The 105,265-nt window shown below is 62.5% G+C and carries 100 protein-coding genes (1 of these 100 only partly in view); 46 read left to right on the plus strand and 54 right to left on the minus strand.

Features of this window, described 5'->3' with window-relative positions:
- The 3 genes from LZ012_RS15105 to tsaE all read right to left on the minus strand — a co-directional run.
- Window positions 1–393 carry the start of a bifunctional riboflavin kinase/FAD synthetase gene (locus tag LZ012_RS15105; RefSeq protein WP_275711656.1) on the minus strand. Its footprint begins 528 nt before the window's first position, so only the first 393 of its 921 coding nucleotides appear in the window; the start codon lies at window positions 391–393; its stop codon lies off the left edge, out of view.
- 271 nt (window positions 394–664) lie between these two features.
- The gene (locus LZ012_RS15110; RefSeq protein ID WP_275711657.1) at window positions 665–2,011 is read right to left on the minus strand and encodes an N-acetylmuramoyl-L-alanine amidase; all 1,347 of its coding nucleotides are present in this window, start codon (window positions 2,009–2,011) and stop codon (window positions 665–667) included.
- The gene (gene tsaE / locus LZ012_RS15115; protein ID WP_275711659.1) at window positions 1,945–2,460 is read right to left on the minus strand and encodes a tRNA (adenosine(37)-N6)-threonylcarbamoyltransferase complex ATPase subunit type 1 TsaE; all 516 of its coding nucleotides are present in this window, start codon (window positions 2,458–2,460) and stop codon (window positions 1,945–1,947) included. The genes LZ012_RS15110 and tsaE overlap by 67 nt, the downstream gene beginning before the upstream one ends.
- On the opposite strand from tsaE, the gene queG reads away from it, so the two are divergent.
- Complete coding sequence (gene queG, locus LZ012_RS15120; protein WP_275711660.1) at window positions 2,455–3,519, plus strand: tRNA epoxyqueuosine(34) reductase QueG; 1,065 nt, start codon at window positions 2,455–2,457, stop codon at window positions 3,517–3,519. The genes tsaE and queG overlap by 6 nt on opposite strands.
- Window positions 3,520–3,738: 219 nt before the next feature.
- On the opposite strand, the gene LZ012_RS15125 is transcribed toward queG, so the two are convergent.
- From LZ012_RS15125 to LZ012_RS15140, 4 genes are all read right to left on the minus strand, one after another.
- On the minus strand, window positions 3,739–4,578 hold the full coding sequence (locus tag LZ012_RS15125; RefSeq protein WP_275711661.1) for a sulfurtransferase: 840 nt from the start codon (window positions 4,576–4,578) through the stop codon (window positions 3,739–3,741).
- A 3-nt stretch (window positions 4,579–4,581) separates the two neighbouring features.
- Entirely contained in the window at window positions 4,582–4,926 is a 345-nt protein-coding gene (locus LZ012_RS15130; RefSeq protein WP_275711662.1) for a SpoIIAA family protein, read from the minus strand.
- 114 nt (window positions 4,927–5,040) lie between these two features.
- The gene (locus LZ012_RS15135; RefSeq protein WP_275711663.1) at window positions 5,041–5,892 is read right to left on the minus strand and encodes a DMT family transporter; all 852 of its coding nucleotides are present in this window, start codon (window positions 5,890–5,892) and stop codon (window positions 5,041–5,043) included.
- 103 nt (window positions 5,893–5,995) lie between these two features.
- Window positions 5,996–7,129 (minus strand): aromatic ring-hydroxylating oxygenase subunit alpha, encoded by a 1,134-nt coding sequence (locus LZ012_RS15140; protein WP_275711664.1) that lies wholly within the window; start codon window positions 7,127–7,129, stop codon window positions 5,996–5,998.
- A gap of 104 nt (window positions 7,130–7,233) precedes the next feature.
- Between LZ012_RS15140 and LZ012_RS15145 the strand changes: the two genes are divergently transcribed.
- Genes LZ012_RS15145 through folE2 form a run of 4 tightly spaced genes read left to right on the plus strand, consistent with a single transcriptional unit; the run spans window position 7,234 to window position 11,079 of the window.
- Window positions 7,234–7,473, plus strand: coding sequence for an exodeoxyribonuclease VII small subunit (locus LZ012_RS15145; RefSeq protein WP_275711665.1), 240 nt, complete (start codon window positions 7,234–7,236; stop codon window positions 7,471–7,473).
- Complete coding sequence (locus LZ012_RS15150) at window positions 7,470–8,363, plus strand: polyprenyl synthetase family protein (RefSeq protein WP_275711666.1); 894 nt, start codon at window positions 7,470–7,472, stop codon at window positions 8,361–8,363. Before LZ012_RS15145 ends, LZ012_RS15150 begins: the two co-directional genes overlap by 4 nt.
- Window positions 8,364–8,372: 9 nt before the next feature.
- Window positions 8,373–10,247: a 1-deoxy-D-xylulose-5-phosphate synthase gene (gene dxs / locus LZ012_RS15155; RefSeq protein WP_275711667.1), complete on the plus strand. Its 1,875-nt coding sequence runs from the start codon at window positions 8,373–8,375 to the stop codon at window positions 10,245–10,247.
- Window positions 10,248–10,266: 19 nt separating this feature from the next.
- Window positions 10,267–11,079 (plus strand): GTP cyclohydrolase FolE2, encoded by an 813-nt coding sequence (gene folE2, locus LZ012_RS15160; RefSeq protein ID WP_275711668.1) that lies wholly within the window; start codon window positions 10,267–10,269, stop codon window positions 11,077–11,079.
- A 71-nt stretch (window positions 11,080–11,150) separates the two neighbouring features.
- Here folE2 and rplS read toward each other — a convergent pair whose 3' ends face one another.
- Genes rplS through rpsP form a run of 4 tightly spaced genes read right to left on the minus strand, consistent with a single transcriptional unit; the run spans window position 11,151 to window position 13,086 of the window.
- Window positions 11,151–11,522 carry a 50S ribosomal protein L19 gene (gene rplS, locus LZ012_RS15165; protein WP_150429528.1) on the minus strand — a complete coding sequence of 124 codons (372 nt, stop codon included), beginning with the start codon at window positions 11,520–11,522 and terminating at the stop codon, window positions 11,151–11,153.
- A 26-nt stretch (window positions 11,523–11,548) separates the two neighbouring features.
- Window positions 11,549–12,313, minus strand: coding sequence for a tRNA (guanosine(37)-N1)-methyltransferase TrmD (gene trmD, locus LZ012_RS15170; protein WP_275711669.1), 765 nt, complete (start codon window positions 12,311–12,313; stop codon window positions 11,549–11,551).
- Entirely contained in the window at window positions 12,310–12,822 is a 513-nt protein-coding gene (rimM, locus tag LZ012_RS15175; RefSeq protein ID WP_275711670.1) for a ribosome maturation factor RimM, read from the minus strand. Before rimM ends, trmD begins: the two co-directional genes overlap by 4 nt.
- Before the next feature lie 12 nt (window positions 12,823–12,834).
- Window positions 12,835–13,086, minus strand: coding sequence for a 30S ribosomal protein S16 (gene rpsP / locus LZ012_RS15180; protein ID WP_150429526.1), 252 nt, complete (start codon window positions 13,084–13,086; stop codon window positions 12,835–12,837).
- Window positions 13,087–13,250: 164 nt separating this feature from the next.
- Here rpsP and LZ012_RS15185 point away from each other — a divergent pair, with 164 nt between their 5' ends.
- Window positions 13,251–14,765: a hypothetical protein gene (locus LZ012_RS15185; protein ID WP_275711671.1), complete on the plus strand. Its 1,515-nt coding sequence runs from the start codon at window positions 13,251–13,253 to the stop codon at window positions 14,763–14,765.
- On the opposite strand, the gene LZ012_RS15190 is transcribed toward LZ012_RS15185, so the two are convergent.
- Entirely contained in the window at window positions 14,737–15,570 is an 834-nt protein-coding gene (locus LZ012_RS15190) for a YhjD/YihY/BrkB family envelope integrity protein (protein ID WP_338033168.1), read from the minus strand. The genes LZ012_RS15185 and LZ012_RS15190 overlap by 29 nt on opposite strands.
- Before the next feature lie 103 nt (window positions 15,571–15,673).
- On the opposite strand from LZ012_RS15190, the gene LZ012_RS15195 reads away from it, so the two are divergent.
- On the plus strand, window positions 15,674–16,045 hold the full coding sequence (locus tag LZ012_RS15195; protein WP_275711672.1) for a DUF2069 domain-containing protein: 372 nt from the start codon (window positions 15,674–15,676) through the stop codon (window positions 16,043–16,045).
- A 30-nt stretch (window positions 16,046–16,075) separates the two neighbouring features.
- On the opposite strand, the gene LZ012_RS15200 is transcribed toward LZ012_RS15195, so the two are convergent.
- The 5 genes from LZ012_RS15200 to ilvB all read right to left on the minus strand — a co-directional run bounded on the left by LZ012_RS15200 (window position 16,076) and on the right by ilvB (window position 21,824).
- Window positions 16,076–17,617 (minus strand): 2-isopropylmalate synthase, encoded by a 1,542-nt coding sequence (locus LZ012_RS15200; protein ID WP_275711673.1) that lies wholly within the window; start codon window positions 17,615–17,617, stop codon window positions 16,076–16,078.
- Between the two features lie 14 nt (window positions 17,618–17,631).
- Entirely contained in the window at window positions 17,632–18,384 is a 753-nt protein-coding gene (gene pssA, locus LZ012_RS15205; RefSeq protein WP_275711674.1) for a CDP-diacylglycerol--serine O-phosphatidyltransferase, read from the minus strand.
- A gap of 186 nt (window positions 18,385–18,570) precedes the next feature.
- Window positions 18,571–19,587: a ketol-acid reductoisomerase gene (ilvC, locus tag LZ012_RS15210; protein WP_275711675.1), complete on the minus strand. Its 1,017-nt coding sequence runs from the start codon at window positions 19,585–19,587 to the stop codon at window positions 18,571–18,573.
- A gap of 24 nt (window positions 19,588–19,611) precedes the next feature.
- Entirely contained in the window at window positions 19,612–20,103 is a 492-nt protein-coding gene (ilvN, locus tag LZ012_RS15215) for an acetolactate synthase small subunit (protein ID WP_066880766.1), read from the minus strand.
- Between the two features lie 20 nt (window positions 20,104–20,123).
- Window positions 20,124–21,824: a biosynthetic-type acetolactate synthase large subunit gene (gene ilvB / locus LZ012_RS15220; protein WP_275711676.1), complete on the minus strand. Its 1,701-nt coding sequence runs from the start codon at window positions 21,822–21,824 to the stop codon at window positions 20,124–20,126.
- 102 nt (window positions 21,825–21,926) lie between these two features.
- Here ilvB and LZ012_RS15225 point away from each other — a divergent pair, with 102 nt between their 5' ends.
- From LZ012_RS15225 to LZ012_RS15240, 4 genes are read left to right on the plus strand one after another with little or no spacing between them, the layout of a single operon-like run.
- Window positions 21,927–22,505 carry an RNA polymerase sigma factor gene (locus LZ012_RS15225; protein WP_275711677.1) on the plus strand — a complete coding sequence of 193 codons (579 nt, stop codon included), beginning with the start codon at window positions 21,927–21,929 and terminating at the stop codon, window positions 22,503–22,505.
- Window positions 22,502–22,885, plus strand: coding sequence for a DUF3619 family protein (locus LZ012_RS15230; RefSeq protein ID WP_275711678.1), 384 nt, complete (start codon window positions 22,502–22,504; stop codon window positions 22,883–22,885). Before LZ012_RS15225 ends, LZ012_RS15230 begins: the two co-directional genes overlap by 4 nt.
- The gene (locus tag LZ012_RS15235) at window positions 22,855–23,376 is read left to right on the plus strand and encodes a DUF3106 domain-containing protein (protein WP_275711679.1); all 522 of its coding nucleotides are present in this window, start codon (window positions 22,855–22,857) and stop codon (window positions 23,374–23,376) included. Before LZ012_RS15230 ends, LZ012_RS15235 begins: the two co-directional genes overlap by 31 nt.
- Window positions 23,373–23,786: an RDD family protein gene (locus tag LZ012_RS15240; protein WP_275711680.1), complete on the plus strand. Its 414-nt coding sequence runs from the start codon at window positions 23,373–23,375 to the stop codon at window positions 23,784–23,786. The genes LZ012_RS15235 and LZ012_RS15240 overlap by 4 nt, the downstream gene beginning before the upstream one ends.
- Here LZ012_RS15240 and lptG read toward each other — a convergent pair whose 3' ends face one another.
- Together lptG and lptF are read right to left on the minus strand one after the other, a co-directional pair.
- Entirely contained in the window at window positions 23,787–24,872 is a 1,086-nt protein-coding gene (gene lptG / locus LZ012_RS15245; protein WP_275711785.1) for an LPS export ABC transporter permease LptG, read from the minus strand.
- Window positions 24,872–25,954 carry an LPS export ABC transporter permease LptF gene (gene lptF, locus LZ012_RS15250; RefSeq protein ID WP_275711681.1) on the minus strand — a complete coding sequence of 361 codons (1,083 nt, stop codon included), beginning with the start codon at window positions 25,952–25,954 and terminating at the stop codon, window positions 24,872–24,874. Before lptF ends, lptG begins: the two co-directional genes overlap by 1 nt.
- Window positions 25,955–26,025: 71 nt before the next feature.
- Between lptF and LZ012_RS15255 the strand changes: the two genes are divergently transcribed.
- The 5 genes from LZ012_RS15255 to LZ012_RS15275 all read left to right on the plus strand — a co-directional run bounded on the left by LZ012_RS15255 (window position 26,026) and on the right by LZ012_RS15275 (window position 31,797).
- Window positions 26,026–27,522: a leucyl aminopeptidase gene (locus LZ012_RS15255; protein ID WP_275711682.1), complete on the plus strand. Its 1,497-nt coding sequence runs from the start codon at window positions 26,026–26,028 to the stop codon at window positions 27,520–27,522.
- A complete protein-coding gene (locus tag LZ012_RS15260; RefSeq protein WP_275711683.1) occupies window positions 27,519–27,941 on the plus strand; it encodes a DNA polymerase III subunit chi in 423 nt (140 codons plus the stop codon). The genes LZ012_RS15255 and LZ012_RS15260 overlap by 4 nt, the downstream gene beginning before the upstream one ends.
- A gap of 9 nt (window positions 27,942–27,950) precedes the next feature.
- Window positions 27,951–28,409, plus strand: a complete 459-nt coding sequence (locus LZ012_RS15265) for a hypothetical protein (RefSeq protein WP_275711684.1) — start codon at window positions 27,951–27,953, stop codon at window positions 28,407–28,409.
- A 65-nt stretch (window positions 28,410–28,474) separates the two neighbouring features.
- A complete protein-coding gene (locus LZ012_RS15270) occupies window positions 28,475–31,300 on the plus strand; it encodes a valine--tRNA ligase (protein ID WP_275711685.1) in 2,826 nt (941 codons plus the stop codon).
- A gap of 14 nt (window positions 31,301–31,314) precedes the next feature.
- On the plus strand, window positions 31,315–31,797 hold the full coding sequence (locus LZ012_RS15275; protein ID WP_275711686.1) for a hypothetical protein: 483 nt from the start codon (window positions 31,315–31,317) through the stop codon (window positions 31,795–31,797).
- A gap of 31 nt (window positions 31,798–31,828) precedes the next feature.
- Here LZ012_RS15275 and pabB read toward each other — a convergent pair whose 3' ends face one another.
- From pabB to LZ012_RS15290, 3 genes are all read right to left on the minus strand, one after another.
- Window positions 31,829–33,448, minus strand: a complete 1,620-nt coding sequence (pabB, locus tag LZ012_RS15280; RefSeq protein WP_275711687.1) for an aminodeoxychorismate synthase component I — start codon at window positions 33,446–33,448, stop codon at window positions 31,829–31,831.
- Window positions 33,449–33,570: 122 nt separating this feature from the next.
- Window positions 33,571–33,798: a sulfurtransferase TusA family protein gene (locus tag LZ012_RS15285; protein ID WP_275711688.1), complete on the minus strand. Its 228-nt coding sequence runs from the start codon at window positions 33,796–33,798 to the stop codon at window positions 33,571–33,573.
- Between the two features lie 37 nt (window positions 33,799–33,835).
- Window positions 33,836–35,284 carry a beta-barrel assembly-enhancing protease gene (locus LZ012_RS15290; protein WP_275711690.1) on the minus strand — a complete coding sequence of 483 codons (1,449 nt, stop codon included), beginning with the start codon at window positions 35,282–35,284 and terminating at the stop codon, window positions 33,836–33,838.
- A gap of 64 nt (window positions 35,285–35,348) precedes the next feature.
- On the opposite strand from LZ012_RS15290, the gene moaC reads away from it, so the two are divergent.
- Genes moaC through soxZ form a run of 3 tightly spaced genes read left to right on the plus strand, consistent with a single transcriptional unit; the run spans window position 35,349 to window position 36,632 of the window.
- Entirely contained in the window at window positions 35,349–35,831 is a 483-nt protein-coding gene (moaC, locus tag LZ012_RS15295; RefSeq protein WP_275711691.1) for a cyclic pyranopterin monophosphate synthase MoaC, read from the plus strand.
- Between the two features lie 13 nt (window positions 35,832–35,844).
- The gene (gene soxY, locus LZ012_RS15300) at window positions 35,845–36,318 is read left to right on the plus strand and encodes a thiosulfate oxidation carrier protein SoxY (RefSeq protein WP_275711692.1); all 474 of its coding nucleotides are present in this window, start codon (window positions 35,845–35,847) and stop codon (window positions 36,316–36,318) included.
- 2 nt (window positions 36,319–36,320) lie between these two features.
- Window positions 36,321–36,632, plus strand: a complete 312-nt coding sequence (gene soxZ / locus LZ012_RS15305) for a thiosulfate oxidation carrier complex protein SoxZ (RefSeq protein WP_275711693.1) — start codon at window positions 36,321–36,323, stop codon at window positions 36,630–36,632.
- A 77-nt stretch (window positions 36,633–36,709) separates the two neighbouring features.
- Here the strand turns inward: soxZ and LZ012_RS15310 are convergent, their stop codons facing one another.
- Window positions 36,710–36,913, minus strand: a complete 204-nt coding sequence (locus LZ012_RS15310; protein ID WP_275711694.1) for a cold-shock protein — start codon at window positions 36,911–36,913, stop codon at window positions 36,710–36,712.
- A 271-nt stretch (window positions 36,914–37,184) separates the two neighbouring features.
- Between LZ012_RS15310 and clpS the strand changes: the two genes are divergently transcribed.
- From clpS to rraA, 3 genes are all read left to right on the plus strand, one after another.
- Window positions 37,185–37,496 (plus strand): ATP-dependent Clp protease adapter ClpS, encoded by a 312-nt coding sequence (clpS, locus tag LZ012_RS15315; protein ID WP_275711695.1) that lies wholly within the window; start codon window positions 37,185–37,187, stop codon window positions 37,494–37,496.
- A complete protein-coding gene (gene clpA / locus LZ012_RS15320; RefSeq protein ID WP_275711696.1) occupies window positions 37,493–39,751 on the plus strand; it encodes an ATP-dependent Clp protease ATP-binding subunit ClpA in 2,259 nt (752 codons plus the stop codon). The genes clpS and clpA overlap by 4 nt, the downstream gene beginning before the upstream one ends.
- 65 nt (window positions 39,752–39,816) lie before the next feature.
- Window positions 39,817–40,311, plus strand: a complete 495-nt coding sequence (gene rraA / locus LZ012_RS15325; protein WP_275711697.1) for a ribonuclease E activity regulator RraA — start codon at window positions 39,817–39,819, stop codon at window positions 40,309–40,311.
- 43 nt (window positions 40,312–40,354) lie between these two features.
- Here the strand turns inward: rraA and LZ012_RS15330 are convergent, their stop codons facing one another.
- Window positions 40,355–42,151 (minus strand): methyl-accepting chemotaxis protein, encoded by a 1,797-nt coding sequence (locus tag LZ012_RS15330; RefSeq protein WP_275711698.1) that lies wholly within the window; start codon window positions 42,149–42,151, stop codon window positions 40,355–40,357.
- 335 nt (window positions 42,152–42,486) lie between these two features.
- Here LZ012_RS15330 and aceA point away from each other — a divergent pair, with 335 nt between their 5' ends.
- The 3 genes from aceA to LZ012_RS15345 all read left to right on the plus strand — a co-directional run bounded on the left by aceA (window position 42,487) and on the right by LZ012_RS15345 (window position 46,697).
- Window positions 42,487–43,785, plus strand: coding sequence for an isocitrate lyase (gene aceA, locus LZ012_RS15335; protein WP_275711699.1), 1,299 nt, complete (start codon window positions 42,487–42,489; stop codon window positions 43,783–43,785).
- Between the two features lie 190 nt (window positions 43,786–43,975).
- Window positions 43,976–45,601 (plus strand): methyl-accepting chemotaxis protein, encoded by a 1,626-nt coding sequence (locus tag LZ012_RS15340; protein WP_275711700.1) that lies wholly within the window; start codon window positions 43,976–43,978, stop codon window positions 45,599–45,601.
- A gap of 175 nt (window positions 45,602–45,776) precedes the next feature.
- Window positions 45,777–46,697, plus strand: a complete 921-nt coding sequence (locus tag LZ012_RS15345) for a LysR substrate-binding domain-containing protein (protein WP_275711701.1) — start codon at window positions 45,777–45,779, stop codon at window positions 46,695–46,697.
- On the opposite strand, the gene LZ012_RS15350 is transcribed toward LZ012_RS15345, so the two are convergent.
- The 6 genes from LZ012_RS15350 to pedF form a co-directional block, all read right to left on the minus strand.
- A complete protein-coding gene (locus LZ012_RS15350) occupies window positions 46,672–47,628 on the minus strand; it encodes an alpha/beta hydrolase family protein (protein WP_275711702.1) in 957 nt (318 codons plus the stop codon). The genes LZ012_RS15345 and LZ012_RS15350 overlap by 26 nt on opposite strands.
- Window positions 47,629–47,778: 150 nt before the next feature.
- Complete coding sequence (locus LZ012_RS15355; RefSeq protein ID WP_275711703.1) at window positions 47,779–48,210, minus strand: GFA family protein; 432 nt, start codon at window positions 48,208–48,210, stop codon at window positions 47,779–47,781.
- Between the two features lie 224 nt (window positions 48,211–48,434).
- Window positions 48,435–48,968, minus strand: a complete 534-nt coding sequence (locus LZ012_RS15360) for a cytochrome b (RefSeq protein ID WP_275711704.1) — start codon at window positions 48,966–48,968, stop codon at window positions 48,435–48,437.
- Entirely contained in the window at window positions 48,965–49,903 is a 939-nt protein-coding gene (locus tag LZ012_RS15365; protein WP_275711705.1) for a beta-propeller fold lactonase family protein, read from the minus strand. The genes LZ012_RS15360 and LZ012_RS15365 overlap by 4 nt, the downstream gene beginning before the upstream one ends.
- 8 nt (window positions 49,904–49,911) lie before the next feature.
- On the minus strand, window positions 49,912–50,763 hold the full coding sequence (locus LZ012_RS15370; RefSeq protein ID WP_275711706.1) for a substrate-binding periplasmic protein: 852 nt from the start codon (window positions 50,761–50,763) through the stop codon (window positions 49,912–49,914).
- Complete coding sequence (gene pedF, locus LZ012_RS15375) at window positions 50,753–51,151, minus strand: cytochrome c-550 PedF (RefSeq protein ID WP_275711786.1); 399 nt, start codon at window positions 51,149–51,151, stop codon at window positions 50,753–50,755. The genes LZ012_RS15370 and pedF overlap by 11 nt, the downstream gene beginning before the upstream one ends.
- A gap of 288 nt (window positions 51,152–51,439) precedes the next feature.
- Here pedF and LZ012_RS15380 point away from each other — a divergent pair, with 288 nt between their 5' ends.
- On the plus strand, window positions 51,440–53,425 hold the full coding sequence (locus LZ012_RS15380) for a sigma-54-dependent Fis family transcriptional regulator (RefSeq protein ID WP_275711707.1): 1,986 nt from the start codon (window positions 51,440–51,442) through the stop codon (window positions 53,423–53,425).
- Between the two features lie 34 nt (window positions 53,426–53,459).
- Here the strand turns inward: LZ012_RS15380 and LZ012_RS15385 are convergent, their stop codons facing one another.
- The 8 genes from LZ012_RS15385 to LZ012_RS15420 form a co-directional block, all read right to left on the minus strand.
- A complete protein-coding gene (locus LZ012_RS15385) occupies window positions 53,460–53,840 on the minus strand; it encodes a SirB2 family protein (RefSeq protein ID WP_275711708.1) in 381 nt (126 codons plus the stop codon).
- Window positions 53,837–55,150 carry a hypothetical protein gene (locus tag LZ012_RS15390; RefSeq protein WP_275711709.1) on the minus strand — a complete coding sequence of 438 codons (1,314 nt, stop codon included), beginning with the start codon at window positions 55,148–55,150 and terminating at the stop codon, window positions 53,837–53,839. The genes LZ012_RS15385 and LZ012_RS15390 overlap by 4 nt, the downstream gene beginning before the upstream one ends.
- 35 nt (window positions 55,151–55,185) lie before the next feature.
- Window positions 55,186–55,413, minus strand: coding sequence for a DUF2249 domain-containing protein (locus LZ012_RS15395; RefSeq protein WP_275711710.1), 228 nt, complete (start codon window positions 55,411–55,413; stop codon window positions 55,186–55,188).
- The gene (locus LZ012_RS15400) at window positions 55,410–55,856 is read right to left on the minus strand and encodes a hemerythrin domain-containing protein (protein WP_275711711.1); all 447 of its coding nucleotides are present in this window, start codon (window positions 55,854–55,856) and stop codon (window positions 55,410–55,412) included. Before LZ012_RS15400 ends, LZ012_RS15395 begins: the two co-directional genes overlap by 4 nt.
- Window positions 55,857–55,945: 89 nt before the next feature.
- A complete protein-coding gene (locus tag LZ012_RS15405; RefSeq protein WP_275711712.1) occupies window positions 55,946–56,686 on the minus strand; it encodes an oxygen-binding di-iron domain-containing protein in 741 nt (246 codons plus the stop codon).
- A gap of 52 nt (window positions 56,687–56,738) precedes the next feature.
- Window positions 56,739–57,362 carry a methyl-accepting chemotaxis protein gene (locus tag LZ012_RS15410; protein WP_275711713.1) on the minus strand — a complete coding sequence of 208 codons (624 nt, stop codon included), beginning with the start codon at window positions 57,360–57,362 and terminating at the stop codon, window positions 56,739–56,741.
- A gap of 74 nt (window positions 57,363–57,436) precedes the next feature.
- Complete coding sequence (locus LZ012_RS15415) at window positions 57,437–59,185, minus strand: PHA/PHB synthase family protein (RefSeq protein WP_275711714.1); 1,749 nt, start codon at window positions 59,183–59,185, stop codon at window positions 57,437–57,439.
- 35 nt (window positions 59,186–59,220) lie between these two features.
- Entirely contained in the window at window positions 59,221–60,633 is a 1,413-nt protein-coding gene (locus LZ012_RS15420) for an MBL fold metallo-hydrolase RNA specificity domain-containing protein (protein WP_275711715.1), read from the minus strand.
- An 85-nt stretch (window positions 60,634–60,718) separates the two neighbouring features.
- Here LZ012_RS15420 and LZ012_RS15425 point away from each other — a divergent pair, with 85 nt between their 5' ends.
- Window positions 60,719–61,162, plus strand: a complete 444-nt coding sequence (locus LZ012_RS15425; protein WP_275711716.1) for a universal stress protein — start codon at window positions 60,719–60,721, stop codon at window positions 61,160–61,162.
- A 54-nt stretch (window positions 61,163–61,216) separates the two neighbouring features.
- Here the strand turns inward: LZ012_RS15425 and LZ012_RS15430 are convergent, their stop codons facing one another.
- The 7 genes from LZ012_RS15430 to LZ012_RS15460 all read right to left on the minus strand — a co-directional run bounded on the left by LZ012_RS15430 (window position 61,217) and on the right by LZ012_RS15460 (window position 67,755).
- Window positions 61,217–61,927: a hypothetical protein gene (locus LZ012_RS15430; protein ID WP_275711717.1), complete on the minus strand. Its 711-nt coding sequence runs from the start codon at window positions 61,925–61,927 to the stop codon at window positions 61,217–61,219.
- A 124-nt stretch (window positions 61,928–62,051) separates the two neighbouring features.
- On the minus strand, window positions 62,052–62,540 hold the full coding sequence (msrB, locus tag LZ012_RS15435) for a peptide-methionine (R)-S-oxide reductase MsrB (protein ID WP_275711718.1): 489 nt from the start codon (window positions 62,538–62,540) through the stop codon (window positions 62,052–62,054).
- Window positions 62,541–62,655: 115 nt separating this feature from the next.
- A complete protein-coding gene (locus LZ012_RS15440; protein ID WP_275711719.1) occupies window positions 62,656–63,150 on the minus strand; it encodes a hydrogenase maturation protease in 495 nt (164 codons plus the stop codon).
- Complete coding sequence (locus LZ012_RS15445) at window positions 63,147–64,610, minus strand: Ni/Fe hydrogenase subunit alpha (protein WP_275711720.1); 1,464 nt, start codon at window positions 64,608–64,610, stop codon at window positions 63,147–63,149. The genes LZ012_RS15440 and LZ012_RS15445 overlap by 4 nt, the downstream gene beginning before the upstream one ends.
- Before the next feature lie 13 nt (window positions 64,611–64,623).
- A complete protein-coding gene (locus LZ012_RS15450; protein ID WP_275711721.1) occupies window positions 64,624–65,172 on the minus strand; it encodes an NADH-quinone oxidoreductase subunit B family protein in 549 nt (182 codons plus the stop codon).
- 1 nt (window position 65,173) lies between these two features.
- Complete coding sequence (locus tag LZ012_RS15455) at window positions 65,174–65,875, minus strand: 2Fe-2S iron-sulfur cluster-binding protein (RefSeq protein WP_275711722.1); 702 nt, start codon at window positions 65,873–65,875, stop codon at window positions 65,174–65,176.
- Window positions 65,872–67,755 carry an NAD(P)H-dependent oxidoreductase subunit E gene (locus LZ012_RS15460; RefSeq protein WP_275711787.1) on the minus strand — a complete coding sequence of 628 codons (1,884 nt, stop codon included), beginning with the start codon at window positions 67,753–67,755 and terminating at the stop codon, window positions 65,872–65,874. The genes LZ012_RS15455 and LZ012_RS15460 overlap by 4 nt, the downstream gene beginning before the upstream one ends.
- A gap of 242 nt (window positions 67,756–67,997) precedes the next feature.
- Here LZ012_RS15460 and fabI point away from each other — a divergent pair, with 242 nt between their 5' ends.
- From fabI to LZ012_RS15500, 8 genes are all read left to right on the plus strand, one after another.
- Complete coding sequence (gene fabI, locus LZ012_RS15465; RefSeq protein WP_275711723.1) at window positions 67,998–68,807, plus strand: enoyl-ACP reductase FabI; 810 nt, start codon at window positions 67,998–68,000, stop codon at window positions 68,805–68,807.
- A gap of 97 nt (window positions 68,808–68,904) precedes the next feature.
- Window positions 68,905–69,480 (plus strand): hypothetical protein, encoded by a 576-nt coding sequence (locus LZ012_RS15470; RefSeq protein ID WP_275711724.1) that lies wholly within the window; start codon window positions 68,905–68,907, stop codon window positions 69,478–69,480.
- Window positions 69,481–69,482: 2 nt separating this feature from the next.
- Window positions 69,483–69,965 (plus strand): protein-tyrosine phosphatase family protein, encoded by a 483-nt coding sequence (locus LZ012_RS15475; protein WP_275711725.1) that lies wholly within the window; start codon window positions 69,483–69,485, stop codon window positions 69,963–69,965.
- Window positions 69,966–70,036: 71 nt separating this feature from the next.
- Window positions 70,037–71,455 carry a bifunctional enoyl-CoA hydratase/phosphate acetyltransferase gene (locus tag LZ012_RS15480; protein WP_275711726.1) on the plus strand — a complete coding sequence of 473 codons (1,419 nt, stop codon included), beginning with the start codon at window positions 70,037–70,039 and terminating at the stop codon, window positions 71,453–71,455.
- Between the two features lies 1 nt (window position 71,456).
- Entirely contained in the window at window positions 71,457–72,638 is a 1,182-nt protein-coding gene (locus tag LZ012_RS15485; protein ID WP_275711727.1) for an acetate/propionate family kinase, read from the plus strand.
- Window positions 72,639–72,837: 199 nt separating this feature from the next.
- A complete protein-coding gene (locus LZ012_RS15490; RefSeq protein WP_275711728.1) occupies window positions 72,838–75,738 on the plus strand; it encodes an adenosylcobalamin-dependent ribonucleoside-diphosphate reductase in 2,901 nt (966 codons plus the stop codon).
- Between the two features lie 492 nt (window positions 75,739–76,230).
- Window positions 76,231–78,375 (plus strand): HDOD domain-containing protein, encoded by a 2,145-nt coding sequence (locus LZ012_RS15495; protein ID WP_275711729.1) that lies wholly within the window; start codon window positions 76,231–76,233, stop codon window positions 78,373–78,375.
- A complete protein-coding gene (locus tag LZ012_RS15500) occupies window positions 78,372–80,639 on the plus strand; it encodes a putative bifunctional diguanylate cyclase/phosphodiesterase (protein ID WP_275711730.1) in 2,268 nt (755 codons plus the stop codon). Before LZ012_RS15495 ends, LZ012_RS15500 begins: the two co-directional genes overlap by 4 nt.
- Here LZ012_RS15500 and LZ012_RS15505 read toward each other — a convergent pair.
- Window positions 80,576–80,929, minus strand: a complete 354-nt coding sequence (locus LZ012_RS15505) for a YbaN family protein (RefSeq protein WP_275711731.1) — start codon at window positions 80,927–80,929, stop codon at window positions 80,576–80,578. The two genes, LZ012_RS15500 and LZ012_RS15505, sit on opposite strands and share 64 nt — an antisense overlap.
- Window positions 80,929–81,831 (minus strand): LysR family transcriptional regulator, encoded by a 903-nt coding sequence (locus LZ012_RS15510; RefSeq protein WP_275711732.1) that lies wholly within the window; start codon window positions 81,829–81,831, stop codon window positions 80,929–80,931. Before LZ012_RS15510 ends, LZ012_RS15505 begins: the two co-directional genes overlap by 1 nt.
- Window positions 81,832–81,945: 114 nt before the next feature.
- Here LZ012_RS15510 and aceB point away from each other — a divergent pair, with 114 nt between their 5' ends.
- The 7 genes from aceB (at window position 81,946) to LZ012_RS15545 (ending at window position 90,981) form a co-directional block, all read left to right on the plus strand.
- Window positions 81,946–83,544 (plus strand): malate synthase A, encoded by a 1,599-nt coding sequence (gene aceB, locus LZ012_RS15515; protein ID WP_275711733.1) that lies wholly within the window; start codon window positions 81,946–81,948, stop codon window positions 83,542–83,544.
- A gap of 149 nt (window positions 83,545–83,693) precedes the next feature.
- A complete protein-coding gene (locus LZ012_RS15520; RefSeq protein ID WP_275711734.1) occupies window positions 83,694–85,556 on the plus strand; it encodes a diguanylate cyclase in 1,863 nt (620 codons plus the stop codon).
- A 157-nt stretch (window positions 85,557–85,713) separates the two neighbouring features.
- Window positions 85,714–86,652: a nucleoside recognition domain-containing protein gene (locus LZ012_RS15525; protein WP_275711735.1), complete on the plus strand. Its 939-nt coding sequence runs from the start codon at window positions 85,714–85,716 to the stop codon at window positions 86,650–86,652.
- A 156-nt stretch (window positions 86,653–86,808) separates the two neighbouring features.
- Window positions 86,809–87,168 (plus strand): CidA/LrgA family protein, encoded by a 360-nt coding sequence (locus LZ012_RS15530; RefSeq protein WP_275711736.1) that lies wholly within the window; start codon window positions 86,809–86,811, stop codon window positions 87,166–87,168.
- Window positions 87,165–87,884, plus strand: coding sequence for an LrgB family protein (locus tag LZ012_RS15535; protein ID WP_275711737.1), 720 nt, complete (start codon window positions 87,165–87,167; stop codon window positions 87,882–87,884). Before LZ012_RS15530 ends, LZ012_RS15535 begins: the two co-directional genes overlap by 4 nt.
- A gap of 131 nt (window positions 87,885–88,015) precedes the next feature.
- Entirely contained in the window at window positions 88,016–90,376 is a 2,361-nt protein-coding gene (locus LZ012_RS15540; RefSeq protein WP_275711738.1) for a PAS domain S-box protein, read from the plus strand.
- Window positions 90,373–90,981 (plus strand): response regulator transcription factor, encoded by a 609-nt coding sequence (locus LZ012_RS15545; protein WP_275711739.1) that lies wholly within the window; start codon window positions 90,373–90,375, stop codon window positions 90,979–90,981. The genes LZ012_RS15540 and LZ012_RS15545 overlap by 4 nt, the downstream gene beginning before the upstream one ends.
- 42 nt (window positions 90,982–91,023) lie before the next feature.
- Here LZ012_RS15545 and LZ012_RS15550 read toward each other — a convergent pair whose 3' ends face one another.
- Both LZ012_RS15550 and LZ012_RS15555 read right to left on the minus strand, forming a co-directional pair.
- Window positions 91,024–91,356: a hypothetical protein gene (locus tag LZ012_RS15550; RefSeq protein WP_275711740.1), complete on the minus strand. Its 333-nt coding sequence runs from the start codon at window positions 91,354–91,356 to the stop codon at window positions 91,024–91,026.
- Window positions 91,357–91,444: 88 nt separating this feature from the next.
- Window positions 91,445–92,476 carry an ankyrin repeat domain-containing protein gene (locus tag LZ012_RS15555; protein WP_275711741.1) on the minus strand — a complete coding sequence of 344 codons (1,032 nt, stop codon included), beginning with the start codon at window positions 92,474–92,476 and terminating at the stop codon, window positions 91,445–91,447.
- A 37-nt stretch (window positions 92,477–92,513) separates the two neighbouring features.
- On the opposite strand from LZ012_RS15555, the gene LZ012_RS15560 reads away from it, so the two are divergent.
- Together LZ012_RS15560 and LZ012_RS15565 are read left to right on the plus strand one after the other, a co-directional pair.
- Entirely contained in the window at window positions 92,514–93,041 is a 528-nt protein-coding gene (locus LZ012_RS15560) for an energy transducer TonB (protein ID WP_275711742.1), read from the plus strand.
- A gap of 126 nt (window positions 93,042–93,167) precedes the next feature.
- Window positions 93,168–94,760, plus strand: a complete 1,593-nt coding sequence (locus LZ012_RS15565; RefSeq protein ID WP_275711743.1) for a methyl-accepting chemotaxis protein — start codon at window positions 93,168–93,170, stop codon at window positions 94,758–94,760.
- Between the two features lie 27 nt (window positions 94,761–94,787).
- Here the strand turns inward: LZ012_RS15565 and LZ012_RS15570 are convergent, their stop codons facing one another.
- The 5 genes from LZ012_RS15570 to LZ012_RS15590 form a co-directional block, all read right to left on the minus strand.
- Window positions 94,788–95,987: a CaiB/BaiF CoA transferase family protein gene (locus LZ012_RS15570; protein WP_275711744.1), complete on the minus strand. Its 1,200-nt coding sequence runs from the start codon at window positions 95,985–95,987 to the stop codon at window positions 94,788–94,790.
- 1 nt (window position 95,988) lies between these two features.
- Window positions 95,989–96,774 (minus strand): glutamate racemase, encoded by a 786-nt coding sequence (gene murI, locus LZ012_RS15575; RefSeq protein ID WP_275711745.1) that lies wholly within the window; start codon window positions 96,772–96,774, stop codon window positions 95,989–95,991.
- Between the two features lie 27 nt (window positions 96,775–96,801).
- Complete coding sequence (locus LZ012_RS15580; RefSeq protein ID WP_275711746.1) at window positions 96,802–98,640, minus strand: ATP-binding protein; 1,839 nt, start codon at window positions 98,638–98,640, stop codon at window positions 96,802–96,804.
- A 173-nt stretch (window positions 98,641–98,813) separates the two neighbouring features.
- Window positions 98,814–100,055: an NADP-dependent isocitrate dehydrogenase gene (gene icd, locus LZ012_RS15585; RefSeq protein ID WP_275711747.1), complete on the minus strand. Its 1,242-nt coding sequence runs from the start codon at window positions 100,053–100,055 to the stop codon at window positions 98,814–98,816.
- 223 nt (window positions 100,056–100,278) lie between these two features.
- A complete protein-coding gene (locus LZ012_RS15590) occupies window positions 100,279–102,516 on the minus strand; it encodes an NADP-dependent isocitrate dehydrogenase (protein ID WP_275711748.1) in 2,238 nt (745 codons plus the stop codon).
- A 215-nt stretch (window positions 102,517–102,731) separates the two neighbouring features.
- Here LZ012_RS15590 and aceK point away from each other — a divergent pair, with 215 nt between their 5' ends.
- Window positions 102,732–104,510, plus strand: coding sequence for a bifunctional isocitrate dehydrogenase kinase/phosphatase (gene aceK, locus LZ012_RS15595; RefSeq protein ID WP_275711749.1), 1,779 nt, complete (start codon window positions 102,732–102,734; stop codon window positions 104,508–104,510).
- Window positions 104,511–104,683: 173 nt separating this feature from the next.
- Window positions 104,684–105,265: Rossmann-fold NAD(P)-binding domain-containing protein (locus tag LZ012_RS15600; RefSeq protein ID WP_476728687.1), on the plus strand; the 582-nt coding region annotated here is incomplete at its 3' end.

The following is a 105,265-nucleotide window of genomic DNA, read 5'->3' on the forward strand; positions in this document are numbered from 1 at the left end:
AGTCCGCCCCTTACCGAAGCGGAAATCGTCGCCGATGATCAGGTGCTTGACCTGACAGCCCTTGACCAGGACCTGATCGACGAATTCTTCGGCCGACAGGGCCGCGAACCTGGCGTTGAAGGGGCAGACCATGGCCTGGCTGGCACCGCAATCGGCCAATAGCTCAAGCTTCTCGCGCACCGTCGTCAGGCGGGCGGGAGCCGAACCCGGAGCAAAAAACTCGCGTGGATGCGGCTCGAAGGTGAGCACCATCGGCACTAACTGACGCTCACGCGCCAACTCTGCCAAGCGACGCACCAAGGCCGTATGCCCCAGATGAACGCCATCGAAATTGCCGATGGCGAGCACGACGGGGGATGGAACGGGACGCGAGTGACCGCGAAAGACGCGCATGGATCAGTGGGGAGGAAAAACGTTGAATTATAACGGTTTGCGGCGCCCACAGGGTACGGCGAGATCAGCCCGGCGCCTGCCGCGCAGCGGATGCGTGGCGAACACCGCGCCGCCCTTCGCCGCAATCGATCGGTTTACGCTAGCCATCCGCCACCTCACGGCCCGCATCGGCTTCAGTGGCCTGCGACAACGGAACAATTGCCGCCAGGAAGATTACTGGCAGCGACATCGCCAAGGGCGAAGTCGAGCTGTTCAGGAAACCCGGTACGGGTTAGCCGAACAGCGCCAGTTTGGCTTTCGGCCCCGGGGGATGCTTGATGAAATACTGCCGGATGCCGCGCACAATCGCGCCGGCCAGCTTTTCCTGATAGGCGTCGTCGTTGAGACGCGCTTCTTCTTCCGGATTCGAAATGAAGGCCGTCTCGATCAGGGCCGATGGAATGTCCGGCGCCTTGAGCACGGCGAAGCCGGCCTGTTCGACGCTAGCCTTGTGCAGGGTATTGATCGAACCCAGTTCGCCGAGCAGGTACTTGCCGAGTTTCAGGCTGTCGTTGATCGTCGCCGTCTGCGACAAATCGAGCAGGGTACGGGCCAGGAACAGATCCTTGCTGCCCAGATTGACGCCGCCGATCAGGTCGGCCTGGTTTTCCTTCTGCGCCAGCAGGCGGGCCTGCGTGCTCGACGCGCCCTTCTCCGACAGCACGAAGACCGATGAACCGCGGGCATCCGGCTTGATCCAGGCATCGGCGTGGATGGACAGGAACAGATCGGACTGCACGCGACGGGCCTTCTGGACCCGCATCTGTAGCGGCACGAAGAAATCGGAATCGCGCGTCAGCACGGCGCGCATGTTCGGCTCGGCATCGATCCGCGCCTTCAGGCGACGCGCCACTTCGAGCGTCACGTTTTTCTCGTAGGTGCCGGCTTTACCCACGGCGCCGGGATCTTCACCGCCATGCCCGGGATCGAGGGTGATGGTCACCAGGCGATCGACAATCGGCTTGCCCGACTTCTTGCTGGTTTGCACCTCGGGGGCTTCGATCGGGGCTTTCTCGGACTTTTTCGCCGGATCGTCCGACCGCTTGTCGGCGATCTGGAAATCCGGGTCGTTCTTCAACGGCTCGACGGCCTCCTTGCGCCCTTCGAGCAGGGCCATCATCGGGTCGGGCGGATTGACCGGATAAACGTCGAGCACCAGACGCCGGCCGTATTCTCCGGCCGGCTCCAGCGTGAACACCTGCGGCACTACCTTGGTCTTCAGTTCCATAACCAGGCGGACCACCCCCGGCTTGAAGCGGCCGGCGCGCAGCAGCTTGATGTAGGGATCATCGGTCGCCACCTTGCGCGCAAGGCTGTCGAGCACGCTGTTGAATTCGACACCCTCGATATCCACCACCAGGCGATCAGGATTCTCCACCGTGAAATGCGTGAAGTTGAGCGGTGCGTCGTGTTCGAGGGTAACGCGGGTGTAATCGGCAGCCGGCCAGATGCGCACCGCAAGCACGGAAGGCATCTTCGCCGCGGCACCGGCCAGCGGCGAAACGGACAGGATCAGCGAGGCGCCGGCGTAACGGAGGAGCTGGCGGCGCCCATGGCTCGGTTGAGCACGCTTAGGCATTCCTGCCCTTTCGGTGTATTCGCCACGGCTTCGAGGACACGCCCGACACCTGCATGATAAAGGCGCAGCCGCAGGTCTGCCGGCGGAAGGCTGCCTTGAGCACGTTCCGGCCATTCGACCAGGCAGACCGAAGCGTCATTAAAGTATTCATCAAAACCCGCATCGAGAAACTCCTCGGGTGACTCGAAACGATAAAAATCAAAGTGATATAAGTATAAGCTCGAAATTACGTAAACTTCAACCAAGGAATAGGTCGGACTCTTGACCGGACCGGCGTGGCCCAGCGCCCGAATCAGGGCTCGCGATAGGGTGGTCTTGCCGGCCCCGAGGTCGCCTTCGAGGAAAATCACCATGCCCGGCTGCAGCCCGGGCGCCAGGCTTTCACCCAGACGCTGGGTAGCCGCCTCGTCGGGCAATTCGAAAACAGCGGTAACATCGGGGCTATGCACGATCAGGACTCCACAGTGGATTACGCGGCGCTCAAGGAAAAAATCCGCGAGGCCGGACAGCAATTGGGCTTTGCAGCCATCGGCGTGGCCCGCGCCGAACCCGGTGACGCGGTAGCCGGCTTGCGCGCCTGGCTGGCCGAAGGCTGCCATGGCGCCATGGATTATATGGCCCGCCATGCCGAATTGCGCGCCCGGCCCGACCTGCTGCAGCCGGGCACGGTCACCGTGATCAGTGCCGCCGTCGATTACCTGCCCCATGACAAGATCGCCGATCAGCCAGAACAGGCGGCGATTTCCCGCTACGCCCAGGGCCGCGACTATCACAAGGTGGTCCGCAGCCGTCTGCAGAAACTTGCCGACACCGTCGCCGAAGTGGCCGGACCTTTCGGCTACCGGGCTTTCTCCGATTCGGCGCCGGTCATGGAAGTCGAATTCGCCCGCCAGGCCGGCCTGGGCTGGCGCGGCAAGCATACCTTGCTACTCTCACGGCAAGGCTCCTGGCGCTTTCTCGGCGAAATCTATACCGATCTGCCGTTGCCGCCCGATGCGCCGATCGAAGACCATTGCGGCAGTTGCACCGCCTGCCTGCAAGCCTGCCCGACCCAAGCCATCGTCGCTCCCTACAAGGTCGATGCCCGGCGCTGCATTTCCTACCTGACCATCGAACTGGATGGCGCCATCCCCGAGGAATTCCGGCCGCTGATCGGCAACCGCATCTACGGCTGCGACGACTGTCAGCTGTGCTGCCCATGGAACCGTTTCGCGCAGCTTGGCGACCGCGAATTCGCTCCGCGCCACCGGCTCGACGAAGCCAGCCTGCTCGAATTGTTCGCCTGGACCGAGCAGCAGTTCAACGACCGGCTGGCCGGCAATCCGATCCGCCGCATCGGGCATGAACGCTGGCTGCGCAATATTGCCGTCGCCCTCGGCAACGCCCCGGCCTCGCCGGAAATCCGCCAGGCCCTGCAGGCTCGCGCCGCCCAGGCAAGCGAGATGGTGCGCGAACACATCGCCTGGGCACTGCGTCGGCAAGATCAAGAATCAGTTGGCGCGAACTGACGCACCGGGCGGCGCGCTGGTTATCTGAGAACGATCGTGATCCGGGGTCGCGTCGGGCGCAGGCAAGGTCGGACCCGGCACCGCCGGTGCCAACACCGGTCGGCGCATTTGCCAACCGAGACTAGCGCCCGCCACGGTGGTTAGCGTGACAGCAACCAGTATCGCGATGCCTGTCCTCGGACTCTCAGTCATATGGTGTCCGTGCTCAAAGCAACGGCCTCAACGAGCGACCGGCCGTCCCGGATCGGCACACCACTCGCTCCACGAGCCGGCATACAGACGAGAACCGGACAGCCCGGCGATTTCCATCGCCACCATGTTCAGACAGGCGGAGACACCCGAGCCGCACTGATGGATCACCAGATCCGGCGGCGACCCGGCGAGGATGGCCAGCCATTCCGCGCGCAATTCGGCGGCCGGCTTGAAACGGCCATCGGGCAACAGGTTGTCCTTGAAGAAGCGATTGACCGCCCCCGGGATATGCCCGCCGACCGGGTCGATGGTCTCGTTCTCGCCGTGGAAACGATCCGCGCCGCGGGCATCGACCAGGTGCATGTGCGGCGTCTCGATCCGCTCCTGCACATAACCGGCATCGACCTTCAAATCTTGGGCACGAGGAACAAAGAGCCGCTTTTCAAGGGTCGGCAGCACGGCCGTCAGCGGCTCACCCGCCGCCTGCCAAGCCTGCACGCCGCCATCAAGCAAGGCCACGGCATCGTGCCCCAACCAGCGCAGCAGCCACCATAGGCGCCCGGCGATCATGCCCTGCGCATCATCGTAGACGACGACCTGGGTAGCACTACCGATACCAATGCCGCCCAGACGTTCGGCCAGCCGCTCCGGATCGGGCAAGGGGTGGCGACCGTTGCTACCGGTCAGCGGACCAGACAAGTCGCGGTCGCAATGCAGGAAGACGGCCCCGGGAATGTGTGCCTCGGCATAGGCGCGCTCGCCGTAGCCGGTATCGGACAACTGGTGGCGGACATCGACCACCAGCCAGTTCGGATCATCGAGATGCGCCTGCAGCGTGGCCACATCGACCAGCGTCGTGTAGCTCACCGCTTATTGCTCCAGCCAGCCCTTGGCCTCGTCGGCATTGTCGAAGACCTCGACATCGGCCTTGACGAAAGTCTGCGAAATCCAGGCGCTCCACGTCACCCACTGACTGTCGGTGACCACGGCGACGCGCTTGAAATCGTCGGCATGGGCACGCGAGAACTTGACCTCTTCCCAGGCCACATCGAGCGTCAGCCCGACCATCTGGCTCAGGTCGAAATACAGATCGACCGGCCCTTCGAACTTGACCTTGTAATTGACGACCTCTTCGAATTCCTTGTAGTCGGCCAGCGTGAATTCGCCAAACACGGACACATTGACGCGGCTCGCTTGGTGGTCGATGACGATCATGGTTTGCTCCTGGTAGTCGCTCGTTGTTAGTTATCAGTTGCCAGTCGCCGGCCGAAAGCGCCAAATGCCCGCCCTGAGCGGCTCGCAGCAAACGACCGATAACTTACAGCTAGTCTAATCCTGCTCGACCGGGCTGGCACGCGAAAAGTGCGTGGCGGCGATGCCGGACAGGATGATCAGCCCGATCGCCGCCCAGGCCGAGGCATCCAGCACCTCACCCCAGAGCAGCATGCCGAACAGGCTGGAGAAGATCACCGTGCTGTAGGCCAGCGATGCCGACATCAGCGTCTTGCCGCGCGAATAGGCGCGCGTCATGGCCAGCTGGGCACAGGTGGCGAAGCTGGCCACGCCGAGCAGCAGCAGGCCGCTGTGCATATCGACCGCATGAATCTCGCTGAACAACAGCCATAGACCGGCGCCGACCGACGACACCAGCGAGAAGTAGAACACCGTCCGCGTTTCCGGTTCGCCGCGCGCACCCAGTTCGCGGACGCTGAAGTAGGCCATGCCGGCCAGCACGCCGGAACCGAGGCCGACCAGGCCGCCGAACAACTGGTCGGCATGGAAGGTCGGTTTGAGCAGCAGGACCACGCCAAGCAAGCCGACCGCCAGTGCGCCGAGCATGCCGTGCCGCGTCTGCCAACCGGCCAACGCCAGGTAGATGGCGAGGAAGATCGCCGAGGTGTAGTTGAGCGTCACCGCCGTCGCCAGCGGCAACAGCGTGATGGCGTAGAAATAGGAGAGCAGCGCCAGAAAACCGACGATACCCCGGGTGATTTGCCAGCGCAGATGCGGCGTCGGCAAAGGCACGCCGCGCAGGCGGACCAAGCCGTACATCAGGATCAGCGAAATGAAGCTGCGATAGAAGGTGATCTCGACCGCCGAATGCGTCGCGGCGGCCAGCTTGACGCAGACGCCCATGCAGGCGAACAGCAAGCTGGCGGCGATCATCCACAAGGATTGCATTGGTTAGCGGCGAGTTGTCAGTGATGAGTTGTTAGCGGGCAGCAAAAAGGCGCCGGGGTATTCCGGCGCCTTTTGCGGCAGCCCACGGGGAAAACGGCCAAAATCACCGCGCCTCGATATCCTTCTGCATGATCCGGCGATAGAACTCGTGGAAGTGCTGCATGCCGTCCTCCATCGGGCTCTGGTACGGCCCGACTTCGTTGCGCCCTTCGGCCAGCAGCGCCTTCCGGCCACGGTCCATGCGCTCGCCGATGTCGTCGTCCTCGATGGCGGTCTCCATGTAGGCGGCACGCTCGGCCTCGATGAACTCACGCTCGAAATCGACGATTTCCTCGGGGTAGTAGAACTCGACGACGTTCATCGTCTTGTCCGGTCCCATCGGGATCAGGGTCGACACGACCAGCACGTGCGGATACCACTCGACCATGATATTCGGGTAGTAGGTCAGCCAGATGGCCCCCTGCGGCGGCGTCTCGCCCCGGTCGCCATAGTATTCGCGAACCACCTTCTGCCACTTGTCGTACACCGCCGAACCGGACTTCATCAGCGAAGTGATGCCCACCTTCTGCACCGAGTACCAGTCGCCGAACTGCCAGGAAAGGTCGTCGCAGGTGACGAAATTGCCCAGCCCCGGGTGGTAGGGCACGACGTGGTAGTCCTCGAGATAGACCTCGATGAAGGTCTTCCAGTTGTAGTTGCACTCGTGCATCTCGACATGGTCGAGTTTGTAGCCGGTGAAATCGAGGTCGCGGGCGACGTTCATACCGCCCAGGTCGGCATTGGCCGAGCGCGGCCCCTTGAAGAGCAGGCCGTTCCAGTTCTCCAGCTTGGCCTTGTTCAGGTTCAGGCAGGGATTCTGCGGAAAGTGCGGGGCGCCGATCAGCTCGCCGCCCTGTTCGTAGGTCCAGCGATGGATCGGGCAGACCACCGGCCCGTTCAGCGTGCCGCTACCCTGCAGCATGATGGCCTGGCGATGGCGGCAGACGTTGGACATCTGCCAGATACCGGCATTCTTGCCCTCGGCACCGCCGTTGATCAGCATCTGGCCGTGATCCTTCCACTCCAGCGAACGGTAGCTACCCGCTTCCGGCACCATCAACTGGTGGCCGACATAACCGGGACCGGCATCGAAAATGAGCTTTTTCTCCAGCTCATGAATCGATTGATCGAAGTACCAGTCCACAGGCAGTTGCGAAACTGCGGGGGCCAAACGGGACAGATTCGCCACGTCAGACATTCCACGCTCCAGCGGGTTGAAAAAACAGGATTTTACCCCGCCGCGCATTTGACCTGAAGCCCCTGGATGGAGTATTTTCGCGTGTTTCCCCGAACGCCTCTGACATGGATCAAACGCCCATCGCCGACATGAAATTCGAGACGGCCCTTGCCGAACTCGAAGCCATCGTCTCCAGCATGGAAGGCGGCAAGCTCGAACTCGAAGCCTCCATCGCCGCCTACAAGCGCGGCATGGAGCTGATGAAGCATTGCCAGGCCCAGCTGGCCGATGCCGAGGAGCAGGTCCGCGTACTGGAAAACGGGGAATTCAAGCCAGTCGACCGTAATACGCTGGAGGCCCAGTGAACACCCAGCCCTTCGCCGAATGGATGGCCGTCACCCAGGATCGCGCCGAATCCGCCCTCGGCCGCTTCCTGCCGGCCGGCGACAGCATACCGGCCCGCCTGCACGATGCCATGCGCTACGCCACCCTCGGCGGCGGCAAGCGCGTCCGTCCGCTGCTCGCCCACGCCGCCGGCGAACTGACCGGCGCCACGCCGGAAGCGCTCGATGTCGTCGGTTGCGCCGTCGAGATGATCCATGCCTATTCGCTGGTGCACGACGACCTGCCATGCATGGACGACGACGTGCTGCGCCGCGGCCGCCCGACCTGCCACGTCGAATTCGACGAACCGACCGCCCTGCTGGTCGGCGACAGCCTGCAGACCATGGCTTTCGAGCTGCTGGCCAGCCAGGCCATCGGCGAGCCGAAGCAGCAACTCGAAATGATCGCCCTGCTCGCCCACGCCAGCGGCTCGCGCGGCATGGCCGGTGGCCAGGCCATCGACCTCGCCTCGGTCGGCAAACCGCTAACCCAGCCCGAGCTGGAACTGATGCACGCGCTGAAAACCGGTGCCCTGATCCGCGCCGCCGTGCTGCTCGGCGCCCTCGCCGGCCAGCCGCTGTCGGCCGACGAACGCAACAACCTCGACCGCTTCGCCAAGCGCGCCGGCCTGCTCTTCCAGGTCGTCGACGACATCCTCGACTGCACGGCAAGCACCGCCACGCTGGGCAAAACCGCCGGCAAGGACGAGGCCGCCGACAAGCCGACCTACGTCGCCCTGCTCGGCCTGGAAAACGCCCGCGCCTATGCCGACGAACTGCGTGCCGATGCCCGCGATGCCCTGGCCATCTTCGGCGACCGCGCCACCCGCCTGAACCAGTTGGCCGATTTCATCTGCCACCGGCAATTCTGAACGGAACACATGAGCTATCCGCTGCTCGACACCATCCAATCCCCGGCCGACCTGCGTCGCCTGGAGCGCAAGCAGCTGCCGCAACTGGCCGGCGAACTGCGTGAATTCCTGATCGAATCGGTCTCCCAGACCGGCGGCCACCTGTCGTCCAACCTCGGCACCGTCGAGCTGACCATCGCCCTGCACGCCGTCTTCAACACCCCAGACGACCGCCTGGTGTGGGACGTCGGCCACCAGTGCTACCCGCACAAGGTACTCACCGGTCGCCGCGAAGGCATGGGCAAGCTGCGCATGCGCCATGGCGTCGCCGGTTTCCCGAAACGCTGCGAAAGCCCGTACGACACCTTCGGCGTCGGCCATTCGTCCACCTCGATCTCGGCCGCGCTGGGCATGGCCCTGGCCGCCAAGCACAAGGGCGAGGACCGCAAGGCCATCGCCATCATCGGCGACGGGGCGATGTCCGCCGGCATGGCCTTCGAGGCGCTGAACAACGCCGGCGTCGCCGACGCCGACATGCTGGTCATCCTCAACGACAACGAGATGTCGATTTCGCCGCCGGTCGGCGCGCTGAACAACATCCTGACCCGCCTGACCTCGAGCAAGACCTACAACGTCGCCCGCGAAGCCGGCCGCCACATGCTCGGCTTCGCCCCGCCGCTGCTCGAGCTGGCCCGCCGCGCCGAGGAGCACGTCAAGGGCATGATCGCCCCCGGCACGCTGTTCGAGGAATTCGGCTTTCACTACTACGGCCCAATCGACGGCCACGACCTCGACGCCCTGATTCCGACGCTGGAAAACCTGAAGAAGCTGAAGGGGCCGAAGTTCCTGCACGTCATCACGCGCAAGGGCCAGGGTTACAAGCTGGCCGAAAACGACCCCATCCTCTATCACGGCGTTGGCAAGTTCTCGGCCGAGCAAGGCATCGCCACCGGGAGTGGCGGCAAAAGCGGCGGCAAGCTGACCTACACCCAGGTCTTCGGCGACTGGCTGTGCGACATGGCCAAGGCCGATTCCCGGCTGGTCGGCATCACCCCGGCCATGCGCGAAGGATCCGGCATGGTCCGCTTCGCCTGCGAGCACGCCGACCGCTACTACGATGTCGGCATCGCCGAGCAGCACGCCGTGACCTTCGCCGCCGGACTGGCCTGCGAAGGACTGAAGCCGGTCGTCGCCATCTATTCGACCTTCCTGCAGCGCGCCTACGATCAATTGATCCACGATGTCGCCTTGCAGAACCTGCCGGTCGTCTTCGCCGTCGACCGTGGCGGCCTGGTCGGGGCCGATGGCCCGACCCACCACGGCACCTTCGACCTGTCCTACGTCACCTGCATTCCGAACATGGTGGTCATGACGCCGAGCGACGAAGCCGAATGCCGGCGCATGCTGTCCACCGCCTACGCCCTCGACTGCCCGTCCATGGTGCGCTATCCGCGCGGCAGCGGCACCGGCGCCATTCCATCGCCGGAACTCGACACCGTGCCGCTAGGCAAGGGCGAAATTCACCGCCATGGCCAAACAGTCGCCCTGCTCGCTTTCGGCACTTTGCTGGGCGCCGCCCTGGCTGCCGGCGACGAACTGGACGCCACCGTGGCCAACATGCGCTTCGTCAAACCCATCGATGCGGAACTGATTGTCGAACTGGCCGGGAACCATTCCCTGCTTGTGACTATCGAAGAGAGCGCCGTGATTGGTGGCGCCGGTTCCGAAGTCGAACGGGTGCTGGCGGAACATGGATTGACCGTGCCGGTGCTGCGCCTCGGCCTGCCCGACCGTTTCGTCGATCACGGCGAACAAGGCCAGTTGCTATCCGAGCTTGGCCTCGACAAGGAAGGCATCGTACGGACGATCCAGCAGAAACTCGGCGCCCATGCCGACAAACAATAAATCAGCGAGAGAACAGCAAATGAGTGCCCCCACCCTCAACATCCCCGACGTCCAGAACTCTGTCGATACGCGCCACATCGCGATCAACAAGGTCGGCATCAAGTCCATCCGCCACCCGATCAAGGTGCAGGACAAATCGACCGGCGTGCAGCACACCATCGCCATGTTCAACATGTATGTGGGACTGCCGCACAATTTCAAGGGCACGCACATGTCCCGCTTCGTGGAAATCCTGAACGGCCACGAACGCGAAATCTCGGTCGAGAATTTCCCGACCATGCTGCGCGACATGGTGGTCAAGCTCGAAGCCGAAACCGGCCACATCGAGATGAATTTCCCGTACTTCATCAACAAGACCGCCCCGGTTTCCGGCGTGCAGAGCCTGATGGACTACGACGTCACCTTCATCGGCGACATCTGCCACGGCGAGATCACCACCTCGGTCAAGGTCGTCGTGCCGGTCACCAGTCTGTGCCCGTGCTCCAAGAAAATCTCCGAGCGCGGCGCCCACAACCAGCGCTCGCACGTCACCGTCACCGCCCGCACCAATGATTTCGTGTGGATCGAGGAACTGGTCCAGCTGGTTGAGTCCGAAGCCTCCTGCGAACTGTTCGGCCTGCTCAAGCGCCCGGACGAAAAGTACGTCACCGAGCGCGCCTATGACAATCCCAAGTTCGTCGAAGACATGGTCCGCGACGTGGCGGCCCGCCTCAATGCCGAAAAGCGCATCGACGCCTACGTGGTCGAATCCGAAAACTTCGAGTCCATCCACAACCACTCGGCCTACGCGCTGATCGAGAACGACAAGCTGAATCCCGGCACGCACCCGTAAAGCGAGCCAAACAGACCAAACAAAACGGGGCGCCGCAGCGCCCCGTTTCTTTTGAACCTTCGGAAAGCCGATCAGGCCTTCTTGAAATCCAGCTTTTCCTTGATACGGGCGGACTTGCCGGAACGCTCGCGCAGGTAGTACAGCTTGGCACGACGGACATCGCCGCGGCGCTTCAGCTCGATCGAAGCAACCAGCGGGGAATAGGTCTGGAACGTACGCTCAACGCCTTCGCCGGAAGAGATCTTGCGGACGATGAAGTTGGAGTTCAGGCCACGGTTACGCTTGGCGATAACCACGCCTTCGTAAGCCTGCAGACGCTCGCGGGTACCTTCCTTGACCTTCACCTGAACGACGACGGTGTCGCCCGGGGCGAATTCGGGAATGGTCTTGCCGGCGCTGACGCGGGCAATTTCTTCTTGCTCGAGTTGTTGAATCAGGTTCATGTGAGATCCTTAAATTTTATAAACACTTACTCACCGCATTGCTCCTCTCCGGAAATTTCCGTGAGGAGTTGCGTTTCCTCCGCGCTTAACACGCGGTGCACCAGCAAATCCGGCCGGCGCTTCCGGGTTCGTGCCAGCGACTGCTTGAGCCGCCAGCGACGAATTCTTTTGTGGTCGCCGGACAGCAAAACTTCCGGCACCGCCTCGCCCTCGTAAATTTCCGGGCGGGTGTAGTGCGGACAATCCAGCAAACCACCGACAAACGAATCTTCCACCGCCGAAGCGGCATCTCCGAGCACGCCCGGCAACTGGCGGACGACGGCATCGATCAACACCATCGCCGGCAACTCGCCGCCGGACAGCACAAAATCCCCGATCGAAATTTCCTCATCGACGCAGCGCTCGATCAGACGCTCGTCAATTCCTTCATAGCGACCGCACAGAAGGATCAGACCTTCCTCACCAGTCGCCAGCTGCATGACCCGCTCATGGGTCAGCGGCGCGCCTTGCGGCGAGAGGTAGATGACCCGGCTCTTCGCCAGCCCCGCCTCGCGCTGCTGCACCTTGGCTGCGGCAATCGCCTTCTCCAGCGGCCCCGGCTGCATCAGCATGCCCGGTCCGCCACCGAAGGGGCGATCATCGACCCGCCGCCAGGCATTGTCGGCGAAATCGCGCGGATTCCAGCCTTGCCAGACCCAGCGCTGCTCTTCCAGCGCCCGACGGGTGATGCCACTGTGCGTTACCGCCGCAAACATCTCCGGGAAGATGGTCACGCAGTCGAACCGGATCACCAGTCGCTGCCCCACTCCACGCGGATCAGTCCCGCTGCCTTGTCCACCGCCAGCACCACCGCCGAGACAAACGGCAACAGGCGTTCGGCACCTTCTTCACCAACAACACGCAACACATCATTGGCGCCCGTTTCGATCAACCCGGCAACCTTGCCGAGTTTCTCGTCTGCGGCATTGACGACTTCCAGGCCGATCAGATCGCCCCAATAGAATTCGTCTTCGTCGGTCGCCGGCAATGCATCGCGCGGCGCCCCGACCAATACACCCTTCATGGCTTCGGCGGCCGTGCGGTCGGCGATGCCGTCAAGCAGCACCACCACTCCGTCACCGTGAACCTTCAAGCCTTGCAGCTTGCATTCACGCCACGGCTCGCCTTCCCTGGCAATCCACCAGACCGGCATATCTGCCCAATCCAGCGGATCATCCCCGAAGGGGTACAACCTGAGCCAGCCCCGAATCCCGTACGGGTCGGCCAAGCGACCCAGAACGACGATATCGTTGCCAGTCAAAGCCAAAACGACTTAGGCAGCCTTGGCGGCGTTTTGCTTGACCAGACGGGCAACGGTCGGCGACAGTTGGGCGCCGTTCTTCAGCCAGTGCTCCAGACGGTCGGTAGCGATACGCAGGCCCTCGGCATTGCCGGAAGCAACCGGGTTGTAGAAGCCGATACGCTCGACGAAACGGCCGTCACGACGGTTACGGGAATCGGTAACAACCATGTTGTAGAACGGACGCTTCTTGGCGCCACCACGGGCAAGACGGATAACAACCATGAGAATACTTTCGTTAGCTGGAAAAAAGACCGGAGATTATATCGCTTTATCAAGGAAAAACAAGCCACTTAGACAGGTGAAGAACAGGCTTTTTTCGCCCTGCCCGCCTGTAGCCGACAGGCGGCAATGGCAAAAATGTAAATTTTTGTTATTCTGAGAAACTTATGAAGCAAGCTTCGGAAAACACTTCAGCCGCCAACCCGGAATCCAGCATCAAGGGCATTCTTGCCTGGCTGGCCCTCGCCCATGGCCGCACCGGCGCCGAAGATGCGGACCAGCTGTATCGGCAACTGCTCCTGCTGCGCGACACGCCGGTTCCCTGCCCGCAGCGGCTCAAGCTCCTCGACCTGCTTTACGGCCAGGCGCAGCGCATCACCAAGGCCGAACTGCCGCGCCTCAATGAAATCAGCCTGCCCATCTCGCGCAAGCTGCGCCACCGGGTCCGCACCCTGCTGGATATCCTGGAAACGCTGACCCAGGATTACTTCAACACCCTGGCCGAACTGTTCGATCCCCGGGGCGAAAGCTCTTCCCGCCTGCCGCACACTTCGCTGCGTCGCGCCATGCATGCCATTGCCTGGCAGGTACGAATCGCCCACATGATCGCCTCGCCAACACCGATCGGACTGTGGCAACAATTGCACGCCGCTTATCGCACCGCCCGACGACTGGGCCTTGAAGAGCTCCCGGGACCTAATAACGGGCCGACCATCCGGCGTATCTACACCTCCATCCTGCTTGCCGCCATCGCGCAGCCGGTGTCGTTTTCGGCCGAGGAACTCGAGTTCATCAGTGACTACATCGACAAATGCACGCCGGATGTCGCGCTGCTCGATACGCCACCACGCGAAACTCGGGGAATCTTCTGGATCGATCCCGACAAGGACTTCCCCGCCCACGCCCTGATCCGGCGCATTCCAAGCCCCGACGCCGAGGTTCTGTACTTCTCCTGCGACGCCCTGGCTGAGCAGGCATTGCAACATCGCATGGAATTGCTCAAGGGGATACCGGCCGATTTCATCGGACTGCCCAAATTTGCTGGAACGCACACCGGCCCCGGCGTCCTACTGCGCCTCAACCAACTCTGGGGACACCCGGCCAAACGGCGCTTCCCGCGGCGACGCCAGTCCTACCGCGCCAACCTGAGTTCCGGCCTGGACAATCTCTGGCAGCTGATGAAAACACCGGGCAGCAAGGTCGATCAGAGCGAATGGATGGTCACCAACGAGAGCCCCGAGGGTTATGCCCTGATGCACATGTCGGGGCATACCGACGATATCCGGGTCGGCGACATCGTCGCCCTGCAGACGACCGACGAACGCGCCGATGCCAGCCAGATCTGGCACATCTGCATCATCCGCTGGGCCATTTCTGAAAATCCCGAGCATATCGAATTGGGCCTGCAACTGCTGGCGCCGAAAGCCACTTCGGTCGAACTAGCCAGCCCTCTCGAACTCGACGCCGGCAAGGTGCACGCCCTGATCCTGCCGGCCACACCGCCGCTGCGCACCAGCCAGTCGCTGATCGTGCCACCCGGCCTGATCCGCGAAAACACCAAACGGATTGTCGTGCTGGTGGACGACGAAAACCTCAGCGTGCGCGAACTGCAGGCCACACGCCTGTACGAGCAGACTGGCTCGATCGAGATTTTCAGCGTTTCGCCGGACGGCTCAAAGTAGCCACGATCAAGCCGCCAAAGAGCACCACCGCCCAGGACAGGTGCAGCCAGACGAGAAACACCGGAAAGGCGGCAAAGGCGCCATAGATGCTTTTCAGGGTCGCCGAACCGACCAGGAACAGCTCAAAGCCTTTTTGCATCAGCGAAAAGGCCAGGGCCGCGAAGATGCCGCCGGTCGCCGCCGCCCGCTTGGTGACCTCGGCATTGGGCACAGCGTAGTACAGAAACGAAAAAAACAGCCCAAGCAGCAGCATGGCGACGATTTTCAGCGCGATGCGGCGAAACCACAGCGGCTCATCGAACAGCCCGAGCGATGTCGTGACGGCAAACGACATCACGCCGGCCACTGCCCCCAGCACGAACGGCCAGACCATCATCGCGAAGGCGTAGAGACGGACACGCGCCAGGAGAGGACGTGGCTTGACCTGCCACAGATGATTGAACGCCCGCTCGATGGTATTCATCAGCATAAATGCCGTTACGGCGAGCAAGCCGATACCGGCCAGCGTCAGCTCTTGAGCCTTGTGGGAAAACTTGCCGATATTTCCGGCAATCGCCCCCGCCGCACCACTCGGCAACAAAGCCTCGCGGATCAGCAGATCGAGCCGATTGACCAGCAGGTCGAAAAACGGGATTGCCCCGGCAACCGCCAGCACGACGGCAACCAGCGGCACCAGGGCCATCAACGTCGTGAAAGCCAGCGCCGAGCTGGTCTGCATCATGTGTTCGCTGCGGAATCGGCGAAAGACGCCAAACAGGCCAGCAGACCGGGACACGGCCGGTCGGGATCGGGGTCGCTTGTGCATGGGGCCGTATAATAGCCGACCGCGCAAGATATCCCTGCCACCGCACAGCCCGTGTGGCCCTGGGCAAACGCCTTGCCCAACCGACAGAGAAACCGAATCCCCCGTGAATGCCCAACGCTACCAAATCACTGCCAGCACCAGCCTGATCCTGCTGATCGCCCTTTGCCTCGCCTGGGAAGGCTGGCTCGCCCCGCTCAAGCCGGGTGGCTCCTGGATGATCCTCAAGGGCGCATTCCTGCTCTTCCCGCTATTCGGCATCCTGCGCGGCAAGCGTTACACCTATAAGTGGCTGTCGCTGTTCATCCAGCTCTACCTGATGGAAGGGCTGACGCGCGCCACCAGCGACAGCGGCCTGTCGCAAGGGCTGGCGACCGGCGAAACGCTGCTGTCGGTGGTGCTGTTCGCGTCGGTCGTTCTCTACATCCGGGCCACGCGCGCCGCACCGGACAAAGAAAAAGCCGCCCAGTCGAACTGAAGCGGCTTTCGGTCGGGGCTCCGTCGAGACCTAGACGTCGCCCTGGGCCTTGACCTTGTCCAGGCTGGAATGCAGTTTGTTCAGCGCATTCAGGTAGGAACGGGCCGAAGCGATCACGATGTCGGTGTCCGCACCGTTGCCATTGACGATACGGTCGTCCTTGGACAGCCGCGTCGTCACCTCGCCCTGCGCATCGGTTCCAGTGGTAATGGCATTGACCGAGTAGAGCAGCAGCTCGGCACCGCTGCCGACGATGCTCTCGATCGCCTTGAAGGTCGCATCGACCGGACCGCCGCCGCTGGCTTCGCCCTTCTTCTCGGCACCGCCGACATTCAGGATCACCTTGGCGAATGGCATCTCGCCTGTTTCCGAACAGACGTGCGAGTAGACCAGCTTGTAGTGCTCCTGATCCGGCGTCACCACCTCTTCGGAAACCAGGGCGTGCAGGTCTTCGTCGAAAATTTCGTGCTTGCGGTCGGCGAGTTCCTTGAAGCGGGCGAAGGCGGCATTCAGCACCTCGTCGCTTTCCAGCTCGATGCCCAGTTCCTGCAAGCGAGTTTTGAAGGCGTTGCGCCCGGAATGCTTGCCCAGCACCAGCTTGTTCTGCGTCCAGCCCACATCCTGGGCGCGCATGATCTCGTAGGTTTCGCGATGCTTGAGCACGCCATCCTGGTGGATGCCGGATTCGTGCGCGAAGGCATTGGCGCCAACCACCGCCTTGTTCGGCTGCACCGGATAACCGGTGATCTGCGAAATCAGCTTGGAGGCCGGCACGATCTGCGTCGTATCGACACGCGTCTCGACCGGGAAGATATCCGGCCGCGTCCGCACGGCCATGACGATCTCTTCGAGCGCGGCATTGCCAGCCCGCTCGCCCAGACCGTTGATCGTACATTCCACCTGGCGCGCTCCGAAGAGCACGGCGGCCAGCGAGTTGGAGACGGCCAGCCCGAGGTCATTGTGGCAATGCACCGACCAGACGACCTTGTCGGAATTGGGCACACGCTCGATCAACTGGCGCATGGTTTCCGCATACTGGAACGGGATGGCGTAACCAACCGTATCCGGCACATTGATGGTCGTGGCGCCGGCCTTGATCACCGCCTCGAAAATGCGGCACAGGAAATCGATTTCGGAACGCCCGGCATCCTCGGCCGAGAATTCGATGTCGTCCGTGTACTGGCGCGCCCAACCGATCGATTTGACCGCCTGTTCGACCACCTGGTCCGGCGTCATGCGCAGCTTCTTCTCCATGTGGATCGGCGAAGTCGCGATGAAAGTGTGGATACGAGCGGATTTGGCCGGCTTGATCGCTTCGCCGGCGCGGTTGATGTCGTTCTCGTTGGCTCGCGCCAGCGAGCAGACGGTCGAATCCTTGATCGCCTGGGCGATGGCGTGGATGGAGTCGAAGTCGCCGGGCGAAGCGGCAGCGAAACCCGCCTCGATCACATCGACCCGCATTTTCTCGAGCTGGCGGGCGACGCGGATCTTCTCTTCCTTGGTCATCGACGCGCCCGGACTCTGTTCGCCGTCGCGCAGGGTCGTATCGAAAATTACCAGATGCTGTTTCATGGGAACTCCGGGAATTACTGGGGCTTGCGTTTGAGCAGGCCGATGGCGGCCTGGACATAACCGGACAGGCCATACAGGACGAAGAAACCGAACAGGGCGATTTCCGGGCTGTAGGCGACCAGCGCAAAACCGAGGGCGATCGCCGCGATCACGAAGAAGGGCACACTCTTCTTCAGGTTGATGTCCTTGAAGCTGTAGAAACGGATATTGGACACCATGGTCACGCCGGCGAAGATGGTCATCACGCACGCCAGCCAGCGCACATCGCTGCCGGCCACGCCGCTCTCAATGCACACCCAGACCAGACCGGCCACCAAGGCCGCGGCAGCCGGCGACGGCAGGCCCTGGAAGTAACGCTTGTCCATCACTTCCAGCGTGGTATTGAAGCGGGCCAGACGCAATGCCGCGCCGGCGCAGTAGATGAAAGCGGCGATCCAGCCCAGCCGCCCGAGATCGCGCAAAGCCCACTCGTACATCACCAGGGCCGGCGCCGCGCCGAAGCTGACCATATCGGACAGCGAGTCGTATTCGGCACCGAAAGCCGACTGGGTATTGGTCAGTCGCGCCACCCGGCCATCCAGGCCGTCCAGAACCATGGCGATAAAGATGGCCATGGCCGCTCGGGCGAAATCACCCTGCATCGCCTGCACGATGGCGAAGAAGCCGGCAAACAGGGCTGCCGTAGTGAACAGGTTGGGCAGCACGTAAATGCCACGCCGTTTGACTTCGGGATTGAATAGCGACTTACGGGGTTTGAGTTCGGTCATGGGGCTTGTCTGAACGGGCAACCCGAAGAGGATACACCCGGAAAGCATAGAAATCCGCAAACAACTCGGGCGGTGCAGTTTCCCACACCGCCCGAAGCGAGGACAAGGCTGAACGCTAGCGCGCCGGCTGTACGGAAGTACGGCCGGCGCGGGCAATCAAGCCTCGCCGAGCCGACGACTGGCCAATTAGTTCTTGGACTGGTCGACCAGCTTGTTCTTCTTGATCCACGGCATCATGTCGCGCAGCTGGCCACCGACCGTTTCGATCGGGTGCACTGCGTTCAGACGACGGCGGGCAGTCATCGAAGGATAGTTGGTCTTGCCTTCCTGGATGAACATCTTGGCGTATTCGCCGGTCTGGATGCGCTTCAGGGCGTTGCGCATGGCGACGCGCGACTCTTCGTTGATGACTTCCGGACCGGTCACGTACTCGCCGTATTCGGCGTTGTTCGAGATCGAGTAGTTCATGTTGGCGATGCCGCCTTCGTACATCAGGTCGACGATCAGCTTCAGTTCATGCAGACACTCGAAGTAGGCCATTTCCGGAGCGTAGCCGGCTTCGGTCAGGGTTTCGAAGCCCATCTTGACCAGCTCGACGGCACCGCCGCACAGCACGGCCTGTTCACCGAAGAGGTCGGTTTCGGTTTCTTCGCGGAAGTTGGTCTCGATGACGCCACCCTTGGTGCCGCCGTTGGCAGCAGCGTAGGACAGGGCGATGTCCTTGGCCTTGCCGGACTTGTCCTGGTAGATGGCGATCAGGGACGGCACGCCGCCACCCTTCAGGTACTCGGAGCGCACGGTGTGGCCCGGGCCCTTCGGGGCAACCATGATGACGTCCACGTCAGCGCGCGGCACGACCTGGTTGTAATGCACATTGAAGCCGTGGGCGAAAGCCAGGGCAGCGCCCTTCTTCAGGTTCGGGGCGACTTCTTCGTTGTACACCTGCGGGATATTCTCGTCCGGCAACAGGATCATGACGACGTCGGCGCCCTTGACGGCCTTGGCGATCTCTTCGACCTTCAGACCGGCCGCTTCGGCCTTCTTCCAGGAAGCGCCATCCTTGCGCAGGCCAACGGTGACCTTGACGCCGGAATCCTTCAGGTTCTGGGCGTGGGCATGGCCCTGCGAGCCGTAACCAACGATGGTGACCTTTTTGCCCTTGATCAGCGAGAGGTCGGCGTCCTTGTCGTAATAAACTTTCATGAAATCCTCTTTGGTGACAGATAGTTAGACTTTGAGAATACGATCGCCGCGACCGATGCCACAGACACCGGTACGGACGGTTTCGAGAATTAGGCCGGCGTCGAGCGCGGCGATGAAGGAGTCGAGCTTGGAGCTTGCGCCGGTCAGTTCGATCACATAGGTCGATTCCGTGACATCGATGATGCGGCCACGGAAAATATCGGCCATCCGCTTCATCTCTTCGCGGTCCTTGCCGGTGGCGCGAACCTTGATCAGCATCAGTTCGCGCTCGACGTGCGCAGCTTCGGAGAGATCGACCACCTTGACGACATCAACCAGCTTGTTGAGCTGCTTGGTGATCTGCTCGAGCACCTCGTCGGAACCCCAGGTCAGGATGGTCATCCGCGACAGCGACGGATCTTCGGTCGGCGCCACGGTCAGCGATTCGATATTGTAGCCGCGGGCGGAGAACAGGCCGGCCACGCGGGAAAGTGCACCCGATTCGTTTTCGATCAGGATGGAAATGATATGACGCATTTTTTCTTTTCCTCCCCCGCTCAGATATCTTCAGCGAGGATCATTTCAGTCAGGCCCTTGCCGGCTGCCACCATCGGGAACACGTTGGCGCCCGGATCGATGATGAAGTCCATGAATACCAGGCGATCCTTGTATTCCGTAAAGGCCTTGCGCAGCGCCGGCTCGACGTCTTCCGGCTTCTCGATGCGCATGCCGACGTGGCCGTAGGACTCGGCCAGTTTGACGAAATCCGGCAGCGAGGTGACATACGACTGGGAATAGCGCTTGGAATAGAACATTTCCTGCCACTGACGGACCATGCCCAGCATGCCGTTGTTCAGGTTGATGATCTTGACCGGCAGTTCGTACTGCTTGCAGGTCGACAGTTCCTGGATACACATCTGGATCGAGCCTTCGCCGGTCACGCAGGCGACTTGCGCACCCGGGTTGGCGAGCAGGACGCCCATACCGTACGGCAGGCCGACGCCCATGGTGCCCAGACCGCCAGAGTTGATCCAGCGGCGCGGCTTGTCGAACTTGTAATATTGCGCGGCGAACATCTGGTGCTGGCCGACGTCGGAAGTGACGAAAGCATCGCCGCCGGTTACTTCGTAGAGCTTCTCGATGACGTACTGCGGCATGATGTAGTCGGCCTGCTTGTAACGCAGGGATTCGCGACCGCGCCATTCGTCAATCTGCTTCCACCAATCGGCAACCTCGGCATCGGCCGTAAAGCCGCCGTCGATCAGCTTGAGGATTTCGTCCAGGACATCGTTGACGTTGCCGACAATGGGCACATCGACCTTGACGCGCTTGGAAATCGACGACGGATCGATATCAATATGGATAACGCGGCGCTTCTCTTCACCGAAGTGGTCCGGATTGCCGATCACGCGGTCATCAAAACGGGCGCCGATGGCCAGGATCACATCGGCGAAATGCATCGCGTTGTTAGCTTCGAAAGTGCCGTGCATGCCCAGCATGCCGATGAACTGCTTGTCGGTCGCCGGATAACCACCGAGACCCATCAGGGTGTTGGTCACCGGGAAATTCAGGGCGCGGGCCAGCTGGGTCAGCTTCTCGGCTGCGTCGGACAGGATCACGCCGCCGCCGGTGTAGATGATCGGACGCTTGGCTTCCTGCAGGATCTGCACAGCCTTCTTGATCTGCCCCAGATGCCCCTTGACCACCGGGTTGTACGAGCGCATCTGTACCGACTTGGGATAGTCGAATTCGCAAACTTGGGCGGTGATGTCCTTGGGAATGTCGACGACGACCGGGCCCGGACGCCCGGTGGAGGCAATGTGGAAAGCCTTCTTGATGGTCGCCGCCAGATCCTTGACGTCCTTGACCAGGAAATTGTGCTTGACGCAGGGGCGGGTGATACCGACGGTATCGCACTCCTGGAAGGCGTCTTGACCGATGTACTGGGTCGGCACCTGGCCGCACAGCACGACCATCGGGATCGAATCCATGTAGGCGGTGGCAATGCCGGTAACGGTGTTGGTCACGCCCGGACCGGACGTCACCAAGGCGACGCCGACCTTCTGCGAAGAACGCGAATAGGCGTCTGCCGCATGAACAGCGGCCTGCTCATGGCGAACCAGAATGTGCTTGACCTCCTCCTGTTTGAAAAGGGCGTCGTAAATATGCAGAACGGAACCACCTGGGTAACCGAACACATAGTCGACCTTTTCTTCTTGCAGGCACCTGATTACAATTTCTGCACCGCTGATCATCATTCTTGAGCCCAAAAAAGCTGTTGCCTAAAAGGGCGTAACCTTAATCGACCGACCCTTTTCGGTCAAGGTTTCCTGGCATATCCACATACCGCTCTAGACCTTTTGGAAGAGACAACCCTGGCATCACCCCAACAACTTTCCTGCTTTCTCGAATCGATTGAGCGCCGGGCCTTCAAGCAGGCGATGTTCGCCGTCCATGACGAAGAAGCGGCACTCGACATCGTGCAGGACGCCATGCTGAAACTGGCTGAAAAATACGGGGATCGGCCGGACGAAGAGTTCCCGATGCTTTTCCAGCGTATCCTGCAGAACACGATTCGCGACTATTACCGGCGCAGCAAGGTTCGCTCGATGTGGACCACCCTGCTCTCCGCCTTTTCGCCGGACGACGACGAGGATCACGACCCGCTCGAAACGCTGGCCGCCGACGAGGACGACACCGGCCCCAAGACGCCTGAGAGCAAGCTTCTTCAAGCCCAAACGCTGAACCTGATCGAAGATGAAATAAAAAAATTGCCGGCGCGTCAACGCGAAGCCTTCCTCATGCGTTATTGGGAAGACATGGACGTCGCCGAGACCGCAGCGGCGATGGGCTGCTCAGAAGGCAGTGTCAAGACCCATTGTTCGCGTGCCACCCACACGCTGGCAACCGCCCTGTCGGCAAAAGGCATAAAGCTATGAACGAAGAACGTTACGCATATCGCGTTCGGCAAGCGCTGAACCACGGATTGAAGGACATTCCGCCGGCCACATCCCGGCGGCTGGAAGCCGCACGCCATCTCGCCCTGAGCAAGCAGAAACAGCTCGCGCCGCAGATGGCGCTCGCCGGGCTGGGTGGCTCGCATTTCCGTATCGGCTCGCACATCCCGTACTTGAAGCAGATTCTCGCCGTGCTGGCCTTGCTGCTCGGCATGTGGATTTCCTTCTACTGGCACAGCGTCCAGTATGTTACCGCTCTGGAAGAAGTGGATAGCGCCCTGCTTACAGACGATTTGCCCCCTGACGCTTTCCTGGACAACGATTTCTTCGAATGGCTATTAGACGACTCGTCGGAGGAGTAATCCTCGCCGCCACACTGAATGCCACCATCGCCGCCGAACCACCGACGACGGTGGTCATCGGCACGCCCCCGCAGCCAGGCTGGAGCCAACTGAATAATCAGCAACGGAACATTCTGGCCCCCCTGGCCAAGGACTGGGACAGCCTAGAAAACATCCGGAAGAAGAAATGGCTGGGCATCGCCGAACGCTACCCCGCCATGAAGCCGGACGAACAGCAACGCATGCAGGACCGCATGCGGGAATGGGCCACGCTATCGCCGGCCGAGCGCAACAAGGTACGCGATACCTACAAGGACTTCACGCAACTGCCAGCTGAGCAAAAGCAGGTGGTCAAGCAAAAGTGGGAGGCCTATTCCAACCTCCCTCCCGAGGAGCGGCAACGCCTCCGCGAAACCGGCAAGTCTTCGAAGTTGCTGGCGCCACCACCTGTGCAAGCCACCTCGGAAAACGCTGGGCAATCAGCCACCCCGGCTAGCGCACAAAACCAATGACTGCCGCACTCCCGGGTTTGCGGCGGCGTCTGGCCAGCATGCTGTATGAAGGGCTGGTCGTTTTCTCGATTCTGCTAATCGGCTTTCTGCTGCCCCAGATCGTGCTGTCCGGCTTTGGCTGGATCGTCGGCGCCAAGGCACTGTGGCTGCACGTCTTCCTGCTGCTGATGGCCTATTTCGTCTGGTGCTGGCTCAATGGCGGGCAGACCTTGCCGATGAAAACCTGGAAACTGCGTCTGGTAGCCGAGAATGGCCGGCCACTGCGCCCGCTGCAGGCCGTTCTACGCTATCTCGCCGCCTGGCCGAGCATCCTGTTCTTTGGCATCGGGATTCTTTGGGCACTGGTCGACAAGGACCAACAGTTCCTGCACGACCGGATTGCCGGCACCAAGGTCACCGCCGCCGGCTGATCAGCGGCGCTCGACCCACCACAGCATTCCCGCTGCAACGAGTAGGAAAAGCGCCGATGGCGCCGTGGCGCTGAACAGCGGCGACCACGAATTGATCGCCCCCAGGTTGGAAGCAAGCCCGTTCAGCGCATAGAAGAGAATGCCCAGCATGACGCCGGAAAAGATCTTCAGGCTGACGCCGCCCACCCGATTGTGCGAATAGCCGAACGGCAAGGCCAGTGCCACCATCACCAGCGCTGCCAGCGGATAGAACACCTTCTTCCATAGGGCGATCTGGTAACGTTCAGTCTTTTGCTTGTTGTCGCTCAAATGCTTGGTGTAGTTGAGCAGACCGAACAGCGACATGCGCTCCGGCGACACCATCAGCGCCGCCAGCAGATTCGGCGTCACGTTCGACCGCCACTCGCCGCCAGGACTGGTTTCGACGTGCGCCGAATCGCCGTCGAGCACGGTTCTGACCACATCCTGCAAACGCCAGCGATCTGGCAATTCGAATTCAGCCTGCCGGGCATCGGTGACCGATTCAAGCTGATTTGAGTTGTCGAACTTGTAGATCCGCACGCCTTGCAAGGGTGCATCCGGCGTCGCACTGCGGATGTTGATGAAGCTGCGCCCATCCTTGACCCATAAGCCGCTGTCAAAGCCGCTCTGGGCGATCACCGTGCTCAGCGCCTTGGCGCGGATTTCACGCCCCAACCTTTCGCTGAAAGGAACCAGCGCCTCGCCGACAACGAAAGTCAGGATGGCGAGCAGCAATGCTGCCCGGAACAGTGTTTTCAGCAAATCGCCGGTGGCTAGGCCGGAAGCACGCAGAACGGTGATTTCAGAATGGCGCGCCAGCGTCGACAAGGCATACAGTGCTCCGATCAGCGTCGCAATCGGGATCAGTTCATAGATCAGACCGGGCATGCCCAGCGCCACGAACAGTGCCGCATGAAAGACGGTGTACCCGACCTTGCCGACACTGCGCAGTTCGTCGATGAAGTTGAAAAAGGCGAACAGCGCTAAAAAGGCGGCGAGCACAAGGAACACCGCAGCGAATGTCTCGCGTATCAGGTAGCGCTGATAAAGATTCAGGCGAAACATCAATTTCCCCAGCGCTGCCATGGCATGCGCACGACAATCCGTTTGTAGAACAAGGCCAGCAAGGGCAGCAGCATCACGGCGTGAGCGGCCCACACCCCGACCCAGAACGACATCTTGCCCTGCACCACCCAGGCCTGGCTGACCGACAGCAGGTTGTTGTAGATGGCGTAGATCAGGATGGCGATCAACATGTTCGCCGAGCGCCCGGCCCGCGGATTCACATAGGAAAGCGGAATGGCCAGCAGACAGAGAATCAGCGCCGACACAGGCAGGCCGATGCGCCACAGCAGTTCGCCGCGCGCCACATTGCTGTCTTCGAGAACCAGTTGGGTGATCGGCATGCCTTTCGGCGACGGTGCCGACGATGCCGGTTCGCCGTCCTCGACCCGCGCCCGATAGCGCTCGAATTCCATGACCTTGAAGGCCGGACTACCGGGCTCGACCTCGTAGCGCCGCCCATGCTCGAGCACGACGAAACGGTCGCCATTGCCGGCGGTTTCCTGGAAGCCGGAATCCGACATGATCACGCCCAACTTGCCTTCCTGGTAGGACGCAACAAAAACGTTGCCGACATTGGTGCCATCGTCGCCCACACCTTCGACGAAGAACACCCGCTGCCCCTTCTTCACTTCGCGGAAGGCGCCGGGTGAAACCTGGGATATTTCGCTGCGCGCTGACAGGCGTTCGCGATATTCAGCCGAACTGGAATTGGCCCACGGCGCGAGAAACCCCGACACGGCGGCGATGGCGACGATGATCGGTAGCGCGAAACGCAATACCGGCGGAATCCAGCCGGTCAGGGGCAAGCCGGATGAAAACCAGACGACCATTTCGGAATCCCGATAAACGCGGGACAAACTGAGCAAAATGGACACGAAAAGCGTCAGCGACAGCAGAATGGGCATGAAATTCAAAGCCGCGAACCCCAACAGCGACGCCACTGCTTCTGGCGCAATGCGTCCGCCCGCTGCCTCCTTGAGCAAACGGATCAAATGGGTAGAGGTCAGAATGGCCAGCAGTGCAACGCTGATGCCGACAGCTGCCTGGGCAAATTCGCGCCGGGCGGCGCGCTCGAATATCATGCTTTGACGAAACCGAAAAAATGCGAGGATAATCCCTCGAATACTGATATTTCCTTGATCAGGAGCAGCTTGTGGAATTTAGCATAAAAAGCGGAAGCCCGGAAAAACAGCGTAGTGCCTGCGTGGTCGTCGGTGTTTTCGAATCGAGGAAACTGACCCTCCCTGCCGAACTGCTCGACAACGCCTCTGGAGGCTACATTTCGGACATCGTCCGCCGTGGCGACATGGAAGGCAAGGCGGGCAGCACCCTGCTGCTGCACAACGTCCCGTCCACCCTGTGCGACCGCGTCCTGCTCATCGGCTTGGGCAAGGAAAAGGAATTCCGCGAAAAGGAATTCGCCGGCGCCGTCCGCACCGCGGTCAAGGTGCTCAACGAAACCGGCGCCTTCGACGCCACGCTGTTCCTGACTGAACTTCAGGTAAGGAAACACAGCATCACCTGGCGCGTTCGTCAGACGGTTGTCGCCGCCCTGGATGCGACTTACAAGTTCGATCAGTTCAAGAGCAAGAAGGAAGAAATCCGCCGGCCGCTGCGCAAGCTGACCATCAGCGTCGAACGCCGCAACGAACTGGCGCCGGCCGAAGAAGGCCTGCAGCAGGGTCTGGCCATCGCCGAAGGTGTAGCCCTGACCAAGACGCTCGGCAACCTGCCGCCCAACGTCTGCCACCCGACCTACCTCGCCGAACAGGCCCAGAGCATGGCTAAAGCCCTCCAGGTCGACTGCGAGATTCTCGAACGCGCCGATATGGAAAAGCTCGGCATGCACTCGCTGCTCGCCGTCGCCCGCGGATCGCATCAGCCGCCGAAGCTGATCGTGCTCAGCTACAAGGGCGCCAAGACCAACGAAAAACCGATCGTCCTGGTCGGCAAGGGCGTTACCTTCGACACCGGCGGCATTTCGCTGAAACCGGGTGCCGACATGGATGAAATGAAGTACGACATGTGCGGCGCCGCCAGCGTACTCGGCACCATGCAGGCCGTCGCCCGCATGGCCCTGCCGATCAACCTGACAGTCGTCGTTCCGGCCACCGAAAACATGCCGGGAGGCAATGCGACCCGGCCGGGGGACATCGTCACGTCGATGTCCGGCCAAACCATTGAAATCCTCAACACCGATGCCGAAGGCCGCCTGATCCTGTGCGACGCCTTGACCTACGCCGAGCGTTTCGAGCCCGACACTGTGATCGACGTCGCTACGCTGACCGGGGCCTGCGTCGTGGCCCTCGGCCAGGTCGCCACCGGCCTGTTCGCCAACAAGGATGCCTTGGCCCGTGATCTGCAGGACGCCGGTAACGAAGCCAACGACCGCGCCTGGCACATGCCGCTGTGGGACGACTACCAGGATCTGCTGAAGAGTCCCTTCGCCGACATGGCCAACATCGGCGGGCGTTACGGCGGCGCCATTTCGGCCGCCTGCTTCCTGTCGCGCTTCACCAAGAAATTCGACTGGGCCCACCTCGACATTGCTGGCACCGCATGGAAATCCGGCGCCGACAAGGGCGCCACCGGACGCCCCGTGCCCCTGCTCACACACTATCTGTTGCAACGCGCAGGCAAGCTCAATTGACCCAGGTTTTCTTCTACCACGGCGCCAGCGACCGGATCGCTGCCGCCTGTGCCTTGCTCAGCGGTGCCTACGCAAAGAAAAAACAGATGCTGGTCTATGCCCTCGACCCTGAGGTCGCAAGCAGCCTCGACCGCATGCTGTGGACCCATTCGGCACTCAGCTTCGTGCCGCACTGCCGCGCCGACTCGCCGCTGGCCGCCGAAACCCCGATCCTGATTACCGACAAGCTCGAGACCATCGCGCAGGATGAGCGTCTGATGAACCTGAGCCGTGAAATCCCACCCGGTTTTTCGCGCTTCGAAAGCCTGATCGAAGTGGTCGGCCAGGACGAAGACGACCGCAACGCCGCTCGCGACCGCGTCAAGTTCTACAAGGATCGCGGCTACGAGGTCCGTTACTTCGACCTCAGCGACCGTTAAGGAATCGTCGTGCCCAGCCCTATCCTCGCCCGCGCCGATGCCCTGATGCACCGCAAACGCCCGAACGAAGCGGGCTTTGACGACGTTCCGATATTGACCGACGCCATCGGCGACGATGACGACATTCCGGTGCTGCTCGAGGTAGCACCGGCCGCGCAGGATGCCGTGGCTCCTCCCCTGGAGCCGCACGAGGAGCAGCCCGAGGACCCGATCGAAACCCCGCATCCGGAAGCCGACATGGCGCCGGAAATAGCGGTAGCGGCCAGCGACGACAAGGCCGTTCCGGTCGCCCCCCTGCCCGGGGCAACCATTGCCTCCGATGCCGCCCTGCGCGAGCAACTGGCCAGCGAACTGGCCCGTCGCGTCGAACAGCGCCTTGCCGCCGAACTGCCCCGCATCATCGAATCAACCTTGCGCGAGTTCCTGGCCGAACAGGAAATGATCGCCGCGTCATCGCCGCGCGACTGAATTCGGGCGAAGCCGGGGCTGCGCTCCGGTATAATTTCCGGTTTTCCCCCTTTTCCGACAAGTCCATGGAACTCGCCAAAGCATTTGAGCCGGCTGATATCGAACGTCGCTGGTACCCCGAGTGGGAAGGTCAAAATTACTTCGCGGCCGGCGTCGACCGCAGCAAGACCGACAATTTCTGCATCCTGCTGCCGCCGCCGAACGTCACCGGCACGCTGCACATGGGTCACGGCTTCAACCAGACGATCATGGACGCCCTCACCCGCTACTATCGGATGCGCGGTCACAATACGCTGTGGCAACCGGGCACCGACCACGCCGGCATCGCCACGCAGATCGTTGTCGAGCGCCAGCTGGACGCCCAGGGCATTTCGCGCCACGACCTCGGCCGCGACAAGTTCCTGGAAAAGGTCTGGGAGTGGAAGGAATACTCCGGCAACACCATCACCAAACAGATGCGCCGCATGGGCACCAGCCCTGACTGGAAGCGCGAACGCTTCACGATGGACGCCGGCCTCAACAAGGTGGTCACCGAAACCTTTGTCCGCCTCTACAAGGAAGGCCTGATCTACCGCGGCAAGCGCCTGGTTAACTGGGACCCGAAGCTGCACACCGCCGTCTCCGACCTCGAAGTCGTGCAGGAGGAAGAAGACGGCTTCATGTGGCATATCCGCTACCCGCTGGCCGATGGCTCGGGCAGCCTGGTGGTCGCCACCACCCGTCCGGAAACCATGCTCGGCGACACCGCCGTGATGGTGCACCCGGAAGACGAGCGCTACAAGGCGATGATCGGCAAGATGGTCAAACTGCCGCTGACCGAGCGCGAAATCCCGATCATTGCGGATTCCTACGTCGATCTCGAATTCGGCACCGGCTGCGTCAAGGTCACGCCAGCCCACGACTTCAACGACTACGCCGTAGGCCAGCGCCACGGCCTGCCGATGATTTCCATCCTGACCCTGGATGCGAAGATCAACGATGCCGCCCCGGAAAAATACCGCGGCCTGGATCGCTTCGACGCCCGCAAGGCCGTCGTTGCCGACCTCGAAGCCCTCGGCATCCTGGAAAAGACCGACAAGCACAAACTCAAAGTGCCGCGCGGCGACCGTACCGGCGTCGTCATCGAACCGATGCTCACCGACCAGTGGTTCGTCGCCATGTCCAAGCCGGGCGCCGACGGCAAGTCGATCACCGAGAAGGCCCTCGAAGTCGTCCATTCCGGCGAAATCAAGTTCTACCCGGAAAACTGGGTCAATACCTATAACCAGTGGCTGAACAACATCCAGGACTGGTGCATCTCCCGCCAACTGTGGTGGGGCCACCAGATTCCGGCCTGGTATGGCGTCAATGGCGAGGTCTTCGTCGCCCAGAATGAGGAAGAAGCCCGCAAGCAGGCCGACCATGCCGGTTATGCCGGTCAGCTGACCCGTGACGAGGACGTCCTCGACACCTGGTACTCGTCCGCCCTGTGGCCGTTCTCGACCCTGGACTGGAGCGGCGACGAAGCGACCGACGCGACCAATCAGGTGCTGCAGCAATACCTGCCCTCCTCCGTGCTGGTCACCGGCTTCGACATCATCTTCTTCTGGGTCGCCCGCATGGTCATGATGACCAAGCACGTCACCGGCAAGATTCCGTTCAAGCACGTCTATGTGCATGGCCTAATCCGCGACGGCGAAGGCCAGAAGATGTCCAAGTCCAAGGGCAACGTGCTCGATCCGATCGACCTGATCGACGGTATCGACCTGGAAAAGCTGATCGAAAAGCGCACGACTGGACTGATGAACCCGAAGCAGGCCGAAAGCATCGCCAAGAAGACCAAGAAGGAATTCCCGGAGGGCATCCAGTCCTTCGGCACCGACGCCCTGCGCTTCACCTTCGCCTCGCTGGCCAGCCCGGGCCGCGACATCAAGTTCGACCTGAACCGCTGCGACGGCTACCGCAATTTCTGCAACAAGCTGTGGAACGCCACCCGCTTCGTGCTGATGAATGTCGAAGGCCATGACCTGGCCCTCGAACACCAGCAGGGCGGCCCGGCCTGCGGCGGCTCTGCGCCGCTCGAATTCAGCTTCGCCGACCGCTGGATCGTCAGCCAGCTGCAGCGCGTCGAGCAGGAAGTCGAACAGCATTTCACCGACTACCGTTTCGACCTGATCGCCCAGGCCGTCTACAAGTTCATTTGGGACGAGTTCTGCGACTGGTATCTGGAAATCGCCAAGGTCGAAGTCCAGACCGGCAATGATGCCCAGCAGCGCGGCGCCCGTCGCACCCTGGTGCGCACACTGGAGGCCGTACTGCGCCTGGCCCACCCGTTGATCCCCTTCATCACCGAAGAACTGTGGCAAACCGTGGCGCCGATTGCCGGCCGCAAGACGCACGACTCGATCATGCTCGCCGCCTATCCGCGCGCCGAGGAATACAAGATCGACACCGCCAGCGAAGCCAAGGTTGAGCGCCTCAAGGCCCTGGCCTACGCTTGCCGCAACCTGCGTGGCGAGATGGGCATTTCCCCGGCCCAGCGTACACCGCTGATCGTAGCCGGCGGCGGCGATGAAATCCGCGAGTTCGCCCCCATCCTGCAAGCTCTGGGTAAGCTGTCCGAGGTACAAATCGTGGACGACATGCCGGCCGACGCCGTGGCACCGGTCGCCGTGGTCGGCGAGACGCGCCTGATGCTGAAGGTCGAGATCGACGTTGCCGCCGAACGCGAGCGCCTGAAGAAGGAAATCGAAAAGCTGGAGAAGCTGATTTCCATCGCCCAGGGCAAACTCTCGAACGAAGGCTTCGTTGCTCGCGCCCCGGCCGCCGTTGTCGAACAGGAAAAACAGCGGGTTGCCGAATTCACGGCGACGCTGGAACAACTCAAACCGCAACTGGCCAAACTGGGCTGAGTAAAGAGAGAAAAATGGAAGACAAACGCGGCTTCTTCGCCACGATATTCACTGCCCTGATGATTTTCTCCGGTCTGGTCGGTGTGTGCACCGTCGCCTTCATCAGCTCGTGGCCCTGGGAAAAGAAGGACCCGGTCTGGAAGCCCGCGTTCCGCATCGTAGCCGTCTGCGCCGCCACCAAGGAACCTTGCGGCATTGCCTACGGCGATTTTGCCGAGGCCAAGGCCAAGGGCCTGTACGCCTCGCTGGAGCCGGCCCAGCCGGCCGGCGACGTCGAGGAGGAGAAGAACTGGCTGAAGTGGAAGAAGGAAGACGGCATCTACGAGGTCAAGGCGTCTTCCTGGTATTTCCAGAACACCATCCGCTACAAGCTCGAGAACGAAACGCCGGTGCTGGTTGCCTACCAGGATGTCGATGTTTCCAGGGCCTTCACCTATGGCATTGGCGCCGCGCTGTTCATGATGGCCGGCCTCTACCTGCGCAAGCTGCGCAAATAAACCGCCAGACCAGGCCTGAAGACTGCGGTTTTCAGGCCTGGCGCAGCGCGACCCGGACCAGTCCGCGCAGCGCGTTGCCCAGCCAGAAACCATCCTCGAGGTCGGCCGGCCACAGGATCTGCTCCCTGGCCCGCCCCTCCGCCAGTAGTTCCGCCCGCAGCACGCCGGGCAAGGCACCACTACTCAACGGTGGTGTCAGCAGGATGCCCTCCCGCTCGACAAAGACGTTACTGCGCGCCCCTTCCGCGACTTCGCCCCGTTCGTTCAGGAACACCTGATCGAATACGACCGGCTCGCCGACAATCGCCATGAGCGCCTCGTCGTAAAGCGCCCGGTCCGTCGTCTTGTGCCGCCGCAAGGGATAAGCCGAGTCGATCGGCGTTGCGGCCAGCACGGCATGGCGAATGCCCGGCGGCTCCCCGGCCAGCGGAAAGGAAGCCACTTGGCAGTCGCCGTCCTTGGCCAGCGTCAGGCGGACGCGCCATGTTCCATTCTGTGGCTGCGCCGCCAAGGCCGCCAGAACCTGCGATTCATCCAAGCCAAAGCCCAGCCAACCAGCCGAAGCGTGCAGACGGTCGAGGTGCCGTTGCAGTCGTGGATAAACCCCTTCCTCGCGGCGCAGGGTTTCGATCAGTTGCAGGCCCGGATCGTCATCGCGCAGGAAGCGGGCTTTCAGATGGCACTCCGCCCATTCGGCACCGATTTCGGAATCGGCGACTATGCCGCTGCCGACGCCCAGCCTGCCCTTTCCTCCGGCCTGCAAGACCAGGGTGCGAATGGCGACGTTGAGCCGGAAATCGCCGTTCGGAGCGAGCCAGCCCAGGGCGCCGGTATAGAGTCCGCGCGGTGTCGACTCGAGATCGGCGGCGATCTGCATGGCCCGGATTTTCGGCGCCCCGGTAATCGAGCCGCAGGGAAACAGCGCGCGCAGGATGTCACCGAATGAGACCTGCGGACCAACAGTGGCCGACACTTCCGACACCATCTGCCACACCGTCGGGTAGTCCTCGATATCGAACAACCGGTCCACCACCACGCTGCCGTGCTGTGCCACGCGCCCCAGGTCGTTGCGCAGCAGATCGACGATCATCAGGTTTTCGGCGCGATCCTTGGTCGATTGCCGCAACTGCTCGGCGGGCGCGCTACGCGGCGCCGTCCCTTTCATCGGCCGGGTCATCAGGCGATTGCCGACGCGTTCGAGAAACAACTCCGGCGACAGCGAAACCAGCGCTTCCTTGCCGTCACCGACAAAACCGCCGTAGCGCACCGGCTGGCGCTGGCGCAAGCGGGCATACAGGGCGGCCGTCGAGCCGAACCAGTCGAACGACAACGGAAAGGTGAAATTGACCTGATAGCAATCGCCGGCCGCAATCAGTTCCTTGATGCGTTCGACCGCCACGGTATAGCCAGCTTGTTCGATGGCTGCGTGCAACCCGCCGATCCCGCTGACCGCTCCCGCCGCACGTTCATGCAGCCAGTCGTCGGCTTCCTCGGCGACCATCGAAACCCGTTGTGCAAAGCGCCAGAAACGGGCCAATACCTGCGTACCCGGCATCCAGCCCGCCGGCGCCGACTTCGGTTCGAGCAAATAACCCAGTTCGTATTCGAGAGCCACAACGACCCAGCCCGGCGCTGCCTGCAGCGACTCCAAGGTGCGTGCCAGTGATGCATGGTCACGGACTTCGAAGCAATCGATCAGCCCGTCGAAACGCCAAGCGGCAGGTTCGCCTGCCGGCGCCTGCCTGTCTTCAAAAAAAGCGGTGAACGGGGTGTTTATTTGCGCTTCAGGAAGAACTCGAAAACCCGGTTTTCTTCCTTGTGCTCGAGCAGTTCGTTACCGGTCTGCTTGGCGAAGGCGGGAAAGTCCTTCAATGAGCCTGGATCGGTCGCCACAACGCGCAGAATCTGGCCCGAATCCATTTCAGCCAGAGTCTTCTTGGTGCGCAGGATGGGAAGCGGGCAATTCAAGCCCTTTACGTCGAGATCGCGATCGAATTCCATGGTCGTTCAGCTGAAGAGTCAAGTTTCGATTTTAACCCTAATTGCGTTTTTCCTTGAGTTCGTCGATCTGGCGGCGCTTCATCTCGCGCAGACGGGCATCGATCGACGACATTTCGTAGAAATTGGCATCTCCGGCCTTCTGCGCCAGCATCAATTGCTCGACGGCGCCTGCCGTCTGCCCCTGCAGGATGAAGACCTCGGCCAGGGCGCGGTGCTGCATGGCACGCCGCCCCAGGCCGGCATAACTCTCGGCGCGCAGCTTGTGCAACTGGACATCTTCGGGATAGTTAGTGAGCTGGGCTTCGGCAAAACGCAGCGAATCGTCGAAGCGGCGTGCCCCGGTCAGCGCTGCACCATAGCCATAAACCAAGGCCAGATTGAGCGGATAGCGCACCATCGCATCGCGGTAGATGGCCAGCCCGCCGGTCGTGTCGCCCTGTGCTAGACGCAAGTCGGCCCGCAGGTGCTCCAGCATCGCCGCCATCACCTTCAGGCGCCGCGCGGCCTCGAGTTCCTTCTCGGCCCCGCTCCAGTCGCGAACCCGGTAGCGCGCATAGGCGAGACCGAAATGGATCGCTCCCTCGGAAGCGAATTTCTTCTCCTGCAGCAGCACTTCCATGTCCTTGACGGCATCGCGCGGCGTCCCCTGCATGGCGCGCACCTTGGCGCGGACCAGATGGAAATCGACGCTGTCGGTCACCTGCCGATAGGGCACGGCCTGCTCGCGGTTCTGCATGTCGGTTAGGCGTTCGCCGGACAACGGGTGGGTGCGCAGATAAGCCGTCGCATTGTTCTCGTAGAGGCGCACCGCCTGCTGCAGGCGGGCAAAAAATGCCCCCATGCCGCGCACGTCGAAACCCGCCTTGCGCAAAACGTCGAAACCCTGGCGATCGGCCTCGCGCTCGAAATCCCGCGAAAACGCGAGTTGCGACGAAATCGCCCCGGCCTGCGTAGTGGCGATCGCAGCGCCGGCCACCTGGCCGCTCGAGCGTGCGGCCAGTAGGGCCAGCGCCATGGCCACCATGGAGGCCATGCTGACCTGCTTGGATTGATAAATCTGCCGCGCGATATGGCGTTGCGTGACGTGAGATATTTCGTGGCCGAGCACCCCGGCCAGTTCGGACTCGGTCTGCGCCGACAGGATCAGGCCTGTATGCACGCCGATATAGCCACCGGGCATGGCGAAGGCGTTGATGTTCGGGTCGTTGATCGCGAAGAAGAAAAAGCCGAATCCCGGATCGTTGCTGACCGCCGCCAGGCGCCCGCCCAGCTGGTTCAGATAGACTTCGACGTCGGCGTCGTCAAGATAAGCCGGTTCCCGCCAGCGAATGTCGTGCATGATCTGCAGGCCGATTTTCTTCTCGGTGTTCAGGGAAAATTCGCTGCTGGCGATATCGCCCAGTTCGGGCAACTCGTCGGCATACAACGGCTGGATAGCCAGCGCACAAGCGAGGGTCAGGGCGACAAATCGTTGGGGAAAACGCATGGTGCTATGATAGCGCAGCCTTGAATACCGCCATTCCGGTGGTTCGTAACCAAACGTAACGCCAGTGACCAATTCCACCCTGACTCATTTCGACAACGCCGGCCAGGCCCATATGGTCGACGTCGGCGCCAAAGCCGAAACCGCTCGCGTGGCCCGCGCCGCCGGCAGCATTTTCATGCAACCCGAGACCCTGGCCCTGATCCGCGACGGCTCGGCCAAAAAAGGCGACGTGCTGGGTATCGCCCGCATCGCGGCCATACAGGCCTCGAAGCGGACCGGCGACCTGATCCCGCTGTGCCATCCGATCGCACTGACCCGCGTTGCCGCCGAATTCACCGTCGACGAGACGCAAAACGCCGTCCATTGTGAAGTGACCGCCGAATGCTACGGCCGCACCGGCGTCGAGATGGAAGCGCTGACCGCCGCTTCGGTCGGTCTGCTAACCATTTACGACATGTGCAAGGCCGTCGATCGCGGCATGCGCATCGACGGCATCCGCCTGCTCGAAAAGAAGGGTGGCAAGTCCGGTCACTGGCACGCTGAATAAACATTCCGACAACATGTTCGAACTGCGCAGAAATTTCCTGAAGGCTGGGGCCTCCGCCGCCCTCCTCTCCCCATTGCTGGGCACCGGACTGCTGATGCCGACCCGCGTTCTGGCTGCCGAATGGAACCGGCCCGCCTTTACCTCCCGCAATGTGGGCGACGCGCTGAAGAACTATGGCAGCGCCACAGCAACGGAAACCCGTGACATCGTCATCAATGCGCCGGAAATTGCCGAAAACGGCGCCAAGGTGGAAGTCGAAGTCAGCTGCAATGTCGCCAATACGCGCAGCCTAGCCATTTTTGCTGACAAAAACCCGATGCCACTCTGTTCGGCCATCGAATTCTCCGGTCCCGTCCTGCCTTACATCCGCGAGCAGATCAAATTGTCGGAAACCACCCGTATTCGTGTCGTCGCCAAGACCGGCGACGGCAAGTCCCATGTCGCCTTCCGCGAAATCAAGGTGACCCTCGGCGGCTGCGGAGGCTGAACATGGGCGAGCCGATCAAAATCCGCGCCCAAAATCAGGGCGAAACGAGCGATGTGCGCATCCTTATGCAGCATCCAATGGAAACCGGGCTGCGCAAGGATGACAAGGGACAAACCTTTCCCGCCCACTTCATCCAGACTTTCACGATCAGCCTGAATGGAAAAGCGATCATCGATGGCCAACTGAATACCTCGATCTCCAAGAATCCGCTCTTCACTTTCAAGGTGCGCGGCATCAAGGCAGGCGACAAACTGGCCGTGGGCTGGATTGACAATACTGGCGACAAGCGCCAGGACGAAATTACCGTCGGCTGACTTTACAGTCCGCCAAAGCAGGGACGAAAAAAGCCCGCCTGAATCAGGCGGGCTTTTTGATTTTATCTGTATCCGAGTTAAGCGCTCTGGATATTGGAAGCTTGCTTGCCCTTGGGACCCTGCACGACGTCGAAAGAGACCTTCTGGCCTTCCTTCAGGGTCTTGAAGCCATTCATATTGATGGCGGAGAAGTGTGCGAAGAGGTCTTCGCTGCCATCATCCGGAGTAATAAAGCCAAAACCCTTGGAATCATTGAACCACTTAACGGTACCGAGTGCCATGTTTGCTACTTTCTTACAAAAATCGAACAAATTTCCGGGTCTCCCCGACTCCCTGTTTGCGCTCAACAACCCGGTGCTCACGGCAATCCCGATGCAGCTTGAAGCCAAACACTATGGCTTTCTACGCGACTTGAAATATGTCGTCAACAAGTTTCTATGCCGCAGCGCAGCATATCTCAGGCAGGCGAATTGCTTGCTCCATACTGGAAAACGAGTAGTTCACGACATATGACGTATTGCACATTGAGTCGGACTGTATAGAATCGAATGCATGGCTACGAAGTTTCAGGAAGGCGGACAACTCGAGGCCCAGCGCAGCAGGCTGGGGCCGCCGAAGATGTACAAGGTGGTGTTGCTGAACGACGATTACACACCGATGGATTTCGTCATTACCGTTCTGCAGCGTTTTTTTTCTCTGGACACTGAACAAGCGACGCGAATCATGCTCCAAGTTCACAATGAAGGTCGAGGCGTGTGCGGCGTTTACCCGCGCGACATCGCTGCAACCAAGGTGGAACAGGTACTCGCATTCGCCCGTCAGCATCAACACCCGCTCGCGTGCATCATGGAGGAAAACGAATGATTGCCCAGGAACTCGAAGTCAGCCTGCACATGGCCTTCGTCGAGGCGCGTCAAAAGCGCCACGAGTTCATTACCGTCGAACATCTCCTGCTGTCGCTGATCGACAATCCGTCGGCGGCTGAAGCCCTACGTGCCTGTGGTGCGAAAACCGACACGCTGCGTAAGGATCTCGCCAATTTCATCGACGAGCACACGCCCACCGTGTCCGGCGAAGACGACATCGACACGCAACCGACCCTGGGCTTCCAGCGCGTCATCCAGCGCGCCATCCTGCATGTACAGTCGTCTGGCAAGAAAGAGGTCAACGGTGCCAACGTGCTGGTCGCCATTTATGGCGAAAAGGATTCACATGCCGTCTACTTCCTGCAGAAGCAGGGCGTGACGCGGCTCGACGTGGTTAATTACATCTCGCATGGTATCAGCAAGGTGCCGCAGCAAAAGGCCGCTCCCGAAGGCGAAGTCGAGACCGAAGGCGAGAAGGGCGAAGCCGGACCGCTCGAGCAATACACCATCAACCTGAACGCCTTGGCGCTGCAAGGCAAGATCGATCCGCTGATCGGCCGCGACAAGGAGTTGGAGCGCGTCATCCAAACCCTGTGTCGTCGGCGCAAGAACAATCCTCTGTTGGTTGGCGAAGCCGGTGTGGGCAAGACGGCCATTGCCGAAGGCCTGGCCCGCAAGGTGGTGGAAAGCGACGTGCCGGAAATCCTGGCCAAGGCCAATGTCTATTCCCTCGACATGGGTGCGCTGCTGGCCGGAACCAAGTACCGCGGCGACTTCGAGCAGCGACTGAAGGGCGTGCTCAAAGCCCTGCAGGACAACCCGCATGCCATCCTGTTCATCGACGAGATCCATACGCTGATCGGCGCCGGTTCCGCCTCGGGTGGCACGCTGGACGCCTCTAACCTGCTCAAGCCGGCGCTGTCGTCCGGCCAGTTGAAGTGCATCGGCGCGACGACCTATACCGAATTCCGCGGCATTTTCGAAAAGGACAGTGCCCTGTCGCGTCGCTTCCAGAAGATAGACGTCAATGAGCCGTCGGTGGCCGAAACAGTGGAGATCCTCAAGGGCCTGAAGGCGCGCTTCGAGGCGCACCACGGCATCAAATATTCGGCAACAGCCATCTCGTCGGCCGTCGAGTTGTCGGCCCGTTACATCACCGATCGCCACCTGCCGGACAAGGCCATCGACGTGATCGACGAAGCCGGTGCCGCCCAGCGCATCCTTCCCAAGTCGAAGCAAAAGAAGGTCATCAACAAGACCGACATTGAGGAAATTGTCGCCAAGATCGCCCGCATTCCATCGCAGCACGTCTCGCTGGACGACCGCGGCGCGCTGAAGAACCTCGACCGCGACCTGAAGGCCACCGTCTTCGGCCAGGACAAGGCAATTGATGCGCTGGCCAAGGCGATCAAGATGGCGCGTTCCGGGCTGGGCAATCCCGGCAAGCCGATCGGTTCCTTCCTGTTCAGCGGCCCGACCGGCGTCGGCAAGACTGAAGTCGCCAAGCAGTTGGCCTATTGCCTGGGTGTCGAACTGCAGCGCTTCGACATGTCGGAGTACATGGAGCGCCACGCCGTTTCGCGCCTGATCGGCGCCCCGCCTGGCTATGTCGGCTTCGACCAGGGCGGCCTGCTGACCGAGGCGATCACCAAAAAGCCGTACTGCGTGCTGCTGCTCGACGAAATCGAGAAGGCGCATCCGGATATTTACAACATCCTGTTGCAGGTCATGGACCACGGCACGCTGACCGACAACAACGGGCGCAAGGCGGATTTCCGCAATGTGGTGATCATCATGACCACCAATGCCGGCGCTGCCGATCTGCAGAAATCGAGCATGGGCTTCACCGCGTCGAAGCAGACCGGCGACGAAATGGCCGAAATCAAGCGGTTGTTCACCCCGGAATTCCGCAACCGTCTGGATGCGACCATCTCCTTCGCGCCGCTTGATCACGAGATCATCCTGCGCGTGGTCGACAAGTTCCTGATGCAGTTGGAAGAGCAACTGCACGAGAAGAAGGTCGAGGCGCACTTCAGCGATGCGGTGAAGGAAATGCTGGCGAAGAAGGGTTTCGACCCGTTGATGGGTGCCCGCCCGATGGCTCGCCTGATTCAGGACACCATCCGCTCCGCCCTGGCCGACGAACTGCTGTTCGGCAAGCTGGCCAATGGCGGCCACGTCAACGTCGATCTCGACAAGGACGGCAAGATCGTCCTCGGTTTCAGCGAGGAAAAGGCGGAAGCGACCGTCTGATAATTGCCATCCACCCCAAAAGCCGTGCACCATTGCACGGCTTTTTTTATTTCAAGGACTCCACCATGACCTTCAAGACCCCCGACCTGTGCGATGAATTCGAGGCCGAACTCGGCAAAAGCGTTCGTGTCGTCGCCCCGATGTTCCAGCGCTATGGCGGCCGCACCAGTTTTTCCGGCGAGATCGTGACGCTCAAGCTGTTCGAGGACAATTCGCTGGTTCGCGAACTCTTCGGCGAGGATGGCAAGGGCAAGGTTCTGGTCATCGACGGCGGCGGTTCGCTGCGCTGCGCCCTGGTCGGCGACCAGCTGGCCATCCTGGCTCACAAGAACGGCTGGGAAGGCGTCGTGGTCTACGGCTGCATCCGCGACTCCGGCGACATCAACGGCATCGACATCGGTGTCCGGGCGCTGAACACCCACCCGCAAAAGACGCTCAAAAAGGGCATTGGCGACCGCAACGTGGCCGTCACCTTTGGCGGCGTCACCTTCAATCCCGGTGAATATCTCTATGCCGACGAGGATGGCGTCCTAGTCGCGGCCAAACCGCTGATCGGGTGATCAGCACGGCAACGGTGCCTGCAGGCACCGTTGCCACAAGCACTCAGGAATCGAGCAGCGCCACGCTGTCGCAGCCGACGCGAACGTTGCCCCAATGCTGACCGCCAACCATGATCGGCATGGCGATGTCGCACAGCACCTCACCGGTATCGCGGATATAGGTCTGCAAGAGCATGGGCTGGGTGTTGCGCGCCGCCCGCAATTCGGTTGGCGCCTCGAACTTGCGGCAAGTGCGGTTGCCGACCAGATCGGTCTGGTAGTCGCCTGTCATCGGCTTCGAATATTTGGCGTTGTGGGCGGTCAGAAAGCCGTTGACGTCGACGCCGACCGCATAGGCGCCGCCCTTGATGCTGTTCAGCGCATCGTCGAGCATGCGCTGGCATTCGCGCATATAGGCATCCTGGTAGCTCACCGAGTATTTCTGCGGATTGGTTCCGGCAACGGGGCGATAGTCGCGGTCGAAGACGTTGATACCCCGCGCCTTCATGCCCTCCAGGCTGGTCTGCAGCTGATCGCGGAATTCCTTGACGCGGTCGATCACGATGTCGAAAGCGCCACGGCCGATCTTGAAGCGCGAAACCAGTTCCTGGACGCTCTCAGTGGCCTGGCACAAGGTAAGGGTGGACTTCTCGGAATCCTTCATGCTGCCGCAGACGTTGTTCGACAGATCATGCACCTGCGTTACCGCCTCGTGCACCTGGCCGTTGGTTGCGGTCAACTGTTCCATGGCCGCGGCGATCTGGTTCAACTGATCACCGGTCCGCTCGAAATCGCCGACCATGCGCTGGAATTCGCCTGACGAACGCTCGACCACCTGACGCGTCTGCTGGATGTCGTGGTTGATCACCTCGTTTTCGCTTTGCGTCTCGCGGACCAGCGAAATCATGCTGCCGATGTTGTCGGTGATTTCCTGCGTCGCAACATTGACCCGTTCGGCCAGCTTGCGGACCTCATCGGCCACCACCGCAAAGCCGCGACCCATTTCGCCGGCGCGGGCTGCTTCAATGGCGGCGTTCAGCGCCAGCAGATTGGTCTGGTCGGCGATATCCTTGATCAGGCCGGCGATCTGCCGGATGCTGTCCGAGCGCTCGGCGAGATGGCCGACCGTATCGTTGAATACGCCCAGCTTGTCGCTGACCATGACGACCTTGGTGACGATCTCGTGCATCTCGTTCAGCGACGAGCGCGCCGTCGCCAGGTTGGCATCGGTCGAATGCGAAATCAGTTCGGTCGAACTCGACACCTCGTGAATGGCCTGGATCGCTTCGGTACTGGCGCCGAAGACGGCGCCGGCGATCTCGCCCTGCTTGCCGGCCTGTCCGGCCGTATAAGCCACGGTCCGTTTCACCACCACCGCTTCGCGGGCGATATTGACACTCATTTTGCGCACTTCGCTGATGATCTCGCGCATCTTGTCGGCAAAGCGGTTATAGGATTCTGCCAGGGTGCGCAATTCGTCGTGGCTGATGGTCGGCAGATTGCGCGAGAAGTCGCCTTCGCCACGGCCGATTTCGTCGAAGATGGTCGAGATCAGCCGAATGGGGCGCAGGATCAGGTAGCGGATATAGGTAATCTGCATCACGTTCCACAGCAATGCGAAGATGGTCAGACCGATCATCAGCATCAGGCCGTGGTCGAGCATGGCCGAAATCTTCTGCAAGGATTCGGCACTGGCCCCCGAGCCGCGCAACACCTCGTTCACTTGGCTTTTCTGGCTGAAATAGATTCCCAGATAGCCCAGATCGACGAAGAAGAGCAGCAAAAAGCTCATCAGCTTCTTGGTCAGGGAGTTCCAGAAGGTTCTCTCATTCCAATCATATAGCTGTCGCAATATTTCCATATATCAACCAATAAAATACGAAATTTGTCGGATTCAACACCCCTTTCGGGTAGGCGTCAAGGCGGTAGTTTCCCCATTATTACAATGTATTACATACCTCGGCGGATACCTCGACGAAAAATTGCTGCGACGCGTTTCACTGCACCAAACATGTTTTCACATCGTGAAAATAAATGCACAAGACCATGTTTTCACACGAAAACATATTGTCTTATGTCTTATATAAGACTCTTGCTGCCCTGCAAAAAACTATCTATACTTCACCCATCGACGTTGCACCGGCTTCATCAGGTTCAACGCCGTTCCCCCAAAACCAAATCTCTTGAGGAATTCACATGAGCACTCGCGAACAGCAAATCGCCGCCCTCGAAAAAGACTGGGCTGAAAACCCCCGCTGGAAGGGCATCAAGCGCGGCTACTCCGCTGCTGACGTCGTCCGCCTGCGCGGTTCTTTCCAGGTCGAACACACCCTGGCCCGTCGCGGTGCCGAGAAGCTGTGGAACCTCGTCAACAACGAACCGTACGTCAACTGCCTGGGTGCCCTGACCGGCGGCCAAGCCGTTCAACAAGCCAAGGCTGGCATCAAGGCCATCTACCTGTCCGGCTGGCAAGTTGCCGCCGACAACAACGAATACGCCGCCATGTACCCGGACCAGTCCCTGTACCCGGTTGACTCCGTGCCGAAGGTTGTCGAGCGCATCAACAATGCTTTCAACCGCGCCGACGAAATCCAGTGGTCCAAGAACATCAACAAGGGCGATGCCGGTCACGTTGAATACCACCTGCCGATCGTTGCTGACGCTGAAGCCGGTTTCGGCGGCGTGCTGAACGCCTACGAACTGATGAAGGCCATGATCCGCTCCGGCGCTGCCGGCGTGCACTGGGAAGACCAGCTGGCTTCCGTCAAGAAGTGCGGCCACATGGGCGGCAAGGTTCTGGTCCCGACCACCGAAGCCGTGCAAAAGCTGATCGCTGCCCGTATGGCGGCCGACGTCTATGGCGTGCCGACCCTGGTCATCGCCCGCACCGACGCAGAAGCTGCTGACCTGCTGACCTCCGACTACGACGAGAACGACAAGCCGTTCCTGACCGGCGAACGCACCGCCGAAGGCTTCTACAAGACCAAGAAGGGTCTGGACCAAGCCATCTCCCGCGCCATCGCCTACGCCGACTACGCCGACCTGGTGTGGTGCGAAACCGGCACGCCGGATCTGGAATTCGCCCGCAAGTTCGCCGAAGCCGTGCATAAGGTTCACCCGGGCAAGATGCTGGCCTACAACTGCTCGCCGTCCTTCAACTGGAAGAAGAACCTGGACGATGCCACCATCGCCAAGTTCCAGCGTGAACTGGGCGCCATGGGCTACAAGTACCAGTTCATCACCCTGGCTGGCATCCATTCCATGTGGTACAACATGTTCGACCTGGCCCAGGACTACGCCAAGCGCGGCATGTCGGCCTACGTCGAGAAGGTCCAGGAGCCGGAATTCGCTGCCCGCGACCGTGGCTACACCTTCGTGTCGCACCAGCAGGAAGTCGGTACCGGCTACTTCGACGACGTCACCACCGTGATCCAGGGCGGCAAGTCCTCCGTCACCGCGCTGACCGGCTCGACCGAAGAAGAACAGTTCCACTAATCGGACTTACGATTTAGGTATCCCGCTGCCCATCCGGCAGCGTTCAGAGGCCGGCTCCTACCAGAGCCGGCCTTTTTTTCTGCCCGGACGGGAGGAGCCGTCGGCCATAGGCGGCACCGGGGAAAACGGCATTGCTGCACCGCATCAATGCTGTCAAAATATGCCAAATACAATTATCTAAGGGGGTCGCATGCTGTCGCAATTGAAAATCCGCCATCGCCTGGCCTTGCTGGTCGCTGGCGCCCTGGTGCTGATGCTGGCTACGGCCGGCTACGGTCTGCACGTGTTGCGTAACTCGATTCTGGAAGACAGGCGGGCGGAAACCCGTGAAATCGTCAATACCGCGTACAGCATCGCCGAACATTACGGCAAGCGCGCCGAATCCGGCGAACTGCCGCTGGAAACCGCCCGCGAAATGGCGCAAGCGACTATCGCCGCGATGCGCTACGAGGGTGACAACTATTTCAGCCAGTACGACACCAGTTACCACATGGTCCGCCACCCGTTCAAGGCCGAACTGAACGGCAAAGACCTGAGCGAACTGAAGGACAGCACCGGCAAACGCATCGTCTATGAACTGGTCGAGGTGGCCAAACGGGGCCAGGGCGAATTTGTCGAATACCTGTGGCCGCGCGGCGCCGACAAGACACCGCTGCCCAAGCTGGCCACCGCCCGCCTCTACGCGCCCTGGGGTCTGGTCATCCAGTCCGGCATCTACATCGACGACGTCGATGCGCAGTTCCACCGACAAGCGGCCATCATCGGCGGCGGCATCGCCCTCGGCATGCTGCTGCTGGTCGGTCTCTCATGGTGGATCGCCATCGGCATCAGTGCGCCGCTCGCCCACCTCAATGGGCGCATGGACGAAATCGCCGCCGGCGGCGACCTGCGCGAACCGATCCGCGTCGCCAGCGGCGGCGAACTCGGCGCCATGGCGCTCGCATTCAACACGCTGATGCAGCGCATCGGCGGCGTCATCCGCGAGACCGCCGACGGTTCGCAGCAATTGCGGGCAGCGTCGGAACAGCTGTCGTCGAGCATCCGCCGCATCGAGCAGAGCAGCGCCCGGCAAAGCGATGCGGCGGCGTCGACGGCGGCAACCGTCGAGCAGATCACGCAGAGCATCGGCAGCACCACGGTCGGCCTGCAACAACTGTCCGGCTTTACCGACCAGTCGCGCACGCTGACCCAGGACGGGCGTCATGTGGTCGACCGGGCGGCCGGCGAAATGGCTCGCATCGCCGACTCGGTAACCACCTCGGCCCAGGCCGTCGATCAGCTCGGCGCGGCATCGCGGCAGATTTCCGATATCGTCGCCGTCATTCGCGAAATCGCCGACCAGACCAACCTGCTCGCCCTCAACGCCGCCATCGAAGCCGCCCGGGCCGGCGAAAGCGGGCGCGGCTTCGCCGTCGTCGCCGACGAGGTGCGCAAGCTGGCCGAACGTACGGCCCAGTCTACGCAACAGATTTCGCAGATGATCAGCGGCATCCAGGGGCAGACCGAGCAGGCGGTCGCCGGCATCCGCGAGGTTTCCGACATGGCCCTGCACGGCGTCAAGCTGGCCGGCCAGGCCGGCGACGCCGTATCGCGCATCGACGGCAGCGTCGGCGAAGTCCGCCAGGTGGTCGCCGACATCGCGCACGCCGCCAACGAGCAGCACCAGGCGAGCAACACCATTTCCAGCCACATCGAGGACATCTCCCGCCAGGCCCACGACAACGCCACGGCGATCCGTGATGTCGCCGCTGCCGCCCTCGGGCTGCAACGAATGGCCGAAAGGATGCAGGTCGGGATCGCCTACTTCAAGGCCTGAACCACAACGCCGGCGGCAGGCGCTGGCGCACCTTTCCGATTGCTACGGAAACCCTGCATTGCGGCTCATTTAACGAATGAGCCGCACTCATGATTCCGAGTCTGTTGATTTTGTTATCGCCTCATTAGAATTGACGAAGGAGGCTCGTTCAAATCGCCATACATGAGGAATGATCATGCCAGTCAGCCTTGCGAAAATCCCGTCCGTCGACCTGTTTCGCGGTTTCGTCGCGGTAGGGCGGCGCATGAGCATCACCTTGGCCGCCGGCGATCTGTTTCTGACGCAGTCGGCCGTCAGCCGGCAGATCCAGGGCCTGGAAACGGCCCTCGGCATCAAGCTGTTCGAACGCAGCCATCGCGCCATCCGCTTTACCCCGGAAGGCGAGCAGCTTTTTCTGGCCGCCGACAGCGCCATGCAGCAACTTCAGGATGCCTTGGGCGTGCTGGAGGACAGCCAGCGCCAGCGACCGGTGACCGTGACGGCCAGCATCGGCGTTGTCGGCCTGTGGCTGCTACCCCGTCTGGGTGCCTTCCAGGCGCAGCACCCGGAAATCGAGGTTCGCCTGTCGGCCAGCAACCATCTTGTCGATTTGCGCAAGGACGGCCTGGATATCGCCATACGGTATGGCCAGGAATCGACGATGCCGCCCGGGGCGACGCGCTTGTTTGGCGAAGATATTTTCCCGGTCGCCCACCCCAGCTTGGGACTAACCGGACTGGACCCGGCAGCGATCGCCCGGTCCACTTTGCTCGAATTCGAAGGCGACCCATCGCCCTGGTGGCAATGGAACGCCTGGATCGAATCGCAAGGTTGGGCCGGCATCAAGCCGAAGAGCGTCATCCGCTTCAACCTGTACGACCAACTGATTCACGCGGCCATCGCCGGCCAAGGCATCGCCCTGGGGCGTGGCCAACTGATCGCACCGATGCTGGCCGACGGGCGCCTGGTTGCCTTGCCCACACCTTGTCCGGGCCCCAAGTCCAACAAATTGTATTGCCTGATCCAACGGGACGCCAAGCCGGGCAGGCCTGTGCAAATTCTGATCGACTGGATACGCGGCGAGGCGCGGATTACCGACTCGACGGCTGCCCGATGAGCCGCCCCGGAATCTCTTCGCTCACCCTGCCATCGCGCAGCCAGGCTAGCGGAATGCGCCACAGCGAGTACATGTAACGGGAATTGAAGAAGGCGAAGTGCCCAATGGCCTGCTCGCCCAGCGCGCCGGGCTCGATGCGCAGGTGGGTCGACGGACTGTTCTTGTAGTAGCCGAGGAGGCGCTGGATGGCTGGAACGGTTCCAAACTCGTCGTCGCTCATCGACAGCGCCAGGGTCGGCCCGGTCAGTCGGCCAAAGGATTCGACCAATTGCGCCCGCTCGTCCGACGACAATGCCTGCGGACCGGATTTGTAGATGTCCTCAAAACGCGGGCGGGGGGCGACCCAATCCCGGACCACGCCGCGTGGGGTATCTTCCAGCCAGCCCAGCCGCTTGCCGGGAAAGTAGCCGAAGATGGCAGTCAGCACCGGCATGACGACATGCCAGCGCAGGTACATGGCGAGCCGCTTGTGCCGGGCGTAGTCCCGCCAGTAGGCGAATTGCGAGCCCATGGTAAAAACGCGGGTGATCAGATGATTCGACGGCGCCATACCGACCAGGAAACCGCCCACGCTGTGCGCAGCGACCAGAATGGCGTGCCCCTTGAAGCAAGCGCCGGCAAATTGCAGAACCCCCTCGAAGTCCTTGCTGCCCCAATCCAGCCAGCTCGCGTCGAAACCACGCATTTCACTGGGCCGCGAGCCGCCGATGCCGCGGTAATCGTAGGTGATGACGTTAAAGCCGTGGGCGTGGAGAAAGTCGGCAAAACGGCTGTAATAGCGGCTGTGCACCGAGGTGGCGGGATTGATGATGACGACCGGTGGCGGCGCTTTGCCATCCTCCAGCGCATGCACCCAGGTATGGGCCTGCAACGGGAAACCATCGACCGCGGGGATGGTGATTTTGAGCGGGGTGCAGGATTTCGAAGTCATGGCAGCGTTGCAACAAGTGTCTGTAAGGTGCTTTTACCTTACGTTCGATTGCCGCTGCGCTCAAATGACTTATTTGCCCATACGCATTCCCGGAGAGCATGCATCGCCGGTGCAACGGTGAGGACTGAGGCTGCTATCGGGAATCTCGCGTCAAACCGAATCTTCGTCGATCACGACATCGGCAATCCAGTGCCGACGCCGCCTCTCTAGCCGGGCCGCCACGCTCTCGCCATCGAAGCTGGCCGACTCGTAGTGCAGCAGCGCCGTTGCGCTCCCCTGCAGCATACGGGTATTGACCACCGCATAGACTCGGCCGTCAATCTGGCTGGTCACAATAGGAATGTCGCCACAACTGGCACAGATATGGAATTGAGCCGTTTCCGTGGCAAAACTATGGCGGGTGACCAGCGTCGGACGCTTGATGCGTACCATCAGCTTGCCGGAGGAACAGGCGGTCCACGCCGCGGAATGAGCGACGCAGAACGAACAGGAGCAGGCCCGGGCCGGTATCGCTACCGGATCAGGCGTCCAGTCGAGCGTGAATGAAATATTGCCGCACCGGCAACGACCCAAAATCTGCATGGCGCCTCCCCGGTCATCGAGTTTACCGATTTCTGTACCTGTGCGGATAAAGACGGCGCCGAATGAGCGTCAAGATGATGCACATGGCAGATTGGCCAGCCCCGGATCACGGATATCGCAGAAATTTCGCTCGGTAACCGCCCATTGGCCTATGAAGAGGGAGAGTCGGCAAGCCGACCATCCCTTTCGGCGCAGCAACTGTGCTCCATAATGGAGCACACTGCTCACTTCTGAAGCACACCCCAGGGCAACATACGGGACAGCGTTCCGTCGCGCAACAAGGCATGCTTGATGGCACCGGCCACATGCAGGCCGATCAACGCTGCGCCACCCCAGACAAAAACGACATGCAGCAGCTTGAAAGTAGCGTTCAAGCCCTCGTCCGGCCAGCCCAGGCGGGGCATCTCCAGGCCGAAGAACTTCACCGGATACTGGGTGAACGACGATGCCAGGAAACCGGCGAGCGGCGCGAAGAGCAGGAAAACATAGAGCAGGTGGTGCACTGCCGTGGCCAGCCGCGCCTCGGTGCCGGTCGACAGCGGCGCCAGGGCCGGACGTCCGGCCCGCCACAGCAGGCGCACGGCCAGGAGCAGCAGGGTGAGCAGGCCGAGCGACTTGTGCAAGCCGTAGGCCGCGCTGCGTTCCGCGCCCTTGGGCAGATCGATCATCGTCCAGCCGAGCCAAAGCAACCAGATGACGATGGCCGCCTGCACCCAGTGGAGCACCATCGCCGGCGCGGAATAGCGCTGCGCACTCATCGGATGCTCACTCCCCACGGCAGTTCGCCGACTTCGATATCGGCGGTTTTCTTCAGGTCGGCGGTATCGATCACCGACACGGTGCCGGAACGGCCGTTGGCGACATAGAGCTTGCCGCCGTCCGGCGTAATGGCCATGTTCCACGGCCGCTTGCCGACTTCGATGGTGGCAACGATGTTGTTGCTCGCCACGTCAATGGCCATCACCGACGGATCGCGGCCATTGGAGACGAAGACCCGCTTGCCGTCAGGCTGCACGGCGATCCCGTTCGGATACTGCCCAGCCGCGATTTCGGTAAGCACGCTGCGGCGCTGCACATCGATCACATAGACTTTGCCGGCCAGCTCGCTCGCCACATAGGCCCGGCTGCCGTCGGGCAGAAAGCCGATACCGCGCGGCCGCTTGCCGACCGGAATGCTGCCCACCTGCTTGCGGACCTTGAGATCGATCACATCAACCTGCTCGGCTTCCTCGGCGCTGACATAGAGCCAGCGACCATCCGGGCTGAACACCGCATGCTCCGGGTTCTTGCCCTGCACCTTGATACGCGCCTGCTGACGCCCGTCAGCGGCCGCCAGCAGGGCGACACTGTTGTCGTCCTCGACCGCCACGGCCAGTTGCTTGCCGTCCGGCGACAGGCTGACGCCTTCCGGCGAATCGCCGACCCGCACCGATTTCAACAGCTTGCCGGCCACCGTATCGACAATCAGCAGGTTGCCCGTCTTGCCGTCGGTCAGATAGAGGCGCCCTTCTCCGGCGGCAACACCGCGCGGCCGTTCGCCCAGCGGCAAATCACGCAAGCGCTGGTCGGTAGCCGTATCGATTACGCTGACCGTAGCGGACTTTTCATTGGGCACATAGGCCAGCGGACCGGCCAAGGCCGGTCCACCGAAGGCAGCCAGCAAGGCCGCTCCAAGCAGGGAATAGAGTCGCATGAAGGCTCTCAGACGGGTTGGTGGGAAATGCCGTGACGCTTGAAGATTGCGGCAATGCTACCGTCGTTCTTGAGTTCGGCCAAGGCGGCGCCGATGGCTTCGGCCAGCGACTGATCCTCGACCTTGACCGCCATGCCCACCGCCCAGCCGTCCATTTTCAGTTCGGGAAAATGCGGCGTATCGATGACGACCTTGCTCTGCCCTTGCAACGCGGCTTCCACTTCGGCACGCTGGCCGAGCACGGCGGAAACCTTGCCGTCGACCAGGGCCTTGCCGGCTTCCGCCACCGTCTTGAAATGCACGACATTGTCGCGCAGGCGGCCATTGAGCACGGAGAGCAGGAAGGAATCAGCCAGCGACGTGGTCTCGACCCCGACCTTCTCGCGGGTAAAGATTTCCAGCGCCACCGCTGCCGAGCCGGACGGCGCCTTCGGAATACGCTCCGGATTGCGCGCCAGGGCAAGGGTTTCGCGATGATAGGCGCCGAAGATGCGGACCTTGTCATTGGAACGGGCCAGATACTCGTCGACCGGCACGTGCATCATCACGTCCGACGGCGGCGTACCGAGGTAATGCCCCTTCCAGACCATGTTGCGCAGGTCGTCGTTCATATCCTCGTCGGCGTTGTAGCCGACGATCTCGGCCGTCACCCCCAGCTTGGCGGCGATGGCGCGGGCGATGTCGGCGTCGATGCCCTTGCCGCCAGCCATCGCGTAGGGCGGGAAGTCATTGTAGACCGCCACGCGCAGACGACCCTTCTGGCGAACCGTGGCCAAGGCGTCCTGAGCCGAAGCCGGCAGGGCAAAGGCCATGGGCAGTGCGGCACAGGCCTTCAGCCAGAGACGGCGATTATTCTTCATGAACGGTTTCCAGCCAGGTACGGATGGCCCACATCGCTTCCTGCGACAGGGTGCCTTCGAACGGCGGCATGTAAACACGGCCGTCGCGCACGGAACCACGACGGATACGCTGCAGGAAGACTTCGTCGCCTTCGTCGCCGAGCGGCAGGTAGCGCAGGTCCGGGGCGATGCCGCCGGAAATGGCGCCCAGTCCGTGGCAGCGGGCGCAGTTCTGGTTGAAGGCGGAATCGCCGATGCGGATCGCCGTCTTGTCCTTGCGGTACGGGTTGCTCGGCAGGAAATCAGCACCGAGATTCTTCAGGCCGGTCGTATCGACGGCTTGCGGCACGACGTCGCCGTGGGCGAAAACCTGGGGTGCGGCGACGCCGATGAACAGGGCTGCGGCGATGGCGCAGAAGGTACGGGAAGCGTGTTTCACAATGTCTCCTTGATTGAGGTCAGGTTACTGCCGTTGTGCCTAGTCTTCTGCAAACCCTGTGCCAGGCAACCGGCAATGCGAGAAAAGCATTTTTTATCGCACCTTATAGTGAAAATCGGACAAAATGGACAAATTACTGAACGTGTGGCACGCCACTTGCTCAAAGAAAGTACGCACTGCTCACCACGTTGCTAATAAACAGGGCAGGTGTTACGTTTTGGAACAATACAATAAAAATCTGGAGCATCCGGAGGAGCGATGGGACAAATACAATTGCTGGCCGACGAGCACGACCAGCGGCTGCAACAGGCACGACAGCTGTTCTTCGATCAGGGCACCCTGCCGGACGGTCTCGTCGACCCGATGATCCTGCGCTCATGGGAGCGCTGCCGGCGGTTCGGCCTGGACGACACGAGTTACGCTCCCGTAATGGACGCAATGGATCGCGTCGCGCTCAAAACCGAACAAGATCGCAACCGTTACCTGCTGGTGCAGGGCCGACCGATCATGGAGCATGTCTTCGAGCAGATTCGCGAATCGGGCAGCATGGTCATCCTGGCCGACGCCAACGGCCTGCTCCTGGAAACCGTCGGCGACCCAGACTTCGTCAGCCGGGCCGACCGCGTCGCCCTGCTCGCCGGCGCTTCATGGGATGAAAACCAGCGCGGCACCAATGCCATCGGCACCGCCCTCTCCGAAGAAGCCCCGGTCGCCGTGTTCGGCGGCGAGCACTTTCTCGAACACAACGGCTTCCTGACCTGCTGCGCCAGCCCGATTTTCGGGCCGGACGGCCGCCTAATTGGCGTTCTCGACATTTCCGGCGACTACCGCAGCCACCAGCGCCATACGCTGGGACTGGTCCGCCTGTCGTCGGCCATCGTCGAAAAGCGCCTGTTCGAATCGGTGCACGCCCGCGATATCCTCGTCTGCTTCCACGGCCGTGCCGATTACCTGGGCAGCCCGAAGGAAGGCATCGCCGCCGTGTCACCGGACGGTCAGGTCCTCGCCATCAACCGCAACGGGACTGAACTGCTCGGCATCCGCCAGGTCGATGCCGTGCGCCGCGACTTTTCGATGGTCTTCGAAAGCAATCTGGCTACACTGGTCGACCGCCTGCGCCACAACCCGCAAGCGACTTGCGAAATCAGCGTCAATGGCAAGGCCTTCCACGTCCAGCTGCGCGGGCAGTTGCCGCCGCTCACCGTGGCCGGCCGCGTCTTCGACGAACCGGCGGCTCCCCGGCCGCTCCGCCGCCCCGATGGCGGCAGCGCACCGACCCTGACCCTCGATACGCTGAACACCGGCGATACGCGCCTGCAGGCGGCCATCGAACGTGCCCGGCGCATGCTCGGCCGTGACATTCCCATCCTGATCCAGGGCGAATCGGGGGCCGGCAAGGAAATGTTCGCCAAGGCCTTCCATAACAGCGGCCCCCGCCATGACGCCCCCTTCGTCGCACTGAACTGCGCGTCGATCCCGGAAACCCTGATCGAGTCCGAACTGTTCGGCTACCAGGGCGGCGCCTTTACCGGCGCCCGCAAGGAAGGCGCCCCCGGCAAGATCCAACAGGCTCACGGGGGCACCCTGTTCCTCGACGAAATCGGCGACATGCCGCTTAACCTGCAGGCCCGCCTGCTGCGCGTGTTGCAGGAACGCTGCGTGACGCCGCTGGGCAGCACGCGCTCCATCCAGGTCGACATCTCGCTGGTCTGCGCCACCCACCGCAAATTGCGTGAGGAGGTCGCCCGTGGCACTTTCCGCGAGGATCTCTACTATCGCCTGAACGGCATGAGCGTCACCCTGCCCGCCCTGCGCGAGCGGACCGACATCCGCATCATGGTAGCCAAGCTGGCCGCCGCCGAAACGGCGTCGCGCAGCAACCCGGTCCGCTTCTCGGAAGGGGCGCTGCAGGCGATCGAAGGCTATGCCTGGCCGGGCAACATCCGCCAGCTGTTCAACGTCATCCGGGTGGCCATCGCGCTGCTCGACGACGACGAAACGCTGATTACCGAGACCCATCTGCCGGAAGAACTGTTCGAGACCTCGCCGCTGACGCCGAGCGCCAGCGCGCCGAACTACGACCCGTGGGCGGCAGCGCCGCTCGAGGGGGCCAACAGCCTGGATGCGATCAGCCGTCAGGCGGCGATGCGGGCGCTGGAAGCTGCCGGCGGCAATATCTCGTCGGCCGCCCGCCAGCTCGGCATCAGCCGCAACACGCTGTATCGCAAACTGGGGCGCATGTAAGCCGACTGCACCGCTGCGGCGCGGCGGTGCGAAGTCAAAACAGAACGAGGGGATTGCGCGTCAGCGCCACGCTGACGATATAGGCATAGGCGAGCAGCGCCAGCCCGAAGTAGCGGGTGCGGATCGCCTTGGTCCGACCGCGCTTGAGCGCCATCATGCCAAGCCCGATGTAGGCGATCAGGCCAAACAGCTTGGCGGTCAGCCAGCCATTGACGAAGGGATACTGGCCGCTCAGCCAGGCCATGCTCAGCGCGCTGCCGAGCAGCAAGCTATCGATGAGATGGGGCAGCACGCGGGTCAGCCGATGCTGGCGCAGCGGCGACTCGCGCAGCATCCACCAGCCGCGCAGGGAGAAGCCCAGGCCGCTGAGCACGACGCAGGTCACATGCAGATGTTTGAGCGCCAGGTAGCTCATCCGGGCGCAGCCGTCCCGGCCAGCTTTTTCGCCAATTTCTCGGCCATATCGGCCTGCGCCTGGCGATAGCGCCGGGCGGCGCCGATCACGTTCCACCACAGCCAGCCGTTGGCCAGGGCAAAGGCCAAACCAGCCGGCCGGGCCAGCCAGTCCGGGACAACCACGGCTCCCAGCAGCAGGACCAGGGCAGCGCCGTAGGCCAGCATCTGGCGGTCAGCATCGGCGTCAGGCAGGATCTTGTTCATGGCCGGGGCCGGTACCTTGGCCTGGCCGTAGTTCTGCAGATTCATCCAGGACATGAAGGCGACGATCTTGTACAGCATGCCGGTGATGAAGGGCAGAAAGCCGCCAGCGACGATCAGGATACCGAAGGCGAGCGTCCATCCGGCGAGTTCGCCGGCTGCCGGCCATACGGAAGCAACCACCAGCATCAGCAAGGCGACGACGCCTGCCCCCAGGCCCAACTGCCAGTAACGATAGGTGGCATCGGCCCGCGCCCGGCGCCGCTTGCCCTGCAGGCGCATGGTCAGCCCGCAGAAGGCGAGGCCGACGACGGCGGCCAGCCCCTGGCTGAGACGGACCAGCCAGACCTGATCGGCGAGCACGGCAACGCTCCACAACAGCAGCAGGACGAGCATGGACACCGGGAACCACCAGCTCGGCCGCGCCGGATAGCCCGGCGTAAGCTGGAACATCGGCACCACGACATAGGCCATGGCGGCGAGCAGGACGCCGGCCCAGCCGCCCAGTCCCCAGCCGGCGTGCAGATCGACCAGCGCGGCTAGCGGCAAGGCCCAGCCGTGCGCCAGCGCCAGTGCCATCAGCACACCGAGGCTGACCACCCCGGTCAGTCCGAACAGAGCCAGTTTGAGACCGCGGATGGTCGGACTGGTCGACGGCACGCCGAGCAAGCGGGGCAGCGTGGAGAGCAGGAACAGGGCTACCGTCGTGCCAAGCACCAGCGCCGCGCTGCTCAGCAGCCACGGCGCACCGACCAGAAAACCGGTAGCCAGCAACAGGACACCGGCGGTCAGGCCGACATGGACGATGCGGGCCACGGCCAGCGGCCGGGACAGACCGGCACCGGCGACCACCGGCAGGATCTGGATCATGGCCCCGAGCATGACCTGCAACATGAAGCCGACGGTGATCAGATGGGTGGCGGCCAGGGTGCCCGGCATCCAGCGCGAGCCGAACACGCCCGGGCCTTCCCAGGCCACCAGCAGGCCGGCAAGGACGGCAAAGAACGGCGCCGTCAGGAAGAAGCGCAGGGGCGCAGCAAAAGGCGGCGCGTTTTCAAAGGACAGCATGACAGAGCCGAGGCTGAAACCGGACAGGCGCCCGGTCAGCGCGTGATCAGGATTTCAAAGGTACCGTCGGGCAACATTTCGGTTTCGAAAGCGTGACCGTTCTGGCGCAACACCTTGTACAGCGGGTGCGGCTCACGGAAGAGCAGGAGCAGCATCTTCTCGCCGACCGCGATGGTATCGAGCATTTCCATGGTCGCCACGAAGGGGCCAGGCGGCTCCATGTAGCGGGCATCGATGACATGGGGGGTCTTGGGATGAGTCATTCCGGGCACAGCTCCGTTTCAAGGCGCTCTAGAACGGCCGGCAATTCGGCCCACAGGTGTTGGTCGCACATCGGGTAGAGGATATTCTCCTCCTTCATGTTGTGCTGCTGCATCATGATCAGCAGGCTTTCCGCAATACCAAGATATTCGTCGGTATCGCCGGCTTCGAGGGCGCCCAGGGCCTCGTCGAGCAGGGCACGCATCTGCTCGTGCTCCATGCGCATGACCTGGGTCGGCCCCATGGTCATGCCGGTCTTGGCTTCGAAGGTTGGGAACAGGGTTTTTTCCTCGCATTCGAGATGGGCCCGCAAGGCCGTACGGAAATGCCCGAAGGCGGCGCGCGCCGCTTCCAGATTCTTGTTGCCCAGCGCCTGCTCGGCCTCGGCGAAGTAGTCATCGCAGCGACGATGGTCGTCGCTCATGAAAGTACGTATTGTGGTCATGACAGCTCTCTTGGGTATGTGTTCTGTGTTCAACATTCTCGGGGCTTGCCGCGAATGCACACCTTGACCACGGTCAAATCCGCACACAATCAGTCGCCGGCAACGCCGACCTGCAATTCGTCGAACCAGTTGATGAAGCGCTGGACATCGGCCCCCTGATAGATCGCCCCGTGCTGCGGGCACAGCATGTCGATATCCATCTGCGAGACCCGTTCGCACCAGCGGCGCTTGGCTTCGTTCGAGCCCATCCAGCGTTTGTGGAAGGCCTCGGCATGACGGATGTGGCGGTCGAAATTGTCGACGAACAAGGCGTCCTCGCCCGGCGGCAGCAGCGCCGCCCCGATGTCGCCGGAAAACATCACCCGGGCGATCTTGTCGTAGAGATTGAAATTGCCGGACGAATGCAGGTAATGCGCCGGGACGGCACGCAGCATCAGGCCGTCGAGCGAAATATCGCCCCCCTCGTCTGGCAGGCTGACGAAGGTCTCGGCGCTGCCGCCGAAATGCGGAATGAAGCCGCTCCACAGCCAGCTGACGTAGCAGCGCATGGCCGGGTTGAACTCCAGCCACAGGGCTAGCGACGAGCAGGTGTCGGGGTCCTGGTGCGAGGCGAAGATGCCGGCCAGCGCCGTCGGGTCGAATTCCGCCGACAGGGCCGAAAAAACGGCGGGGAAAATCTCGGCGCCGCCTGGATCGAGCAGCAGGCCCTTGCCATCATGGGTGACCAGGTATTCGTTGGTATCGATCAGGTAATCCGGTTTCGCCGGATCGCGAACGATAACGATCCATTTGTGATTGCCGTCCTGAAAGATCGTCTTGGTTTTTTTCACGCATCCACTCCCGCATCTACTCCGGTTTCCCTACGCCCGTGTCGCTATTTCCCTATTTCCCGGTAAAAAAGGGCGAACGGCGCAAGGACTCCAGCGAGGTGCGGATTTCCTCCACAATGCCGTCGAACTCGCCGGACACCTGGGCCAGCGGCACGGCGAACGACTGGCCGTAAGCCGCCTCAATCTTGGCCGACTTGGCCAGCACGCCGCCCAGCTCGACCAGGCGGAAAGCGTCGTCGAGCACCCTCTTGAGCTGCTTGCGCTGGCGGGTCAGGCTTTCGGCATGCCGGTCGTTCTTGACTTGCCGGGCGGCAAGAACCGCTCCCAACTGAGCCCCCGGCGACATCTCGGCGGCCTGGCGCAGCAGGCGAGTCTGACGAATATCCTGCAGCATGCGGGAAACCTCGCCGACACAGCCGTAGATCAGCCCGTTCAACGCCGCCATGCAGTCGCGCAAGTCCTGCGAAAACACCCGCAATTCGTTGGACAGCACGCCGAAACCACGGGCCGCGGCGCCGGCCCGCTTGGCCAGGAAGATGGCGTTGAGGGCCATAATATTGATCTTGAAGGCGACCGTGACGACCGCCTTGATCTCTTCATTGATGCCCACGATACGCAACAGGTCGGCGCCCGCTGGCGGCGTCTTGTCCCCGGTCGTCGCCAGCGCTGTCGTCATGGTTGTCCTGCGTTTGTCCTCGGCAGCCGGCAATGTACCAAGTCAGGCCGGCGCCGACCAGCCTGAACACCAACCTACTTTTCCAGCACGTAGGTCCCCGGGGCGCCGGCCAGCGACGGGAATTTGCGGTTGGCCGCCGGATACGCCTCGACCAGTTCGCCAGTCCGCTCACCGAGCCAGGCCGTCCAATCTTCCCACCACGTTCCGGAACGCTTCTCGGCACGCTCGAACCAGTGCTCCCAATGCTCGTTGCGTGCCGGCTCGCCGATCCAGTAGGCCCGCTTGGGCGGATTGGCCGGCGGGTTGACGATGCCCAGGATATGGCCCGAGGTGGACAGCACGAAGCGCACCGGCGCCTCGACGTTGATGTACTTGCGGATGCGGTAGCACTGTTTCCATGGCGCGATGTGGTCGTCCTCGGCGGTCACCGCATAGAGCGGCTGGACGATGTTATCGAGGTCGATGGCTTCGCCGGCGATGGTCAGCTTGTCACGTTTGATCAGGTTGTTGTTCAGGTAGAACTCGCGCAGGTAATAGGCGTGCATGGCCTGCGGCATGCGCGTCGTGTCCATGTTCCAGAACAGCACGTCGAAAGCGGGGAGCGGCTCGCCGAGCAGGTAGCTGTGTTCCCAGTAGTGCCAGATCAGCGGGTTGGAACGCAGCAGGCGGAAGGAACTCGCCATCTCGCCGCCGTCCAGATAGCCCTTCTTGGCCATCGATTCCTCCAGGGCGCCGATGCTGGCCTCGTCGATGAAGACGTCGATGTCGCCGGGATGGGCAAAATCGGTCAACGTGGTAAACAGCGTCCAGTGCGCAACCGGTACGTTGTCCCGGCCGAAACGCTGGTTGGCCCAGGCCATGTAGGTGCTGACCAGCGTCCCGCCGATGCAGTAGCCGACCAGATGCACCTTGGGCTGCTTGCAGAATTCGCCAGCGACGCGCACCACTTCATTGACGCCCTCGAGCAGGTAGTCGTCGAAGCGCACGCCGGACATGTCGGCGCCCGGGTTCTTCCAGCTCGTGATGAAGACCGAAAACCCCTGATCGGTCAGGTGCTTGACCATGCTCTTCTTGGCCGTCAGGTCGAGGATGTAGAACTTGTTGATCCACGGCGTGATGATCACGATGGGCATGGCCCGCACCTTGTCGGTGGTCGGTGCATAGTGAATCAGCTCGACCAGCCGGTTGCGGAAGACGACCTTGCCCGGCGTCGTCGCCAAGTCTTCGCCGACGGTGAAGGCTTCCGGCTCGACCATCAGGATGTTCTTGGCCTTCAGGTCGCGCAGGAAATTTTCCCAGCCCCGACGCAAGCTCTCGCCGTTGGTTTCGACAAAACGCTCCATGGCCACCGGATTGAGCCAGAAGAAATTGGTCGGCGCCACCATGTTCAGCCACTTGCGCAGCCAGAAGGCAGAACGGCGGCGTTCCCGGTCGGACAGCCCCGGCGTTTCGAAGAACATGTCCTCGAGGCGGTGAGTCAGCGCGATGTACCACTCCTTGACGATGTCCCAGGTCGCCGACTCGGTCCATACCGGATCGGCAAAACGGGCGTCGTCGGCGTGCGGCTTGATGACATCCTCGGACGGCATGCCGAGCGCCCGGCGCATGACGTGGGCCTGTAAGGCCAGAAGGTCGCCCGACAGGGCGCTGGCGGCTCGGGCCAGCTCCTGCGGATGCATCAGCCAGGCCATCTGGGCGGCGAGTAGCGAGCTGGTCACCCCATACGGATCGACAGCCTTGCTGACCGCGCTGCCCAGAGCCTCGAGCGGGCTCTCGCTGCGGATATCGACGCTGTTGTGCTTGCCATTTGAATTACCGGACATGATGCCTTCCTTTAATGACCTTATAGTCAGTTATATTACATCGTGAATGATTCGCCGGGATGCGGCAGATGCACCTCCGGCCAGCCCAGTTGCTCGCCGACGGCTCGGGCGAAGTTCGCCGCAGCCCCCGCTTCGCCATGGACGACGAAAATCCGCTTGGGCGGCTTGCAGAAACCGCGCAACCAGCTGAGCAGTGCCCCCTGGTCGGCGTGGGCGGACAAGCCGCCGACGGTATGGATGTGAGCGCGGACCGGCACTGGTTCGCCGAACAGAGTGACCAGCCGCGCCCCATCGACCAGGCGCCGGCCGAGCGTGCCGGCCGCCTGAAAACCGGCGATCAGTACCGTACATTCGCGGCGCGGCAAGTTTTCGCGCAAGTGGTACTTGATCCGCCCAGCTTCGCACATGCCGCTGGCCGACAGGATCACCGCGCCGCTGCGGATGTCGTTGAGCGCCTTGGAGCGTTCGACGTCAGCCACGAATTCGATACTCACCTGGTCCGGATGCGTCTGCAACCAGAGCAGCAATTCGCGCGTCTCGTCGTCGAGAAGATCCGGGTGGGCCAGCGTGATGCGCGTCGCCGCATTGGCCATCGGCGAATCGACATAGACCTTGAGCGGCGACAGCCGCTTGCGGCGGACCAGATCGACCAGCAGGTAGATGATTTCCTGCGTCCGGCCGACCGCGAAAGCCGGAATGATCAGGTTGCCGCCGGCCGCCCGCGTCCGCTCGAAGGCCGCGACGATTTCATCCTCGGTTTCGGCCAGCGAACGGTGGGCACGGTCGCCGTAGGTCGATTCGATCAGCACGACATCCGCTTCCGCCGGCGGCGGCTCGGGGTCGTGCAATACCGGGCGATTGGCCATGCCGAGATCGCCGGAGAAAACCAGCCGCCGGGGCTTGCCTTCACCGGTAACGGTCACCTCGAGCGAGGCCGAACCGAGGATATGCCCCGCCTCGTGGAAACGGACGCTGACCGTCTCGGCCGCCCGGAGCTGGTGGCCATAGGTGACGGCGTGCAGTTGCTTGAGACTGGCCAGGGCCTGCGCCACGGTATACAGCGGCGCCGGAATGCCGCGCTCGCCCTTGCCCCGCCGGTGGCGATGGCGCAGTTGCCACTCCGATTCCTTTTCCTGAATGTGGGCGCTGTCGGGCAGTAGTACTTCGAGCAGATCGATCGTCGCCTGCGTGGCGTAGATCGGCCCGCGGTAGCCGAGCATGACAAGGCGGGGCAACAGGCCGGAATGGTCGATGTGGGCGTGGGTGAGCAGCACGAAGTCGATCCGTCGTACGTCGAAGCCGAAATCGAGCGCCCGCTGGTTCTTCTGGCGGGCCTCCGAGCCTCCCTGAAACATGCCGCAATCGACCAGGAATCGGACATCGCCGGTTTCGACCAGCGTGCAGGAACCGGTCACTTCACCGGCCGCCCCCAGAAAGACTAAACGCATGTTTGTATTCCTCACGACTTGGTTGTAGCATGAACCTCAAGAAGGCGGAATGCAACGCCAGCGGGTCATTTCAGGAGGTTACGCAATGTTCAAGCATATCTTCGTCCCGACCGACGGATCGGAATTGTCGCGTGCCACCGCGCAACGCGCTGTCTCCTTCGCCAAAGAGGCCGGTGCCAAAGTCACCGTCTTTTTCGCCAAGCCCGAATATCCCATCGCCTATTTCGGCGAAGGCGCCTTGATCGACCCGACCACCCCGGAAAAGTTCGCTGAATTGGCCGATCAACAGGCCGCCGAATACCTCGGCGAAGTTGCCAAGCTGTGCGCCGCCGAGGGCGTCGAATGCGCCACCGTATCGGCAGTCAGCGACGTTCCCTACGAAGCGATCATCGAAGCGGCCGAGAAATCCGGCTGCGACCTGATTTTCATGGCCTCGCACGGCCGCCGCGGCATCAGCGGATTCCTGCTCGGCAGCGAAACGAACAAGGTCCTGACGCACTCCAAGGTGCCGGTTCTGGTCTATCGCTAGGGAATGGAGCCAGAAGGGGCAGCGCAGCCTCGTCGGCTGCGCCTATTGTCCCCTTCAGCGGACCGAACAGCTATTGTGTCCGGGCAGTATGCGGCACAGCAGCTTGCCGCTGTCGGCATCGATGAAATCGACTTCGTCGAGATGGCCGACCAGATAGCGCTTTTTCAGCGTGAAGTCGGTCGGGCGCCCGTAGGTCGCTTTCCAGAAAGTCGTGCTTTCGCTGATCACCGGCTCGATCAGCGTGGCCTTGGCGCGCAACCCGACATGGCCAGTGGCAGCGGCCGGTAATTCGGCCGAGAAACCGGCGTCGTCATCCACCGCCCGGGCATAGAAATCGTAAAGGTTCTCGAAGGCGAGGAAATAGTCGTAGCGCCAGCTCACCTTCATCTGCTGCGGCGTGCCGATCTTGTCCTCGAACTCGTAGGTACCGCGTTCCACGTCCACCGACTGCAGCGGCAGGAACTTGAAGCGGTAGTAATCCTCGATCTCCGGATTGGCCAGCGGCTGCCAGCTCCAGCCTTCGGCGATCTGGTTGAAGGCCATGCGATAAAGGGCCCGAGCACGATCGCCGCTCACCGCGACATCGAGCGCGCTGCCCGGCAGATCGACATCGACCTCGATGTGCCGCCCGACGCTGGCATGGCGACTATCGGCGGATAGGCCGGCCAGGCCGACAAACTGCTGTTCGGCCGTCTCAACCGCCTGCGCAGACCCAAAAAAGGCGGCGACCGAGGTCGCCGCAAGCATATATCTGAGGAAAAACATGTCGACTTGGAAAACATCCCTGTGGATGAACAAGTGAGACCGATAATCCGCTCATCCCGGCCCAGCGCCCATGATGCGCATCAATAAATCCCCATTCGGTCGCACTAATGTCGATGGCGATGGCTCAGCCCGGGCCGGCAACAAAGCGAAGCGCAACGCCGTTGTTGCAATAGCGCAGACCGGTCGGCGGCGGGCCGTCCTTGAAGACATGGCCATGATGCCCACCGCAGCGAGCGCAGTGATACTCCGTACGCGGCACAACCAGCTTGTAGTCCGTCTTGAATTCGACATGCCCGGGCAGCACGTCGTAAAAGCTCGGCCAGCCGGTGCCGCTGTCGAACTTGAATTGTGACGGGAACAATTCGAGGTCGCAGGCGACGCAGACGAACATGCCCTTGCGTTTCTCGTGGTTGAGTGCACTGGTGAAGGAACGTTCGGTTCCCTCCTGGCGCAGGATTTCGTATTGCTCGGGGTTAAGTCGCTTGCGCCACTCGGCATCGCTCCTGGCAATTTGTCCAATGGCCTCGCCCGCCAGCGCTGGCCGGGCCATACTCGGCAGGAGCAGGACTCCCGCTGCATTCAGTATTTGCTGAATCATTGTCCGTCTGTTCATGACAGTACCTCCATGACCTGTAGTTCGGACGCTGGCTGGAAATGGTTACAACCGGAGATCACATAAATTGCCGCCGTCCCGACATCTGAATGTCGGCGAAGGCCAATTGACAGCGTTATTGCCGTGCGGCAGCACTCCATCCGGCCAAAGTCAGCTCCTGTTTCATCAAGCTCGCCAGCAACGTCATCGCCACATCGACCCGGCCTAGCGCTTCGACCGTCAAGCCTTCGCCCAGTTCGAAATGCTCGCCGCGCACGCACAGAACGAAGGCTGGCGGTGGTTCCCTGCTCTCTGTCTGGCGATAGACCTGCAGCACGGCTGGCGGCGGCAGGGCGTGGGTGGAGTGGCTGGGGATGGCGGCCGGGAAGATGCGCTCGAAAACATAAGGTGCCGGGGTGTTTTGGCCGGCATCGATGAACAGCGCCAGTTCCCGGCCTTCCAGGTCAAGGGCGTGTTCGATGTTCAGTTGGAAGTCTTCGATCAGTTCGACCCGCTCGGCCAATTGCTCTTTTTCCAGCCATTTTTGTAGACGGCCGAGCAGTTCCGGGCCGATGGCATCGTCACCGCGGCTCGGATTACCAATGGCGAAAACAACCACGGGGGCCGTCATGCGCGGCTCAGGCGGTGCACTGGGCTGCCGTCGGCATCGACCAGCTCGACCTCCAGCGGCATCTTGCCCAGCGCGTGGGTAGCGCAGGACAGGCAGGGGTCGAAAGCACGGATGGCGACCTCGATGTGGTTGAGCAGGCCTTCCGTCACTTCGCGGCCGTGCAGGTAGCGGCGGGCGACGTGGCGGATGGCTTCGTTCATCGCCTGGTTGTTGTTGGTCGTCGATACGATCAGGTTGGCCATGGTGACGATGTCGTTCTCGTCGACCTGGTAATGATGAAACAGCGTGCCGCGCGGTGCCTCGATGACACCGACGCCTTCCATCTGGTGCTCGCCCTCGACCATCAGGTCCTTGGACAGCAGATCATCGTCGTGCAGCAGCTCCTTGATCACTTCGGCGGCGTGCAGCATTTCAATCATCCGCGTCCAGTGATAGGCCAATGGGGCGTGCAGCGGCGAGCCGCCGGCGTAGTCGACGAACTCCTTGCGCTCGTGCTCGGCGAAGGGGGTAGAAATCTGGTTGCAGTTCTGCACCCGGGCCAGCGGGCCGACCTTGTACCAGCCGTGTTCCTTGCCGATGGAACGGATGTACGGGAACTTCATGTAGCTCCACGAGCGCACTTCCTCCTCGATGACCTGGTTGTAGTTCTGGTAGTCGAGATGGTCGAAGATCAGCTTGCCGTTATCGTCGCGGGCGCGCAGCGTGCCGTGGTAGAAGTCGAGGTCCCCGCTGTGGCCGACCAGCGACATGAAATTGGAGCGGAAGATGCCGAAGCTGTTGTACAGCCCGGGGTCCTGGGTATGCACCTTCTGGATCAGGCGCACCGCATCGCGCGACCATTGCACGATGTGGTAGATGTCCTTCAACAGTTCGTCACGCTCGGCCACGGTCAGCGACTTGTTCACGCCGCCCGGCACCGCCCCCGTACCATGCACCCGCTTGCCGGCCGTGACGCGGATTACCTCCTGGCCGAACTTGCGCAGCAGCACGCCGCGCTTGGCGGTTTCCGGATGCTCCATGGCGACGCCGACGATGTTGCGCTTGGTCACGTCGCTGTCGAAGCCGAACAGCAGGTCGGGCGAACAGAGGTGGAAGAAGTGCAGCGCATGCGACTGCAGCATCTGGCCGTAGTGCATCAGGCGGCGCAGTTTTTCGGCGGCCGGGGTCAGTTTCTTGGCGCCGACGATGACATCCAACGCCTTGGACGCCGCCAGATGGTGCGACACCGGGCAGATGCCGCACAGGCGCTGGACCATGACCGGCACTTCCCAGTAGGGCCGGCCCTGGATGAATTTCTCGAAGCCGCGGAATTCGACGATGTGCAGCCGCACCTGATGCACCTTGTTCTGCTCGTCGAGCAGGATGGTCACCTTGCCGTGGCCCTCGACGCGCGATACGGGGTCGATGGCGACACGGCGCAGGGTTTCGGGGTGTTGGGCAGTTTCAAGTTGGTAGGTCATGGTGCCACCTCGGTTAATCGTAGTGCATCAGGCCGTGGCCTAGTTCGGGCTCGCGGCCGGCCAGCAGATCGGTCAGCACCTTCCAGATCGCGTCGCCGGAAGGCGGGCAGCCGGGGATGAAGTAATCGACCTTGACCACCTCGTGGATGGGATGCACCTGGTCGAGCGGCAGCGGCAGTTCCGGATCGTTAGGAATCATGCCGTTGGCCAGCCCCGGACTGGTGTGATAGACCTCCTCGAGGATGGTGGTCAGCGGCAAGTGATTGCGCTGCGCCGGCAGGCCGCCGTTGATGGCGCAGGCGCCGATGGCGATCAGGGTTTTGCAGTTTTTGCGGAACTCGCGCAAGACGTGCACGTTCTCGGCATTGCACAGGCCGCCCTCGATGATGCCGATATCGCAGTCCGGGCTACAGGTCTTGATATCGGTGAGCGGCGAACGGTCGAACTCGATGTGTTCGAGCAATGTGAACAAGCGCTCGTCGATGTCGAGAAAGGACATGTGGCAGCCAAAACAACCGGCCAGCGAGGTGGTGGCAACCTTGAGCTTCTTCTTGGCAGTCATGTCACTTGCCCTCCGCCACGGTTTCGGCAATCGGCGCCTTGTCGTAGGTGCGTTCGCCGATGGGCACGGCAAAGCCCTGCCGCTTCTTCAGGATGACGCCGACCGGGCAGACCTGGGCCGCCTTGTCGGCCAGCGTGAAGTCGGTGTCGCCCAGTTGACCGGATTTGGCATTGACGATCAGGTGCGTCCGGATGCCGCGCCCGGACAGCGCGAAGACGTTCTTGCCATCGACGTCGCGGCTGGCCCGCACGCACAGCGAGCACAGGATGCAGCGGTTGAAATCGAGCAGCACTTCCGGGTGCGAGGCATCGACCGGCCGGCTCGGGAAGAAGTGGTCGTAATGCGGACTCATCATGCCCAGGTGGTAGGCCGTCGCCTGTAGCTGACAGTTGCCGCTCTTTTCGCACGACGGGCAGAAGTGATTACCCTCGACGAACAGCATCTGGGTCAGCGCCCGGCGTTCGGCGTTGATTTCCTCGGTATCGCTCTCCACCACCATGCCGGCCGCGGCGCGCATGGTGCATGACGCGGTATGGCGGCCATTGACCTTGACCGTGCACAGCTTGCACGAGCCGTGCGGCTTGAATTCCGGGTGGTAGCACAGGTGCGGGATGAATACCCCGGCCGCGCTGGCCGCCTGGATGATGGTCTGCCCTTCGGTGAAGGGAATGGCCTTGCCGTCGAGGGTAAAGGTCAGGCTCATGTTGCACCTCCGTGTTCGGAACTCAAATGCGCTGCGGCATCGTCGCGCCCGGTCATCTGCCGTGCCGCAGCCAGGGCCCGGTCGAGGTCGAAGGCCGGCGTGAAGTCCTGCTGATTCATACGCTTCTCGTAGGCCGGGCGGAACTTGGCGATGGTGTCGAGCACAGGATTGCACGCCGTATGGCCGAGGCCGCAATGGCTCATCGACTGCAGCAGCTGGTTGAGCTTTTCGATTTCGCTGAAGTCGTAGGGCGAACCGGCGCCGTAGTGGAGCTTGTCCATCAGGTTCTTGAGCAGCGAGGTGCCGACCCGGCACGGCGTGCAGAAGCCGCAGCTCTCATGCTGGAAGAAATGCACGTAGTTGCGCGCCACCTCGAACATGTCACGCCGCTTGTCGAACACGGTGAAGGCCCCGGCGGTCGGAATGTCCTCGAAGCCTATGATACGGTCGAACTCGGCTTCGGCGACACAGATGCCGGACGGTCCGCTGACCTGCACGGCCTGCGGATCCTTGGCCCCGCAATCGGCCAGTACGTGGCGCACGCTGACGCCGAAGGGGTATTCGTAGAGGCCCGGCCGCTCGCAATCGCCGGACACCGACAATATCTTGGTCCCAGCCGAATGCTTGGTACCGATGCCGGCGTACCAATCGCCGCCCTTCAGCGCGATCATCGCGGCCGCGGCGAAGGTCTCGACGTTATTGACGATGGTCGGCTGGTCCAGGTAGCCGTTGGTCACCGGGAAAGGCGGCCGGTTGCGTGGCGTGCCGCGCTTGCCTTCGAGCGACTCGATAAGCGCCGATTCCTCGCCGCAGACATAGGCGCCGGCCCCGACATGGATCTCGATATCGAAATCCGCCCCCGGAATACCAAGGATGTTCTCACCGAGCAGCTTTTCCCTGCGGCGCCGGGCGAGCACAGCATTCAGGTGGTCGAGCAGGTAGCGGTACTCGCCGCGCAGATAGACGAAGCCCTGGGTCGCCCCTACCGCGTAGGCCGCCACGGTCATGCCTTCGACCACCAGATCGGCGTACTTGGCGAGCAGCACGCGATCCTTGAAAGTACCCGGCTCGCCTTCATCAGCATTGCACACGACGATGCGCCGCTGGCCGGTCTTGAGCGGCGCGTTGCGGCAGGCCTCCCATTTCAGGCCGGTGATGAAGCCGGCACCGCCCCGGCCGCGCAGATTAGCCCGTTTGATTTCATCGAGTACGGCGACCGGCCCGCCGATACCGCTGGGCAGGCCTTCGCGCCACGAACGCATGTTGGATGCCATCAACCCTTCATCCGGTGCCCGCGCCCGCGCGGCGAGCAGCGCTGCGCCGGGCTGGAAATCGGCGCTGAGCAGGATGTCGACCCGTCGGATGTTGTCCTGGACCTTGAAAAATTCGGCCGGCCAGTCGCCCAGCGGCACCTTGTCGCAGATCAGTTCGGCGATCCGGTCGATGCGCTCGGCGGTCAGGCCGGCGATGGCGAGGTTATTGACCAGCAGCGCCGGACCCTGGTCGCACATGCCGGTACAGGCCGTCTTGCCGACGCTGACCAGGCCGTCTTCCGACACCTTGCCGCGCTCGACCCACAGGCTGTTGCACAGGCGCTCCATCAGCGCCCGGTTGCCGAGCATGCGGTCGGTAATGTTGTCAGAAAACAACACCCGGTACTTGCCGCGCGGCGCGGTATAAAAGAAGGAATAGAAACCGGCAACGCCTTCGATCTTGGTGCGCGGAACGCCGAGAGTCGTTTGCAGGCGGTCGATGGCTTCCGGTGAAATCCAGTCGCAAACCTCCTGAATTTCGCGCAGGATTTGCACCATATTGGCAGGATCGCGCCGATAACGCGCCACGACCCGATCAACAACGCCGGCAACCGCTTCGGCATGCATTTCATTGAGTGCCACGACAACCTCCCGGAAAGGGCGTATGACAAGGGAAAGACTAGCACTGCTACATGATGGTTTCTTGTCTTAGATCAAACGGGGAGGCACCGGGGTTAAACATTCGGTAACCCGCCTATGTAAGAATATTGCTGCAGTACAGCATCAAACGCAGCGCACCAAATCAGCAGTATCAGAAAAGATTGATGCAGCGCACTAGTCCCCAAACCGCATTGGAAGGATTGAACAGCATGAATACCATCAACGAAACCGCCGTTGCCTCCGCAAGCAACGCCGCCCTCCCGCTGGCCGGCAAGAAAGGCCTGATCACCGGCATCGCCAACGACAAGTCGATTGCCTACGCCGTCGCCAAGGCCATAGTCGCCCTCGGCGGCGAAGTGGCACTGACCTACCAGAATGACAAGACCGCCCGCTACACCCAACCGCTGGCCGAAGCCCTCGGCGCCAAGCTGTTCGTCAAGCTCGACGTGGCCGAACCGGGCAGCCTGGAGAACGTCATCGCCCAGTGCGGCGAAACCTTCGGCGAAATCGACTTCGCCATCCATTCGATGGCCTTCTGCAATGCCGACGATCTGCACGGCCGCGTCATCGACGCCACCGAAGAAGGCTTCGACGCCGCCATGAACGTCTCGTGCCACAGCTTCCTGCGCATGGCCAAGGCCCTGGAGCCGTTGATGGCTCACGGCGGTTCGCTGATCACCATGTCCTACCTCGGCGCCGAACGCGTCGTCCGCAACTACGGCGTGATGGGCATCATCAAGGCCGCCCTCGAATCCGCCGTCCGCTACATGGCCTACGACCTCGGCCCCAAGGGCATCCGCGTCTTCGCCGTGTCGCCCGGCCCGATCATGACCCGTGCCGCCTCGGGCATCGCCAATTTCAACACCCTGCTCGAAAGCGATGCCGAAAAGGCCCCGCTTGGCCGCACCGTGACCATCGAGGAAGTCGGCGCCCTGACCGCCTTCCTGTGTACCCCGGGCTCGTCCGGGATGACCGGCCAGACCATCTACGTGGACGCCGGCGCCCACATCGTCGCCTGATCGCAGCACCCCTCGGGCTCCGCCGAAGCTTGGCGGAGTCCGGCGAACCGGAAAGAAGCGTTCAGGAGCCGTCGCCCGCAGAACCGTGGAGAGCATCATGGCTGAAATCGAAGGACTACTCCCCGACCCCGTGCCGGATCACCCGCTGCTGCGCGGCCGCCGGGAAATCGGCCGCGGCGAGAGCACCATCGTCCTCGAAGCCGACACCGTCGATGGCCAGGAGCGCGTCTACAAGGTGCTCTCCTCGCCCACCGACTATGCTTACTACACCGCCGAGGATCGTCCGACCGGCCACCATTTCCCGGTGGTCTTCGCCGACCACGGCACGGCCGGCCGTTCCAGCCGCGGCTTTCCATTCCACATCGTCGAGGTCGAGCGGCTCTACCCGCTGCCCGGCACCGGTGAAGCGGCCGAGGTGGCGACCCGGTTGTCCTCGTCCTACTTCGATGCCTGCCTGATGTGGCGTAATCTGGCTCAGGACATGGGGCGCATCGCCCTGCACCACCTGACGGTGACGCCGATGGGCTGGAGCGACGCGGTGAAGGACTCGCTGCAGGCGCTGGAGGTCTTCTCCGGCGACTACGGCGCGCTGCCTGACCTGATCAAGGCCGACAACCTGATGATGCGCAAGGACGGTACCCTGGTCTTCTCCGACCCGGTATTCATGGAGTAACAATGACTGTCAGCAAGGTCCAATACACGTCGCGCAAGCTGGCCGAGCAATTGCGCGGCTCCCCCTACATGGCGGTCATTTCGATCACCGACCCGACGACGCCGGAAGCCAAGCTCGATCCGCTGTTCCGCCACGTGCTGCGCCTGTCCTTCTTCGATGCGGTGCCGGCCGACGAATACATGCCGGCCCTGCCCGGCCTGTTCGATCACCGCATGGCAGGACAGATCAGTGCCTTCATCGAGGAACTGCACGCTGCCCCGTTTGAAATCTCGCTGATGGTGCATTGCGAATACGGGGTCAGCCGCTCGGCCGCCGTCGCCCTGTTCGCCGAGGCGCTGACCGGCGCGCCGCTCGATGCCCGCGAATTCACCTACGAGGCGAACCAATGGGTGATTGATCTGCTCGAAGCAGGTCACGCCGGTCTTTCCATCGATATCCCCACCCCGCTGCTCAGCCGCGAGCGCCGGCATGCCCAGCGCGCCTGAGCATCCCGCTAGCGCTGCGCCGCAGCCCACCCCACAACTACTGATTGCTTGAGCAACTGGAGCAAGCCCGCATGAGCCAACTCGCCCAAACACGTTATCTGGCCAACAAGACTTTCGAGGAAATCCGCATCGGCGATTCCGCGTCGCTGACGCGCACGCTGATGCCGGAGGACGTCAAGCTGTTCGCCGTCCTGACCGGCGACGTCAATCCGTCGATTGTCGACCCCAAGTATTCCGAAAGCGGCATGTTCCGCGAAGTCATCGCCCACGGCATGTGGAGCGGCTCGCTGATCTCGACCGTGCTCGGTACCCAATTCCCCGGCCCGGGCACCATCCTGGTCGACCAGAGCCTGCATTTCGCCCGGCCGGTGACCATCGGCGACAGCATCACCATCACCGTCACCGCCAAGCAGAAGTTCGAGCACAACAAGCACGTCATCTTCGATTGCGTGTGCACCAACCAGGAAGGCCTGCAGGTCGTGCGCGGCTCGGCCGAAATCCTCGCCCCGCTGGAAAAGGTGTCGCGCCTCGAAGAGGTGCGCATGCCGGAGATCCGCATCGACGACAAGCACGAGCGCTACACCCACCTGCTGCAGCGCGTGAAGGGCCTGGAACCGATCCCCACCGCCGTCGCCCACCCGTGCGACCTGGAGTCGCTGAAGGGCCCGGTCATGGCCTTCCAGGCCGGCATCATCGAACCCATCCTGGTCGGACCGGAAAACAAGATCCGCGCCGTGGCCGAGGAATTCGACCTCGACCTGTCCGGCATCCGCATCGTCCATGCCGCACACAGCCACGATTCGGCCGCAGTGGCCGTATCGCTGGTCCGTACCGGCGACGCCGAAGCACTGATGAAGGGCAGCCTGCACACCGACGAGTTGATGGGCGAAGTGGTCGCCCGTGCCAATGGGCTGCGCACCAGCCGGCGGATCAGCCACGTCTTCGTGATGGACGTGCCGACCTACCACCGCCCCCTGCTGATCACCGACGCGGCGATCAACATCGCGCCGACGCTGGAGGAAAAGGCCGACATCATCCGCAACGCCATCGACCTCGCCCACGTCATCGGCATTCCCGAACCCAAGGTCGCCATCCTGTCGGCGGTCGAGACCATCAATCCGAAAATCCAGTCCACCCTCGACGCCGCCGCCCTGTGCAAGATGGCCGACCGCGGCCAGATCAAGGGCGGCCTGCTCGACGGCCCGCTCGCCTTCGACAATGCCGTGTCCATCGTCGCCGCCAAGACCAAGGGCATCAAGTCGGCGGTCGCCGGCCATGCCGAAATCCTCGTCGTGCCCGACCTGGAATCCGGCAACATGGTCGCCAAGCAGCTCGAATACCTCGCCAATGCGCTGACCGCCGGCATCGTGCTCGGCACCAAGGTGCCCATCGTGCTGACCAGCCGCGCCGACAGCGCCGAAACCAGAACCGCATCGTGCGTCATCGCCGCACTGATCGCCCACGCCAACCGCAAGAACGGAACCACCTGAAATGAAGCAAGCCATCCTGACGATCAACGCCGGTTCGTCGTCCATCAAGTTCGCCCTCTTTCCGCTCGCCCACCCGATCTCCCCGGATGCCGAAGTCTCCGGCCAGATCGACGGCATCGGCACCAACGCCACCAAGATGGTGGCCAAGGACCGCGCCGGCGAGAAGATCGCCAACCAGGCCATCGCCGGCGAACAGGTCAGCCACGACGTCGCCTTCGACGCCCTGCTCAAGTGGTTCATGGCCACGCATAGCGGCTGGCAGATCGTCGCCGTCGGCCATCGCGTGGTGCACGGCGGCGAGCGCTATTCGGCACCGACCGTCGTCGACGCCACCGTCCTCGACCACCTGACCAGCTTCATCCCGCTCGCTCCATTGCACGAGCCGCACAACGTCGCCGGCATCCGCGCCCTGCAGGCCCTGCTCCCGAACGTGCCGCAGATCGCCTGCTTCGACACTGCCTTCCACCGCAGCCAGCCGGACGTCGCCCAGACCTTCGGCCTGCCCCGCGCCCTGTCGGCCGAAGGCATCAAGCGCTATGGCTTCCACGGCCTGTCCTACGAATTCATCGCCCGCGCCCTGCCCCAGCATTCGCACCGCGCCGCCGGCCGCGTCGTCGTCGCCCACCTCGGCAACGGGGCCAGCATGGCGGCCATGGTCAATCGCAAGTGCGTTGCCACCACCCTCGGCTTCTCGACCATCGACGGCCTGCTGATGGGCACCCGCTGCGGCAACCTCGACCCCGGCGTCGTGCTGCACCTGATGGAAACCAAGGGCCTGACGGTCAAGGACATGACCAGGATGCTGTACAAGGAATCCGGCCTGCTCGGCGTGTCCGGCATCAGCCAGGACATGCGCACCCTGCTCGCCAGCGACAAGCCGGAAGCCGAAGAGGCGGTGAACCTGTTCTGCTACCGCATCGCCCGCGAACTCGGCTCGCTGGTCGCCGCCTCCGGCGGCATTGACGCCCTGGTGTTCACCGGCGGCATCGGCGAGCACGCCGCCGAAGTCCGCCGCCGCGTCTGCCTGCAATCCGAATGGCTGGGCATCCGCCTCGATCCGGAAGCCAACGCCCGCCACGACATCGTGATCAGCGCCGGCAACAGCAGCGTCGACGTGCTGGTCATCCCGACCAACGAAGAGTGGATGATGGCGCACCACGCGCAGACCCTGCTCGCCCTCTGACAGAAATTTTTTCCGCCCGCCCCGGTCTCACGAAAGTGGTCCGGGGCGTTGTTTTTTCGGGCTTTTTAAACCATGACAGCGTCACGCCTCGCTTAAGGCAGAACCACTGCATCTAGTCAAGATATTGTATCGACCCACTAGATATAGTAGATTCCCTCCATTCAAAGACTAGAACCGAAACTGTTGAGAGGAGCCTTCAATGAGCAAAGTCGCAGAGCAGCTTTCACTGACCGATATTCCCGCGCCGCCCGAATTCGCCCCCCTGCCGGAACAGGAAATTTCCGGCGAGGTGCTGATCGAAAAATACGCCAAGGGCAAGGAAACCAACGTTCACGACGTGCGCAAGCGCGTCGCCTGGGCGCTGGCCCAGATCGAGCAGGAAGCTGATCGCGCACACTGGGAAGCCCGCTTCCTGTGGGCCCAGGAAAACGGCTTCATCCCGGCCGGCCGCATCAACTCCGCCGCTGGTACCGACCTGCAGGCCACGCTGATCAACTGCTTCGTGCAGCCGGTCGGCGATTCCATCGTCGAAAACACCGATGGCCGTCCCGGCATCTACACCGCGCTGGCCCAAGCCGCCGAAACGATGCGCCGCGGTGGCGGCGTCGGCTACGACTTCTCGTCCATCCGCCCGCAGGGCGCCCGCGTCAAGGGCACCCAGTCGCGCGCTTCCGGCCCGGTTTCCTACATGCGCGTCTTCGACCGCTCCTGCGAAACCGTCGAGTCCGCCGGCGCCCGCCGCGGCGCCCAGATGGGCGTGCTGCGCTGCGACCATCCGGATATCGAGGACTTCATTCACGCCAAGGACCACGGCGACCTGACCAATTTCAACATTTCCATCGGCGTCACCGACGGCTTCATGGAAGCGGTCGATGGCGACACCGATGTCGAGCTGGTGCACCGTGCCGAGCCGAATGCCGACATGCGCTCGGCCGGCGCCTACCAGCGCGAAGACGGCATGTGGGTCTATCGCAAGGTGCGCGCCCGCGACCTGTGGGACCAGGTCATGAAGTCCACCTACGACCACGCCGAGCCGGGCATCCTGTTCCTCGACCGCATGAACAAGGACAACAACCTCAATTACTGCGAAGTGATCGAGGCGACCAACCCGTGCGCCGAACAGCCGCTGCCGCCGTACGGCTGCTGCTGCCTGGGCTCGATCAACCTGACCCTGTACGTCAAGAACCCGTTCTCCGAGCAGGCCGAGTTCGATTTCGACGCCTTCGCCGAAGTCATCCGCGTGTCGACCCGCATGCTCGACAACGTGCTCGACGCCACCCACTGGCCGCTCGAGCGCCAGCAGCAGGAAGCCGCCAACAAGCGCCGCGTCGGCCTCGGCTTCACCGGCCTCGGCGACATGCTTGCCATGCTGCGCCTGCGCTACGACAAGGCTGAAGCCCGTGCCATGGCCAGCCGCATCAGCGAATTCATGCGCGACACCGCCTACCTGTACTCGGCCGAAATGGCCAAGGAACGCGGCGCCTTCCCGCTGTTCAACGCCGAGCTCTACCTGTCCGGCGGCAACTTCGCCTCGCGCCTGCCGAACGAGGTCAAGGCCGAAATCCGCAAGCACGGCCTGCGCAACTCGCACCTGCTGTCCATCGCCCCGACCGGCACCATTTCGCTGGCCTTCGCTGACAACGCCTCGAACGGCATCGAACCGCCCTTCTCGTGGACCTACAACCGCAAGAAGCGCATGCAGGACGGCACGATCAAGGAATACTCGGTCGAGGATTACGCCTGGCGCCTGTACAAGCACCGTGGCGGTGATGTTGCCAACCTGCCGGACTACTTCGTCACGGCCCTGGAAATTTCCGCCAAGGCCCACAGCGACATGGTCGCCGCCGTCGCCCCCTACGTCGACACCTCGATCTCGAAGACGGTGAACGTGCCGGCCGACTACCCGTACGAAGACTTCCAGGACCTCTACATGCAGGCGTGGAAGGCCGGCCTCAAGGGTCTGGCCACCTATCGTCCGAACAGCGTGCTCGGTTCCGTCCTGTCCGTCACGCCGGAACCGACCGCCGAGGCGGCCGCTGCCGCCGACGCCAAGGCGCCGCAGGACTTCGTTTCCGACGCCAACCGCCGCCTGTCGATCAAGAACCTGCCGGCCCCGGTGCTCGCCAGCCTGCGCTGGCCGGGCCGCCCGAACCTGCCGGAAGGCAACCTGTGCTGGACCTACATGGTCGATTCGCCGATCGGCAAGTTCGCCCTGTTCGTCGGCCATGTCGAACAGGAAGGCCGTGCCTGGCCGTTCGAAGTGTGGGCCAACGGCCCGGCCGAACCGCGCGGCCTGGGCGCCGTCGCCAAGACGCTGTCCATGGACATGCGCGCCAACGACCACGGCTGGCTGCAACTGAAGTTGGAAGCCCTGGCCAAGATGCCGGGCGACGCCTTCGATATGCAGATGCCGCCGCATGGCGAACGCAAGCGCATGCCGTCCGTCGTCGCCGCCATGGCCCAGGTCATCCTGTGGCGCGGCGAACAGCTCGGCGCCTTCGGCCACGACGGCCCGACGCCGGTCAAGGATGCCCTGTTCAGCACCAAGGAGCCGAAGACCGGCACCGACGGCACGCTGTCCTGGACCGTCGACGTCAGCAACACCTCGACCGGCGAAGACTTCGTCCTCGGCCTGAAGGAAATCACCCTGCCCGACGGCAGCTCGCGCCCCTACTCGATGTGGCTCTCCGGCAACTACCCGCGTGCCCTCGACGGCCTGTGCAAGCTCCTGTCGCTCGACATGCGCGTTCTCGACCCGGCCTGGATCGGCATGAAGCTGCGCAAGCTGCTCGACTACTCCGAGCCGTTCGGCGACTTCATGGCCTTCGTCCCGGGTTCGCGCAAGCAGCAGACCTACCCGTCGACCGTCGCCTACATCGCCCAGCTGATCATCCACCGCTACGCCATGCTCGGCATCCTCGACGAAGCCGGCTTCCCGCTGCAGCAGATGGGCATTCTGGAAGCACCGGAAGACACCACCAGCAACAAGGTGCTGCCGACCCAGGGCAAGCTGTGTGGCGAGTGCGGCAACCACACGATGATCCGCAAGGACGGCTGCGATTTCTGCACCGCCTGCGGCGCGGTGGGCACCTGCGGCTGACCTGAGAAACGCCGGGCTGAATGCTGTCTTGCTAGCGACAGCATAAGCTGCAACAAAAAATGAAGCCCCGGGATCGCTGATCCCGGGGCTTTTTTTGATCTGTTATCCGACTGGCCAAGCACCTGGCAATCACTGGGCGATGGGAGCCGCCTGGCCACGACGGCGAAGCTCATCCCGGGACACTTAACGCAGTTTGCGGTACACGGCCGGTTGTCTCGAGGAACCTGTATGCAAAAATCACACAGCCACCCTCAAGGCATAAATTGACAACGGCATTTTCCGCAATACGTCAAGAAGCCCGGACAGCAATAATCCCGGACTTTTTTGCCGCCGGATCGGCTCGGAATAAGGCTCGCCGGCCTGCCGACCGACTTGAAAGCGACCTCTGAATTTTCATCTGACTGGCGTATTTATCATGTAGATTAGAGAAAAATTGTTCCAGTCCATGATCTGGATCATCCTCCCCTCCGCTCTGTAGATAGGCGTTTTTCGATGCACCGTCTCCCTGAGTCTGTCCAAGAATCCATCGACCGAGGTCACATCCCGTCTCCGCCCGAGATTCTGTTGCGGCTGATGCGGACGGTCGATGACGAACAGGCGACCGTGGGGGATCTGGCCAGCATCGTCGAGCAGGACCCGGGATTGGCCAGCCGCATCCTGAGCGTCGCCAACTCCCCGGCATTGCGCCGGGGCCGGGAACTCAAGAGCCTCGATACCTGCCTGGTCGCTCTCGGCACCCGCCTGGTGCACTCGCTGGCAACCTGCCTGTCCATCCAGCGGCTTTTCGACCGCAACCCCAATCTGGACGCCACCGACATCGCGGACTTCTGGAGCCATTCGCTGCTGGTCGGCGAACTGGCGCGCGGCGTGGCTGAACTCGCCGAATATCCGCATCCGGACGAAGCCTATCTGTCCGGGCTGCTACACGACATCGGCGAACTGATCCTGCTGTCGGCCATCGGCGAGCCCTATCGCCGCTTCCTGATCAACTCTGCCGAAAACCCGCAGCTTCTCGCCGAGGAAGTCCAGCTGTTCGGGACTACCCATGCCGACGTCGGCGGTTGGCTGATCGACCACTGGGGACTGAATTCCGTACTGGCCGACGGCACCGCTTTCCATCATGCGTCGGCGGCCCAGATCCTGACCGCCACCGCGCTGCCGCAGATGGTCTGGATTGCCCAGGCGCTGAGCGCCAACATGGATGATTCGCCCGAATTCGGGGTGGTCGTCAATGGCAGCAGCCTCAAGCTCGAGCGCTCCGCCCTGTTCGCCGAGCGCGACCGTGCCATCCAGCGTACCCGCCAGATTGCCGAGGCGCTGGGAATCACCGTTGCCGACGAATTCCCGAAGCGGCACCACGCAGCGGCCGCCCCCCCCCAGCCGGCTCAGTCCAGTGCCGCCGAAGAGGACATGGCAGCGCTGGTCGGCGGCATGGCCATGCTGCAGCCCTTGCAGCAGGACCTCTTCCAGCTGGGGAGCGATACCGAAGTCCTGCTCGCCTTACGCGAATCGGCCCGCATCCTGTTCGAACTGCCGAAAGTGGCCATCCTGCTGGCCAACGACAAGGGCGATGCCTTGTCCGGCGAAAAAGTCGGGGCACAACCCGAACTTTTCCGGCAGCTTTCCATCCCGTTGGCTGCATCCCGCTCGCTGGCCGCGGCAGCCGTCATCGAACGCCAGGTACGGACCAGCTTCGAGCAAACCGAAGCGCTCCCGTTGCTCGATTTACAACTGGCCCGCGCCCTTGGTACTGAAGGTCTGCTCTGCATCCCGATGCTGGCGCGCAGTCGCGTGATCGGCGTGATGGTGTGCGGCCTGTCGGAAAAACAATACGGCCGCCTGCAGCGCCGGATTCCGTGGCTGGCCAATTTCGGCAAGATCGCCGCGATCAGCCTCGATGCCGTGCTCGAAGCCGGCCGCCATCGCCAGCAGGTCGAGGAAGAACTGACCCACCAATTCACCCGCCATGCGCGCCAAATCGTCCATGAGGCCGGCAACCCGCTGGGCATCATCAAGAGCTACCTGAAAATCCTCGAACGCAAACTGCCGGAGGACGGGGTTCGCCAGGAACTCACGGTTCTGACCGAGGAAATCGACCGGGTGGCCAATATCGTCGGCCACATGACGCACGCCCTCAAGGGCAGCGCAGAAAGCACCAGCCTCGATCTGGTCGCCGTCCTCAACGACTTCCTGGTCCTTTACGCCGACACGCTGTTCAACACCAAGGGGATACGCATCGAAACGGTACTGCCGCAGGCCGAACTGCCGGTCCGCATCAACCGCGACAGCCTGAAGCAGATCGTCCTCAATCTGTGGAAAAACGCCTCGGAAGCCCTGGTCGCCGGGAAATACGTCAAGGTTTCAGTCAGCGACAACATCATCCACGACGGTGCGGGCTATGTGCAGTTGCGGGTCGACGACAACGGGCCGGGCATGCCCGAAGAGACCATCCAGTCCCTCTATCGCCCGAAACCCATTTCCGATACGGCACAAAGAGGACTCGGCCTGTCCGTGGTCGGCAGCCTGGCCAAGAAGGAGGGTGTGCTGATCACCTGCCGGAGTCAGATCGGCGCCGGCACCAGCATTGCGTTGCTGATTCCCAAGGGCGGCGCCCCGGTGGCAGGACAACCGGCATGAACGCCATCACCGCCCTGTACGAACTGGCCCGGATTCCCAGCCTGCAGACGCATCAGAACATCCTGATCGTCGACGACGAATCGCGCTTTCGCCTTGCCTACCGGGAATTGCTGGCCGACGACGAGCGGACGATCGACGAAGCCAGCACCGGCCAGGAAGCCATTGCCCGGCTCAAGGAAGGCCGGACGGACCTGGTCATCCTCGACCTTAAGCTGCCCGATATTTCCGGCCTGGAAATCATGGAGTGGATGACGGCGCACAATATCGACGCCTCGGTGATCGTGTTCAGCGCCGACAAGTCGATCAACTCGGCGATCCATGCCCTGCGCCACCGGGCCTTCGAGTTCCTGCGCAAGGATTGCGATCCGAACGACATGATCCATGCCGTCGACCGGGCGCTGGCCAATCGCCAACGCGACCAGGAACTCGCCCTGGTCTCCGCCCAGCTCCAGCATTCCGAGCGCTTGCACCGCTTCCTGGTCGAGCAGTCGCCGGACATGATCTTCACGCTCGATCGCCAGGGCCGCTTCACCTTCATCAACGGCCGGGTCAGCACCCTGCTCGGCTACGAGCCCAGGGAACTGGTCGGGCAGCATTACACCAGGGTGGTCGATCCGCGTGACTACGAGCACGTCCAGTACGCCTTCAACGAAAGGCGGGTCGGGGAACGGGCCACCAGCAACATCGAAGTGCGTTTCAAGCGCAAGCCGTCGACGCCGCGGGCGCGCAACGGGGCGGTGGTGACGACGATACTGAGTTCGCAGGGGGTCTATGAATCGCACCCGCTCGGCCAGCCGGGCGCCTTCCTCGGCACCTCGGGCGTGGCGCGCGACATTTCGGAACGCAAGAAAGCCGAGCAGACCATCGCTTTCCAGGCATTCCACGATCTGCTGACCAAGCTGCCCAACCGGACGCTGTTCGTCGACCGCCTCGAGATGGCCATGGTCCAGGCTTCGCGGCGCAAGGAAAAGCTGGCCGTGATGTTCCTCGACCTCGACCGCTTCAAGCTGGTCAACGACACCTACGGCCACCAGGTCGGCGATCAGCTGCTGCGCGAATTCGCCGTGCGCGTCCGCGCTTGCCTGCGCACCGGCGACACCCTGGCCCGGCAAGGCGGCGACGAATTCACCGCCCTGCTACCGACCATCAGCAACAAGGAAGACGTCAGCGTCGTTGCCGAAAAAATCCTGTCGGAGCTGCGCAAACCCTTCCTGCTCGGCGAAACCCAGTTCCTGGCGACGACCAGCATCGGCCTTGCCGTCTATCCGGACGACAGCGCGAACGCCGAGGAACTGATCCGCTGCGCCGACATGGCTATGTACCAGGTCAAGGGGCAGGGGAAAAACGGCTATACCGCCTTCCAGCCGCACATGCACACGGCCAACCTGGACCGCCTGTCGGTGGAAAACGATCTGCGCAAGGCGGTCAAGGAAGGCAACCAGTTCGAATTGCATTTTCAGCCGCAGATCGATGCCGACCTGGGCAAGGTGGTCGGCCTCGAAGCCCTGATTCGGTGGAACCACCCACGCGCCGGCATGATCAGCCCGGACGTTTTCATCCCGATCGCCGAAGAGACGGGACTGATCATCGCCATCAGCGACTGGGTGCTGCGCGAGGCGTGCGCGCAATTGGCCCATCTCAAGCAGCACGGTTTCGGCGAAATCCGCCTGGGCGTCAATCTGTCGCCGCGCGAGTTCGACCGCGTCGATCTGCTCGAACGGATTCGCATCCCGCTCGACGAATTCAGGATTGCGCCGGAATCGCTGGAGATCGAGATCACCGAAAGCCTGCTGATGAAGGACGTGGAGAATATCGTGGCCCGCGTGAAACGCCTGCGCAGCACGGGGGTACACATCTCGATCGACGACTTCGGCACACGCTATTCGTCGCTCAATTACCTGCGCCGCTTTTCGGTCAACCGCATCAAGATCGACCAGTCCTTCGTGCGCGACCTGCGCACGCCGCACGATTCCTTCGCCATCATCCAGGCCATCGTCGGCATCGCCCGCAATTTCAACCTGCACGTCATCGTCGAAGGCGTGGAAACCGAACAGCAGGTGGCCATCCTCAAACAGCTGGGCTGCAACGAAATGCAGGGCTATTTCTTCAGCCGGCCCTTACCGTCGGCAAAGCTGATGGACTTCCTGAAACTGGCGAACCGCTCGGGGAGCGGCGAGTCATTCGCCCCCCGCCCCGGCTTTCACACCGAAGGCCGCGACCACATCCAGGCCAGCACACAGAACCCGACGCCGGCCGGCACATAGCGCCAGGGCTCGGGCAGGCCATACCAGCCGCCGACCGCGCTGATCGCAAGCAATACGGTCGCCGCCCGCTTGGCTACCCGCGGAATGGCGCCATGATCGCGCCAGGCGCGGATGGCCGGACCGGCCTGCGGATGCGCCAGCAACCTGGCTTCCCACTCCGGATGCGAACGGGCGAAGAAATAGGCGGCCAGCAGCAGGAAGGGGGTCGTCGGCAACAGCGGCAGGACCGCGCCGATAATACCCAGCCCGACGGAAACGATACCGAGCACCCGATAGACCGGGGTCTTCATCAGCGCAATTCCCAGTAGCTCGGCCGGCTGTAGTTGTCCTTGAGCAGGTCGATGAACAGGCGCACGCGCAGCGGCAGGTGGCGGCGTTGCGGAAATACCGCGTAGATGCCCATCGGCGGCGCCTGCCAGGCGTCGAGGACCGAGGTCAGCCGGCCCTCCTTCAGATCGCGCACGACCTCCCACAGCGAACGCCAGGCCAGGCCGCGCCCGGCCAGCGCCCATTCGTGCAGCACGGCGCCATCGTTGCACTCGAAGCTGCCGCCGACCTTTATAGTATCGACCTCGCCGCTGTCCGGATGACGGAAGATCCAGCCCCGCTGCTGGCCGAGCGACAGGCAGTTGTGCCCGGCTAGGTCTTCCGGCCGGCGCGGCACGCCGTGCTCGACCAGGTAGGCCGGGCTGGCGACGACCATGCGCCGCATTTCCCCCAGGCGGACGCTGACCAGGCTGGAATCGGTCAGTTCACCGATGCGAATGGCGCAGTCGATATTCTCGTTGATCAGATCGACCAGACGGTCGGACAGGTTCAGATTGACCCGCACCTCCGGGTTGGCGCGCATGAAGTCGCCGACCAGCGGCGCCACGTGCTGCCGGCCGAACCCGGCCGGCGCCGATACCTTGAGATAGCCGCTCGCCTGCAGGCCGCCGAGCGAGACCGCGGCTTCGGCATTGGCCAGATCGTTGAGCAGTTTCTGGCAATCCTCCAGGAAGGCCTGCCCCTCGAAGGTCAGGGTCAGCTTGCGCGTCGTGCGCAGCAGCAAACGGACCCCCAAGCGACTCTCCAAAGCATCGATACGGCGGCCGATAATGGCCGGCGTGACGCCTTCGAGCCGGGCCGCTGCCGACAAACTGCCGCGAGTTGCGACGCTGGCAAAGGCTTCGATCTGTTTGAGACGGTCCATTTGATACTCAAAGTAAAAGATGAATTGATTCTATTCCCCTTTTAAGTCCTATAGAAGACTTCTAGAATTCATTCATCGCAGTATCCCAATTACCCTTTCATCAGGAGTTCAGCCATGGCCATCAATCTGCCCGCCGGCGTGCAAATCAACGCCCCGATCAAGCCCGAATGGGAATCCATCCTCACCACCGAGGCGCTGGAATTCGTCGCCAAGCTGCACCGCGCCTTCGAAGCCCGCCGCCAGGAACTGCTCAAGGCCCGCGTTGCCCGCCAGGCCCGCATCGACGCCGGCGAAATGCCGGACTTCCTGCCGGAAACCGCCCACATCCGCAACGGCGACTGGAAGGTCGCCCCGGTGCCGGCCGCCCTGCAGTGCCGCCGCGTCGAAATTACCGGCCCGGTCGAAGCCAAGATGATCATCAATGCCTACAACTCGGGCGCTGACTCCTACATGACCGACTTCGAGGATTCCAACAGCCCGAACTGGGAAAACCAGATCCAGGGCCAGATTAACCTGTACAAGGCCATTCGTCGCGAACTGTCGTTCAAGAACGAAGCCGGCAAGGAATACAAGCTCAACGACAAGATCGCCACCCTGCAGATCCGTCCGCGCGGCTGGCACCTCGACGAGAAGCATGTGACCGTTGACGGCCAACGCGTCGGCGGCGGCATTTTCGACTTCGCGCTGGTCTTCTTCCACAACGCCAAGGAGCAGATCGCCCGCGGCGCCGGCCCGTTCTACTACCTGCCGAAGATGGAATCCCACCTCGAAGCCCGCCTGTGGAACGACATCTTCGTGATGGCCCAGGACCACGTCGGCCTGCCGCAAGGCACCATCAAGGCCACCGTGCTGGTCGAAACCATCCTCGCCACTTTCGAGATGGAAGAAATCCTCTACGAACTGCGCAACCACTCCGCCGGCCTGAACGCCGGCCGCTGGGACTACATCTTCTCGTGCATCAAGAAGTTCAAGAAGAACAAGGACTTCTGCCTGGCCCAGCGCGGCGCCATCACCATGGAAGTGCCCTTCATGCGCGGCTACTCACTGGCTCTGGTCCAGGCCTGCCACAAGCGCGGCGCTCCGGCCATGGGCGGCATGTCGGCCCTGATCCCGATCAAGAACGACCCGGTCGCCAACGAAAAGGCGCTGGCCGGCATCCGCCACGACAAGACCCGCGATGCCAACGACGGTTTCGACGGCGGCTGGGTGGCCCACCCGGGCCTGGTGCCCATCGCCATGGAAGAATTCGTCAAGGTGCTCGGCGACAAGCCGAACCAGTTCGAGAAGCAGGTTGAAGGCAAGTTCGGCCCCGAGCAGTGGCTGGATTTCCGCCCGAACACCCCGATCACCGAAGCCGGCCTGCGCAACAACATCAACGTCGGCATCCACTACCTCGGCTCCTGGCTGGCCGGCAACGGCTGCGTGCCCATCCACAACCTGATGGAAGATGCCGCCACCGCCGAAATCTCCCGCTCGCAAGTGTGGCAGTGGGTGGTGTCGCCGAAGGGCATCCTCGACGACGGCCGCAAGGTCACCGTCGAAATGGTCCGCCCGATGATCGCCGAGGAACTGGCCAAGGTGAAGGCCACCGTTACCGCCCAGGGCGAGGACACCGCTTCCTACGACCAGGCCGCGGTCATCTTCGACAAGATGTCGCTGACCCCGGAATATCCGGAGTTCCTGACCCTGCCGCTGTACGAAGCGATGGCCTAAGCCGCTTTTCGATAAGAAAATGCTGAATTACGGCGCCTGCGGGCGCCGTTTTTCATGGCAACTAGGATTTTTCCTACAATTGCCTCCCGTCGCGGCAAGGACTCGGACATAATTGCCCCTTTCAGCAATATTGTTTCTCGGACACCGCCGTGAATCTCAACGCCAAGGTCACCCTGTTCTTCATCGGCATCGCCGCCGGCCTGCTCGCCGTGCTGGTCGCCATCAGCCTCTACGCCTTTCGCAGCTTCTCCATCGCCTCGGCGACCGAACATATCCGGACGGCCGGCGAGATTGTCCGCGTGCATCTGACGGAATCGATGATCAACGGCGTGATCGACAAGCGCGAGCGCTTCCTGCAGCGCCTGGTCGAAGTCCAGGGGCTGACCTCGGCCCGCGTCATCCGCTCGCCGGAAGTGCAGAAACAGTTCGGCCAAGGCCTGAGCGTCGAGCTGGTGGCCGACGAAGGCGAACGCCAGGTCCTGAAAGAAGGCAAGCCGCGTTTCGAGCTGATCACCGTCGGAGAGGAAACCCTGTTCCGCGGCACCATTCCCTACATCGCGACCTCCACCGGCAACCCGAACTGCCTGCAATGCCATAACGTCCAGGAAGGCGCCGTGCTCGGCGCGGTGAGCATGAGCATGTCGATCGACGCCTTGCGCTCCAAGGCCCTGTACACGGTGGCCGGCATTGCCGGGGCGGTAACCATCTTCGCCCTGCTTCTGGTCCTCCTGCTGCGTCGCCTGCTGCGCCCCATCTCGGAAACCGCGCTCGCCGTCGAGGATGCCGTACAACGCGCCCTGCACGGCGATTTCAAGGCCCATGTCGAGCGCAAGACCAATGACGAAATCGGCCAGATCGCCAACGACATGAACCGTCTGCTGACCTTCCTCGACGACGGCTTGAACCGCATCGGCAACAACGTCGCCCGCTTGACCGAGCGCACTCCGGCGCCGGGCGAAAACCTGCTCACCGCCACCATCGACATGGTCGAAGGCCTGACCCGTGCCGCGCATTTCAAGCAGGCCATCGAAGAAGACGAGGTCAAGAGTGAGATTTACCAGCGCCTGTCCGACACGCTGAAGAGTGAATTCAAGCTGCAGGAATTTTCGCTGTACGAGATGAGCAGCAATAAAAAGCAGATGCACAGCGTGATCGTCGACGGCGAGCTGGCCGATGCCTGCCGCTGGTGCGACCCGCAGATCCTGGTCCGCCCGGAGGCCTGCCGGGCGCGGCGTACCGGCCACCTGGTCGATGGCATGGAGAACCCACAGATCTGCACCTCCTTCCGCCCGCCCGAGGAAGCCGGCGATCGCCGCTACGTCTGCTTCCCGGTCATCCAGTCCGGCTCGGTGGGAAGCGTGCTGCAATTGCTAAGCACCCCGGAGGAGCAGGCCGCCCTGAAGGCCAAGGTCCCGCTGGTCAGCGTCTACCTGCGCGAAACTGCACCGGTGCTCGAAACCAAGCGCCTGATGGAAAGCCTGCGCGACTCGACGCTGCGCGACCCGATGACCGGGCTGAATAACCGCCGCTTCCTCGAGGAATATGTCGAGACCCTGATCTCCGGCGTCCAGCGCAAGCGTTCCACCGTGTCGATCCTGATGCTCGACCTCGACTACTTCAAGATGGTCAACGACACCTACGGCCACGATGCCGGCGACTCGGTGCTCAAGGGCCTATCCAACGTGCTCAAGCAGTCGGTGCGCGCCTCCGATCTGGTCATCCGCTACGGTGGCGAGGAATTCCTGATCATCCTGCTCGATACCGCCGGTGCCGCGGCCGAGCGGGTGGCCGAAAACATCCGCACCGCCGTCGAGAACCTGAAAGTGCAGGTTTCCGGCGTCGTGCTGCAGAAGACCATTTCCATCGGCATCGCCGACTTCCCGACCGACAGCGACACCTTCTGGCAGGCCGTCAAGTTTGCCGACGTGGCGCTCTACCAAGCCAAGGAACGCGGCCGCAACCGTGTCATCCGCTTCGATCCGTCGATGTGGAACGAAACCAAGGACTACTGATCCGGGCGGCCGATCTCCGCAAGGATGCATCGGCCGGAGAAGATAAGGGAAGTCCATGATTGCCGACCAGCAAGGCGTGGCGGCATTCTGCCGATTCGACAATTAGAATGATCGGCCCAAGGCCGATTCGCCGGCCGCCCCTCATCGCGAAAACACTGTGGATATCCTGATCGACATCATCCTCAAGGCCGGCCGCTCGGCGGTCGAACTGTCCCTGTTCATCCTGTTGCCGGTGATGGTCGTCATGCTGTCGCTGATGCGCCTGCTCGAAGCCCGCGGCGCGCTGGACTGGGTGGTTCCCAAGCTGGGGCCGCTGCTGCGCCCGTTCGGCCTGACCGGGCTGGGTGTCTTCGCGGCGCTGCAGATCAACTTCGTCAGCTTCGCCGCGCCGATGGCGACGCTGACCATGATGGAACAGCGCGGCACCAGCGACCGCCACCTCGCCGCCACCCTGGCCATGGTCCTGGCCATGGCCCAGGCCAACGCGGCCTTCCCGATGCTGACCATGGGCCTCAAATTCGGTCCCCTGCTCGCCTTCTCGCTGCTCGGCGGCCTCGGTGCTGCGGCAGCCACCTACTACCTGTTCGGCCGCCATCTGTCGGCGAGCGAGGCGAGCGTCGACGAGACCCTGAATCACCCGGTCGCCGACAACGCCAAGGGGGTGCTCGACGTAATTAACCGCGCCGGAGCGGAAGCCTTCAAGATCGCCGTCGGCGCCATCCCGATGCTGGTGCTGTCGCTGGTGGCGGTGACCGCCCTGAAGAAATTCGGCGCCATCGACGCGCTAACCAGCCTGATTGCGCCGCTGCTCCAACTGGCCGGCATCGACCCGATCCTGATCCTGCCGTCCCTGACCAAGTACCTGGCCGGCGGCACGGCGATGATGGGCGTCATCGACGACATGCGGCGGGCCGGGCAGGTCAGCGTCCAACTGCTCAACGCCAGCGCCGGCTTCCTGATTTCCCCCTTCGACCTGCCCGGCGTCGCCGTCCTCATATCGGCCGGCCGGCGCGTCGCGACGGTGTGGAAACCGGCCGCCGTCGGCGCCTGCGTCGGCGTGGCCATCCGCACCCTCGGCCACGCCTACTTCGCCTGAGCGAACACAACCGTCATTCCCACGACAGCGGGGATCCATGGCCGCGAATCGACGGCCAATTAAAGACTTTTTGTAAAACATAAACAGACTTTTTGCCGTCTATTGCTTACCGGTGATAAGCAATAAACTGCGCGCATCGTTTCCGGAGATCGCGCCATGCTTTCTGCCCTCACCCAATTGCTCATTTTTCAGCTGGCCGGCGAAGTGCTCGCCCGCGGACTGGACCTGCCCATCCCCGGCCCGGTGCTCGGCATGCTGTTCCTGCTCGTCGCGCTGATCCTGCGCGGCGGTCCCAGCCACGACATGCAGGGCACCAGCCAGAATCTGCTCCAGCACCTGTCGCTGCTCTTCGTGCCGGCCGGCACCGGCATCATGGTCCATCTGCATCGCGTGGCCAACGAGTGGCTGCCCCTCGTCCTCTCCCTACTGATCAGCACGGTCGCCACCCTGGTCGTCACCGCCCTGGTCATGAAGCTGTGCCAGCGCCCAGCCGCCACCACCGGAGAACAGCCATGAGCGCCAACATCGGCCAGATCTGGGTCTATCTGTCGGCCTCCCCGCTGCTCGGGCTGACCGTCACGCTGATCGCATATCAGCTTGCCTTCCAGCTCTACCGGCGCTCCGGCACCAATCCGCTGGCCAATCCGGTGCTCATCGCCGTCGCCATCCTGGTCCTTTTCCTCAGCGCGACCGGGACCAGCTACGAAACCTATTTCGCCGGTGCCCAGTTCGTGCACTTCCTACTCGGGCCGGCCACCGTTGCCCTGGCCATCCCGCTCTACATGCAGTTCAAACGGGTGCGTGCCATGCTGATTCCGGTACTGGCCGGCCTGCTCGCCGGCAGCCTGACCGCCATCGTCTCGGCCGTGCTGGTCGGCCGGCTGTTCGGGGCCAGCCAGTCCACGCAGTTGTCGCTGGCCCCCAAGTCGGTGACGACGCCCATCGCCATGGGGATTTCCGAGCGCATCGGCGGCATTCCGTCGCTCACCGCCGTGCTCGTCATCATCACCGGCATCCTCGGGGCGCTCGGCGCACGCTACGTGTTCGACCTGATGAAATTGCGCGACCCGGCGATTCGCGGCTTCGCCATCGGCATCGCCTCGCACGGCATCGGCACCGCCCGCGCCTTCCAGGTGAACGAGCAAAGCGGTGCTTTTGCCGCACTGGCCATGGGACTCAACGGCGCACTGACCGCCATGCTGGTACCCAGCGTGGCGAAATGGATCAGCTGAAACGCAACACTCCGGCGCAGCACGCCGGGCGACGCCGCGGACCATTCCGCCGCGCCGCCGGCGTCCCTGCCGCACCCCGCTAAGGGTAAGTACCAATGGCCGGCGAACCGCGCCCGGCAAAGAATTGAGGCATGTTTCCGCAACTCCCCGCCAAATCCCCGAAGCAAACCTGGCTATGGCTGGCTCCTTATGCGGCGATCGGCGTTTTCGCGCTCGCCATGCTGATCGTGACCGCCTTGCTGCAGTGGCGCGAACTCGATACCGCACGCTCGGCCCTGGAGGGCGACATGCACTGGGCCGAGCGGACCATCGAATCCCGCCTCCATGCGCATCAGGACTTTCTCTCCGAACTGGGCCGCGAGCAGGAATTCAAACAGCTGACCTACGAGTCCTTCCAGGTCCGCGCCTCGCGTTATGTGCGCGAAAACCCCGAAATCCAGGCCATCATCTGGGTCGATACCGACGGCAAGGTGGAATGGGTGGCGCCCAATGAAGCCACCGCCACTTTCGTCGGCGAGCAACTGGACGGCACCCGACTCACCGCCCTGCAGGAAGCGCTGCGCATCCGCCGCGAACTGGTGTCGGCGGATTACCGCGACGCCAACCAGCGGCCGGCCCACGACATCATCCTGCCCGTCCAGCGCGGCAGCGCCGACATCGGCGCCTTCATCGCGCTGCAATCGCTGGAAGGACTGCTGCGCGCCACGCTGCCGGCGGTCTTCACCGCCCGCTACAGCCTCACTGTGGTCAGTGCCGACAACCGCGAGGTGTTCAACAACTCCTCGGTCAAGCCAACTGACCGCCAGCTATCGGGCGCGATCAACCTCGAACTGCCGAACAACCGCCTCGGCCTGAATATCGTCGCCTATCGCGGCGGCGGCGCCTGGCTGCCCTTCCTCCCGGCCGCGTTGATCATCGTCCTGACCCTGATCGCCACGGTCACGCTGATCCAGTTGCGCCGCCATGCCCGGCACCGCGCCGCCACCGAGGAGGAATTGAGCGCCGCGTATGCCTTTCGCCAGGCGATGTCCAATTCGATGGTCACCGGCCTGCGTGCTATCGACCTCACCGGCCGGATCACCTTCGTCAATGCCGCCTTCTGCCGGATGACCGGCTTCGACGAAAGCGAACTGGTCGGCGTCAGCCCGCCCTACCCCTACTGGCCGCCGGAGGAATTCGCCAAGCTGCAGTACAACATCGATACCGCGCTGGCCGGCAAGGCACCGCCCAGCGGTTTCGAGATGCGCATCATGCGCAAGAACGGCGAGCGTTTCGACGTCCGCCTCTATTTCTCGCCGCTGATCGACACCAATGGCGGGCAGATCGGCTGGATGGCGTCGATGAACGACATCACCGAGCCGAAACGGGTGCGCGTCGAACTGGAACGCGCCCACGAACGCTTCGTCACCGTCATCGACGGCCTCGATTCGGCGGTGCACGTCGCCGATGCGCGGAGCGGCGAAATCCTCTTCGCCAACCGCGCCTTCCAGAACATCTACGGCTTCGATGCCATCGGCCGCGATACCGAGCAGGTCACCGCCCCCTGCCGCCCGGCCCCGGAAGCCTTCCTGCGCGACCCGCAACAGATCACCGGCGATGAACTACCGTGCGAAATCTACGATGGCGAAATCCAGCACGCCTTGTCCGGCCACTGGTACCACCTGCACGAGCGGGCCATCCGCTGGGTAGACGGGCGCACCGTCCGTGTCCAGGTCGCTGCCGACATCACCGACCGCAAGCACATCGACGAAGTGAACCTGCAGCAGCAGAAACGCCTGGAACAGACCTCGCGCCTGATCACCATGGGCGAAATGGCTTCGTCACTGGCCCACGAACTGAACCAGCCGCTCTCGGCCATCGCCAATTACTGCGCCGGCTGCGTCAAGCGCATGCAGGCCGGCAACTACAAGCTGGACGACCTGCTCACCGCCATGCAAAAGGCATCGACCCAGGCCGAACGGGCCGGCAAGATCATTCGCCGCATGCGCGACATGGTCAAGAAAGGCGACCCCAACCGGCAGCCCATCGCCCTGCCCGAATTGATCGACGAAGCCCGCGCCTTCGCCGACATCGAGGCGCAGCGGACCGGGACACAAATCATCGTCGCCCTGCCGGAACACTTGCCACGCATCGTCGTCGACCGCATCATGATCGAACAGGTGCTGCTCAACCTGGTGAAAAACGGCATCGAGGCGATGAGCGACGTGCCGGTGGAACGCCGGCAGCTGACGCTGCAGGCGAGGCTGCTCGACGAACGGATGCTCGAAGTGACGGTGGCCGACCACGGTCACGGGTTGGCGACGGAGGATGCGGAGAAGATATTTGCCCCCTTCTACACGACCAAGCCCGAAGGCATGGGCATCGGTCTGGCCATCTGCCGGTCGATCATCGAATTTCACCAGGGCCGGCTGTGGGTCAGTCCGCGGCGCGAGGGCGGCACCGAGTTTCATTTTACGGTACCGATAGAGGAAAGCAGCGGGGGAGAGCAATGAGTGAGCTGATGCAAACCATCTATGTCGTCGACGATGACGAGGCCATGCGCGATTCGATGACCTGGTTGCTCGAAGGGGAAGGCTATCGGGTGGCGTGCTTCGATTCGGCCGAGGCTTTCCTGAAGGCCTGGCGCAACGACATGTGCGGCTGCCTGGTACTCGATGTCCGCATGCCGGAAATGAGCGGCCTGGAACTGCAGGAGAAACTCGACAGCCTGGGCTCCCAACTGCCGGTCATTTTCGTCACCGGCCACGGCGACGTGCCGATGGCCGTCGGCGCCCTGCAGCGCGGCGCCTGTGACTTCATCGAGAAACCCTTCCACAACGAAGACCTGCTGTCGCGCATCGTCCGCGCCCTGGCCCTCGACAACGAACTGGCCGCCCGCCGCCAGCGCGACGGGGCGATTTCGTCGCGGCTCGAGCAACTGACCCAGCGCGAACGCGAGGTCATGGACCTGGTCGTTGCCGGCAAGCTCAACAAGCAGATCGCCGACGAACTCAACATCAGCATGAAGACCGTCGAAGCACACCGGGCGCGGGTCATGGAGAAAATGAACGTGCGCACCCTGGCCGAACTGGTCAAGTCGGTGATGACCGTCAATTAGGCCGGAAATCTGCCACCCTGGCAGTGCCCCCGGCCGCCGGGCTCAAAGCGGGATGATGTCGTCGCCGCCGATGCCGATATTGCCCAGATAGTGCGTGTTCTGGCGCACTTCCTTACGTCGCAGGAGCTTTTCCTGGACCTTGGCCGGCAGGTCGGTAAACAGGATCACTTCCTTGCTGATCAGCAGCTCGATCAAGTCCTCGGTCACCCGGACGAAATCGCGGTCGAGCTGGTCCAGTTCGTTCTGCCGCCAGCGATTGTGGATGAACTGAAGGACGTCGGGATGATCGGTCGGCAGCGCTTCCTGCGCATTGTCGACCGGCATCGGATGCAGTTCGCTGATCTTCCCCTCGCCATCTCTCGCTGCGTACAGCATGCCCTTACCTCGTTCTCTCGTTGCGCAGAGTCTGCATCAGCCGACCGGCCTTGGCAATTGGACCTCCGTCCAGTGATCGCACCGTCGCTCAGTAATTCTTGACCTTCCCCTTGGGCGGCATTTTGGGGGTCCCGAAATAAGTTGCCGGCGGCGCCTTGTAGCCCGCCGCCTTGCCCTTGTCGTCGTAAATGATATTGGCCGACTGCTCCTGCGGCTTGGCCCGACTGGCAGTGATTTCCATGGTCGCCGCCCGCGCCGGACCGCTGCGGTCCATCTCGGAACGGACGATGCGCATCCGTTCGACCGAAATCCGCTTGTCCACCGCTTCGGTCGAAAAGCCACGCTGGACCAGGGTTTCCCGGATATTGAGCAGGTTCTCGAGTTCCTTCGACGTGCGCAGCGAGCGTACCGGCTCGCCCCAGCTTTCCTTGGGCTTGGTGACGGCGATGTTGAACTCGTCCGGATTGCTCACCATGCGGGCGATTTCCAGACGGTTCTGGCGCATCGCCCATTCGAGCGCACCATCGCCCCAGTCGTTTTTCGGCGTCCGATCGGCGCCCTTCTCGATCAGCTTGCGCGCCAGGTCGGGATGCCCCTCGTAAACCGCCATCATCAACACGCTGGAGCCATTGGTACTGCGCGCATTGATGTCGGCACCCTGCGCCATCAGGTAGTCCGCCACCTCGGCATGGCCAGCGAAGACCGCGTAATGCAGCGCCGACCACTGGCGCCCTGCGGCATTGATGCGTGCCCCGCGCTCAATCAGCCATTTGACGGCGTCCAGTTGACCGCGCCAGGCCGCCAGCGCCAGGGCCGATTCGCCATTGGCGTTGAGCTTGTCGATATCGGCGCCGCGCGAAATGAACAGGCGCATCAGCTCGATCTTGCCCTCCCACGCGCCAATCATCAGCCCGGTACCGATCCGGCTGCCCAGGTAATCCGGCGGCATCCCCGCATCCAGCCATTGCTCGGCCTGGCGGATATCGCCCAGTTCCATGCTGTTGGTGAAGGCCACCGGGTCGGGCGGCATGCCGCCCGCCGAAAAAACAGGGGACGCTGCCGACAGCAAGCCGCCCATCCCGATTATCATGGCGACCAGTCTTTTCGCAGTCAGTTTCATTGCACTTCCATTGCCTCAGGCCAGTCCCCATTTTCTCATGATCAGAGCCGATTTCCGGTTATTCGCGGCGCTGGCGCTGTCGCTCTGTCTGCATGGGCTGCCTGTCCTGCCCGAGATGCTGGCGGCTACCCGGCGCCCCCCGCCGGCACCGCCCATCCAGGCCACGCTGCGCACCCTGCCGCCGCCCACGGCAGCCCCCTCGCCCCCCCTGCTGCTACCGGAGCCGCCGCCGCGGCATAGCGAACCGCCTAAGCCGCATCGGCAACCCACGCCGGCGCCAGCCGGCCCGAAAACGTGGACACAGGTCGTTCGCGAGCAGCTGAAAAAGCTCGACGCCGCCGGCCAGTTCTATCCGCCCGAAGCCATCGCTCGCGGCCTGGAAGGCGAGGCGCTGGTCTTGCTGATCATCGACGAAAGTGGCCAGGTGGTCGCCACCCGGCTCGAGCAAGGCAGCGGCCACCCTATCCTGGACGACGCCGCCCTGCGGGCGGCCCGCTCGCTGAAATCCTTGCCCGCCGACGCCCCCCGTCAGACGGTCCTTCCCGTCCGCTTCCGGCTCAAATAGGCCGCGGCAGTGCCTTCGCAGCTACAGAGGTATAATATTGCTAAAAATCAATAAATTATCACTATCGTCATAGATACGGGGAGAATTAAAATGGGTTTATTAAATAGGCTAAAGCTTTCCTCGCGAATGCAGCTGCTGGTCGGCCTGACCTTGGTCGGCCTGCTGGTTCTCTGCGTCACGACCCTTTACCAGCTCAAGGACACGATGCTGGAAGATCGCAAGGAAAAGACCAAGAATCTGGTCGAGGTCGGCATGGGCATCATCGCCCACCAACACAAGCTGGCGGCAGCCGGCGGCGTTGCCGAAGAAGATGCGAAGAAGGCGGCCAAGGAAGCGCTGCGCAACCTGCGCTACAACACCAACGACTACTATTTCATCATCGACGCCGACAACAACTACGTCCTGATGCCGCCCAAGCCGGAAAACGAGGGCAAGAACGTCAGCGACGGCAAGGACGCCAACGGCAAGTTCCTTTTTCGCGAAATCAACGCAGCGGCCAAGGCGGGCGGCGGCTTTGTCGATTACTGGTTCCCCCGTCCCGGCCAGACCGTGGCGGCACCCAAGCTTTCCTACGCCGCCCGTTTCGAGCCGTGGGGCTGGTCCCTCGGGACCGGCATTTACATCGATGACGTCAATGCCGAATTCCAGCGCAACGCCCTGCTGTTCGGCGGTATTTCGCTGGCCCTGCTGATCACCCTCAGCGTCATCGGCCTGCTGATCGGCCGCAGCGTCACCCGCCAGCTGGGCGGCGAACCGACCCTCGTCGTCGACATCATGCAACGCGTGGCAGCCGGCGACCTGACGGCCAGCGCCGAATCAGCACAGAACGGCAGCCTGCTCCACTCGCTCGACCGCATGGTCGCTTCGCTGCGCCAACTCGTCAGCGAAATCAATCGCGATGCCAACATCCTGGTCGATAACGCCCAGCATATCGCCACCGCATCCGACGAGGTGACCAAGGCGGCCGAACACCAATCCGACGCCACGTCGGCCATGGCCGCGGCGATCGAGGAACTGACCGTCAGCTCCAACCATATTTCGGATAGCGCCCGGGAAACCTCGGCCGATTCGCGGGAAGCGGTCGAGCTGTCCACCCAGGGCGCCGAGCGGGTCGGCCAGGCGACCGATGCCATCCAGCAGGTCTCGTCCACCGTCAGCGGCGTCGCCGAACGGATCCGCACGCTGGAAAGCCGGGCCGAACAGATTTCCAGCATCGCCAACGTGATCAAGGACATCGCCGGCCAGACCAACCTGCTGGCGCTTAACGCCGCCATCGAAGCGGCGCGGGCCGGCGAACAGGGACGCGGCTTTGCGGTCGTCGCCGACGAAGTGCGCAAGCTGGCCGAACGCACGTCCAGCGCGACGACCGAGATCGAGCAGATGATCGTCGCCATCCAGGCCGACACCAATGGCGCCGTCGAAGCCATGAATGCGGCGCTGCCGGAAGTGCAGCTTGGCGTGCAGCTGGCCGAATCGGCCACCGGTTCGCTGCGCGCCATCCAGGAAGGAGCGCGGCGCACGCTCGATCGCGTCGGCGAAGTGGCCGACGCGACGCACGAACAAAGTGCTGCCAGCACGTCGATCGCCCAGCGGGTCGAGCAGATTGCCAACATGGTCGAGGAAACGACGACGACCATACGCGGCACCACCGCCACGGCCCATCAGTTGGAAGACATCGCCAACAACCTGAAGAGCCTGATCAGCCGCTTCCGGGTCTGATCCCGGCTTGCTACGCTCCGGCGCGGCTCACACCGCGCCGGCCGCCCGCAACTCGGCAATACGCGCCGCAGGGTAGCCGAGTTCGGCCAACACGGCGTCGGTATGCGCACCCAGGTCCGGCCCCAACCACTCCGTTCCACCTGGTGTCGCCGACAACTTGGGGACGATGCCGGGAATGCGGAAATCCTTGCCATCCGGCAATTTGGCGGCTTCGAACATGTGGCGGGCGATGAATTGCGGGTCGGCGAACATGTCGACGGCCGAATAGACCCGTGAGGCGGGCACTTCGGCCGCAGCCAGGATAGCCAGCACTTCGCTTTCGTCATGGTTGGCGCACCAGCGGTCGATCAGACCGTAGACTTCGTCGCGCCGCGCATCGCGGCCGGCGTTGTCGGCCAGACCAGGATCGTCGGCGAGGTCCTGGCGCCCGATGGCGGCCATGAAGCGCTTGAAGATGGCATCGCCGTTAGCGCCGATGGTGACGTGCTTGCCGTCGCGCGTGGTGTGGGTGTTCGACGGCGTGATGCCGGGCATGATGTTGCCGGTGCGCTCGCGCACGAAACCGAAGACGTCGAACTCGGGAACCAGCGATTCCATCATGGCGAACACCGCTTCGTAGAGCGCGACATCGACCACCTGTCCGGCCCCGCCATTGACTTCCTTGTGGCGCAGCGCCATCAACGCGCCGATCGCGCCCCACAGCGCGGCGATCGAATCGCCGATGGAAATCCCGGTGCGCACCGGCGGCCGGTCCGGGAAACCGGTGATGTAGCGCAAGCCACCCATCGACTCGCCGACCGCGCCGAAGCCCGGCTGATCCTTGTACGGCCCGGTCTGCCCGAACCCCGACAAACGGACCATGACCAGGCCGGGATTGTCGGCTTTCAGCTGCTCCCAGCCCAGACCGAGCTTTTCCAGCACGCCCGGACGGAAGTTCTCGACCAGTATATCGGCCCCGGCGATCAGCTTGCGCACGAATTCGCGGCCCTCCGGATGTTTCAGGTTGGCGGTCACCGATTTCTTGTTGCGCGCCTGGACATACCACCACAGCGACGTCCCCTCGTACAGCTTGCGCCATTTGCGCAGCGGATCGCCGCCGTCCGGGGATTCGACCTTGATCACCTCGGCCCCGAACTCGGCCATGATGCGTGTGCAGAACGGCCCAGCGATCAGGGTGCCCAGTTCGACCACGCGCAGGCCGGCCAGGGGCTTTGCCGCTTCACTCATGTCAGGGCTCCCAGTGTTCGACATGCATTTTCTTTCCGAGCAGGCGATCGACCGTGACTCCCACCGCTTGCGGTGCACCGCTGGTCGCCAGGCGCAGTTGCCCGCTGCCGCCGCCGAGCAGATTTCCGGCTGCCAATAGGCGCTCCAGTTGGCGCGCCACAGCCTCGCCGGTATCGAGCAAGGCGACGCCGGCCGGCAGGCGCCGGGCAATCGCGGCGGCGACCCATGGGTAGTGCGTGCAGCCGAGCACGACGACATCCGCTCCCGCCTCGGCGACCGGCGCGACAAAGGTGTCGAGCAGCTGTTCGACCGCCGCGCTGTCCGGCCCGTCGGTTTCAATGGCCTCGGCGAGGCCGGGACAGGCTTGCGCCACCACGCGATGCTGCTGGGCATGGTTGCCGACCAGCCGCTGGAAGCGCTCGCTATGCAGGGTCCGCGTCGTCGCCAGCACGCCGATGACGCCGGTGCGGCTCTGCGTCACCGCCGGTTTGACGCCCGGTTCGAGGGCGACGATGGGCAAATCGACCGCCGCGCGGATCGCCTCGGCCGCCGCTGCGGTGGCGGTATTGCAGGCAACGACCAGGGCCTTGGCGCCATGCCGCACCAGCGCTTCGGCGATCAGCACGCCACGCTCGCGGAGAAAGGCTTCCGGGCGGTCGCCGTAAGGCAGATAGCGGGTATCGGCAAAGTAGAAGAAATCTTCCTGCGGCAGTCGTTCGCGCAGGGCGCGCAGCACCGTCAGCCCGCCAAGGCCGGAGTCGAAGACAGCGATGGGTTGCGAATTCACGAGAAGATAGCCGATGGGAAAAGGGCCTCAGCGCCCTTCGGGAAGGCTGTGCAGCATAGCACCTAACAGGTTCAGATCGACTGGCTTGGTCAGGAAATCGGTCATCCCCGCCGCCACGCAACGTTCCCTGTCCTCGGCAAAGGCGCCGGCAGTCAGCGCGATGATGGGCAGCGGGCTCCGCCCCTGCTCCGCTTCCCAGCGGCGTATCCGGGCCGTCGCCTCGAAGCCGTCCATGATCGGCATCTGGCAGTCCATCAACAACACATCGGGCGCTTCGCCGGCGGTCACCCGGCGTACGGCTTCCGCGCCGTCGTGCGCCATGTCGCTGTGAAAACCCAGTTTGCTCAACATGGCCCCGACCACCTTGCGGTTGGTGGCATTGTCATCGACCACCAGGACACGCAGGGCCCGCCCGGCCGGCACATCGCCCCCCGCCGCCACGGGGGCAAGGCGCGGCGTCCGGCGGCGCTCGACGTCGCTGCCGACCATGCCCGCCCGAATGGTGAAGCGCACCCGGGTTCCCTCCCCTTCGCAGCTGTCGATACCCACCTCGCCGCCCATCAGGTCGACCAGATTGCGGACGATGGACAGGCCCAGGCCGGTACCGCCGTAGTGGCGCGTAGTCGAGGCATCGACCTGCGAAAACGGCTGGAACAGCAGCGGCAGCTTGTCGGCCGGTATGCCGATGCCGGTGTCGGTCACCGTAAATTCGAGCACCACGCCGTCGGCATCGGAGGACAGCACCTTCCCGGCAAGGATCACGCCGCCCCGGGCGGTGAATTTGATGGCATTGCCCACCAGGTTGGACAGCATCTGGCGCAGGCGGACCGGGTCGGCGGTGAAGCAGGCGTCGGCATCGCCGGCCCAGTGCACATCGAGTTGCAGGTCCTTGCTGCGCGCCTCTTCGCCAAACAGCATGGCCATCTCGTCCAGCAGATGGGCGGGGACGAAGGGCAGCGCCTCGAGTTCGACGCGCCCGGCCTCGATTTTCGACAGGTCGAGGATGTCGTTGAGCAAGGCCATCAGGGTCTGGCCGGAATTGACGATGACGCGGAGATAGTCCTGGCGCTCGCTCTCCTGCAAATCCGGCATCATCAGCAATTGGGCTGTGCCGAGAATGCCGTTCATCGGGGTTCGTATCTCGTGCGACATCGTCGCCAGAAACTGGCTCTTGGCCTGGTTGGCGGCTTCGGTGCCATGCAGGGCATGCTCCAGTTCCTCGGCCATCTGCCGCATCTGGGCCGCCAGGCGCAGGGAGCTGTCGAGACGCTCGTGAAAGAAGCGGGAACTCTGCAGCGCCGCGATGAGATAGAGCGTGGAAACGGCGGCCAGGATCCAGTCGCCGGCGCCGTGGAAATCGAATGACGCGGTCAGGATGATCGCCCCCATGACGGGCACGGCATAGCTGCGAAAAGCCCGTGGCACGGCCGATAGGAGCGGCACGGCACCCGAGACCATGCCAGCCAGGACCAGCGCGACGAGCAGGCGCGTATAGCCGGGCTCGACCAGCATCATGGCGACGCCGCCGGCACTCCACAACAAGGCGGCGCCAAAAGTGGCTGCGATGGCCCGGCGCTGCCACAAGGCGACCGCCCCGGCTTCGGGCGAAACGGCGAAAAAGCGGCGGGCCAGCCCGTAGCGCGCAGCGGCAACGCTCACCGCCAGCCCCCACCAGACGATGGCCCAGGTCGGCGGATGCAAGCCACCGATCAGGTACAGCAACAGGCAGGCATTGATCGCCACGACGGCCTGGGCGAGACCCGTATTGCGAAACAGCAGGCGCGTCTTTTCCAGATCGACATCGTCGGTGGCGAAAGCGGCCGGCCGCGACGAGGCCGAAGGAACTTGGCGAGGTGATTCTGTCATTTCTCGGAAACCGGGTTGGACGGCCCATTCGCGCAGGCGACGGGGGACGCTCGCCGGCAGTGTCCCTGCAAATCAGCAGACGGTCAATGCCGGCCAGGACGGGTCAGCAAACGTGCGGGCAGAAAAAAGGCCCCCTCGCGGAGGCCTCGTGCGCAGCTCGCCGTGCAAGCCGCCTATATGCGGGCGATCATCGCGTCGCCGAACTCCGAGCAGGACAACTCGTTGGCGCCGTCCATCAGGCGGGCGAAGTCATAAGTCACCTGCTTGTCGCCGATGGCGGCTTCCATGGACTTGATGACCAGATTGGCCGCCTCGACCCAGCCGAGATGGCGCAGCATCATTTCGGCCGACAGAATCAGCGAGCCCGGGTTCACCTTATCCAGACCGGCGTACTTCGGCGCCGTGCCGTGCGTCGCCTCGAAGCAAGCGTACTGGTCGGAGATATTGGCGCCCGGCGCGATCCCGATGCCGCCGACCTGGGCGGCCAGGGCATCGGAAATATAGTCGCCGTTCAGGTTGGTGGTGGCGATCACGTCGTACTCGGCTGGCCGCAGCAGGATCTGCTGCAGGAAGGCGTCGGCGATGGAATCCTTGATGATGATCTCGCGGCCGGATTTCGGATTGCGGATCTTGCACCACGGGCCGCCGTCGATCAGCTCGGCGCCGAACTCCTTCTGCGCCAGCTGGTAGGCCGTGTCGCGGAACAGGCCTTCCGTGAATTTCATGATGTTGCCCTTGTGCACGATGGTCACCGACTTGCGATCATTGTCGAGGGCGTACTTGATCGCGGCACGGACCAGGCGCGACGTCCCTTCGACCGAGATCGGCTTGATGCCGATGCCCGAGCTTTCCGGAAAGCGGATCTTCTTGACGCCCATTTCCTCCTGCAGGAACTTGGTCAGCTTCTTGACGCCTTCCGAGCCGACGGCCCATTCGATGCCGGCGTAGATGTCCTCGGTGTTCTCGCGGAAGATGACCATATTGGTCAGTTCCGGATGCTTCAGCGGCGACGGTACGCCCTTGAAATACTGGACCGGACGCACGCACTGGTAGAGGTCGAGTTCCTGGCGCAGCGCCACGTTCAGCGAACGGATGCCGCCGCCGACCGGTGTCGTCATCGGCCCCTTGATCGACACCGAGTATTCCTTCAGTGCATCGAAGGTTTCCTTGGGCAGCCATTCATCCGAACCGTACAGGCGGGTCGATTTCTCGCCGGCATAGACTTCCATCCAGTGAATCTTCTTCTGGCCACCATAGGCCTTCTCAACGGCCGCATCGATCACCTTGATCATCACCGGCGTGATATCGATGCCGATGCCGTCGCCCTCGATGAACGGAATGATCGGGTTATCCGGAATCGCCTGCCCCGGAACGATTTTCGAACCACCTTGCGGAACCTTGATATGAGAAGTCATATTCACTCCATGCGCTGTTATTGGACGGCGACTGCCGAAAGTCGAATCCACCCTCTGCGGTGGCACCGGGCAATGCGTCACCCACCCCGGTAGCGCGTGTGATTATGCGGTAAAAGCCGCAGCCGTGTCAGCCAGCGGCCGGCAGCGGCCCAAACTGCCCAGACCAAAGAAAAAGGCCCGGCAAACCCATGGGGTCTGCCGGGCCTTTTGCGACTGCTTCAGCTTAGGCGGAAGCGACCTTGATGGCGGCGTTCAGCGTCGGGCTCGGACGCATGATGGCCTTGGTCTTCTCCGGATCGGCCTTGTAGTAGCCGCCGATATCGACTGCCTTGCCCTGCACCGTCTTCATCTCAGCGACGATCTGCGCCTCGTTGTCGGCCAGGGTCTTGGCCAGCGGCGCGAAGTGAGCTGCCAGTTCCTTGTCCTCGGTCTGGACAGCCAGTTCCTGCGCCCAGTACATGGCGAGATAGAACTGCGAACCGCGGTTGTCCAGCTCACCGGTCTTCGGCGACGGCGACTTGTTATTGTCGAGCAGCTTGCCGGTGGCGGCATCCAGGGTCTTGGCCAGCAGCTTGGCCTTGGCGTTGTTTTCCTTGATGCCCAGCTCTTCCAGCGACACGGCCAAGGCGAGGAACTCGCCGAGCGAATCCCAGCGCAGGTGGTTTTCCTGGGTCAGCTGCTGGACGTGCTTCGGAGCCGAACCGCCGGCACCGGTTTCGTACATGCCGCCGCCGTTCATCAGCGGGACGATGGACAGCATCTTGGCCGAGGTGCCCAGTTCCATGATCGGGAACAGGTCGGTCAGGTAGTCGCGCAGGATGTTGCCGGTCACCGAGATGGTGTCCAGACCACGAGCCACGCGTTCCAGCGTGAAGCGCATGGCGCGAACCTGCGACATGATGCGGATTTCCAGACCGTTGGTGTCGTAATCCTTGAGATAGGTTTCGACCTTCTTGATCAGTTCGGCTTCGTGCGGACGGTACGGGTCGAGCCAGAAGACGGCCGGCGTGTTGGAGTTGCGGGCGCGGGTGACGGCCAGCTTGACCCAGTCACGGATCGGGGCGTCCTTGACTTGGCACATACGCCAGATGTCGCCGGCTTCGACGTTCTGCGTCAGCAGCACTTCGCCGGAGTTGTTATCGACGATGTTGGCGATGCCGTCTTCGGCCATTTCGAAGGTCTTGTCGTGCGAGCCGTATTCCTCGGCCTGCTGGGCCATCAGGCCGACGTTGGGCACGGTGCCCATGGTGCGCGGATCGAAGTTGCCGTGCCACTTGCAGAAGTTGATCATCTCCTGATAGATGCGGGCGAAGGTCGATTCCGGCATGACGCACTTGGAATCGTACTGCTTGCCGTCGGCGCCCCACATCTTGCCGCCCTGGCGGATCATCGCCGGCATGGATGCGTCGACGATGATGTCGTTCGGCGAGTGGAAGTTGGTGATGCCCTTGGCCGAGTCGACCATGGCCAGACGCGGACGGTGTTCCTGGCAGGCGTGCAGGTCGCGGATGATCTCGTCGCGCTTGGATTCCGGCAGCTGCTTGATCTTCTCGTAGAGGTCGACCATGCCGTTATTGACGTTGATGCCCAGTTCCTTGAAGGTCTTGGCGTGCTTCTCGAAGGCTTCCTTGTAGTAGATCTTGACACAGTGGCCGAAGACGATGGGGTGCGAAACCTTCATCATCGTCGCCTTGACGTGCAGCGAGAACAGGATGCCCGACTGGCGGCAGTCTTCGAGCTGGGCTTCGTAGAAGTCGCACAGCGCCTTCTTGCTCATGAACATGGAGTCGATGATCTCGCCTTCGAGCAGCGACAGCTTCGGCTTCAGCACGGTGATCTTGCCGTCCTTGGCGATCAGTTCCATGCGCACTTCGCGCGGCTTGTCGAGGGTCATCGACTTTTCGCCGTGGTAGAAGTCGCCGTGGTGCATGTGGGAAACGTGGGTCTGCGACCACTGCTTCCATTCGCCCATCGAATGCGGGTGCTTCTTGGCGTAGTTCTTGACGGCGCCCGGCGCGCGGCGGTCGGAGTTGCCTTCGCGCAGCACCGGGTTGACGGCGGAACCGAGGCACTTGCCGAAACGGACCTTGAGAGCCTTCTCGTCGTCGGTGGTCGGGTTTTCCGGATAGTCGGGGATCTTGTAGCCCTTTTCCTGCAGTTCCTTGACGCAGGCCTTCAGTTGGGCGACGGAAGCCGAAATGTTCGGCAGCTTGATGATGTTGGTGTCCGGCAGCAGGCACTTCTTGCCCAGTTCGGCCAGTGTGTTCGGCAGACGCTGCTCTTCAGTCAGGAACTCCGGGAATTCAGCGATGACACGGGCAGACACGGAAATGTCGGCCTTCTCGATCTCGATGCCGGCCGGACCGGTGAAGGTGCGGATGATCGGCAAGAACGCGCACGTCGCCAGCAGCGGCGCTTCGTCGGTCAGCGTGTAAATGATTTTTGACTTTCCACCAGCCATGAATATCCCCTTGCGTTGGATTGAGTTTTTGGGGCCGAGGGTTACTTTCGACCCTTTGTGAACCGGTTTGCAGAAGCAAAACATTGAGAGTATCGGCCGCCATCGCATCTCAGTCAACGAAATGCCTTTTCACATTGCGATTTCGCTTCAAATTCATACACATCCATGCGCTTGGCCGATGCTAATATTTGGCCAGCCACCAGCCTTCTCCAATCATGAAAATATCCGTCGGCCTCTACGGCACCAATGCCCACCAGATAGCCTTGGCCATGATTCAGGGTTTCAACAAGCACTACACCCTGTTCCGCCAGACCAGCCGCGAAGCCAAGACTCGTTTCGAGCAGGGCGACTGGCTGGGGGTACACAAGGCGGTCCGGGAACGCATCCGCTTTTACGACGACCGCGTGGACGAGTGCGTCGAACGCCTGCGCAACGAATTCGATGCCGCCTCCATCGACGACTCGACCTGGCAGCAGGTCAAGCTGCTCTATATCGGCCTCCTGCTCAACCACAAGCAGCCGGAACTGGCCGAAACCTTCTTCAATTCGGTGACGACCAAGATCCTGCACCGCAACTATTTCCACAACGACTTCATCTTCGTCCGCCCCAGCATTTCGACCGAAAACATCGAGGGCGACGACACGCAGACCTATCGCAGCTATTACGCCAAGGAAGACGGTCTGCGCGGCGCCATGCGCAAGATCGTCCTCGATTTCGACTGGCACCGGCCCTTCGCCGGCCTGGAGCGCGATATCGACCATGTTTACCAGGCGGTCTACGGTTTCCTGAACGGCATGCCACGGCGCGAGGTCAATTTCCAGATCCAGGTGCTGGCCTCGGCCTTCTACCGCAACAAGGCGGCCTACATCATCGGCAAGGCCATCAACGGGGCGGCCGAATATCCGTTCACCATCCCCATCCTGCACGATGCGGACGGCAAGCTCTACCTCGACACCATCCTGCTCGACGCCTGGCGGATCGGCCTGCTCTTCTCACTGTCGCGCGCCTACTTCATGGTCGACATGGAGGTGCCGTCCGGCTACGTGCAGTTCCTGCGCTCGATCATGCCGATCAAGCCGCGCTCCGAGATTTACATCATGCTCGGCCTCGGCAAGCAGGGAAAGACGATGTTCTTCCGCGATTTCATCTATCACCTGCACCATTCGGAAGACCAGTTCATCATGGCCCCCGGCATCCGCGGCATGGTCATGCTGGTGTTCACCCTGCCGTCCTACCCTTACGTCTTCAAGATCATCAAGGACGTCTTCGGCACCCCCAAAGAGACGGACCAGGCCACCGTCAAGCGCAAGTTCATGATGGTCAAGCAGGTTGACCGCGTCGGGCGCATGGCCGACACGCTGGAATTTTCCAATGTGATGTTCCCCTTGAAGCGGTTCGACGACGAGGTGCTGGCCGAACTGCAGAAGCTGGCGCCGTCGAAATTCGAGGTCGATGGCGACCAGCTGATCATCAAGCACCTGTACATCGAGCGCCGCATGGAGCCGCTCAACATTCACCTCGACCGTATGGACAAAGCCAATAACCTCGACGGCATGGAACACGCCATCAAGGAATACGGCAGCGCTATCCGCGAGCTGGCCCAGGCCAACATCTTCCCGGGCGACATGCTGTGGAAGAACTTCGGCATCACCCGTTTCGGCCGCGTCGTCTTCTATGACTACGACGAAATCGAATACATGACCGACATCAACTTCCGCAAGATCCCGCCGGCCCCCGATTTCGAAACCGAGATGTCCGGCGAAGTCTGGTACGCGGTAGCCCGGAACGACGTGTTCCCTGAAGAGTTCGCCACCTTCCTGCTCGCCTCGCCGCAAGTCCGCAAGATATTCATGAAGCACCACAAGGATCTGCTCAGCACTAAGTTCTGGCAGGATGCCCAGGCCAAGATACGCGACGGCCACGTCGAAGACTTCTTCCCTTATCCGCAGGAACTGCGCTTCATCAACAACCAGCCATCCCAACAAGCACAATAGATAAGGGATCACTGACCAATCAATCAGAAATTCTGACTACTCACCTCATAACAACTCACTTATCTTCGGTACAACAACATTAATCGAATGATGACTTATGGCCGCGCTTGCCGCGCCCCTCCAGCATCGATGCACCCAAGATTCCAGATTATTCAAACCTCAAGGAGAACCACATGCCGCTTACCCTGGCGGTTGCTCGCGAGAGTGCCGACGGTGAAAACCGAACTGCACTCTCTCCCGAGACAGCCAAGAAATTTGCCGCGCTCGGTGCCCGGCTCCGCATGGAGCAGAGCGCCGGCGTCAACAGCCACTTCCTCGATCCCGACTACTCCGGTGTCGACTTCGTTCCCGGCCCGACCGAAGCCTATGCCGGCGCCGAGCTGATCCTGCGCGTCACCCCGCCGAGCCTGGAAGAGATTGCCGCCCTGCCCGAAGGCGCGGTGGTGATCGGCCTGCTCAAGCCCTACGAATCGAAGGAACGCCTGGCCGCCCTGAATGCGAAGAAGATCACCGCCTTCGCCCTGGAGTTGCTGCCGCGCATCTCGCGCGCCCAAAGCATGGACGCGCTGTCCAGCCAAGGCGCCTGCGCCGGCTACCAATGCGGCCTGATTGCCGCCGCCCGGTGCACCAAGTTCTTCCCCATGCTCACCACCGCCGCCGGCACCATCCGCCCGGCCCGCGTGCTGGTCATCGGTGCCGGCGTCGCCGGCCTGCAAGCCATTGCCACCTGCAAACGCCTGGGCGCCATGGTCGAT

Source organism: Dechloromonas hankyongensis (assembly GCF_022012295.1).
GTDB lineage: Bacteria > Pseudomonadota > Gammaproteobacteria > Burkholderiales > Rhodocyclaceae > Azonexus > Azonexus hankyongensis.

Coding starts and splice junctions, on each gene's coding strand:
- LZ012_RS15400 (WP_275711711.1), bottom strand. CDS start 55,856: ATGACCACAATACGTACTTTCATGAGCGACGACCATCGTCGCTGCGAT.
- LZ012_RS15580 (WP_275711746.1), bottom strand. CDS start 98,640: ATGACAGAATCACCTCGCCAAGTTCCTTCGGCCTCGTCGCGGCCGGCC.
- LZ012_RS15235 (WP_275711679.1), top strand. CDS start 22,855: ATGGCTATTAGACGACTCGTCGGAGGAGTAATCCTCGCCGCCACACTG.
- LZ012_RS15270 (WP_275711685.1), top strand. CDS start 28,475: ATGGAACTCGCCAAAGCATTTGAGCCGGCTGATATCGAACGTCGCTGG.
- dxs (WP_275711667.1), top strand. CDS start 8,373: ATGAGCTATCCGCTGCTCGACACCATCCAATCCCCGGCCGACCTGCGT.
- aceB (WP_275711733.1), top strand. CDS start 81,946: ATGGCCATCAATCTGCCCGCCGGCGTGCAAATCAACGCCCCGATCAAG.
- soxZ (WP_275711693.1), top strand. CDS start 36,321: ATGGGCGAGCCGATCAAAATCCGCGCCCAAAATCAGGGCGAAACGAGC.
- folE2 (WP_275711668.1), top strand. CDS start 10,267: ATGAGTGCCCCCACCCTCAACATCCCCGACGTCCAGAACTCTGTCGAT.
- LZ012_RS15470 (WP_275711724.1), top strand. CDS start 68,905: ATGGCTGAAATCGAAGGACTACTCCCCGACCCCGTGCCGGATCACCCG.
- LZ012_RS15410 (WP_275711713.1), bottom strand. CDS start 57,362: ATGACGACAGCGCTGGCGACGACCGGGGACAAGACGCCGCCAGCGGGC.
- rplS (WP_150429528.1), bottom strand. CDS start 11,522: ATGAACCTGATTCAACAACTCGAGCAAGAAGAAATTGCCCGCGTCAGC.
- LZ012_RS15185 (WP_275711671.1), top strand. CDS start 13,251: ATGAAGCAAGCTTCGGAAAACACTTCAGCCGCCAACCCGGAATCCAGC.
- LZ012_RS15330 (WP_275711698.1), bottom strand. CDS start 42,151: ATGGAAATATTGCGACAGCTATATGATTGGAATGAGAGAACCTTCTGG.
- LZ012_RS15475 (WP_275711725.1), top strand. CDS start 69,483: ATGACTGTCAGCAAGGTCCAATACACGTCGCGCAAGCTGGCCGAGCAA.
- LZ012_RS15565 (WP_275711743.1), top strand. CDS start 93,168: ATGCAGCTGCTGGTCGGCCTGACCTTGGTCGGCCTGCTGGTTCTCTGC.
- LZ012_RS15560 (WP_275711742.1), top strand. CDS start 92,514: ATGATCAGAGCCGATTTCCGGTTATTCGCGGCGCTGGCGCTGTCGCTC.
- LZ012_RS15545 (WP_275711739.1), top strand. CDS start 90,373: ATGAGTGAGCTGATGCAAACCATCTATGTCGTCGACGATGACGAGGCC.
- lptF (WP_275711681.1), bottom strand. CDS start 25,954: ATGATATTCGAGCGCGCCGCCCGGCGCGAATTTGCCCAGGCAGCTGTC.
- ilvB (WP_275711676.1), bottom strand. CDS start 21,824: ATGATGATCAGCGGTGCAGAAATTGTAATCAGGTGCCTGCAAGAAGAA.
- icd (WP_275711747.1), bottom strand. CDS start 100,055: ATGACTTCTCATATCAAGGTTCCGCAAGGTGGTTCGAAAATCGTTCCG.
- LZ012_RS15135 (WP_275711663.1), bottom strand. CDS start 5,892: ATGCAATCCTTGTGGATGATCGCCGCCAGCTTGCTGTTCGCCTGCATG.
- rpsP (WP_150429526.1), bottom strand. CDS start 13,086: ATGGTTGTTATCCGTCTTGCCCGTGGTGGCGCCAAGAAGCGTCCGTTC.
- LZ012_RS15390 (WP_275711709.1), bottom strand. CDS start 55,150: ATGCTGTCCTTTGAAAACGCGCCGCCTTTTGCTGCGCCCCTGCGCTTC.
- LZ012_RS15240 (WP_275711680.1), top strand. CDS start 23,373: ATGACTGCCGCACTCCCGGGTTTGCGGCGGCGTCTGGCCAGCATGCTG.
- LZ012_RS15345 (WP_275711701.1), top strand. CDS start 45,777: ATGCCAGTCAGCCTTGCGAAAATCCCGTCCGTCGACCTGTTTCGCGGT.
- queG (WP_275711660.1), top strand. CDS start 2,455: ATGCACGATCAGGACTCCACAGTGGATTACGCGGCGCTCAAGGAAAAA.
- aceA (WP_275711699.1), top strand. CDS start 42,487: ATGAGCACTCGCGAACAGCAAATCGCCGCCCTCGAAAAAGACTGGGCT.
- LZ012_RS15415 (WP_275711714.1), bottom strand. CDS start 59,185: ATGTCCGGTAATTCAAATGGCAAGCACAACAGCGTCGATATCCGCAGC.
- LZ012_RS15490 (WP_275711728.1), top strand. CDS start 72,838: ATGAGCAAAGTCGCAGAGCAGCTTTCACTGACCGATATTCCCGCGCCG.
- LZ012_RS15145 (WP_275711665.1), top strand. CDS start 7,234: ATGGATCAAACGCCCATCGCCGACATGAAATTCGAGACGGCCCTTGCC.
- LZ012_RS15540 (WP_275711738.1), top strand. CDS start 88,016: ATGTTTCCGCAACTCCCCGCCAAATCCCCGAAGCAAACCTGGCTATGG.
- LZ012_RS15230 (WP_275711678.1), top strand. CDS start 22,502: ATGAACGAAGAACGTTACGCATATCGCGTTCGGCAAGCGCTGAACCAC.
- ilvC (WP_275711675.1), bottom strand. CDS start 19,587: ATGAAAGTTTATTACGACAAGGACGCCGACCTCTCGCTGATCAAGGGC.
- LZ012_RS15510 (WP_275711732.1), bottom strand. CDS start 81,831: ATGGACCGTCTCAAACAGATCGAAGCCTTTGCCAGCGTCGCAACTCGC.
- LZ012_RS15420 (WP_275711715.1), bottom strand. CDS start 60,633: ATGCGTTTAGTCTTTCTGGGGGCGGCCGGTGAAGTGACCGGTTCCTGC.
- LZ012_RS15570 (WP_275711744.1), bottom strand. CDS start 95,987: ATGAGTGAAGCGGCAAAGCCCCTGGCCGGCCTGCGCGTGGTCGAACTG.
- LZ012_RS15455 (WP_275711722.1), bottom strand. CDS start 65,875: ATGAGCCTGACCTTTACCCTCGACGGCAAGGCCATTCCCTTCACCGAA.
- LZ012_RS15200 (WP_275711673.1), bottom strand. CDS start 17,617: ATGAAACAGCATCTGGTAATTTTCGATACGACCCTGCGCGACGGCGAA.
- msrB (WP_275711718.1), bottom strand. CDS start 62,540: ATGAACAGACGGACAATGATTCAGCAAATACTGAATGCAGCGGGAGTC.
- LZ012_RS15190 (WP_338033168.1), bottom strand. CDS start 15,570: ATGCACAAGCGACCCCGATCCCGACCGGCCGTGTCCCGGTCTGCTGGC.
- LZ012_RS15275 (WP_275711686.1), top strand. CDS start 31,315: ATGGAAGACAAACGCGGCTTCTTCGCCACGATATTCACTGCCCTGATG.
- LZ012_RS15555 (WP_275711741.1), bottom strand. CDS start 92,476: ATGAAACTGACTGCGAAAAGACTGGTCGCCATGATAATCGGGATGGGC.
- LZ012_RS15355 (WP_275711703.1), bottom strand. CDS start 48,210: ATGCAGATTTTGGGTCGTTGCCGGTGCGGCAATATTTCATTCACGCTC.
- LZ012_RS15450 (WP_275711721.1), bottom strand. CDS start 65,172: ATGACTGCCAAGAAGAAGCTCAAGGTTGCCACCACCTCGCTGGCCGGT.
- LZ012_RS15495 (WP_275711729.1), top strand. CDS start 76,231: ATGCACCGTCTCCCTGAGTCTGTCCAAGAATCCATCGACCGAGGTCAC.
- LZ012_RS15340 (WP_275711700.1), top strand. CDS start 43,976: ATGCTGTCGCAATTGAAAATCCGCCATCGCCTGGCCTTGCTGGTCGCT.
- LZ012_RS15370 (WP_275711706.1), bottom strand. CDS start 50,763: ATGAAGAATAATCGCCGTCTCTGGCTGAAGGCCTGTGCCGCACTGCCC.
- LZ012_RS15535 (WP_275711737.1), top strand. CDS start 87,165: ATGAGCGCCAACATCGGCCAGATCTGGGTCTATCTGTCGGCCTCCCCG.
- LZ012_RS15385 (WP_275711708.1), bottom strand. CDS start 53,840: ATGAGCTACCTGGCGCTCAAACATCTGCATGTGACCTGCGTCGTGCTC.
- rraA (WP_275711697.1), top strand. CDS start 39,817: ATGACCTTCAAGACCCCCGACCTGTGCGATGAATTCGAGGCCGAACTC.
- LZ012_RS15380 (WP_275711707.1), top strand. CDS start 51,440: ATGGGACAAATACAATTGCTGGCCGACGAGCACGACCAGCGGCTGCAA.
- soxY (WP_275711692.1), top strand. CDS start 35,845: ATGTTCGAACTGCGCAGAAATTTCCTGAAGGCTGGGGCCTCCGCCGCC.
- fabI (WP_275711723.1), top strand. CDS start 67,998: ATGAATACCATCAACGAAACCGCCGTTGCCTCCGCAAGCAACGCCGCC.
- LZ012_RS15110 (WP_275711657.1), bottom strand. CDS start 2,011: ATGCCTAAGCGTGCTCAACCGAGCCATGGGCGCCGCCAGCTCCTCCGT.
- LZ012_RS15550 (WP_275711740.1), bottom strand. CDS start 91,356: ATGCTGTACGCAGCGAGAGATGGCGAGGGGAAGATCAGCGAACTGCAT.
- LZ012_RS15530 (WP_275711736.1), top strand. CDS start 86,809: ATGCTTTCTGCCCTCACCCAATTGCTCATTTTTCAGCTGGCCGGCGAA.
- LZ012_RS15460 (WP_275711787.1), bottom strand. CDS start 67,755: ATGCATGCCGAAGCGGTTGCCGGCGTTGTTGATCGGGTCGTGGCGCGT.
- LZ012_RS15445 (WP_275711720.1), bottom strand. CDS start 64,610: ATGACCTACCAACTTGAAACTGCCCAACACCCCGAAACCCTGCGCCGT.
- LZ012_RS15130 (WP_275711662.1), bottom strand. CDS start 4,926: ATGATCGTCATCGACCACCAAGCGAGCCGCGTCAATGTGTCCGTGTTT.
- LZ012_RS15310 (WP_275711694.1), bottom strand. CDS start 36,913: ATGGCACTCGGTACCGTTAAGTGGTTCAATGATTCCAAGGGTTTTGGC.
- LZ012_RS15485 (WP_275711727.1), top strand. CDS start 71,457: ATGAAGCAAGCCATCCTGACGATCAACGCCGGTTCGTCGTCCATCAAG.
- LZ012_RS15285 (WP_275711688.1), bottom strand. CDS start 33,798: ATGGAATTCGATCGCGATCTCGACGTAAAGGGCTTGAATTGCCCGCTT.
- ilvN (WP_066880766.1), bottom strand. CDS start 20,103: ATGCGTCATATCATTTCCATCCTGATCGAAAACGAATCGGGTGCACTT.
- LZ012_RS15290 (WP_275711690.1), bottom strand. CDS start 35,284: ATGCGTTTTCCCCAACGATTTGTCGCCCTGACCCTCGCTTGTGCGCTG.
- LZ012_RS15505 (WP_275711731.1), bottom strand. CDS start 80,929: ATGAAGACCCCGGTCTATCGGGTGCTCGGTATCGTTTCCGTCGGGCTG.
- clpS (WP_275711695.1), top strand. CDS start 37,185: ATGGCTACGAAGTTTCAGGAAGGCGGACAACTCGAGGCCCAGCGCAGC.
- LZ012_RS15425 (WP_275711716.1), top strand. CDS start 60,719: ATGTTCAAGCATATCTTCGTCCCGACCGACGGATCGGAATTGTCGCGT.
- lptG (WP_275711785.1), bottom strand. CDS start 24,872: ATGTTTCGCCTGAATCTTTATCAGCGCTACCTGATACGCGAGACATTC.
- LZ012_RS15500 (WP_275711730.1), top strand. CDS start 78,372: ATGAACGCCATCACCGCCCTGTACGAACTGGCCCGGATTCCCAGCCTG.
- LZ012_RS15430 (WP_275711717.1), bottom strand. CDS start 61,927: ATGTTTTTCCTCAGATATATGCTTGCGGCGACCTCGGTCGCCGCCTTT.
- LZ012_RS15395 (WP_275711710.1), bottom strand. CDS start 55,413: ATGACTCATCCCAAGACCCCCCATGTCATCGATGCCCGCTACATGGAG.
- LZ012_RS15480 (WP_275711726.1), top strand. CDS start 70,037: ATGAGCCAACTCGCCCAAACACGTTATCTGGCCAACAAGACTTTCGAG.
- clpA (WP_275711696.1), top strand. CDS start 37,493: ATGATTGCCCAGGAACTCGAAGTCAGCCTGCACATGGCCTTCGTCGAG.
- aceK (WP_275711749.1), top strand. CDS start 102,732: ATGAAAATATCCGTCGGCCTCTACGGCACCAATGCCCACCAGATAGCC.
- LZ012_RS15350 (WP_275711702.1), bottom strand. CDS start 47,628: ATGACTTCGAAATCCTGCACCCCGCTCAAAATCACCATCCCCGCGGTC.
- LZ012_RS15590 (WP_275711748.1), bottom strand. CDS start 102,516: ATGGCTGGTGGAAAGTCAAAAATCATTTACACGCTGACCGACGAAGCG.
- pssA (WP_275711674.1), bottom strand. CDS start 18,384: ATGACCGAACTCAAACCCCGTAAGTCGCTATTCAATCCCGAAGTCAAA.
- LZ012_RS15440 (WP_275711719.1), bottom strand. CDS start 63,150: ATGACGGCCCCCGTGGTTGTTTTCGCCATTGGTAATCCGAGCCGCGGT.
- LZ012_RS15140 (WP_275711664.1), bottom strand. CDS start 7,129: ATGTCTGACGTGGCGAATCTGTCCCGTTTGGCCCCCGCAGTTTCGCAA.
- LZ012_RS15360 (WP_275711704.1), bottom strand. CDS start 48,968: ATGAGTGCGCAGCGCTATTCCGCGCCGGCGATGGTGCTCCACTGGGTG.
- LZ012_RS15365 (WP_275711705.1), bottom strand. CDS start 49,903: ATGCGACTCTATTCCCTGCTTGGAGCGGCCTTGCTGGCTGCCTTCGGT.